Annotated in this window: 103 protein-coding genes, 6 tRNA genes, 1 other RNA gene and 1 pseudogene (2 of these 111 cut by a window edge); 36 read left to right on the top strand and 75 right to left on the bottom strand. The window is 74.3% G+C overall.

The genetic code is table 11. The annotated features are described in order from the left end of the window. Positions 1 to 336 carry the end of a response regulator gene (locus HOQ23_RS15795; protein WP_367650528.1) on the top strand. Its footprint begins 342 nt before the window's first position, so 336 of the gene's 678 nt are visible here — the last part of the coding sequence; its start codon lies off the left edge, out of view; it ends in the stop codon at positions 334 to 336. Positions 337 to 385: 49 nt separating this feature from the next. Here HOQ23_RS15795 and HOQ23_RS15790 read toward each other — a convergent pair whose 3' ends face one another. Beyond that, on the bottom strand, positions 386 to 1,312 hold the full coding sequence (locus HOQ23_RS15790) for a hypothetical protein (RefSeq protein ID WP_172215541.1): 927 nt from the start codon (positions 1,310 to 1,312) through the stop codon (positions 386 to 388). 224 nt (positions 1,313 to 1,536) lie between these two features. On the opposite strand from HOQ23_RS15790, the pseudogene HOQ23_RS15785 reads away from it, so the two are divergent. Beyond that, positions 1,537 to 2,187, top strand: a pseudogene (locus tag HOQ23_RS15785) (ABC transporter ATP-binding protein); the annotation flags it as partial. 59 nt (positions 2,188 to 2,246) lie between these two features. Further along, a complete protein-coding gene (locus HOQ23_RS15780) occupies positions 2,247 to 4,646 on the top strand; it encodes an FtsX-like permease family protein (protein ID WP_172215539.1) in 2,400 nt (799 codons plus the stop codon). A gap of 24 nt (positions 4,647 to 4,670) precedes the next feature. On the opposite strand, the gene HOQ23_RS15775 is transcribed toward HOQ23_RS15780, so the two are convergent. Together HOQ23_RS15775 and HOQ23_RS15770 are read right to left on the bottom strand one after the other, a co-directional pair. Then, positions 4,671 to 5,267: a YdeI family protein gene (locus HOQ23_RS15775; protein ID WP_172215538.1), complete on the bottom strand. Its 597-nt coding sequence runs from the start codon at positions 5,265 to 5,267 to the stop codon at positions 4,671 to 4,673. Between the two features lie 37 nt (positions 5,268 to 5,304). Further along, positions 5,305 to 6,594 (bottom strand): Nramp family divalent metal transporter, encoded by a 1,290-nt coding sequence (locus tag HOQ23_RS15770; protein WP_172215537.1) that lies wholly within the window; start codon positions 6,592 to 6,594, stop codon positions 5,305 to 5,307. A gap of 99 nt (positions 6,595 to 6,693) precedes the next feature. Between HOQ23_RS15770 and HOQ23_RS15765 the strand changes: the two genes are divergently transcribed. Next, positions 6,694 to 8,046, top strand: a complete 1,353-nt coding sequence (locus HOQ23_RS15765; protein ID WP_172215536.1) for an MFS transporter — start codon at positions 6,694 to 6,696, stop codon at positions 8,044 to 8,046. A gap of 3 nt (positions 8,047 to 8,049) precedes the next feature. On the opposite strand, the gene HOQ23_RS15760 is transcribed toward HOQ23_RS15765, so the two are convergent. The 3 genes from HOQ23_RS15760 to HOQ23_RS15750 form a co-directional block, all read right to left on the bottom strand. Continuing rightward, a complete protein-coding gene (locus tag HOQ23_RS15760) occupies positions 8,050 to 8,787 on the bottom strand; it encodes an SDR family oxidoreductase (protein ID WP_172215535.1) in 738 nt (245 codons plus the stop codon). A gap of 64 nt (positions 8,788 to 8,851) precedes the next feature. Then, positions 8,852 to 9,487 (bottom strand): 3-oxoacid CoA-transferase subunit B, encoded by a 636-nt coding sequence (locus HOQ23_RS15755; RefSeq protein WP_172215534.1) that lies wholly within the window; start codon positions 9,485 to 9,487, stop codon positions 8,852 to 8,854. Further along, complete coding sequence (locus tag HOQ23_RS15750) at positions 9,484 to 10,266, bottom strand: CoA transferase subunit A (RefSeq protein ID WP_172215533.1); 783 nt, start codon at positions 10,264 to 10,266, stop codon at positions 9,484 to 9,486. Before HOQ23_RS15750 ends, HOQ23_RS15755 begins: the two co-directional genes overlap by 4 nt. A gap of 102 nt (positions 10,267 to 10,368) precedes the next feature. Between HOQ23_RS15750 and HOQ23_RS15745 the strand changes: the two genes are divergently transcribed. The 3 genes from HOQ23_RS15745 to HOQ23_RS15735 are packed head-to-tail and all read left to right on the top strand — an operon-like array spanning position 10,369 to position 13,380. Further along, a complete protein-coding gene (locus tag HOQ23_RS15745; protein WP_172215532.1) occupies positions 10,369 to 11,160 on the top strand; it encodes an IclR family transcriptional regulator in 792 nt (263 codons plus the stop codon). A gap of 1 nt (position 11,161) precedes the next feature. Beyond that, positions 11,162 to 12,196 (top strand): ArsA-related P-loop ATPase, encoded by a 1,035-nt coding sequence (locus HOQ23_RS15740; protein ID WP_367650527.1) that lies wholly within the window; start codon positions 11,162 to 11,164, stop codon positions 12,194 to 12,196. Continuing rightward, positions 12,193 to 13,380, top strand: a complete 1,188-nt coding sequence (locus tag HOQ23_RS15735) for an ArsA-related P-loop ATPase (protein ID WP_172215531.1) — start codon at positions 12,193 to 12,195, stop codon at positions 13,378 to 13,380. Before HOQ23_RS15740 ends, HOQ23_RS15735 begins: the two co-directional genes overlap by 4 nt. 56 nt (positions 13,381 to 13,436) lie before the next feature. Here the strand turns inward: HOQ23_RS15735 and HOQ23_RS15730 are convergent, their stop codons facing one another. Then, positions 13,437 to 13,739 (bottom strand): WhiB family transcriptional regulator, encoded by a 303-nt coding sequence (locus HOQ23_RS15730; protein WP_172215633.1) that lies wholly within the window; start codon positions 13,737 to 13,739, stop codon positions 13,437 to 13,439. Between the two features lie 194 nt (positions 13,740 to 13,933). Between HOQ23_RS15730 and HOQ23_RS15725 the strand changes: the two genes are divergently transcribed. Then, on the top strand, positions 13,934 to 16,156 hold the full coding sequence (locus HOQ23_RS15725; RefSeq protein WP_172215530.1) for a transglycosylase domain-containing protein: 2,223 nt from the start codon (positions 13,934 to 13,936) through the stop codon (positions 16,154 to 16,156). 90 nt (positions 16,157 to 16,246) lie between these two features. On the opposite strand, the gene HOQ23_RS15720 is transcribed toward HOQ23_RS15725, so the two are convergent. Then, positions 16,247 to 16,711: a GatB/YqeY domain-containing protein gene (locus HOQ23_RS15720; RefSeq protein ID WP_172215529.1), complete on the bottom strand. Its 465-nt coding sequence runs from the start codon at positions 16,709 to 16,711 to the stop codon at positions 16,247 to 16,249. 25 nt (positions 16,712 to 16,736) lie between these two features. Between HOQ23_RS15720 and HOQ23_RS15715 the strand changes: the two genes are divergently transcribed. The 3 genes from HOQ23_RS15715 to HOQ23_RS15705 all read left to right on the top strand — a co-directional run bounded on the left by HOQ23_RS15715 (position 16,737) and on the right by HOQ23_RS15705 (position 18,706). Then, positions 16,737 to 17,660: a metallophosphoesterase gene (locus HOQ23_RS15715; RefSeq protein WP_172215528.1), complete on the top strand. Its 924-nt coding sequence runs from the start codon at positions 16,737 to 16,739 to the stop codon at positions 17,658 to 17,660. Between the two features lie 76 nt (positions 17,661 to 17,736). Continuing rightward, positions 17,737 to 17,810 (top strand) — tRNA-Pro (locus HOQ23_RS15710). A 515-nt stretch (positions 17,811 to 18,325) separates the two neighbouring features. Beyond that, entirely contained in the window at positions 18,326 to 18,706 is a 381-nt protein-coding gene (locus HOQ23_RS15705; protein WP_172215527.1) for a hypothetical protein, read from the top strand. 31 nt (positions 18,707 to 18,737) lie between these two features. On the opposite strand, the gene HOQ23_RS15700 is transcribed toward HOQ23_RS15705, so the two are convergent. The 7 genes from HOQ23_RS15700 to ffs form a co-directional block, all read right to left on the bottom strand. After that, entirely contained in the window at positions 18,738 to 19,781 is a 1,044-nt protein-coding gene (locus tag HOQ23_RS15700; protein ID WP_172215526.1) for an aspartate-semialdehyde dehydrogenase, read from the bottom strand. 1 nt (position 19,782) lies between these two features. Further along, positions 19,783 to 21,057 carry an aspartate kinase gene (locus HOQ23_RS15695; protein ID WP_172215525.1) on the bottom strand — a complete coding sequence of 425 codons (1,275 nt, stop codon included), beginning with the start codon at positions 21,055 to 21,057 and terminating at the stop codon, positions 19,783 to 19,785. A 99-nt stretch (positions 21,058 to 21,156) separates the two neighbouring features. Then, a complete protein-coding gene (locus HOQ23_RS15690; protein ID WP_253945571.1) occupies positions 21,157 to 21,792 on the bottom strand; it encodes a DUF5063 domain-containing protein in 636 nt (211 codons plus the stop codon). Continuing rightward, the gene (gene recR / locus HOQ23_RS15685) at positions 21,789 to 22,385 is read right to left on the bottom strand and encodes a recombination mediator RecR (RefSeq protein WP_172215524.1); all 597 of its coding nucleotides are present in this window, start codon (positions 22,383 to 22,385) and stop codon (positions 21,789 to 21,791) included. Before recR ends, HOQ23_RS15690 begins: the two co-directional genes overlap by 4 nt. A gap of 11 nt (positions 22,386 to 22,396) precedes the next feature. Next, the gene (locus HOQ23_RS15680) at positions 22,397 to 22,780 is read right to left on the bottom strand and encodes a YbaB/EbfC family nucleoid-associated protein (protein WP_172215523.1); all 384 of its coding nucleotides are present in this window, start codon (positions 22,778 to 22,780) and stop codon (positions 22,397 to 22,399) included. A 60-nt stretch (positions 22,781 to 22,840) separates the two neighbouring features. Continuing rightward, on the bottom strand, positions 22,841 to 24,943 hold the full coding sequence (locus HOQ23_RS15675; protein WP_172215522.1) for a DNA polymerase III subunit gamma and tau: 2,103 nt from the start codon (positions 24,941 to 24,943) through the stop codon (positions 22,841 to 22,843). Between the two features lie 66 nt (positions 24,944 to 25,009). Further along, an RNA gene (gene ffs / locus HOQ23_RS15670) (signal recognition particle sRNA small type) lies at positions 25,010 to 25,100 on the bottom strand. Positions 25,101 to 25,231: 131 nt separating this feature from the next. Between ffs and HOQ23_RS15665 the strand changes: the two genes are divergently transcribed. Beyond that, a tRNA-Ser gene (locus tag HOQ23_RS15665) sits at positions 25,232 to 25,320 on the top strand. A 65-nt stretch (positions 25,321 to 25,385) separates the two neighbouring features. Here HOQ23_RS15665 and HOQ23_RS15660 read toward each other — a convergent pair. The 4 genes from HOQ23_RS15660 to HOQ23_RS15645 all read right to left on the bottom strand — a co-directional run bounded on the left by HOQ23_RS15660 (position 25,386) and on the right by HOQ23_RS15645 (position 28,801). Beyond that, positions 25,386 to 26,795, bottom strand: coding sequence for a type VII secretion protein EccB (locus tag HOQ23_RS15660; protein ID WP_172215521.1), 1,410 nt, complete (start codon positions 26,793 to 26,795; stop codon positions 25,386 to 25,388). Position 26,796: 1 nt separating this feature from the next. Beyond that, positions 26,797 to 28,062, bottom strand: a complete 1,266-nt coding sequence (locus tag HOQ23_RS21635; protein WP_367650526.1) for an EsaB/YukD family protein — start codon at positions 28,060 to 28,062, stop codon at positions 26,797 to 26,799. Positions 28,063 to 28,138: 76 nt separating this feature from the next. Next, positions 28,139 to 28,453, bottom strand: coding sequence for a WXG100 family type VII secretion target (locus HOQ23_RS15650; RefSeq protein WP_216654283.1), 315 nt, complete (start codon positions 28,451 to 28,453; stop codon positions 28,139 to 28,141). A gap of 36 nt (positions 28,454 to 28,489) precedes the next feature. Continuing rightward, positions 28,490 to 28,801: a WXG100 family type VII secretion target gene (locus HOQ23_RS15645; RefSeq protein ID WP_172215519.1), complete on the bottom strand. Its 312-nt coding sequence runs from the start codon at positions 28,799 to 28,801 to the stop codon at positions 28,490 to 28,492. Positions 28,802 to 29,167: 366 nt separating this feature from the next. Between HOQ23_RS15645 and eccCa the strand changes: the two genes are divergently transcribed. Then, a complete protein-coding gene (gene eccCa / locus HOQ23_RS15640) occupies positions 29,168 to 33,088 on the top strand; it encodes a type VII secretion protein EccCa (RefSeq protein ID WP_367650525.1) in 3,921 nt (1,306 codons plus the stop codon). 46 nt (positions 33,089 to 33,134) lie between these two features. Here eccCa and HOQ23_RS15635 read toward each other — a convergent pair whose 3' ends face one another. Then, positions 33,135 to 33,581, bottom strand: a complete 447-nt coding sequence (locus HOQ23_RS15635; protein WP_172215517.1) for a nuclear transport factor 2 family protein — start codon at positions 33,579 to 33,581, stop codon at positions 33,135 to 33,137. Between the two features lie 129 nt (positions 33,582 to 33,710). Here HOQ23_RS15635 and HOQ23_RS15630 point away from each other — a divergent pair, with 129 nt between their 5' ends. The 3 genes from HOQ23_RS15630 (at position 33,711) to HOQ23_RS15620 (ending at position 34,815) form a co-directional block, all read left to right on the top strand. Further along, the gene (locus tag HOQ23_RS15630; protein WP_172215516.1) at positions 33,711 to 33,875 is read left to right on the top strand and encodes a hypothetical protein; all 165 of its coding nucleotides are present in this window, start codon (positions 33,711 to 33,713) and stop codon (positions 33,873 to 33,875) included. 98 nt (positions 33,876 to 33,973) lie between these two features. Further along, positions 33,974 to 34,270, top strand: a complete 297-nt coding sequence (locus tag HOQ23_RS15625) for a type II toxin-antitoxin system VapB family antitoxin (RefSeq protein WP_172215515.1) — start codon at positions 33,974 to 33,976, stop codon at positions 34,268 to 34,270. After that, the gene (locus HOQ23_RS15620; protein WP_172215514.1) at positions 34,267 to 34,815 is read left to right on the top strand and encodes a LytR C-terminal domain-containing protein; all 549 of its coding nucleotides are present in this window, start codon (positions 34,267 to 34,269) and stop codon (positions 34,813 to 34,815) included. Before HOQ23_RS15625 ends, HOQ23_RS15620 begins: the two co-directional genes overlap by 4 nt. A gap of 7 nt (positions 34,816 to 34,822) precedes the next feature. Here HOQ23_RS15620 and HOQ23_RS15615 read toward each other — a convergent pair whose 3' ends face one another. Continuing rightward, the gene (locus HOQ23_RS15615) at positions 34,823 to 36,331 is read right to left on the bottom strand and encodes a potassium/proton antiporter (RefSeq protein ID WP_172215513.1); all 1,509 of its coding nucleotides are present in this window, start codon (positions 36,329 to 36,331) and stop codon (positions 34,823 to 34,825) included. A gap of 126 nt (positions 36,332 to 36,457) precedes the next feature. Between HOQ23_RS15615 and HOQ23_RS15610 the strand changes: the two genes are divergently transcribed. Both HOQ23_RS15610 and HOQ23_RS15605 read left to right on the top strand, forming a co-directional pair. After that, complete coding sequence (locus HOQ23_RS15610) at positions 36,458 to 37,945, top strand: FAD-binding protein (protein WP_172215512.1); 1,488 nt, start codon at positions 36,458 to 36,460, stop codon at positions 37,943 to 37,945. After that, on the top strand, positions 37,942 to 39,141 hold the full coding sequence (locus HOQ23_RS15605; protein WP_367650524.1) for an aminotransferase class I/II-fold pyridoxal phosphate-dependent enzyme: 1,200 nt from the start codon (positions 37,942 to 37,944) through the stop codon (positions 39,139 to 39,141). The genes HOQ23_RS15610 and HOQ23_RS15605 overlap by 4 nt, the downstream gene beginning before the upstream one ends. Positions 39,142 to 39,357: 216 nt before the next feature. On the opposite strand, the gene HOQ23_RS15600 is transcribed toward HOQ23_RS15605, so the two are convergent. The 11 genes from HOQ23_RS15600 to HOQ23_RS15550 all read right to left on the bottom strand — a co-directional run bounded on the left by HOQ23_RS15600 (position 39,358) and on the right by HOQ23_RS15550 (position 50,645). After that, positions 39,358 to 40,809: a VWA domain-containing protein gene (locus tag HOQ23_RS15600; protein WP_172215511.1), complete on the bottom strand. Its 1,452-nt coding sequence runs from the start codon at positions 40,807 to 40,809 to the stop codon at positions 39,358 to 39,360. Then, a complete protein-coding gene (locus tag HOQ23_RS15595; protein ID WP_172215510.1) occupies positions 40,806 to 41,678 on the bottom strand; it encodes a MoxR family ATPase in 873 nt (290 codons plus the stop codon). The genes HOQ23_RS15600 and HOQ23_RS15595 overlap by 4 nt, the downstream gene beginning before the upstream one ends. Positions 41,679 to 41,755: 77 nt before the next feature. Next, positions 41,756 to 43,882 (bottom strand): FAD-dependent oxidoreductase, encoded by a 2,127-nt coding sequence (locus tag HOQ23_RS15590; protein WP_172215509.1) that lies wholly within the window; start codon positions 43,880 to 43,882, stop codon positions 41,756 to 41,758. Positions 43,883 to 43,954: 72 nt separating this feature from the next. Further along, a complete protein-coding gene (locus tag HOQ23_RS21630; RefSeq protein ID WP_172215508.1) occupies positions 43,955 to 44,482 on the bottom strand; it encodes a gamma carbonic anhydrase family protein in 528 nt (175 codons plus the stop codon). Positions 44,483 to 44,543: 61 nt separating this feature from the next. Beyond that, positions 44,544 to 44,879, bottom strand: a complete 336-nt coding sequence (locus HOQ23_RS15580) for a YnfA family protein (RefSeq protein WP_172215507.1) — start codon at positions 44,877 to 44,879, stop codon at positions 44,544 to 44,546. 257 nt (positions 44,880 to 45,136) lie between these two features. After that, positions 45,137 to 47,344 carry an MMPL family transporter gene (locus tag HOQ23_RS15575; protein ID WP_172215506.1) on the bottom strand — a complete coding sequence of 736 codons (2,208 nt, stop codon included), beginning with the start codon at positions 47,342 to 47,344 and terminating at the stop codon, positions 45,137 to 45,139. Between the two features lie 107 nt (positions 47,345 to 47,451). Continuing rightward, a complete protein-coding gene (locus HOQ23_RS15570; RefSeq protein ID WP_172215505.1) occupies positions 47,452 to 47,799 on the bottom strand; it encodes an antibiotic biosynthesis monooxygenase in 348 nt (115 codons plus the stop codon). A gap of 277 nt (positions 47,800 to 48,076) precedes the next feature. Then, positions 48,077 to 48,166: transfer RNA gene (locus tag HOQ23_RS15565), tRNA-Ser, on the bottom strand. A 73-nt stretch (positions 48,167 to 48,239) separates the two neighbouring features. Continuing rightward, positions 48,240 to 49,601, bottom strand: a complete 1,362-nt coding sequence (locus HOQ23_RS15560) for a hypothetical protein (RefSeq protein WP_172215504.1) — start codon at positions 49,599 to 49,601, stop codon at positions 48,240 to 48,242. Between the two features lie 62 nt (positions 49,602 to 49,663). Next, complete coding sequence (locus HOQ23_RS15555) at positions 49,664 to 50,104, bottom strand: nucleoside deaminase (protein WP_172215625.1); 441 nt, start codon at positions 50,102 to 50,104, stop codon at positions 49,664 to 49,666. A 49-nt stretch (positions 50,105 to 50,153) separates the two neighbouring features. Then, on the bottom strand, positions 50,154 to 50,645 hold the full coding sequence (locus HOQ23_RS15550) for a tRNA adenosine deaminase-associated protein (RefSeq protein ID WP_172215503.1): 492 nt from the start codon (positions 50,643 to 50,645) through the stop codon (positions 50,154 to 50,156). A 106-nt stretch (positions 50,646 to 50,751) separates the two neighbouring features. Between HOQ23_RS15550 and upp the strand changes: the two genes are divergently transcribed. Then, positions 50,752 to 51,393, top strand: a complete 642-nt coding sequence (upp, locus tag HOQ23_RS15545; protein ID WP_172215502.1) for a uracil phosphoribosyltransferase — start codon at positions 50,752 to 50,754, stop codon at positions 51,391 to 51,393. Positions 51,394 to 51,428: 35 nt separating this feature from the next. Here upp and HOQ23_RS15540 read toward each other — a convergent pair whose 3' ends face one another. The 6 genes from HOQ23_RS15540 to thpR all read right to left on the bottom strand — a co-directional run bounded on the left by HOQ23_RS15540 (position 51,429) and on the right by thpR (position 57,726). Continuing rightward, positions 51,429 to 51,602 (bottom strand): hypothetical protein, encoded by a 174-nt coding sequence (locus HOQ23_RS15540; RefSeq protein ID WP_172215501.1) that lies wholly within the window; start codon positions 51,600 to 51,602, stop codon positions 51,429 to 51,431. Positions 51,603 to 51,660: 58 nt separating this feature from the next. Further along, positions 51,661 to 53,034: an NAD(P)(+) transhydrogenase (Re/Si-specific) subunit beta gene (locus HOQ23_RS15535; RefSeq protein WP_172215500.1), complete on the bottom strand. Its 1,374-nt coding sequence runs from the start codon at positions 53,032 to 53,034 to the stop codon at positions 51,661 to 51,663. Then, positions 53,031 to 53,342 (bottom strand): NAD(P) transhydrogenase subunit alpha, encoded by a 312-nt coding sequence (locus HOQ23_RS15530; RefSeq protein WP_172215499.1) that lies wholly within the window; start codon positions 53,340 to 53,342, stop codon positions 53,031 to 53,033. The genes HOQ23_RS15535 and HOQ23_RS15530 overlap by 4 nt, the downstream gene beginning before the upstream one ends. Continuing rightward, positions 53,339 to 54,490, bottom strand: coding sequence for an NAD(P) transhydrogenase subunit alpha (locus HOQ23_RS15525; protein WP_172215498.1), 1,152 nt, complete (start codon positions 54,488 to 54,490; stop codon positions 53,339 to 53,341). The genes HOQ23_RS15530 and HOQ23_RS15525 overlap by 4 nt, the downstream gene beginning before the upstream one ends. Before the next feature lie 111 nt (positions 54,491 to 54,601). Next, positions 54,602 to 57,040, bottom strand: a complete 2,439-nt coding sequence (gene pepN, locus HOQ23_RS15520; protein ID WP_172215497.1) for an aminopeptidase N — start codon at positions 57,038 to 57,040, stop codon at positions 54,602 to 54,604. Positions 57,041 to 57,159: 119 nt separating this feature from the next. After that, positions 57,160 to 57,726: an RNA 2',3'-cyclic phosphodiesterase gene (gene thpR / locus HOQ23_RS15515; RefSeq protein WP_172215496.1), complete on the bottom strand. Its 567-nt coding sequence runs from the start codon at positions 57,724 to 57,726 to the stop codon at positions 57,160 to 57,162. 194 nt (positions 57,727 to 57,920) lie between these two features. Here thpR and HOQ23_RS15510 point away from each other — a divergent pair, with 194 nt between their 5' ends. Next, entirely contained in the window at positions 57,921 to 58,283 is a 363-nt protein-coding gene (locus HOQ23_RS15510) for a hypothetical protein (RefSeq protein ID WP_172215495.1), read from the top strand. A gap of 10 nt (positions 58,284 to 58,293) precedes the next feature. Here HOQ23_RS15510 and HOQ23_RS15505 read toward each other — a convergent pair whose 3' ends face one another. Together HOQ23_RS15505 and HOQ23_RS15500 are read right to left on the bottom strand one after the other, a co-directional pair. After that, the gene (locus HOQ23_RS15505; RefSeq protein ID WP_172215494.1) at positions 58,294 to 59,037 is read right to left on the bottom strand and encodes a VIT family protein; all 744 of its coding nucleotides are present in this window, start codon (positions 59,035 to 59,037) and stop codon (positions 58,294 to 58,296) included. Positions 59,038 to 59,101: 64 nt separating this feature from the next. Further along, entirely contained in the window at positions 59,102 to 60,247 is a 1,146-nt protein-coding gene (locus HOQ23_RS15500) for an acyl-CoA dehydrogenase family protein (RefSeq protein WP_172215493.1), read from the bottom strand. 202 nt (positions 60,248 to 60,449) lie between these two features. Here HOQ23_RS15500 and glgX point away from each other — a divergent pair, with 202 nt between their 5' ends. The 3 genes from glgX to treZ are packed head-to-tail and all read left to right on the top strand — an operon-like array spanning position 60,450 to position 66,860. Then, on the top strand, positions 60,450 to 62,729 hold the full coding sequence (glgX, locus tag HOQ23_RS15495; RefSeq protein ID WP_172215492.1) for a glycogen debranching protein GlgX: 2,280 nt from the start codon (positions 60,450 to 60,452) through the stop codon (positions 62,727 to 62,729). A 1-nt stretch (position 62,730) separates the two neighbouring features. Beyond that, positions 62,731 to 65,121, top strand: a complete 2,391-nt coding sequence (gene treY, locus HOQ23_RS15490; protein WP_172215491.1) for a malto-oligosyltrehalose synthase — start codon at positions 62,731 to 62,733, stop codon at positions 65,119 to 65,121. Continuing rightward, positions 65,118 to 66,860 (top strand): malto-oligosyltrehalose trehalohydrolase, encoded by a 1,743-nt coding sequence (gene treZ, locus HOQ23_RS15485; protein ID WP_172215490.1) that lies wholly within the window; start codon positions 65,118 to 65,120, stop codon positions 66,858 to 66,860. Before treY ends, treZ begins: the two co-directional genes overlap by 4 nt. Before the next feature lie 146 nt (positions 66,861 to 67,006). Here treZ and HOQ23_RS15480 read toward each other — a convergent pair whose 3' ends face one another. The 4 genes from HOQ23_RS15480 to HOQ23_RS15465 form a co-directional block, all read right to left on the bottom strand. After that, positions 67,007 to 67,702, bottom strand: coding sequence for an NAD-dependent deacylase (locus HOQ23_RS15480; protein ID WP_172215489.1), 696 nt, complete (start codon positions 67,700 to 67,702; stop codon positions 67,007 to 67,009). Then, positions 67,699 to 68,325: a bifunctional 2-polyprenyl-6-hydroxyphenol methylase/3-demethylubiquinol 3-O-methyltransferase UbiG gene (locus HOQ23_RS15475; RefSeq protein ID WP_172215488.1), complete on the bottom strand. Its 627-nt coding sequence runs from the start codon at positions 68,323 to 68,325 to the stop codon at positions 67,699 to 67,701. Before HOQ23_RS15475 ends, HOQ23_RS15480 begins: the two co-directional genes overlap by 4 nt. 112 nt (positions 68,326 to 68,437) lie before the next feature. After that, positions 68,438 to 69,286: a hypothetical protein gene (locus HOQ23_RS15470; RefSeq protein WP_172215487.1), complete on the bottom strand. Its 849-nt coding sequence runs from the start codon at positions 69,284 to 69,286 to the stop codon at positions 68,438 to 68,440. Between the two features lie 94 nt (positions 69,287 to 69,380). After that, complete coding sequence (locus HOQ23_RS15465) at positions 69,381 to 70,325, bottom strand: 1,4-dihydroxy-2-naphthoyl-CoA synthase (RefSeq protein WP_172215486.1); 945 nt, start codon at positions 70,323 to 70,325, stop codon at positions 69,381 to 69,383. Positions 70,326 to 70,407: 82 nt separating this feature from the next. Between HOQ23_RS15465 and HOQ23_RS15460 the strand changes: the two genes are divergently transcribed. Further along, positions 70,408 to 70,848, top strand: coding sequence for a nitroreductase family deazaflavin-dependent oxidoreductase (locus tag HOQ23_RS15460; protein WP_172215485.1), 441 nt, complete (start codon positions 70,408 to 70,410; stop codon positions 70,846 to 70,848). Between the two features lie 15 nt (positions 70,849 to 70,863). On the opposite strand, the gene HOQ23_RS15455 is transcribed toward HOQ23_RS15460, so the two are convergent. Further along, positions 70,864 to 71,334 carry a MarR family transcriptional regulator gene (locus HOQ23_RS15455; RefSeq protein ID WP_216654281.1) on the bottom strand — a complete coding sequence of 157 codons (471 nt, stop codon included), beginning with the start codon at positions 71,332 to 71,334 and terminating at the stop codon, positions 70,864 to 70,866. A 104-nt stretch (positions 71,335 to 71,438) separates the two neighbouring features. On the opposite strand from HOQ23_RS15455, the gene HOQ23_RS15450 reads away from it, so the two are divergent. Then, positions 71,439 to 72,929, top strand: coding sequence for an MFS transporter (locus HOQ23_RS15450; RefSeq protein WP_367650523.1), 1,491 nt, complete (start codon positions 71,439 to 71,441; stop codon positions 72,927 to 72,929). A 99-nt stretch (positions 72,930 to 73,028) separates the two neighbouring features. Here HOQ23_RS15450 and HOQ23_RS15445 read toward each other — a convergent pair whose 3' ends face one another. The 5 genes from HOQ23_RS15445 to HOQ23_RS15425 are packed head-to-tail and all read right to left on the bottom strand — an operon-like array spanning position 73,029 to position 82,892. Next, entirely contained in the window at positions 73,029 to 73,634 is a 606-nt protein-coding gene (locus HOQ23_RS15445; RefSeq protein ID WP_172215483.1) for an ACT domain-containing protein, read from the bottom strand. 59 nt (positions 73,635 to 73,693) lie between these two features. After that, a complete protein-coding gene (gene recD / locus HOQ23_RS15440) occupies positions 73,694 to 75,559 on the bottom strand; it encodes an exodeoxyribonuclease V subunit alpha (protein WP_172215482.1) in 1,866 nt (621 codons plus the stop codon). Next, the gene (locus tag HOQ23_RS15435; protein WP_172215481.1) at positions 75,556 to 78,951 is read right to left on the bottom strand and encodes a UvrD-helicase domain-containing protein; all 3,396 of its coding nucleotides are present in this window, start codon (positions 78,949 to 78,951) and stop codon (positions 75,556 to 75,558) included. Before HOQ23_RS15435 ends, recD begins: the two co-directional genes overlap by 4 nt. A gap of 11 nt (positions 78,952 to 78,962) precedes the next feature. Further along, positions 78,963 to 82,340 (bottom strand): exodeoxyribonuclease V subunit gamma, encoded by a 3,378-nt coding sequence (recC, locus tag HOQ23_RS15430; RefSeq protein WP_172215480.1) that lies wholly within the window; start codon positions 82,338 to 82,340, stop codon positions 78,963 to 78,965. Positions 82,341 to 82,397: 57 nt separating this feature from the next. Then, positions 82,398 to 82,892, bottom strand: a complete 495-nt coding sequence (locus HOQ23_RS15425) for a PGPGW domain-containing protein (protein ID WP_172215479.1) — start codon at positions 82,890 to 82,892, stop codon at positions 82,398 to 82,400. A 185-nt stretch (positions 82,893 to 83,077) separates the two neighbouring features. Here HOQ23_RS15425 and HOQ23_RS15420 point away from each other — a divergent pair, with 185 nt between their 5' ends. Then, positions 83,078 to 83,479 carry a universal stress protein gene (locus tag HOQ23_RS15420; protein WP_172215478.1) on the top strand — a complete coding sequence of 134 codons (402 nt, stop codon included), beginning with the start codon at positions 83,078 to 83,080 and terminating at the stop codon, positions 83,477 to 83,479. 52 nt (positions 83,480 to 83,531) lie between these two features. Here the strand turns inward: HOQ23_RS15420 and HOQ23_RS15415 are convergent, their stop codons facing one another. Continuing rightward, positions 83,532 to 84,044, bottom strand: coding sequence for a nuclear transport factor 2 family protein (locus tag HOQ23_RS15415; RefSeq protein WP_172215477.1), 513 nt, complete (start codon positions 84,042 to 84,044; stop codon positions 83,532 to 83,534). A 71-nt stretch (positions 84,045 to 84,115) separates the two neighbouring features. On the opposite strand from HOQ23_RS15415, the gene HOQ23_RS15410 reads away from it, so the two are divergent. Then, positions 84,116 to 85,552: an MFS transporter gene (locus tag HOQ23_RS15410; protein ID WP_172215476.1), complete on the top strand. Its 1,437-nt coding sequence runs from the start codon at positions 84,116 to 84,118 to the stop codon at positions 85,550 to 85,552. Here the strand turns inward: HOQ23_RS15410 and pcaC are convergent. From pcaC to HOQ23_RS15375, 7 genes are all read right to left on the bottom strand, one after another. Further along, complete coding sequence (pcaC, locus tag HOQ23_RS15405) at positions 85,525 to 86,703, bottom strand: 4-carboxymuconolactone decarboxylase (protein ID WP_172215475.1); 1,179 nt, start codon at positions 86,701 to 86,703, stop codon at positions 85,525 to 85,527. The two genes, HOQ23_RS15410 and pcaC, sit on opposite strands and share 28 nt — an antisense overlap. Positions 86,704 to 86,813: 110 nt before the next feature. Beyond that, complete coding sequence (locus HOQ23_RS15400) at positions 86,814 to 87,200, bottom strand: hypothetical protein (RefSeq protein WP_216654279.1); 387 nt, start codon at positions 87,198 to 87,200, stop codon at positions 86,814 to 86,816. 8 nt (positions 87,201 to 87,208) lie between these two features. Beyond that, complete coding sequence (locus HOQ23_RS15395; RefSeq protein ID WP_172215474.1) at positions 87,209 to 87,958, bottom strand: ABC transporter ATP-binding protein; 750 nt, start codon at positions 87,956 to 87,958, stop codon at positions 87,209 to 87,211. After that, entirely contained in the window at positions 87,955 to 88,695 is a 741-nt protein-coding gene (locus tag HOQ23_RS15390) for an ABC transporter ATP-binding protein (protein WP_172215473.1), read from the bottom strand. The genes HOQ23_RS15395 and HOQ23_RS15390 overlap by 4 nt, the downstream gene beginning before the upstream one ends. Beyond that, positions 88,688 to 90,991 (bottom strand): ABC transporter permease, encoded by a 2,304-nt coding sequence (locus tag HOQ23_RS15385; protein ID WP_172215472.1) that lies wholly within the window; start codon positions 90,989 to 90,991, stop codon positions 88,688 to 88,690. Before HOQ23_RS15385 ends, HOQ23_RS15390 begins: the two co-directional genes overlap by 8 nt. Positions 90,992 to 91,090: 99 nt before the next feature. Then, entirely contained in the window at positions 91,091 to 92,500 is a 1,410-nt protein-coding gene (locus tag HOQ23_RS15380) for an ABC transporter substrate-binding protein (RefSeq protein WP_172215471.1), read from the bottom strand. Between the two features lie 188 nt (positions 92,501 to 92,688). Further along, the gene (locus HOQ23_RS15375) at positions 92,689 to 93,741 is read right to left on the bottom strand and encodes an SGNH/GDSL hydrolase family protein (RefSeq protein ID WP_172215470.1); all 1,053 of its coding nucleotides are present in this window, start codon (positions 93,739 to 93,741) and stop codon (positions 92,689 to 92,691) included. A 143-nt stretch (positions 93,742 to 93,884) separates the two neighbouring features. Here HOQ23_RS15375 and HOQ23_RS15370 point away from each other — a divergent pair, with 143 nt between their 5' ends. The 3 genes from HOQ23_RS15370 (at position 93,885) to HOQ23_RS15360 (ending at position 95,292) form a co-directional block, all read left to right on the top strand. Then, complete coding sequence (locus HOQ23_RS15370; protein ID WP_172215469.1) at positions 93,885 to 94,214, top strand: STAS domain-containing protein; 330 nt, start codon at positions 93,885 to 93,887, stop codon at positions 94,212 to 94,214. Between the two features lie 89 nt (positions 94,215 to 94,303). Further along, the gene (locus tag HOQ23_RS15365; protein WP_172215468.1) at positions 94,304 to 94,762 is read left to right on the top strand and encodes a VOC family protein; all 459 of its coding nucleotides are present in this window, start codon (positions 94,304 to 94,306) and stop codon (positions 94,760 to 94,762) included. 8 nt (positions 94,763 to 94,770) lie between these two features. Next, the gene (locus HOQ23_RS15360; protein WP_172215467.1) at positions 94,771 to 95,292 is read left to right on the top strand and encodes a nuclear transport factor 2 family protein; all 522 of its coding nucleotides are present in this window, start codon (positions 94,771 to 94,773) and stop codon (positions 95,290 to 95,292) included. Between the two features lie 3 nt (positions 95,293 to 95,295). Here the strand turns inward: HOQ23_RS15360 and HOQ23_RS15355 are convergent, their stop codons facing one another. From HOQ23_RS15355 to HOQ23_RS15330, 6 genes are all read right to left on the bottom strand, one after another. Then, a complete protein-coding gene (locus HOQ23_RS15355; RefSeq protein WP_172215466.1) occupies positions 95,296 to 96,204 on the bottom strand; it encodes a TIGR03619 family F420-dependent LLM class oxidoreductase in 909 nt (302 codons plus the stop codon). After that, positions 96,201 to 97,136, bottom strand: coding sequence for an SDR family NAD(P)-dependent oxidoreductase (locus tag HOQ23_RS15350; RefSeq protein ID WP_172215465.1), 936 nt, complete (start codon positions 97,134 to 97,136; stop codon positions 96,201 to 96,203). Before HOQ23_RS15350 ends, HOQ23_RS15355 begins: the two co-directional genes overlap by 4 nt. A 168-nt stretch (positions 97,137 to 97,304) precedes the next feature. Then, positions 97,305 to 97,895 (bottom strand): TetR/AcrR family transcriptional regulator, encoded by a 591-nt coding sequence (locus HOQ23_RS15345; RefSeq protein WP_216654278.1) that lies wholly within the window; start codon positions 97,893 to 97,895, stop codon positions 97,305 to 97,307. Between the two features lie 19 nt (positions 97,896 to 97,914). Further along, positions 97,915 to 98,364 carry an SRPBCC family protein gene (locus tag HOQ23_RS15340; protein ID WP_172215463.1) on the bottom strand — a complete coding sequence of 150 codons (450 nt, stop codon included), beginning with the start codon at positions 98,362 to 98,364 and terminating at the stop codon, positions 97,915 to 97,917. Next, positions 98,361 to 98,969, bottom strand: a complete 609-nt coding sequence (locus HOQ23_RS15335; RefSeq protein WP_172215462.1) for a DUF2867 domain-containing protein — start codon at positions 98,967 to 98,969, stop codon at positions 98,361 to 98,363. Before HOQ23_RS15335 ends, HOQ23_RS15340 begins: the two co-directional genes overlap by 4 nt. A gap of 176 nt (positions 98,970 to 99,145) precedes the next feature. Further along, positions 99,146 to 99,218: transfer RNA gene (locus HOQ23_RS15330), tRNA-Arg, on the bottom strand. 136 nt (positions 99,219 to 99,354) lie between these two features. Here HOQ23_RS15330 and HOQ23_RS15325 point away from each other — a divergent pair. After that, positions 99,355 to 100,380 carry a LuxR family transcriptional regulator gene (locus HOQ23_RS15325; protein WP_172215461.1) on the top strand — a complete coding sequence of 342 codons (1,026 nt, stop codon included), beginning with the start codon at positions 99,355 to 99,357 and terminating at the stop codon, positions 100,378 to 100,380. Positions 100,381 to 100,530: 150 nt separating this feature from the next. Here HOQ23_RS15325 and HOQ23_RS15320 read toward each other — a convergent pair whose 3' ends face one another. The 3 genes from HOQ23_RS15320 to HOQ23_RS15310 all read right to left on the bottom strand — a co-directional run bounded on the left by HOQ23_RS15320 (position 100,531) and on the right by HOQ23_RS15310 (position 101,598). Then, the gene (locus HOQ23_RS15320; protein WP_172215460.1) at positions 100,531 to 100,677 is read right to left on the bottom strand and encodes a hypothetical protein; all 147 of its coding nucleotides are present in this window, start codon (positions 100,675 to 100,677) and stop codon (positions 100,531 to 100,533) included. Positions 100,678 to 100,918: 241 nt separating this feature from the next. Further along, a tRNA-Ser gene (locus tag HOQ23_RS15315) sits at positions 100,919 to 101,009 on the bottom strand. A 112-nt stretch (positions 101,010 to 101,121) separates the two neighbouring features. Beyond that, positions 101,122 to 101,598 (bottom strand): hypothetical protein, encoded by a 477-nt coding sequence (locus HOQ23_RS15310; RefSeq protein WP_172215459.1) that lies wholly within the window; start codon positions 101,596 to 101,598, stop codon positions 101,122 to 101,124. Positions 101,599 to 101,720: 122 nt separating this feature from the next. Between HOQ23_RS15310 and HOQ23_RS15305 the strand changes: the two genes are divergently transcribed. Then, positions 101,721 to 101,808 (top strand) — tRNA-Ser (locus tag HOQ23_RS15305). Positions 101,809 to 101,861: 53 nt separating this feature from the next. On the opposite strand, the gene HOQ23_RS15300 is transcribed toward HOQ23_RS15305, so the two are convergent. The 3 genes from HOQ23_RS15300 to HOQ23_RS15290 are packed head-to-tail and all read right to left on the bottom strand — an operon-like array spanning position 101,862 to position 104,062. Then, positions 101,862 to 102,089, bottom strand: a complete 228-nt coding sequence (locus tag HOQ23_RS15300; protein WP_172215458.1) for a biotin/lipoyl-binding carrier protein — start codon at positions 102,087 to 102,089, stop codon at positions 101,862 to 101,864. Between the two features lie 39 nt (positions 102,090 to 102,128). Next, the gene (locus HOQ23_RS15295; protein ID WP_172215457.1) at positions 102,129 to 103,256 is read right to left on the bottom strand and encodes a hypothetical protein; all 1,128 of its coding nucleotides are present in this window, start codon (positions 103,254 to 103,256) and stop codon (positions 102,129 to 102,131) included. Between the two features lie 11 nt (positions 103,257 to 103,267). Then, positions 103,268 to 104,062, bottom strand: a complete 795-nt coding sequence (locus HOQ23_RS15290) for a carbon-nitrogen hydrolase family protein (RefSeq protein WP_367650522.1) — start codon at positions 104,060 to 104,062, stop codon at positions 103,268 to 103,270. Positions 104,063 to 104,123: 61 nt separating this feature from the next. Between HOQ23_RS15290 and HOQ23_RS15285 the strand changes: the two genes are divergently transcribed. From HOQ23_RS15285 to HOQ23_RS15270, 4 genes are all read left to right on the top strand, one after another. Further along, a complete protein-coding gene (locus HOQ23_RS15285; RefSeq protein ID WP_367650521.1) occupies positions 104,124 to 104,717 on the top strand; it encodes a molybdenum cofactor guanylyltransferase in 594 nt (197 codons plus the stop codon). A gap of 66 nt (positions 104,718 to 104,783) precedes the next feature. Next, positions 104,784 to 105,110, top strand: coding sequence for a DUF6457 domain-containing protein (locus HOQ23_RS20590; RefSeq protein ID WP_216654277.1), 327 nt, complete (start codon positions 104,784 to 104,786; stop codon positions 105,108 to 105,110). A gap of 49 nt (positions 105,111 to 105,159) precedes the next feature. Then, complete coding sequence (locus HOQ23_RS15275; protein WP_172215454.1) at positions 105,160 to 106,155, top strand: NAD(P)H-quinone oxidoreductase; 996 nt, start codon at positions 105,160 to 105,162, stop codon at positions 106,153 to 106,155. Between the two features lie 176 nt (positions 106,156 to 106,331). Then, the gene (locus HOQ23_RS15270; protein WP_253945570.1) at positions 106,332 to 106,997 is read left to right on the top strand and encodes a bacterial proteasome activator family protein; all 666 of its coding nucleotides are present in this window, start codon (positions 106,332 to 106,334) and stop codon (positions 106,995 to 106,997) included. Between the two features lie 37 nt (positions 106,998 to 107,034). On the opposite strand, the gene HOQ23_RS15265 is transcribed toward HOQ23_RS15270, so the two are convergent. The 5 genes in view from HOQ23_RS15265 to serS are tightly spaced (at most 53 nt apart) and all read right to left on the bottom strand, a layout consistent with a single transcriptional unit that may run on beyond the window. Continuing rightward, positions 107,035 to 107,673 (bottom strand): hypothetical protein, encoded by a 639-nt coding sequence (locus HOQ23_RS15265; RefSeq protein ID WP_172215453.1) that lies wholly within the window; start codon positions 107,671 to 107,673, stop codon positions 107,035 to 107,037. A gap of 17 nt (positions 107,674 to 107,690) precedes the next feature. After that, on the bottom strand, positions 107,691 to 108,491 hold the full coding sequence (locus tag HOQ23_RS15260; protein ID WP_172215452.1) for a Cof-type HAD-IIB family hydrolase: 801 nt from the start codon (positions 108,489 to 108,491) through the stop codon (positions 107,691 to 107,693). Further along, entirely contained in the window at positions 108,488 to 108,973 is a 486-nt protein-coding gene (locus tag HOQ23_RS15255) for a GNAT family N-acetyltransferase (RefSeq protein WP_172215451.1), read from the bottom strand. Before HOQ23_RS15255 ends, HOQ23_RS15260 begins: the two co-directional genes overlap by 4 nt. Continuing rightward, positions 108,970 to 109,776, bottom strand: coding sequence for an HAD family hydrolase (locus HOQ23_RS15250; protein WP_172215617.1), 807 nt, complete (start codon positions 109,774 to 109,776; stop codon positions 108,970 to 108,972). Before HOQ23_RS15250 ends, HOQ23_RS15255 begins: the two co-directional genes overlap by 4 nt. A gap of 53 nt (positions 109,777 to 109,829) precedes the next feature. Continuing rightward, positions 109,830 to 109,907: the end of a serine--tRNA ligase gene (gene serS / locus HOQ23_RS15245; RefSeq protein ID WP_172215450.1), read on the bottom strand. 1,218 nt of this gene lie beyond the right edge of the window; the window shows 78 of its 1,296 coding nt (coding positions 1,219-1,296); its start codon lies beyond the right edge, outside the window; its stop codon occupies positions 109,830 to 109,832.

The following is a 109,907-nucleotide window of genomic DNA, read 5'->3' as shown; positions in this document are numbered from 1 at the left end:
CTCAACGCGATCCGCTCGGTGCATGCCGGGGACGCCGTGGTCGCGCCCAGCACCACCCGCCGCCTCCTCGAGCACTTCGCCGCCACGCTGCCCGACCCCGGCGCGCCCGGCGGCGCCGGCTCGGCGCCGGACCCGCGGCTGGTCGCCCTCACCGAGCGCGAGCGCGAGGTGCTCGTGCTCGTCGGGCGCGGGCTGTCCAACACCGAGGTCGCCGCCGAGCTCGTGGTCGCCGAGGCCACCGTCAAGACCCACGTCAGCCGGCTGCTGGCCAAGACCGGATCCCGCGACCGGGTCCAGCTCGTCGTCCTGGCGTACGACGCGGGGCTGGTCGGCTGACAGCGGTGCGCCGCAGTCACCGGCTGACAGCTGAGCACCGCTGTCCCCCTCAGCGGGCGCAGGCCGCGCACGCGGTCACCTCGCCCGGCCAGCCACGCCGCCGCAGCAGCGTGCCGATCGCGGTGGCCGTCGCGCAGGACCCGGCGTACACCTGACCCCAGCCGAGCCGCACCGTGTCCCGCCCGGCCACGGCGGCGGCGAGGTCCCGGTCGAGGTCGCGGGCCCGGTCGCGCACGCTGGTGTGGAAGGCCCGCCCGTCGAGCTCCACCACCAGCCCCCACGGGCGGTACTCGACGTCGCGGTGGACGCTGCCCCGCCCCGACGCCCGCACCTGGCGCCCGGCGGCCGGCAGCCCATGGGCTCGCTCGACGCGGCGCAGGTAGCCCTGCTCCAAGACGGAGCACGCACCCGTCTCCAGGTCCTCGAGCACGCCGGCGAGGAGGGCGCGCCGCGCGAGGCGGCTCCGGGCGTCGAGCGCGGCCCGCACGCGCGCCGGCGTCGTACGACGGGCGCCGACGACCTCGCACAGCACCGCCACGGCGTCCAGGTCGCGAGGGGCCTCGGCGGCCACGTCGAGCACCGCCTCCTCGAGCCGCTGGCGCGGCGGGGACGCTGCGGCGAGGACCTTGGTCTCGAAGCCGGCCACCCGGTGCCGGACCACCCCGGGCGGCGCGGCGACCGTCCGGTCGCGGTCGACCATCACGTGCATCACGCCCGGGGGCGCGGTGCCGAGAGCGAGGGCCAGGGCAGAGGCGTGCGACAGCGCAGCGGGCGCCATCGCGAGGACCGCCGCCCAGTGCCGTTGGTCGGTCGTCAGGGGCCCGGTGTGGTCGACGTACACCCCCGGATGGACGACCACCCACTCACGACGCCTGATCCGGCGGCGCAGGTCGTGCTCCTGCAGGCCGCCACGCAACGCCTGGGCGCGGCTCAGCACACCGTGCTGGCGGTGCAGGAGCTCGGCGAGCGGGTCCACGGCGCCACCCTGGGGCGACCCGGTGGCGACCGACAACCGGCCGGCGCGCGGCTGTGGAGGACAGCGGTGCCGCCCGGCCACGGGATGACCGCGGAGCACCGCCGTCATCCCCCGGTCGTACGACGGGGACGCGAGGACCACTCCGCAGCCGGACGACCTCGGGGCCTCGGACGCGAAGACTTGGGGCCATGAACCACACGATGCTCGACACCCGCACCGCGCCGGCCGCCAGCGCCCGCGGCCTGACCCGCAGCTACGGCCGCGGTGACACCCTCGTCCCGGCGCTGCGCGGCGTCGACCTGGACCTGCCCCGCGGCCGCTTCACCGCGATCATGGGGCCCTCCGGGTCCGGCAAGTCCACCCTCATGCACTGCCTCGCCGGCCTCGACCAGCCGACGTCCGGGACGGTCACGGTCGCCGGGCGCTCGCTGGAGAGCCTCGACGACGACCAGCTGACGACGTTCCGCCGCGAGCAGCTCGGGTTCGTCTTCCAGGCCTTCAACCTGCTGCCGATGCTCACCGCGGAGCAGAACATCCTGCTCCCGCTCGAGCTGGCCGGGCGCCGCGCCGACCGCGAGCGCTTCACCCGCCTCGTGGAGACCCTCGGGCTCGCCGACCGCCTCCGGCACCGCCCCAGCGAGCTCTCCGGCGGCCAGCAGCAGCGGGTCGCCATCGCGCGCGCCCTGGTCACCGGCCCGGCGGTGGTCTTCGCCGACGAGCCGACCGGCAACCTGGACAGCGAGACCTCCGCCGAGGTGCTGGGGCTGCTGCGCACCTCGGTGCGCGAGCTGGGCCAGACGGTCGTGATGGTGACCCACGAGCTCGACGCCGCGGCGTACGCCGACGACGTCGTGGTGCTCGCCGACGGCGCGGTCCGCGCCCACCTCGTCGACCCCGACGCCGACCAGCTGGTCGCGACGCTGCGGGGCGAGCGATGAGGACCGTGCTGCTCGCCTCGCTGCGCACGCACGCGCGGCGCTACGTGGCGTCCGTGGTCGCGGTCGTCATCGGCGTCTCGTTCGTCGTCGTGACCGCCGCCCTGTCCTCCGCCGCCAAGGACGGCCTGGTGGCCGGGGTGGGCCTGCCCTACGCGGGCGCCGACTCGGTGGTCTCCGACCTGGGCACCGAGCAGGCCGCCACGATCGTGCGCCGCGCCGAGGCCGCGGGCGACAGCGCAGTCGTCATCGGCGACGTCACCCTCCCGGTCACCTCCGCGGGCGCCGTCGTCGACCAGCAGGCCCTCATTGCTCCGCTGGCCGCCGAGCCCGCCCTGCGCTGGCAGGAGCTGCGCGAGGGCCGCTGGCCACAGGCGCCGGGCGAGGCGCTGGCCGACGCCAACGCCGCGAAGTCCACCGGCCTGGCCGTGGGGGACCCGGTCCGCATCGGCGCCGGCAGCCGCGCCCTCGAGGCGACGGTGGTCGGCCTCGTCGACACCCCCTCCGCCTCGAACCGTGCCTCGCTCTACCTGCCCTGGACGGACGTGGAGCGCTGGTCCTCGACGTTCTGGGTCGACAGCGTGGCCTACGCCGGGCCCGGCGCCGAGGCGGCCGCCCGCGGCACCGGCGCCGCGGTGCGCTCCGCCGCGGAGTTCGTCCAGGACCGCCAGGCCGAGCAGACCCGCAACGTCGACGTGATCGCCATGCTGCTGCTGGTCTTCGCCGCGATCGCGCTCTTCGTCTCGGTGCTGGTCATCGCGAACACCTTCTCGATCCTCTTCGCCCAGCGCACCCGCGACCTCGCGCTGCTGCGCTGCGTCGGCGCCACCCGGCGCCAGCTGCTGCGCTCCATCCGCCTCGAGGCGCTGGCCCTCGGTGTCGCCGCCGCCCTGCTCGGCCTGGGCGTCGGCACCGCGCTCGGCCACGGCCTGGTGGCCGCGGCCCGCACCCGGATGGACTCCGGCACGCTGGGCAGCGGCTGGGCACCTCCGGGGTGGTACGCCGCGGCGTTCGCGGTCGGCGTGCTCGTCACCGTCCTCGCGGCCTGGCTGCCGACGCGCCGCGTGGTCCGGGTGAGCCCGCTCGCGGCGCTCCGCCCCGACCGCGGGGTCGACGTCCGCACCACGGCCGGGCGGGTGCGCACCGGGTCCGGGCTGCTGGCCGTCCTCGCCGGCGCCGGGCTGCTCGCCGCCGCGGTCGCCCAGCACGACGTGGTGCCGATGCTGGCCGGCGGCATGGTCTCCTTCACCGGCGTGCTGGTGCTCGGCCCGGTGGTCGTGCCCGCCCTGGTCCGCGCCATCGGGGCGCTCGGGAGCGGGAGCACCGTCCGGCTCGCGACCGGGAACGCGGTGCGCGACCCGCGTCGTACCGCTGCCACGACGGCGTCCCTCCTGGTCGGCGTCACGCTGACCACGGCGGTGCTGACCGGGCTGGCCAGCTCACGCGACTCCGTCGATGAGGACCTGGCCCGCTCCTACCCGCTCGACCTCACCCTCACCGCGACCACCGGGCCGCTGCCGGAGAGCCTGCTGCCCGACGTCCGCTCGACCGCCGGGGTCCGCGAGGCGGTCGCGCTCGCCGGCGTCAGCGCCGAGATCGAGGGCGCCGGCACGGTCACCGTGCTCGACAGCACGGCGGGGACGCCGCTCGCCCACGACGAGGGCGCCCTCTCCCCCGCGCCCGGCACGATCGTGGTCCCGTGGGACCTGCTGGAGGACGGCACCGTCCCGTCTCGGGTCGCGGTCACCGTGGGCGGCCACACCGAGCAGTTGCGGCTGGTGACCGCCGACGGCTGGGGCGACGCCGCGCTGATCGCGCCGGAGACGCTCGCCCGGTTCGGCAGCGACCCGCTGCCCCACGCGGTCTGGGTGCGCGCCGCGGACAGCGCCGACGCCGAGGACCTCGCCGGCGACCTGGGGGCGCTGGCGGCCAACGCGGGCGTCGACCTGAGCGACGCCCTGGCCCTGCGCGGCTGGGTGACGCTCCAGCTCGACGTGCTCACCGCGGCGGTCCTGGCCCTGCTCGGCATCGCGGTGGTGATCGCGCTGGTCGGGATCGCGAACACCCTGGGGCTCTCCGTGCTGGAGCGGGCCAGGGAGAACGCCCTGCTGCGCGCCCTGGGCCTGACCCGCCGCCAGCTGCGCCGGATGCTCGCGGCGGAGGCGGTGCTGCTCTCGGTGGTGGCCACGGTGCTCGGGACCGTCATCGGCGTGCTGTTCGGCTGGGTGTCGGTGCGGACCCTGGTCGGCGGGGCCGTCGACGAGGTCGCGGTGGTGCTGCCCTGGGGCCAGCTGGCGCTGGTGGTCGTGGTCTCCGGGGTCGCCGGCCTGGTCGCCGGGGTGCTGCCCTCGCGTCGCGCCGCACGGGTCACCCCGGCGGCCGGGCTCGCGCTCGACTAGGCGCCGACCCGGCCTGGCCGGGCATCACCCCTGGGAGGGGCGCGCCTTCTGCGGGTGGAGGGTCTCGTGCCGGGCCAGCATCGCCACGAACTCCGCGATCCGCCGCTCGCGCGTCTCGGCCCGCTTGATCGCCCCGAGGCGATGGATCAGGGCGTAGCGGTTGGTCTTGGTCAGCACGTCGTACATCGCCTGCGCGGCCGGGTCCGCCGCGATGGCGGCCGCCAGGTCCTCGGGGACCTCGGCGGTCGACGGCGGCGCGTACGCCGCCTCCCAGCGCCCGTCGGCCCGTGCCGCCTCGACCGCGGCCCGGCCGGCGGGCATCATCCGGCCCTCCGCCTCAAGGCGGGCGACCAGCTCGACGTTGACCTGCGACCACCGGCTGCGCGGCGTGCGCGGGGTCATCCGCTGGTACGACGTCGCCTCGTCGCGGCGCCGCGCCTGCCCGTCGATCCAGCCGAAGCACAGCGCGTCGTCGAGCGCGGCCGCCCGGGTCAGGGCGGTCGCGGTGCCGCCCTTCTTGGTCAGCACCAGCCACACTCCCGGCGAGCTGGCGTGGTGCTCGGCGAGCCAGGCCCGCCACGCCGCCGCGTCGGGGACGAGGAGCTCCTTGAGGTCGGCCATGTCGTGAGCCTAGGCGGGCGCGCCGACAGGCGACACCTCACAGGTACGGCGCCAGCGTCTCCCGGATCTCGTTGGCCGCGAGCGCGATGAACAGCACCGCGCACAGCGCCATGAAGCCGTTCGAGATCCACCCGTTGCGCCACTCCGGCGCGACGTCGGAGTGCGGCAGGGCACCGGCGCGCCGCTTGTTGAGCAGCACCAGCAGCGTGATCGCGAGGAACGGCATGAACAGCGCGCCGAGCACGCCGTAGGTCAGGATCAGCCCGACCGGCTCGTCGAGGAGCAGGAGCAGCATCGGCGGGAAGGTCAGCCACAGCAGGTAGGCGCGGAAGTAGCGGCCGCCCGTGCGGGTGTCGGGGTGCCCCGAGGGCAGGTCGCGCAGGTTCCCGACGTAGTCGGCGAACATCAGGCTGACGCCGCTCCACACGCCGATCAGCGAGGAGAAGGAGGAGGCGAAGAAGCCGATCAGGAACAGCTTCCCGAAGACCACGCCGTAGCGGTCCTCGAGGATGTCGGAGAGCTGCACCAGCGCCTGGTCGCCGGTCTCCGCGGCGATCCCGACCGAGTGGTAGAGCTCGGCACCGACGATCAGCATCGCCACGACGAAGACGCCGGTGACGGCGTACGCGACGCCGTTGTCGATGCGCATCACCCGCATGAAGGCGGGCGTGCTCCAGCCCTTCTCGCGCAGCCAGTAGCCGTACGCCGCGAGCGTGATCGTGCCGCCGACGCCGCCGGCGATCGCGAGCACGTTGACCACCGAGTCGTCGGGGAACACCGGGCGCAGGCCGAGCACGATCTCGCCGAGGTTCGGGGTGGCCACGACCGCCGCGCCGACCACGGCCACGAACATGATGCCGACCAGCGCGGCCATCACCTTCTCGAAGGCCGCGTAGCTCCCGAACCACACGAGCGCCAGCCCGACCAGCCCGATCACGACCGCGGTCCAGCGCAGCGAGAGGTCCGGGAAGAGCGCCACCAGCGGCAGCGCGGACGACGACATCGCGGTCGCACCGTAGACCAGCCCCCAGATGACGATGTACGGCGCGAAGTACCACGTCGTCCAGCTGCCGAGGCTGCGCCAGCCCTCGAAGATCGTGCGCCCGGTGGCCAGCGAGTAGCGCCCCGCGCCCTCGACCAGCACCACCTTGATGATCGCGCCCAGCACCGCCACCCACAGCAGCGTGTAGCCGAACTTCGCCCCCGCCACCAGCGTGGCGACCAGGTCGGCCGCCCCGACCCCGGTCGCGGCCACGACCAGGCCGGGCCCGACCACCTTCCAGCGCGGTCGCCGGGTGGTGCCGGTCTGGTTCCCGAGGTCGGTCATGGCCTCACGTTGCCCAGCGGGCGCCCGGCTCGAACGCCCCGAGCACCCAGCACCGCAGCCGGTTGGCCCGGGTCGCCCCCGGAGTCCTACCGTCCACGGGTGGACCCCGCAGCAACCGCGCAGCCGCCCCGGCTGCTCTCCCCGACGTACGCCGCGACGACCGTCGGCATGTTCGCGCTGTGCGCCTTCGTCGCGTTCGAGGCGACGGCGGTGACGACCGTGATGCCGACCGTCGCCGACCACCTCGACGGCGTCGGCCTCTACGCGCTGTCCTTCGCCGCGCCGCTGGCCAGCGGAGTCGTCGGCATGGTCGTCGCGGGCGGCTGGAGCGACCGCCGCGGGCCGGCCGGTCCCCTGGGGGCCGCGCTGCTGCTGTTCTCCCTCGGCCTGCTGGTCTGCGGGACGGCACCCTCGATGGAGGTGCTGGTCGCCGGCCGGGTGCTCCAGGGGCTCGGCGGCGGCGCGCTCACGGTCTGTCTCTACGTGCTCGTCGGGCTGGTGTTCCCACCGGTGCTGCAACCCGCGGTGTTCGCCAGCTTCGCGGCCGCCTGGGTGCTGCCCTCCCTCTTCGGCCCCGCGCTCGCCGCGACCGTCGCGGACCGGCTGGGGTGGCGCTGGGTGTTCCTGGGCGTGGTGGCGCTCGTGGCGCTGGCCGCGGCCCTGGTCGCCCCCGCGCTGCGCCGGGTGAGCGTCACCGCCGCGGACACGCCGTTCCCGACCGCCCGGCTGCTGTGGGCGCTGGCCGCGGCCACCGCCGTGCTGGCCTTCGAGCTGCTCGGGTCGCGGCGCGGGGCGCTGCTCGCGCTCGCGGTGCTGGCGTTCGTGATCGCGGTGGTCAGCCTGCGCCGACTGCTGCCCGCCGGCGCGCTGGTCGCGGCGCGTGGTCTGCCCGCCGTGGTCGGCACCCGCGGCATGCTCAGCGCCGCGTTCTTCTGCGCGGAGGCCTACATCGTCTTCGTGCTGCAGGAGCGCTGGGGCCAGACCCCGACCCGGGCCGGGGTCGCGCTGATGATCGTGGGCGTCGTGTGGGCCGCGGCCAGCCAGGCCCAGTCGCGGCTGGGCCGGCGGGTCTCCGACCGCGCCGCGATGCGCTGGGGCACCGGCCTGGTGCTCGCCGGCACCGTCGCGCTGGCCCTCGCGGTCGCCACCCACCTGCACCCGGCGCTCGCCGTCGCGTCGTACGTCGTGGCCGGCGCGGGGATGGGCTTCGGCTACCCGCGTACCGGGGTGGCGATGCTGGCCGCCTCCTCCGACGCCGATCGAGGCTTCAACTCCTCGGCCCTGTCGATCGCCGACTCCCTGGGCGGCGCGTTCGCGCTGGCCGCGTCCGGGATCGTCTACGCGACCGCGGAGCGCCTCGGCACCGACCCGTTCCTGCCGGTCTTCGTGCTGGCCGCGGTCCTCGCCGTGCTCGGCGTGCTCACCGCCGCCCGCACCCGGCCCGCCGGCTGAGCCTCAGGAACCGGCGAGCCACTGCGCGAAGGTCGTCGTGCCGCGCGGGCCCTCGCCCGTCGGGCAGAGCAGCCCGGAGCGCATCGCGCGTCCCCCGGCACCGGGCAGCGGTACGCCGACCACCCGGCGCCCCAGCCCGCGGGCCTCGGAGACCCGGCGCGCCAGGTCGACCATGTCGAGGCGCTCCGGTCCGGCCAGGTCGGGGACGCGCCCCGACGGCCCGGCCTCCGCGAGCGTGACCAGCGCCGTCGCCACCTCGTCGGCGGCGACCGGCTGGCTGAGCATCCGCGGCACCAGCGAGACCGGTCCGAGCGACGCGAAGCCGAGGACCTGCTCGGCGAACTCGTGGAACTGCGTCGCGCGCAGGATGCTCCCGTGCGGCGCGGCGCCGACCAGCCGCTCCTGGAGCTGCTTGCCGCGGTAGTAGCCCGACGCCACGTCGTCGACCCCCACGATCGAGAGCGCGACGTGGTGGCCGACCCCGGCCTCCTGCTCGGCGGCGAGCAGCGTCCGGGTGACGCCGCCGAAGAACGCCTCGGCCCCCGCCCGGCGCTGGGTCCGCACGCTGGTGACGTCCACGACCGCGTCGACGCCGGCCAGGAGCCCGTCCAGCCCCGCCCCCGTCGTCAGGTCGACCCCGCGCGACCGGGCGAGCGGGACGACCTCGTGGCCGCGGCCGCGGGCCACGTCGACGACGTGGCTGCCGACGACCCCGGTCGCTCCGGCGACGGCTATCAGCATGAGCCGAGTGTGCTCCCCGGAGCGCCGGACGGCCAGCCCGTCTGGAGCACCGGGCCGGGCCTGCTCACAGCTCGGAGATCAGCTCCGGCTCGGTCTTCTCGCGGACCTCGTCCTCGGTGACGCCGGGGGCGAGCTCGACGAGGTGCAGCCCGTCGGGACGCACGTCGATGACGCACAGGTCGGTGATGATGCGCTGCACGACGCCCTTGCCGGTGTAGGGCAGCGAGCACTCCTGGACGACCTTGTAGGAGCCGTCGCGGGCCACGTGCTCCATCAGCACGATGACCTTCTTGGCGCCGTGGACGAGGTCCATCGCGCCGCCCATGCCCTTGACCATCTTGCCCGGGATCATCCAGTTGGCGATGTCGCCCGCCGCCGAGACCTGCATGGCGCCGAGGATCGCGGCGTCGATCTTGCCGCCGCGGATCATCCCGAAGGACAGCGCGGAGTCGAAGAACGACGCGCCGCGCCGCACGGTCACGGTCTCCTTGCCGGCGTTGATCAGGTCGGGGTCCTCCTCGCCGGCGAGCGGGTAGGCGCCCACGCCGAGGATGCCGTTCTCGGACTGCAGCACCAGCTCGACGTCGTCGGCGACGTAGTTCGGGACCAGGGTCGGCAGGCCGATGCCCAGGTTGACGTAGGAGCCGTCGCTCAGCTCGGCGGCCGCGCGGGCGGCCATCTCCTCACGGGTCCAGCTCATCGGGTCTCCTCCTGGGGGCGCACGGTCCGCTTCTCGATGCGCTTGTCGGCCGCCTGCTCCGGGGTCAGCTCCACCACGCGGTGCACGAAGACGCCCGGCACGTGCACCTCGTTGGGGTCCAGCTCGCCGGGCTCGACCAGCTCCTCGACCTCGGCGACGGTGATCCGCCCGCACATCGCGGCGAGCGGGTTGAAGTTGCGGGCGGCGTCGCGGAAGACCAGGTTGCCGTGCCGGTCGCCCTTCCAGGCGCGCACCAGGCCGAAGTCGGCGACGAGCGCGGTCTCGAGCACGAACTCGCGGGGGCCCTCGGCGGTCTCGAACACCCGGACCTCCTTCGCCGGCGAGGCGACGACCACGTTGCCCGCGTCGTCGTAGCGCCACGGCAGGCCGCCCTCGGCGACCTGGGTGCCGACGCCGGTGGCGGTGAAGAACGCCGGGATCCCGGTGCCGCCGGCGCGCATCCGCTCGGCCAGCGTGCCCTGCGGGTTCAGCTCGACCTCGAGCTCGCCGGAGAGGTACTGGCGGGCGAACTCCTTGTTCTCCCCGACGTACGACGCGACGACGCGGCGCAGGCGACCGGCGGTGAGCAGCAGCCCCAGGCCCCAGTCGTCGACGCCGGCGTTGTTCGAGAAGACCTCCAGGTCGCGGGTGCCCGCCTCCAGGATCGCCTGGATCGTCACCGAGGGAATGCCGCACAGGCCGAACCCGCCGACGGCCAGCGAGGCACCGTCGGGGATGTCGGCGACCGCGGCAGCAGCCGACTCCATCACCTTGTCCATCCCGCGATTCAAGGCAGCCCTCCCCGGCGCCGTCAACGCTCCGCGCCCCGACCGCCCGGATCACTCGCCCACCGGACCCGACGACGGAGTAGCGTTCACCAGGTGAACGCGACGACTCCACCGGTGGACGTCGTCGGGCGGACCGGCACCGTCCTGCGGGCGCTGGCGGCGCACGAGCCCGGCGGCGCGACGACGACCGCCGTGGCGCAGTGGTGCGGGCTGGCCCGCCCGACCACCCACCGACTGCTCAGCGCCCTGGCCCGCGAGGGCCTCGCGGACCGCGACCCGGACTCCGGGCGCTGGCTGCTGGGGCCCGAGCTGTTCTTCCTCGGCTCCGCGGCTGCCGCCCGCTACGACGTGACCTCGGTGGCCCACCCGTTCGTACGCCGCCTCGCCGACGCGACCGGGGAGAGCGCGTTCTTCTCGGCCCGCCGCGGCGACGAGACGATCTGCCTGGTCCGCGAGGACGGCAGCTTCCCGATCCGCTCCCACGTGCTGAGCGAGGGGGTGCGGTTCCCGCTCGGGGTCGCCTCCGCCGGCATGGTCGTCCTGGCGCACCTGCCGGACACCGAGATCGAGGAGCTGCTGGCGCGCACCGACCTGAGCGCCGCCTGGGGAGAGCAGCACCGCGCCGAGGAGGTGCGCCGCCACGTGGCGCTGACCCGCGCCCAGGGCTACTCCGTCAACCCCGGCCTCATCGTGGACGGCAGCTGGGGCCTCGGCGCGGCGGTGTTCGACGCCGACGGCCGGCCCCGCTGGGCGCTCAGCATCACCGCCATCGAGCAGCGCCTCGGGCCGGACCGGCGTCGCGAGCTCGGCCGGATGCTGCTGCGCGAGGCACACGAGCTCTCGCGGGCCCTGCAGCGCCGTGGCCCCAGCGCCTACTCTTCGTGACGTGAGCCATACCGACCCCGCCCCCGGACACGGGCAGGTCCGCCTGCACGTGGTCACCGGCAAGGGCGGCACCGGGAAGTCGACGGTCGCCGCCGCCCTCGCACTCGCGCTCGCCTCGCACGGGCGCAACGTGCTGCTCTGCGAGGTGGAGGGGCGCCAGGGCATCGCCCGGATGTTCGACGTCGACCCGCTGCCGTACGCCGAGCGGCGCATCGCCACCGGCCTCGTCGGCGGCGACGCGGGCCACGGGCGCGCGGGCAGCGCCGGCACCGTCCACGCGCTGCACATCGACGCCGAGTCCGCGCTGCTGGAGTACCTCGCGATGTACTACAAGCTCGGCCGCGCCGGACGCGCCCTGGACCGCTTCGGGGTGACCGAGTTCGCGACCACGATCGCACCGGGTGTCCGCGACGTGCTGCTCACCGGCAAGGTCTACGAGGCCGTGGAGCGCAACAGCCGCAACCGCGGCGCGACCACCTACGACGCGGTCGTCCTCGACGCCCCGCCGACCGGGCGGATCGCCCGGTTCCTCAACGTCGGCAAGGAGCTCGCCGGCCTGGCGAAGGTCGGGCCGATCCGCAGCCAGGCGGACACGATGATGACGCTGTTCCGCTCCCCCCACACCGCGATCCACCTCGTCACCGTCCTGGAGGAGATGCCCGTGCAGGAGACCTGGGACGGGATCGAGGAGCTGCGCGGCGACGGGCTGCCGGTCGGCAGCGTCGTGGTCAACCAGGTCCGACCGCGCGAGATCGACGAGAGCGTGCTGGCCACCGTGCGCACCGGAGGCGTCGACGAGGCGGCGCTGGGCGCCGACCTCGAGGCGGCCGGCGTGGAGATCACCCCCCACCTCGTCGACGGGCTGGTGGCCGAGGCCCGCGACCACGCGGAGCGCCGGGCGCTGGAGGAGGCCCAGCGCGCCGTCGTCGACGGTTTCGGCGTCCCGGTGCTGGAGCTGCCCCGCCTGCCCGGCGGGGTCGACCTCGGCGGGCTCTACGACCTCGCCGCCCGACTGCGCGAGCAGGGCCTCGGATGAGCGCCGCACGCTCCGCGCGCACCCGCGTCGGCCCGCTCGCCGCCCGCCCCGGCACCGCACCCGTCCTGGACGTGGACGCGATGCTCGACGACCCCGGGACCGGGATCATCGTGTGCTGCGGCTCCGGCGGCGTCGGCAAGACCACGACCTCCGCGGCGCTCGCGCTGCGCGCCGCCGAGCGCGGCCGGCGCGTCGTGGTCCTCACCATCGACCCCGCGCGCCGCCTGGCCCAGTCGATGGGCATCGCGCAGCTCGACAACACCCCGCGCCCGGTCCTGGGGGTCGACGACGCGGCGGGCGGCAGTCTCGACGCGATGATGCTCGACATGAAGCGCACCTTCGACGAGGTCGTGCTCTCCCAGGCCACCCCGGAGAAGGCCCGGCAGATCCTGGAGAACCCCTTCTACATCGCGCTCTCCAGCTCCTTCGCCGGCACCCAGGAGTACATGGCGATGGAGAAGCTCGGGCAGATCCACCACGACGCCCGCGTCGAGGGGACCTACGACCTGATCGTCGTCGACACCCCGCCGTCGCGCTCGGCGCTGGACTTCCTCGACTCCCCCGAGCGACTCTCGAGCTTCCTCGACGGCCGCTTCGTGCGGGTGATGCTGGCCCCCGCCCGCGGCCCGGCGAAGCTGATGAGCGCCGGCGTCGGCCTGATCACCAACGCCCTCACCAAGGTGCTGGGCGGGCAGATGCTGCGTGACCTGCAGACCTTCGTCGCCGCGCTGGACACCGTCTTCGGCGGCTTCCGGGCGCGCGCACAGAAGACCTACGCGCTGCTCCAGGCCGACGGCACGGCGTTCCTCGTCGTCGCCGCGCCCGAGCCGGACGCGCTGCGCGAGGCGGCGTACTTCGTCGAGCGCCTGGGCGAGGACGACATGCCGCTCGCCGGGCTGGTCGTGAACCGGGCGACCCCACCGCCGCTCGGCGAGCTCTCCGCCGACGAGGCGATGACCGCCGCCGCGCGGGTGCGCAAGCGCGACCCGCGCTCGCTCACCGCAGGGCTGCTGCGGCTGCACGCCGACCGGGTCCGCGCCGTCGAGCGCGAGGCCGCCCTGGTCGAGCGGTTCGGTGCGGCCCATCCGTACGTCGAGACCGCAGTGATCCCGGCGCTGCCCGGTGACGTGCACGACCTCGACGGCCTGCGCCGCGTGGCGGCGCTGCTGGCCGGCGAGGAATGACCTGAGGCCGCCGAGGCGACCCGCTCGCGCGGGGCCGTCCTCGGCGGCTCGGGCGCTCAGACCTTGGTCTGGTCCGGGACCGGGGTCCCGGTGGTGTTCTTCTCGCGCGCGGTCTCCAGGACCGTGCGCCAGGAGGCGGCGGGACGGCGACGCAGCAGCGCGCGACGCTCGCGCTCCGTCATCCCTCCCCAGACCCCCCACTCGATCTGGTTGTCGAGCGCCTCCGCGAGGCACTCGGTGCGCACGGAGCAGCCCGAGCACACCTGCTTCGCCTTGTTCTGCTCTGCTCCCCTGACAAAAAGCTGATCGGGCGACGCCTCGCGGCATGCCGCGCGCGGCGTCCAGTCCTCAACCCACATAGTGATGTCCCCACAACGTCCGAGATAGGTCAACGTCCCCATGACGCCTTCCCGGGTTACCCCTCCACCATTGAAGGTAAAGACCATCTCCCGAGGGGAACAGACCCATATGGACCACTGACCGTAGTCCGAATTGACTAGTCTGTGTCGACTACGACATCCCGGGGGTCGTCTGGCCCCCGTACCCTGAGGTCATGTCGCAGCCCTCCTCCGAGCGCCCGCCTGCCCGCAGGCTGCTCAGTCACCTCGCCGTGATGGTGGCGGTCTCCGCCGTCCTGGGCGTCGTCGTCGCCGGCCTGGCCATCCCGTTCGCCGGGATCGCGGGCATCGGCGCCAAGAACGTCGCCGAGACGATGGACAACCTCCCCAAGGAGCTCGAGACGCAGGCGCTCCCGCAGCGCACGCGCATCGTGGACATCGAGGGCGACACGGTCGCGACGCTGTACGACCAGAACCGCGTCGAGGTCCCGCTGCACCAGATCTCGCGCACGATGGTCAAGGCGATCGTCGCGATCGAGGACTACCGCTTCTACCAGCACGGCGCCCTCGACCTGAAGGGCACGCTGCGCGCCTTCCTCACCAACGCCGCCAACGACGGCGCGGTGCAGGGCGGATCCTCGATCACCCAGCAGCTGGTCAAGCAGACGCTGGTGACCCAGGCCCGCACCAAGGAGGAGCGCCTCGAGGCCACCGACCGCAGCTACGCGCGCAAGCTGCGCGAGCTGCAGTACGCCGTGGCGATGGAGCAGGCGCACAGCAAGGACTGGATCCTCGAGCGCTACCTCAACACCGTCTACTTCGGCGACGGCGCCTACGGCATCCAGGCGGCCGCGAAGAACTACTTCGACGTCAACGCCCGCGACCTCAACCTCGCCCAGTCCGCCACCCTGGCCGGCCTGGTGAAGAACCCCTCCGGCTACGACCCGACCAACGCCCCGGACCGCGCCCTCGAGCGCCGCAACATCGTCCTGGACCGGATGGCCGAGCTCAACGTGGTGCCCCGCGCCCGCGCCGAGAAGGTCAAGCGCCAGGGCCTGCGCCTGGACCCGCAGCCCACCAACAACGGCTGCGTGGACTCCACCGCCGCGTTCTTCTGCGACTACGTCGTGGAGTACCTGATGCGCGACAAGGCCCTGGGCGACACCAAGGCCGAGCGCCGCCAGCTGCTGTGGGCCGGCGGCCTCACCATCCACACCACCCTGGACCAGCGCTTCCAGGACGCCGCGGACGCCTCGGTCGCCGAGCACGTGAACCCCACCGACTCCGCGATCGGCGGGCTCGCGATGGTCGAGCCCGGCACCGGCAAGGTCCGCGCCCTGGCCCAGTCCCGCCCGATGGGCCCGGACCGGGAGAAGGGCCAGACGTTCCTCAACTACGTGGTCAAGGAGTCGCTCGGCAACTCCAAGGGCTTCCAGGGCGGCTCGACGTTCAAGGCGTTCGTGCTGGCCGCCGCCCTCGAGAAGGGCCTGCCGCTGACCACGTCGTTCAACTCCCCGTCCTCGCTGACGCTGTCCGAGTCCGGCTTCGAGGACTGCGACGGCGAGCCGTACGGCTACGGCACCTGGCAGGTGGGCAACTCCACGACCTCCGGGACCAAGAACATGTACTCCGGCACCCGGGAGTCGGTGAACACCTACTTCGCCCAGCTCGAGCGCGCGATCGGCATCTGCAAGCCCTACGAGCTCGCCCGCAAGCTCGGCCTCGAGCTCGACAACCCCACCGGTGAGGGCCCCGGCCTCGCCGAGCGGGTGCCGACCTTCACCCTCGGCGTCGCCGACGTCAGCCCGCTGGAGATGGCCGAGGCGTACGCCACCTTCGCCGCCCGCGGCCTGCACTGCGCGACCCGCCCGGTCACCAGCATCGAGGACCCGCAGGGCAACGTGCTCAAGGAGTACCCGGACCGCTGCACGCAGGTGCTCGAGCAGAGCACCGCCGACGCCGTGAACGACGTCCTGCGCGGCGTCATCGAGGGCGGCTTCGCCTCCGCCCAGGCGCTCGACCAGGACGCGGCCGGCAAGACCGGCACCACCCAGGACGGCAAGGCCGTGTGGTTCATCGGCTACACCACCGAGCTGGCCACCGCCGCGATGATCGCCGGCGCCAACGACTTCGGCACCCCGATCCCGCTCGTGGGCCAGACGATCGGTGGCGACTACATCTCCACCGCCTCCGGCTCCGGGTTCGCCGGTCCGATGTGGGGCGACGCGATGAAGGTCATCGACGACTTCACCGAGAACAACACCTTCGTCTTCCCCTCCGGGGTCTCCGGAGCCGGCGTCACGTCGGTCGCACCGCCGCCGGCTCCGGAGAGCAACGGCGGCGGCCGTGGCGACGACGTCGGCCGCGACGACGACCGGGGGAACGGCGGGAACCGCGGCAACGGACGCGGTGGACGCGGCGGTGGACGCGGGCGCTGAGCCCGCCGCCAGGACCGGACAGGACAGCAACGGACCCGCACCCTCGAGAAGTCGAGGGTGCGGGTCCGTCGTCGTAGCGGGGGCGGGGGCTCAGGCGGCGCCGAGCTGGCGGCGTACCTCCGCGGCGACGGCGGCGCCGTCCGCGCGGCCCTTGACCTGCGGGGTCACGACGCCCATCACCTTGCCCATGGCCTTCATGCCCTCGCCGGCCGCGTCGGTGCTCTCGAGGGCCTCGCGGACCACGTCGGCGATCTCCTCGGGGGTGAGCTGCGCGGGCAGGTAGTCGGCGATCACGGCGGCCTCGGCGCGCTCCTTGGCGGCGCGGTCGGGACGGTCGCCGTCCTCGAAGGCCACCGCGGCCTCGCGACGCTTCTTCGCCTCGGCCGAGAGCACCCCGATGACGTCGTCGTCGCTCAGCTCGCGGGCGACCTTGCCCGAGACCTCGGCATTGGTGATCGCGGTGAGGACCATGCGCAGGGTGCCCGAGCGGACCTCGTCGCGGGCCTTGATGGCCGTGGTGAGGTCGGCGCGGAGACGGTCCTTGAGAGAGCTCATGAGGTCATTGTGGCAGCCTTGGCCCATGCTCTGGACCCGCGCTCTGACCGCGATGGCCGGCGTCGGGGCGGTGGGCGGCGCCGCGCTCACGGCGTACGCCGCCACGGAGGCGCGCGCCTACACGCTGCGCCGCGTCGAGGTGCCGCTGCTCCCGCGCGGACGGCGTGCGCTGCGGGTGCTGCACCTCTCCGACATCCACGCGACCCCCGGCCAGCAGCGCAAGCTGGAGTGGCTCTCCTCCCTCGCCACGCTGCGCCCGGACCTGGTGGTCAACACCGGCGACAACCTGGCCCACCGCGAGGCGGTCGGGCCGGTCGTCGAGGCGCTGGGCGCGCTCCTGGACGTCCCGGGCGTCTTCGTGCTCGGCAGCAACGACTACTTCGAGCCCTCGATGCGCAACCCCGCGCGCTACCTGCTGCCCGACGACGGCCGGCGCCACACCGACGTCCCCGAGCTGCCGTGGCGCGACCTCTGTGCCACGTTCAGCCGATCCGGGTGGCTCGACCTCACCAACACCCGCGGTGGCCTGACCGTCGACGGGACCTCCTTCGCGTTCGCGGGCGTGGACGACCCGCACCTGGGCTACGACCGCCTCGACCTGGTCGAGGGCCCGGCGGACCCGGCCGCCGACGTACGACTGGCCGTCGCTCACGCGCCGTACCTGCGGGTGCTGGACCGGTTCGCCGCCGACGGGTACGACGCGATCCTCGCCGGGCACACCCATGGCGGACAGGTCTGCCTGCCCGGCGGCCGTGCGCTGGCGACCAACTGCGACCTCGAGCCCGCCCGGGCGCGCGGCCTGCACCGCCACCCGGCCGGCTCCCGCCCCGGCGACCCGGGGTCGTCGTGGCTGCACGTCTCCGCGGGACTGGGCACCAACCCCTACATCCGGCTGCGCGTCGCCTGCCGCCCCGAGGCCACGCTGCTGACCCTCGTCGCCCGGGAGTGAGCCCGATTGGGGACCCGGCGAGGTCCTCCGGTATGCTCCAGTGCTTGTGAGCCGGGTGTGAACCCGCGATCACGATCGGGCTGTGGCGCAGCTTGGTAGCGCGCCTCGTTCGGGACGAGGAGGCCGCAGGTTCAAATCCTGTCAGCCCGACAGATGGCCAGGAGCCGGATCCACTCAGGTGGGTCCGGCTCCTGTCATTTCGCCGAGTCGGCGCTAGTGGTTGCGCGAGTCGGCGCTCATGGTTGCGCGAGTCGGCGCTAGTGGTTGCGCGAGTCGGCGCTCGTGGTTCGCCAGGTCTCGACTCACGTGGCCAGAACTCTCGATTCGGACGTCAGAAGTCTCGATTCGACCGTGGGGCGGGGCTGGCGTGGTCTGCGACACTGTGCGCCATGGCAGACGACGACCGCGGCGGTGACGCGCCGTCCCTCGAGCCGCCCTCGCTGAACCCGTTCCGGCGACGGGGACGTGGTGCCCCCGAGGCAGATTCGGTTGCGCCTGCGCCGCCGCCTCCCGCGCCTGCGCGGGCACCTGCCGCACGACCGGCCACGCCGCCGCCTCCTGCCGCCGCCCCGGCGCCGGCCGCCGTACGGACGCAGGAGCGCCCTGAGGCGCCTCCCCGGCCGCCGCGGGCCCCTCGGACGCCCCGGGTCCCCCACGGACCCCTGGTGGTCCCCGGGCTCCTGGCCGCGGTGCTGGGCGGGCTCCTCGTCGGTGTGGGCGCGGTGTCCCTCACCGCGGGCGGCATGGAGGCCTGCGAGTCGGTGCGCGGCACGTCCGCGTGCGGCCGGGGCCCCGGCTTCGTGCTGCTGCTCGCGATCGTGGCGGTGCTGGTCGTGCTGGGCACCGCGCTGCTGCGGGCGCTGCGCCACCCGGCCCCGCTCGGCACCAGCCTGCTGGGCGTCGGCCTGCTCGTGGTGGCGGTGCTGGTGCTGGCCGACCACGTGTTCGCGTCGTGGATGGCGCTGGTCGTCCCGGTGCTGGCCGCGGCGTCGTACGCCGGAGGGCACGCCCTCGTCTCACACGCGGACGAGCCCGCCCCCGACTGACTCGGGGACGGGCTCGCCGGCGGTGCGGGGCTCAGCGCGAGGCGGCGATGAGCTCCGCGATCTGCACGGTGTTGAGGGCCGCGCCCTTGCGCAGGTTGTCGTTGCTGATGAAGAGCGCGAGCCCGCGGTCGCCGTCGACGCCCTCGTCGCGGCGGATCCGCCCGACGTACGACGGGTCCTTGCCGGCCGCCTGGAGCGGGTTGGGGATGTCGCTGAGCTCGACGCCGGGGGCGGCGGCGAGCAGCTCGGTGGCCCGCTCCGGGGTGATCGCCCGGTCGAACTCGGCGTTGACCGAGAGCGAGTGACCGGTGAAGACGGGGACGCGCACGCAGATGCCGGACACGCGCAGCTCGGGGATGCCGAGGATCTTGCGCGACTCGTTGCGCAGCTTCTGCTCCTCGTCGGTCTCGTTGAGACCGTCCTCGACGAGGTTGCCGGCGAAGGGCAGCACGTTGTAGGCGATGGTGCGCTTGTAGACCGACGGCTCGCCCAGGTCCACGGCCTCGCCGTCGTAGGCGAGCTCGCGGGCCTTGTCCCCGCCGGCGGCGATGCCCCCGGCGAGCTCCTCGACGCCGGCGATGCCGGAGCCGCTGACGGCCTGGTAGGTGGAGACCACCAGCCGGCGCAGGCCGGCCTCCTCGTGCAGCGGCTTGAGCACGGGCATCGCGGCCATCGTGGTGCAGTTCGGGTTCGCGATGATCCCGCGCCCGGCCTCGATGACGGCCTGGGCGTCCTGCGGGTTCACCTCGGAGACCACGAGCGGGATGGCGGGGTCCTTGCGGAACGCCGAGGAGTTGTCGACGACGATCACGCCGGCGTCGACGAAGCGCTGGGCCAGCGCACGCGAGGCGGTCGCGCCGGCGGAGAACAGCGCCACGTCGAGGCCGCTGGGGTCGGCGGTGGTGGAGTCCTCCACGACGACCTCGCGGCCCTCGTAGGACAGCACCTTGCCCGCGGAGCGGGGGCTGGCGAAGAAGCGGATCTCCTCCACGGGGAAGGAACGCTCGGCGAGGATCTGGCGCATCGCGACGCCGACCTGGCCGGTGGCGCCGACGACGCCGATACGGATGCCCATGTCAGCGTCCCGTTCCGCCGTAGACGACGGCCTCGACCTCGGTGGCGTCGAGGTCGAAGGCCGTGTGCGTGGCGCGCACGGCCTCGTCGATCTGGACCTCGTCGACGATCACCGAGATGCGGATCTCGGAGGTGGAGATCATCCCGATGTTGACCCCTGCGTTGGCCAGCGCGGAGAAGAACTTCGCCGTGATGCCGGGGTGCGAGCGCATGCCCGCGCCGACCAGCGAGACCTTGCCGACCTGGTCGTCGAAGAGCAGGCGGTCGAAGCCGACCTCGTCCTGGACGCGCGCGAGGGCGCTCATCGCGGCCTGGCCGTCGCTGCCGGGCAGCGTGAAGGAGATGTCGGTCAGACCGGTCGCGGCGGCTGAGACGTTCTGCACCACCATGTCGATGTTGACGCCCGCGGCGGCGAGGGTCTCGAAGATCCGGGCGGCCTCGCCGACCTTGTCGGGCACGCCGACCACGGTGATCTTGGCCTGCGACCGATCGTGGGCGACACCGGCGATGATCGGCTGCTCCATGGACTGTGCTCCTGCCTGGGCGTCGGGGGTGATCCAGGTGCCTTCCTTCTGGGAGAAGGAGGACCGGACGTGGATCGGCATCTGGTAGCGGCGGGCGTACTCGACGCACCGCAGGTGAAGGATCTTGGCGCCGGAGGCCGCCATCTCGAGCATCTCCTCGGCGGAGACGCTGTCGAGCTTGCGGGCGGCCGGGACGATGCGCGGGTCCGCGGTGAAGACGCCGTCGACGTCGCTGTAGATCTCGCACACCTCGGCACCGAGCGCGGCGGCCAGGGCCACCGCGGTCGTGTCGGAGGCGCCGCGGCCCAGCGTGGTGACGTCCTTGGTGTCCTGCGAGACGCCCTGGAAGCCGGCGACGATCGCGATCGCACCGTCCGCCAGCGCCTGCTCGATGCGGCCCGGCGTGATGTCGATGATCTTGGCCCGGCCGTGGGCCGAGTCGGTGATCACGCCCGCCTGCGACCCGGTGAAGGACTGCGCCTTGTGGCCGAGCTGGGCGATCGCCATCGCGACCAGCGCCATGGACATCCGCTCACCGGCGGTCAGCAGCATGTCCAGCTCACGCGGCGGCGGCAGCGGGGAGACCTGCTCGGCGAGGTCACGGAGCTCGTCGGTCGTGTCACCCATGGCGGAGACGACCACGACGACGTCGTGACCGGCCTTGCGGGTGTTGACGATGCGCTGCGCGACCCGCTTGATCCCGGCCGCGTCAGCGACGGACGAGCCGCCGTACTTCTGCACGACAATGCTCACGACTGCTTCCCTCGCAACTCGGTGGAGATGACTGGACGACCGCACGACACGAGGCGCGGACCGGATCGGTCCGCGCACCCCCGGGCGGCCTCCGCGAGTTTATCGCGGGGGCTCCTCGCCCCCACCCAGCATCTCATCAGCTGCGGCAAGCTGGTCGTCCTCGTCGAGCACCTCGGCGTCGAGGCGGTCGTGGGTCACGATCGACTGGAGCGCCCGCAGCACCCCGCTGGCGGCGTTGCCCCACGAGGAGACGTAGGAGAACTGCCACCACCACAGCGCCTCGGCGACGTCGCCGGCACGGTGGTGGCGCAGGCCGTTCGCGACCTCCGCGGCGATGGCGGCGAGGTCGTCGGAGAGCAACTCCTCGACGAGCTCGGGGGCGTAGGCGTCGAAGTTCACGACGTAGGGGTCCACCGGCCCCAGCAGCCGGGCCAGCCGCTCGCGCATCAGGTCCAGGTCGGGGTCCGGGCCGACGTCGGGCTGGTACTCCGCATCCGGGGTGAAGTCGGCCTGCGCGCCGAGGCGCGCCCCGGCGAGCAGGAGCTGGCTGACCTCGAGCAGGAGCAGCGAGATCGCCCGCCCGCCGGCCTCGTCACGAGCGATCGCCTGGAGCGCGAGCAGGAAGCTCTCGACCTGGTCGGCGATCTGCTGGGCGAAGTCCTCGGTGGCGGCCTCGAGGGGCGCCATGGGGCGCGAGGTGGAGGTGGGGGTGGGAGCCGGGGTGGGTGTGGTCATTCGGCGGTCCGCCTTCCTGCGAATGCTCGGCCGAGTGTCACCTCGTCTGCGTACTCGAGGTCGCCCCCCACAGGCAGTCCACTCGCCAGACGCGTCACGCGCAACCCCAGCGGGCGCAGCATCCGGGTCAGGTAGGTCGCCGTCGCCTCGCCCTCGAGGTTGGGATCGGTCGCCAGGATCGTCTCCGTGATCGCCCCGTCGGCGAGGCGCGTCATCAGCTCGCGGATGCGCAGCTGCTCGGGGCCGATGCCGTCGATCGGCGAGATCGCGCCGCCGAGCACGTGGTAGCGCCCGCGGAACTCGCGGGTGCGCTCGATCGCGACGACGTCCTTGTACTCCTCCACCACGCACAGCACCGAGGGGTCACGGCGCGGGTCGCGGCAGATACGGCACTGCTCGTCCTCGGAGACGTTGAAGCAGACCGAGCAGAACTTCACCTTCGCCTTGACCTCGGTGAGCACGTCGGCGAGCCGACGTACGTCGACCGGGTCGGCCTGGAGGATGTGGAACGCGATGCGCTGCGCGCTCTTGGGACCCACCCCGGGCAGCCGGCCCAGCTCGTCGATCAGGTCCTGGACGACACCTTCGTACAACGCCGGTGTCCCTAGAAGCCGAGCTGACCGGGCAGCCCGCCGGGGGTGTCTCCCCCGGTGAGGCCGCCGGCCAGCGGACCGAGTGCCTCGCTCGCGACGGCGTCGGCCTGGGCCTTGGCGTCGCGGTAGGCGGCCACGACCATGTCGCCGAGGTCGGTGAGGTCGTCGGCGTCGTCGCCGTCGAACTGTCCGGCCTTGATCGCGACGCCGACCAGCTCGCCGACGCCGTTGACGGTCACGGTCACCGCACCGCCGGCCACGGTGCCCTCGACCGTGGAGTCGGCGAGGCGCTGCTGGGCCTCGTGGAGCTGCTCCTGCATCTGCTGGGCCTGCTGGAGGAGCGCGTTCATGTCGAAGCCGCCGCCACCGAGCGCCTCGAAGGGGTTCTGGGTCATCGCAGTCTCACCTGGTCCTGTCCTGGGTCTGGTGCTGGGTCTGGGAGCGGCTCGTCGCGCTCACTGGTGCCGGATCTCCTCGATCAGCTTGGCCCCGAGCTCGCGCTGGAGCAGCTCGGCGCCGCCCAGCTCGTCGAGGTCGGCGTCGAGGTCGTCACGGCGGGCGTCGGCGTCACGGTCGACGACGCCCTCGGTCGCGGCCGGCTCGGGCGTCCCGGCCGCACGGGTCGGCTGGACCGCCTGGCGGGCCAGGTTGACCGGGTCGTGGTCAGGTGGGCGCGGCGGAGCCTGGTCGGCCCAGGCCGGCGGCGCGCCGGGGGGCTGCTGCGGCTGGCCGTCCGCGGCGGGCGGGGCCGGGGCGGGCGGGGCCGGGGCGTCCGCGGGAGGCGCCGGCGGGGCGGGAGGGGCGGGCGGGGCCGCGGGTGCCGCGGCCCCGACCTGGGTGCCGGGGTCGATGATCGTCTCGATGCGCCACTCGGCACCGACCACGTCGATCGCGGCCTGGCGCAGGACGGCGTCGCAGCCGCCGGCGACGAAGGAGTCGCGGGCGCCGACGTTGGAGAACCCGACCGTCAAGACGTTGCCCTCGAGCCCGACCACCTGGCAGTTCTGGGTGAGGATCATCCAGGCCACCCGGCGGCGCAGCTTGGTGGCCTCGACGATGTCGGGCCACAGGCGACGCACCTCGACCAGCGAGAGCGCGCCGGACGATGCCGCGGGCGCCGGCTGGGTCGGCTGCTGGGTCTGCTGCGGCTGGGCGGGCTGGGCCTGCTGGGGAGCCTGCGGCTGGGCGGGCGGCTGCACGGGCGGTTGGGCCTGCTGCGGCGCGGGCCACTGCGGGGCGGGTGCCTGCGCGGCGGGGGCAGGCGCCGGGGCGGGCGCCGGCGGGGCGGCCACCTCCGGGTGCCGCTCGGCGGCGACGTGGACGTCGGCCGGGCGGTCCTGCGCCGGCGGGGGCGCCGGGGCGGCGGGGCGCGCGGGCGACGGCGTACCGGTGATGGTGAGGCGCTTCTCGAGCCGCTCGAGGCGGGCCATCACGCCCTCGGTGGAATGGTCGGCGCCGGGCAGGAGCACCCGGGCGCAGATCAGCTCCAGCAGCAGGCGCGGCGCGGTGGCGCCGCGCATCTCGGTCAGCCCGGTGGCGACCAGGTCGGCGGCGCGGGATAGCTCGGTGCTGCCGAAGCGAGCGGCCTGGGCGACCAGGCGCTCGCCCTGGTCCTCGGAGACGTCGATCAGGCCGGAGACGGTGGCCTCGGGCACCGCGGCCACGATCACCAGGTCGCGCAGCCGGCGCAGCAGGTCCTCGGTGAAGCGACGCGGGTCCTGCCCGGTCTCGATCACCTTGTCCACCACACCGAAGACGGCCGCCCCGTCGCCGGCCGCGAAGGCGTCGACGACCTCGTCGAGCAGCGTGTCCGGGGTGTAGCCGAGCAGGCCGGTCGCGAGCTCGTGGGTGACCCCCTCGGGGCCGCTGCCGCCGAGCAGCTGGTCGAGCACCGACAGGGTGTCGCGCGCCGAGCCGCCACCGGCCCGGACCACCAGCGGCAGCGCCGCCGGCTCGATGGCGACGCCCTCCTTGGCGGCGAGCTCGGAGAGGTAGGAGGAGAGCAGCCGCGGCGGGATCAGCCGGAACGGGTAGTGGTGGGTGCGCGAGCGGATGGTCGGGATGACCTTGTCCGGCTCGGTGGTCGCGAAGATGAAGCGCAGGTGCGGCGGCGGCTCCTCGACGAGCTTGAGCAGCGCGTTGAAGCCCTGCGGGGAGACCATGTGGGCCTCGTCGATGATGTAGACCTTGTAGCGGCTCTTGACCGGGGAGAAGAACGCCTTCTCGCGCAGGTCGCGGGCGTCGTCCACACCGCCGTGCGACGCGGCGTCGATCTCGATGACGTCGATCGAGCCGCCCCCGCCGCGGGCCAGGTCGCGGCAGCTCTCGCACTCCCCGCACGGGTCCGCGATCGGCGCCTTCTCGCAGTTCAGGGCGCGCGCCAGGATCCGGGCCGACGTCGTCTTGCCACAGCCGCGTGGGCCGGAGAAGAGGTAGGCGTGGTTGACCCGGTTGTTCGCGAGCGCGGCGCGCAGCGGTCCGGTCACGTGATCCTGGCCGATGACCTCGGCGAAGGTCTCGGGCCGGTAGCGGCGGTACAACGCGAGGGGTGACTCCACGTCAGAACCCTAACCACCGGGTCCGACAGCCGGTAGCGCGCCGGTCGCAGACGTCGCATGAGACACAAAGGCCCCCCGCGTACCCGACAGAGCTCACTTACCCTTGCTGCCTTCCGGCCCTGGGGGAGTTGGGTGAGATGCCGCCACGCGGGGGGTTGGCCGCAACTCTAGGCGACGCCCGCCGGAGGCACCAAGGCGGCCGGTCCCCTCGGGCGTCGCGGCGTGCCGAGCGCGGGTCGGACGGGGTCGATTTCACCCCCTGTCGGGGCGACCGGTACGCTCCGTCGCGGAGGATTCGCCTAGTGGCCTATGGCGCTCGCTTGGAAAGCGGGTTGGGTTAACAGCCCTCAGGGGTTCGAATCCCCTATCCTCCGCCAGCAGGAGCCCCCGACGTCCGCGTCGGGGGCTCCTTCGCATTTCCGGCCCTTCCTCCTCGCCTGCCTCACTGGCCTCCCCCGCCGCCCGCCGCCGCCCGGGAGAGCAGCGTGCCCTCGCCGAGGACGGCCAGCCAGGCCGCCGGGACGGCGACGGCCTCCCGCTCGTAGCCGAGCCACCCGGCCGTCGGGCCGTCCGCCAGCCGGTGCGCGCGCCCGCGCCCGTCGACGAGGTACGTCGGCCCCGGGGCGCGGCGCCCGGCGACCCGCACGTGCGCGCCGGCGCCGGGCTCGACCTCGACCCGGACACCTCCCCCACCGGAGCCGGCGGCCGGGCCGCGCGGGTCGCGGGCCAAGGACACGCCGGGCCGCTCCCCGGCACCCGCGTGCAGCACCAGGCACGGTGGGCCGGTCGTCCCGGTGGGCACCGCCACCGGCCAGCGCAGCGCCGCGAGGCCGCTGCTCTCCAGCCCTCCCGGGGCGGCCGGGACGCGCACGGGCGCCTCGCCGGCCGCCACGAGGTGGCGGTGGACCAGGGCCGCGAAGGGGTTCAGGACGACCGCACCGGTGCGGGTCACCAGGTAGGGCCGGGCCGCGGGGTCCTCGACGACGTCGCCGACCAGGGTGCCCGGGGGCAGCCCGCGCGCCTCGGGGTCCGCGACCGGCGCGCCGAGGTCCTCCGCTGCGAACGCCGCCGCGTCGAGGGCCCCACCGGCGGGGAGCAGCGCCAGCCACTCGGCAGGCACCGGCACCGCGTCGGCCCAGATCGGGAGGTCCAGCTCGCGCAGCAGCCGGTCCGCGGCCGCCTGGTCCTCGGAGAGCCGGTAGCGGTGGGCCAGCCCCGCCCCACCTGCGCCGTCGGACCCGGCCTGCGCGACCAGGTGGCGCTCCTCGCCGTACCGCACCACGAAGGCGGCCCTCGGGGTCTCGACGGCGGCGGGCGCGGTCGCGATGGTGACGACGAGCCCGGGCGGCTGCTCCGCCTCCGCGGTGCCGGCGGGTGGCGCCACGCACGCCGTCCAGCCGTCGTGCACCAACCGGTCCTCGGCCGGCGGCTGCGCCGGGCCGTCGGGCAGCCCGAGGTCCGCGCCCCTCCGGGCGGTGGCCAGGGTCTCCGCGGAGACGACGCGCGGCTCCGCGGGGCCCTCGAGCAGCAGGCGCGCGGAGGTGAGGTCGGGGACCGCGTGCACCACCGGCGGGTCCCGCTCCTCGAGGACGACGAAGAGGGCGCCGCTCTCCCGAACCATCAGCAGCCCGGGACGGGCCCAGCCGGGGTCCTCCGACGGGCGGTCGAGCAGGCGCCCGGCGGCGGCACTGCCGGCCAGGACGAGGGCGGCGAGCACCAGCCCCCCGAACAGCAGCCGCCCGGGGCGCGACGGCTCCACCTCCTGGCCGTCCGGTGCCCCGGAGACGAACGCCGTGGCGACCCGGCGACGCTCGAAGGCCTGCGCCTCGGCCAGGTCGCGCCGGGTGACCACCTCAGGCCCCGAGCACGCGCGGCAGGCCCGCGGCCACGGCGAGCACGGGCAGCAGGGAGAGCAGCGCCGCCGTCTCGACCAGGTCACCCACGCGTCCGCGACGTACCGGCCCCGCGGGGACGGCATCGACGACGAGCGTGCCGACCCCGGTGGCCAGCAGCGCCAGCGCGGTCTCCGTGCGCCACCCCGGGTGCAGCACCAGTACGGCGACCGCGGTGCCCAGCAGGCCCGCGACACCGAGGGTCGTCGCGGCCAGCGCCCCGGCGCGGTGACGGTGGTGCCGCCCTCGCAGCAGCACCACCAGGCAGGACGCCACCGCGAGCGTGGTGCCGGCCGTGCCGAGGGACACCGCGACCGGCGCGAGCGCGACGACGGCGAGGCCGATGGCGACCGAGAGGACGAGCAGGAGCTCCTGCGCGGCCCGCACGTCCTCGCGGACCCGGCCGGGGTCGGGCGGTCCGAGCGCGTCGACCCCGACGCCGACGAGCCCGAGCGCCCACCGCGGGAGCAGCCCGGTGGCCAGGACCGCGAGCACGAGCAGCACCGCCGCGACGACGCCTGGCTCGACGCCGAGCACCCGGTGCGTCTGGATCCCCGCGAGGCAACCGAGCCCGCCGGCCAGCGGCACCACGGCCCAGGCCCGGCCGGCACGCAGCCCCAGCAGGCCGGCAGCGCCGGCGCTCGCCGCCGCCGCGGCCGCTCCGGACAGGGCCGGGACCGCGAGCTGCGGGGCGAGCAGGGCCCCGGCCACCACGGCGTACGCGACCGCGGACCACAGGGCCGCCAGTGCCGACCCGCGGCGCCCCCGCGAGGCGACGACCGCGCCACCGAGCAGGCCCACCGCCACGCCGGTCGCGCCGGCACCCGCGAGCGGCGGGTCGTCGTGGCCCAGCAGGGCCGCCGCACCGAGGAGCAGGACGAGCGGGCCGGCGAGCAGGGAGCTGCGTGGGACGCCGGACCCGCGCCGCGGCGACTCCCCCTCCACCACGGCCAGGACCGCCTCGGTGAGGTCGTCGTGGCGAGGTGGCGGCGGCTCGGCGACACCCGCCACCACCGTGAGCAGGGCGCCGTCCTCGACGCCCTGGCCGCGCAGCCCGGTCGCCCCGGACAGCGGGCGCCCCGTGGCCGTGGTCAGCCGGTGGCCGCCCGCCGCCGAGCGCGCGTCGAGCAGACCCACGCAGCGGGCCAGCTCGGGCAGCAGCTCGGCGACGGGGACCGCGCCCGGCAGCACCAGGTCCACCCGGCGGGTGGCGGAGGCGACGGTCACCCTGACCGTCCCGGCTCCCCCGACCTCCGGTCCTCCGGTCCGGCAGGGAGGCCCGGGCTGGTACGGCACCGCTCCCTCAGCCGCCGAACGTCGCGGCGCCGCGGGCGTCGGCGGCGGCGTACTCCGCGTTGGAGGCGGAGACCGCGCGCCCGGTGTCGTCGAGCAGCTGGCGCATCTCGGTCATCGCGGCGTCCCAAGTCGCCTTGGCCTGGAGGTAGGCCTCCTGGGCGCGCCCGGTCCAGTCGCTGCGCAGCGGGACGAGCTCGCTCTCGAGCCGGTCGAGGCGCTGGTCGATCTCGCGCGCCTTGCGGCGCAGGTCGTCGGCGGCCTGGTCGAGGCCGGCGTGGTGGACGAGCATGCCGCCGTCGGGTGATCCGGGAGAAGTGGTCATGGGTCGCTCCTGGTGCTGGTATCGGAAGGGGGTCGCTCACCCGAGCCGCGACGCGGCCGCGGTGAAGGTGGCGGACTGCTGGTCGTCGGTGGCGAGGTTGATCTGCTCGGTGCGGGTCAGCGCGGCCTCGAGGTCGTGCAGGGCGGCCACGATGGTGGCCTGCTTGTCGGTCCAGGCGCGGTGCAGGCGGAAGAACGCCTGCGCGCCCTGGCCCTGCCAGCGGGCCTGCGCGCCACCGATCTGGTCGGAGAGCTGGGCGGAGAGGCTGTCGAAGTCGCCCTGGGCGTCGGCGACGAGCGCCGCGGCGGCCGTGAGGGTGCCTGCGCCCTGGCCGTAGGTGCCGGTCATGGAGTGCTCCTGTCCGGTGACGGCGCACCGTCACACGTGGGTCGAGAGGGGTGAGGGGGACTGCGGTCCGGCACGCTCCTCGAGCGGCCGGACTCGCCGCTCCTACCGCCGCCCCGACGGGGCGAAACGGGGTCCGGGCGCTTTCCACAGGGCACGCCCGGGCCTGTCGACGCGCCACCTCCGCCGGGTCGCCGGACCGGGCCGCAAAGCGTCCTCAGGACGCCTCCAGACCGGCCCGTCCACAGCACCGGCGGGCCGCAGGGCGCCCGCGCTGCGTTCCCCGCACCCTCGGCGAGGAGGTCCGCCCACGGTGGGCGAGGCCGACGAGGGGGGGTGGGTGCGTCGATGACCTCGCATGGTCACGCAGTGCCGCCTGCGGCGCCCGAGGCACCCGAGCCGCCGACGGGGCGGGTCGTCGTGCAGCCGCTGCCCGAGCTGCGTCCGCACGAGGGCGTCACCGGGGTGCTGACGAACGCGGTGCCGATGCTCGGCGGCCTCGGGTCGGTCGTCCTGGTGGCGACGATGGGTGGCGGCGCCGGCGGACTGCGGCTGCTGGCCGCCGGGATGTTCCTGTTCGCCACCGTGGCATTCGTGGTGGTCCAGGTCGACCGCCAGCGCACCCAGCGCGCCCAGCAGGTCGGCGGCGCCCGCGCCGACTACCTGGCCCACCTCTCCGTCGTGCGCGCGCGTGCCCGCGAGGCCGGGGAGCGCCAGCGCGCCGCGCTGATCTGGCACCACCCGCCGCCGGCGGCGCTGCCGACGCTCGCCGCGGAGCGGACCCGGGTCTGGGAGCGGGCGCCGGGCGACCCCCGCTTCCTGCAGGTGCGGTACGGCGTGTGCGCCCGGCCCGCCGCCCTCGAGCTGGTCGCCCCCGAGGGTCCGGTCCCCGCGCGGGCCGACCCGGTGGCGGCCGCGGCGCTGGCCCGGCTGCTCGCCGTGCACCGCACCCAGCCGGACCTCCCGGTCGCGCTCGACCTGCGCGCCCACGACCTGGTCGAGGTCGTCGGTCCCGCGGACCCGGCCCGGTCGGTCGCCCGCGCGCTGCTGTGCTCCGCGGCGGCCTTCCACGCACCCGGCGAGCTCGCCGTGGCCGTCCTGGCCACCGGCGCCACGCTGGCGCACTGGGACTGGGTGAAGTGGCTGCCGCACGCCCACAGCGCCCGCGCGCACGACGCTCTCGGGCCGCAGCGGATGGTGCGCACCTCGCCCGCCGAGCTGGGCGCTCTGCTCCCGGAGCAGCACCCGCACCTGCTGCTGGTCCTCGACGGGCATCCCCGGGACGCCGCCGACGTCGTCCTCGACGCGGCCCGAGCCGGCGCCACGGTCGTGCACGTGAGCCCCGCCCGCGAGCCTCCCCGCGACCCTCCCGGCGACCCGCATGACGCACTGCGCCTCGTGCTCGGCAGGGGCGCCGAGCCTGCGGCCGGCCGCCTCGACCAGTGCGACCCGGCCACCGCCGAGGCCCTGGCCCGGCGCCTGCTCCCGCTGTCCCCGCCGGACGGCGACCCGCAGCGCGACCCTGCCGGCGGGCGGGACCCGGGGCCACCCGACCTCGCCGCCCTGCTCGGCACCGGGGACCTCGCCACGCTCGATCCTGCGGTCGCCTGGCGGCCCCGCCCGGGCCGCGACCGGCTGCGGGTGCCGATCGGCGCCGACGAGGACGGCCGCGTCGTCCACCTCGACCTCAAGGAGTCGGCGCGCCGCGGGATGGGCCCGCACGGGCTGCTCATCGGCGCGACCGGGTCGGGCAAGTCCGAGCTGCTGCGGACCCTCGTGCTCGCGCTGGCGAGCACCCACTCCCCCGACGACCTCAACCTCGTGCTCGTCGACTTCAAGGGAGGCGCGACCTTCGCCGGCCTCGCCGCGCTGCCGCACGTGTCCGCGGTGATCACCAACCTCGCCGAGGAGCTGTCGCTCGTCGAGCGCATGCAGGACGCCCTCGGCGGGGAGCTGGTGCGTCGCCAGCAGGTGCTGCGCCGGGCCGGCAACCATGCCTCGCAGCACGACTACGAGCAGGCCCGCGCGGCCGGCGCGGACCTCCCCGCGCTGCCCTCGCTGCTCGTGGTCGTCGACGAGTTCTCCGAGCTGCTCGCCGCCCGCCCCGAGATGCTCGACCTCTTCGTCGCCGTCGGGCGCCTGGGCCGCTCCCTCGGCCTGCACCTTCTCCTCGCCTCGCAACGGGTGGAGGAGGGCCGGCTGCGCGGCCTCGAGTCGCACCTGTCCTACCGGATCGGGCTGCGCACGTTCAGCGCCTCGGAGTCGCGGGCCGTCCTCGGGGTCCCCGACGCCCACGAGCTGCCCGCCACCCCGGGCCTGGGCTACCTGCGGCCCGACCCGGCGACGCTGGTGCGGTTCCGGGCGGCGTACGTCTCCGCGCCGGCGCGCCGTGTCCCCCGGCCCCGGCACCGCGCGGCGCAGCCCGCGGGGATCCTCCCGTTCACCGTGACCCGGGTGGTGCCGCCACCGCCCGCTCCGGCGGAGCGTCCCGAGGCACCCGACCCGCCGGGGCCCGACGACCTCCGACCGCTGCTCGAGGTGGCGCTGGCCCGGATGGCCGGCCACGGGCCCGCCGCCCACCGGGTCTGGCTGCCCCCGCTCGACGTCCCGGAGACCCTCGGCGGGCTGCTCGGGGAGCTGGTGGAGGACCCCGCCCTCGGGCTGGTCGCGCCGCGCTGGCGCCGGCTGCCCGGACTCGTCGTCCCGGTGGGCGTCCTGGACCGCCCGCGTGAGCAGCGTCGCGACCCGCTCACCCTCGACCTTGCCGGCGCCGGGGGCCACGTGGCGGTGGTGGGCGCCCCGCGCAGCGGGAAGAGCACCACGCTGCGCACCCTCCTCGCCGCCCTCGCGCTCACCACCACCCCGCACGAGTCCCAGTTCTTCGTCCTCGACTTCGGCGGAGGCACCTTCGCCCCGCTCGCCGGCCTGCCCCACGTCGCGGGCGTCGCCTCCCGCGCCGAGCCCGACGTCGTACGCCGGGCGGTCGCGCAGGTCCGCAGCCTGCTCGAGCGGCGCGAGGCCCACTTCCGCGACCACGGCATCGACTCCGCCGAGACCTACCGCGCCCGACGTGCGGCGGGGCGGAGCGACGACGGGTACGGCGACGTCTACGTGGTCGTCGACGGGTGGGGCACACTGCGCGCGGAGTTCGACGACCTGGAGGCGGTGCTCCAGCAGCTGGCGACCCGCGGGCTCGGCTTCGGCGTGCACCTGCTGACCAGCGCGACCCGGTGGTCGGACTACCGCACCTCGGTGCGCGACGTGCTCGGCACCCGCCTCGAGCTGCGGCTCGGCGACCCCGTCGAGTCGGAGGTCGACCGCCGCGCCCAGGGACTGGTCCCGCGCGAGCGGCCGGGCCGCGGCCTGGTGCCGGGTCCGCTGCACCTGCTCACTGCGCTGCCGCGCCTCGACGGCCGCGCCGACGCCGCCGACCTGGCCGACGGGGTTGCCGACCTCGTCGAGCGGGTCCGCACGGCGTGGCGTGGTCCCGACGGGCCGCGACTGCGGCTGCTGCCGCGCCGCGTCCCGCTCTCCGACGTACGCCGCGCGTCCGGCGCCCCGGGGCCCGCGGCAGGAGCGAGCCCGGGGCCCGGCGGCCCGCTGCTGCTCGGCGTGCGCGAGTCCGACCTCGGCCCGCTCGGCCTCGACGTCGACACCGAGCCGCACCTGCTGGTCCTCGGCGACGCCCGCTCGGGGAAGAGCGCGCTGCTGCGCACCTACGTGCACGAGGTGGTCCGCACCCGCACCCCCGAGCAGGCCCAGGTCGTGCTGGTCGACCCACGCCGCTCACTGCTGGGCGAGGTGCCCGCGGAGCACCTGCTCAACCACCTCTCCTCCGCCGCCCAGATCCACGCGGCGCTCAGCGACCTCGCGGCCCACCTGGAGACCCGGCTCCCGGGGCCCGGGGTGAGCGCCGCGCAGCTCCGGGCCCGCTCGTGGTGGTCGGGGGCGGAGGTCTTCGTCGTGGTCGACGACCTCGACCTGCTGGGCACGCCACAGGGCTCAGCGCTGCGCGCGCTCCAGCCGCTGCTCGCCCAGGCGGGCGACACCGGGCTGCACCTCGTCCTGGCGCGGCGCGCCGGCGGCGCCGCGCGAGCCCTCCACGAGCCGGTCGTGCAGACGGTGCGCGATCTGGGGATGCCGGGGCTGCTGCTGCCCGGCAGCCCCGAGGAGGGCCCGCTGATCGCGGGCCTGCGCCCGGCGCCCGGCCCACCGGGGCGCGGTCGCCTGGTCACCCGCGAGCGCGGCGTCGAGGTCGTGCAGGTGGCCTGGCAGGAGCCGGCCACGTGATCCGCGCCCCCTGCGCCAGGTCAGTGCGCCAGGTCAGTGCGCCGGGTCAGTGCGTGGCGCTGCCCGGGCCGGTGACGGTCAGTCCGGGGAACTGGCGCAGGTCGTACTTCAGCTCGTGGGTGCGGCGGTAGCCGGTGTGCGCCACCCGCCAGCCCTCGGCGGTGCGGACGTAGCGGTCGGAGTAGAAGGCCGCCCCCTCGAGCATGAAGCTGTAGGCGGGGACGATCACGCGGTCCTGGAGGTACCAGCGCCCGGTGGCGGTGTCCCCGTCGACCTCGATCTCCGGGTGGTGCGCCTGGTGCAGGGTGTGCATCCCCTCCACCATGTTGGTCCGCATGTAGTCGACCAGCGCGGCGCGGTCCGCGAAGACCAGTCCGTCGTAGTCGGCGGTGGCGTCGGGCTCGAAGCACGCCTCGAAGTCCGCCCACTCCTTGGAGTCCAGGGTGCGCAGGTAGCGGTACTTCAGCCGGCAGATCTCCTCGACATCGCTCACGGGTGAAACCTAGATCACACAGGTCTGGCGTGGTCGAAAACGTCCCCGTAACCAGGACACAACCTCACGGCGATCTTCGGGGCGCACGCTGGCACGAGCCGCACCACCCCGACCAGCCAGGAGGATCCGATGGCCCAGAACCACGACACCCAGGACCGCATCGCCATCCAGCGCACGAAGCTCGAGCTGCGCCACTCCCAGGCCCTCGCCCGGCTGATGGAGGAGCGCCAGGACCTCCGCGGCGTCAACGCGCTCGCCGACCTGGTGGCCGACTCGGTGCGCTGGTCGGCCTGAGCCCACCGGCGCCTCCCGCCCCCGGTGGGCCACGGCCCGTCCGGGGCGGGTTGGTCGACAGCCCTTCCCGCGCGGGCCGCGCTCGTTATAGTCGCGGCGTGATCTTCAAGCGCGTCGGCGAGGGCCGTCCGTACCCCGAGCACGGGCTGAGCGCCCGTGACTGGGCGGCGATCGCGCCGCGCCCGGTCCGCCTCGACGAGCTGGTCACCACCAAGGACACCCTGCAGCTGGCGGCGCTCCTCGACGAGGACTCCACCTTCTACGGCGACCTGTTCGCCCACGTCGTGCAGTGGCGCGGCGAGCTCTACCTCGAGGACGGCCTGCACCGCGCCCTGCGCGCGGCCCTGCGCCAGCGCAACGTCCTGCACGCACGGGTCCACGTGGTGGCCGGATGAGCTTCGAGGCGCGGGCTCCGGACGACTCCGACGACTCGGGCCTCTCGCCCCGGGCGCGGACCGCACTGACGCTGAGCGCGCTCGTCGTGCTCCTCCTCGCCGGACTGGCATGGGGCTGGTGGGCGCTGACCGCGCCGTTGCCCCCGTCAGCCTCGGACCAGGCCTGCGTGGAGACCGAGGTCGAGGCCGGCACCAAGATCTATCCCGACCAGGTGCTGGTGAGCGTGCTCAACGCCGGCACCCGCAACGGCCTCGCCGGACGCACGATGCAGCAGTTCATCGACGCGGGCTTCGGCGAGGGCGAGCGCGGCAACGCGCCCCGCGACGCCGACGTGATCCGGGTCCAGATCTGGACCTCCACCCCGAAGCATCCGGCGGTGCGGCTGGTCCGCTCACGGCTCGGCGACGCCCGGATCGTCGACCGCGAGACCTCCGCGCCCGGCGTGGTAGTGGTCGTCGGCGACAAGTTCGACGCCCTGGTCCCGGGGCGCAAGACCACCACGCCGGTCTCCGCCACCACGATCTGCAGCCCGCCCTTCGTGTAGCGGCCCCTCAGTCGCGGCGACGGGTCGCTTCGAACCACTGCGCCAGGCGCCCGTTGCGGCTCACCTGCCGCAGCCGGTGCTCGGTCGCCTCGCGCTGGCGGCGCGGGGTCACCACGAGCAGGTCGTCGCCGTGGCGCAGGACGGTACGGCGCTCGGGGACCAGGGTCTCCCCGTCGCGGATCACGATGCTCACCGAGGCGCCGCGGGGCAGGCGCAGCTCGCCCACCTCGACGCCGTGCATCTGCGACTGCGGCCCGATGGTGATCTGCAACAGGTCCGCGGCGATGCGCTCCAGGGGTGCGGCCTCCAGCTCGAGCTCGCGGGCCTGCGAGGGGCGCGCGACCCCCAGCAACCGGGCCACGAACGGCAGCGTCGGGCCGGTCAGCAGGGTGTAGACCACGACCAGCACGAACACGATGTCGAAGAGCCGCTCGCTCCCGGGCACGCCGTCGGCGAGCGGGATCGTGGTGAACACGATGGGCACCGCGCCGCGCAGGCCGGCCCAGGACAGGAACGCGCTCTCGCGCCACGACATCCGCCCCACCAGGCCGCACACGAACACCGACACCGGGCGCGCCACGAAGGTGAGCACCAGCCCGGCCAGCACCGCCAGCCACACCGTGTGCCAGGTGAGTCGGGACGGGTCGAGCAGCAGGCCGAGCATCACGAAGAGCCCGATCTGGGCGATCCAGGCGACCCCCTCGGAGAAGGACCGGGTCGCCTGGCGGTGCGGCAGCTCGGCGTTGCCGAGGACCAGCGCCGCGACGTACACCGCGGCGAAGCCGGAGGCGTGCACCTCGACCGCGACGCCGTAGGCGAGGACCGCGAGGCACAGCACCGCGATCGGGTAGAGCCCCGAGGAGGGCAGCGCCGCACGCCGCATCAGCCACGCGCCGGCGGCCCCGACGCCCAGCCCGATCAGCACGCCCGCGACCAGCTCGAAGACGACCAGCGCGACCACGGCCAGCACGCCGTGCTCCTGGGCCGCCCCGGACGAGACGAGCACGACCAGCACCACCACCGGGGCGTCGTTGAGCCCCGACTCGGCCTCGAGCGCGCCGGTCAGCCGCCCCGGGAGCGGCAGGGCGCGCAGCACCGAGAACACCGCCGCGGCGTCGGTGGCCGAGGTGACCGCCCCGAGCAGCACCGCGACCTGCCAGGGCAGGCCGAGCAGGTGGTGCCCGGCGAACGCCACGATGCCCACCGAGATCGCCACCCCGACCGTCGCCAGTGCCACCCCGAGGCCCATCGAGGGACGGATCGCGCGCCAGCTGGTGGTCAGCCCGCCCTCGGCCAGGATCAGCACGAGCGCCCCGAAGCCCAGCGCGTGGGCGATCTCGGGGTCGGCCAGGTCGACCCCGAGGCCCGAGGCGCCGAGCAGCACCCCGAGCAGCAGGTAGGCCAGCAGGCTGGGCAGCCCGGCGCGGTGCGAGACGCGGACGGCCAGCACCGCCACGAGGGTCACCGCCGAGCCGACCAGCAGGAACACGTCCAGCTGATGGGCGTCGAACCTCATGGGACCCCTCACGGTCGTGCGCCGGCAGGACGGACGTCTCCGAGGATCCACGTCCGAGGCGCGGAACGCGACCATCATCGGCCCGGGACCGTCGCGCAGAACTGAAACTTGTTCTAGATTCCTCGCATGACGAGCGACTCCGCGGGCGCCCAGGTCCCCGCCGTACTGTCCCCCGAGGTCCTCGACGGCGCCCCGGCGTACGACGTGGTGGTGGTCGGCTTCGGCATCGCCGGCGGCTGCGCGGCGCTGGAGGCGGCCCGCGCCGGCGCGCGGGTGCTGGTGCTGGAGCGGGCGGCGGTGCACGGCGGCACCTCGAGCATGTCCGGCGGCCACTTCTACCTCGGCGGCGCCACCGTCGTGCAGCGCGCCACCGGCCACGAGGACTCTCCCGAGGCGATGTACGACTACCTCGTCGCGGTCTCCAAGGAGCCCGAGCACGACAAGATCCGCGCGTACTGCGACGGCTCGGTCGAGCACTGCGACTGGCTGGAGGCGCTCGGCTTCGAGTTCGAGCGCTCCTTCTACCCAGAGAAGGCGGTCATCCAGCCCGGCACCGAGGGGCTGATGTTCACCGGCAACGAGAAGGTCTGGCCGTTCCGTGAGCAGGTCCGCCCCGCCCCGCGCGGCCACAAGGTGCCGGTCCCCGGCGACACCGAGGGCACCAAGATGGTGATGGACCTGCTGCGCGACCGTCTCGAGGAGGCCGGTGTCGAGGTCCGCTACGAGACCGGCGCGACCAACCTGGTCCTCGACGACGCCGGCGCCGTGGTCGGGCTGGCCTGGCGCCGCTTCGAGGAGACCGGCACGGTGCGCGCCGGCGCGGTGGTGATCGCCGCGGGCGGGTTCGTGATGAACCCCGCGATGGTCGCGCGCTGGACCCCGCAGCTGGGCTCGAAGCTCTTCACCCTCGGCTCGACGTACGACGACGGCCTCGGCATCCGCCTCGGGGAGTCGGCCGGCGCCGAGCTCAAGCACATGGAGGAGCCGTTCATCACCGCGCCGTGCTACCCGCCGTCGCGGCTGCTCACCGGCGTGATCGTCAACGCCGAGGGCCGGCGCTTCGTGGCCGAGGACTCCTACCACTCGCGCACCTCGCAGCACGTCATGGAGCAGCCGGGGTCCGCGGCGTACCTCATCGTCGACAGCGAGCACGTGGAGTACTCCAAGTACTCCCTCGTCCCGCTCATCGACGGCTACGAGACCCTCGAGGAGCTCGAGACCGCGCTGGAGCTGCCGCCGGGATCGGTCACCGCCACCCTGGCCCGCTACGACGAGCACGCCGCGCGCGGCGAGGACCCCGACTTCCACAAGGCGCCGGAGTGGCTGGCGCCCCAGTCGGTCGGGCCGTGGGCGGTCTTCGACCTGCGGCTGGGCCACGCGATGTACGCCGGGTTCACCCTCGGCGGGCTGCGGACCACCGTCGACGCCCAGGTCCAGCGCCCCGACGGCAGCGTCGTGCCCGGGCTGTACGCCGCCGGCGCCTGCGCCTCCAACATCGCCCAGGACGGCAAGGGCTACGCCTCGGGCACTCAGCTCGGCGAGGGCTCCTTCTTCGGACGCCGGGCGGGGCGCCACGCGGCCGCGCTCGCGGGAGTCCCTACAGTCGGGGCGTGACCTCCCTGAACGACCGCTTCGGCGTGGCCAGCCGCGCCAACGTCCCGCCGTTCCACGTCATGGACCTGCTCGCCGCCTCGGCGGCGCGGCAGCGCACCCACGGCGACATGCTCAACCTGCTCGCCGGGCAGCCGAGCACCGGCGCGCCCGCCCCGGTCAACGCCGAGGCAATCCGGCTGCTGCAGTCCGGGGACCCGCTCGGCTACACCCCGGCCGCCGGCCTGCTGGAGCTGCGCGAGCGGATCGCGGCCCACCACGCACGCATGCACGGCGTCGAGGTCTCCCCCGACGAGGTCGTGGTCACCACCGGCTCCAGCGGCGGCTTCCTGCTGGCCTTCCTCGCGGCGTTCGAGGTCGGCGACAAGGTGGCGATGGCCCGCCCGGGCTACCCCTGCTACCGCAACGTGCTGAGTGCCCTGGGCTGCGAGGTCGTGGAGATCGCGACCGGCCCCGAGACCCGCTTCCAGCCCACCGTCGAGCAGGTCGCCGCGCTCGGTCCGGACATCAAGGGCCTGGTGGTGGCGAGCCCCGCGAACCCAACCGGCACGATGCTGCTGCCCGCCGAGCTCGCCGCGCTCGCGTCGTACTGCGAGGAGCACGGCATCCAGCTGATCTCCGATGAGATCTACCACGGCATCGAGTACGCCGGCCTGGACGACGGCGGCGTGCACCTGGCCCGCTCGGCGTGGGAGACCAGCCGCGAGGCGGTCGTCTTCTCCAGCTTCAGCAAGTACTTCTCGATGACCGGCTGGCGGATCGGCTGGATGCTCGTGCCGGACCGGCTGCGTCGCGCGGTCGACGTGCTGACCGGCAACTTCACGATCTGCCCGCCGGTGATTGCCCAGCGCGCCTGCCTGGCCGCCTTCGACGAGGAGTCCTACGCCGAGCTGGACGGCCACGTGCGGCGCTACGCCGCCAACCGCCGGCTGCTGCTCGACGGCCTCGCCGACCTCGGCGTCACCCGCCTCGCCCCGGCCGACGGTGCCTTCTACGCCTACGCCGACATCGGCCACCTCACCGACGACTCGATGGCCTTCGCCCACGACGTGCTCCAGCGCGTCGGCGTGGCGATGGCGCCCGGCATCGACTTCGACACCGTCGACGGCCACCGCTCCGTGCGGTTCAGCTTCGCCGGCCCCGGCCACGAGATCGAGGAGGCGCTGGAGCGTCTCCGCCCGGTGTTCACCCGCGCCTGACTCGCCGAGTCGGCCCTTGTGGTGGCGCGAGTCGGCCCTTGTGGTGGCGCGAGTCGGCCCTCGTGGTGTGCCGAGTCGGCGCTTGTGGTGTGCCGAGTCGGCGCTTGTGGTGATGCGACGGCGCCTGAACGACCCGAACTCTCGACTCAACGCGCAAGAACTCTCGACTCAACGCGCGGAACTCTCGATTCAACGAGGTGTGTCTGCGCGAGCCGCTCAGAGCAGGTCGTGGACGAAGTCGGAGAGCTGGGTCAGGTTGCGGCACTCGACCATGTCCACGACCTCGCCGTACGCGCTGGCGGCGGAGTCACCGGTGTCCCAGTGGCGGCGGTGCTCGGGGTTGAGCCACCAGGCGTGCCGCGCGGAGCCGGCCATCTCGCGCAGCGCGCCGAGCGCGAGGTCGCCGTGGTTGGAGCGGGCGTCGCCCAGGATCAGAAGCGAGGAGCGCGGCCCGAGCGCGTCGGCGTGCTCCTCGGCGAAGCGGGTGAACGCCCGGCCGTAGCTGGTGCGCCCCCACAGCGCGGCGTACGACGCACTGGCCGCGAGGTCGGCCATCACCTCGGCCGGGTCGGCCTGCGGGCGCAGGTGGTGGGTGACCTCGTGGACGTGGTCGATGAAGGTGAAGGCGCGCAGGTTCTGGAACTGGTCGCGCAGGGCGAGGACCAGCAGCAGCGTGAACTGCGCGAAGTTCGCCACCGAGCCGCTCACGTCGCACAGGACCACCAGGTCGGTGCGGTGCGGGCGCCTGGGGCGGTGACGCGTCTCCAGCGGTACGCCGCCGGTGGCCAGCGAGGCCCGGACGGTACGGCGGAAGTCCAGCGGGCCGCGGCGCTGCGCGTGGTGCTCCTGGGTCAGCCGGGTGGCCAGCCGGCGCGCGAGCGGGTGGACCTCGCGGCGCAGCTCCTCGAGGTCCGCGCGCCGCGCGGAGAGGAAGTCCAGCTGGTCGATGGTGGGGCGCACCGTGGTGCGCGCGACGTGGGCCGCGCCCTTGGCCTCCGCCGTACGCCGCCGGGCCTCGGCCTCCGCGGCCGCCGTGAAGGTGCCGAGGCGTCGCGCGGCCGTGCGGCGCGCCCGCTCCTCGCCGCCGGGCTCGGGCTCGGCGTCGGACAGCAGCGCCGCGACCAGCCGCTCGACGAGGCGCTCGGGCGCCACCCGCTGGAGCGCGGCGTACGCCGACCAGCCGGTCATGCCGCGGCCGGCGCCGGGCAGCGAGCCGAACGTGCCGACCGCCTCGCGGGCCAGGCCGGTGGCGAGGGCGGCGGCCTGCTCGTCCGACCCCGCGCCCAGCGCCTCGACGACCCGGTCGCGGAGCGCCTCGAGTGCCGCGGCGCCGTCGCGGACGTGGCCCTGGCCGGACCCGGCAGCGTCCTCGCCGCCGGCGTCCTCCCCGGCGGCCCCGGTGGCCTCGGCGTCGCCCGGCCCCGAGCCCGCCCGATGCCCCTCGCCCACCAGCGGCGGGAACCACAGGTCGAAGAGGGTGTCGAAGGTGGCGCGCTGCGAGCGGCGCTTGACCAGCGTGGCGGCGTACGCCTCGCGCACCAGCGCTCGGTCCCCCCAGGTCACGGCGGTGAGCGCGGCGACGGCGTCGAGGTCCTCGGCGAGGGAGACCGGGAGGCCCGCCCCGCGCAGCGCCTCGAGGAAGGAGAGGTGGCGGTCGAGGAGGCTCATCGCCGCAGCTTCAGCTCCCGTACGGCGCGCTGGGTGTCGGAGACGTGCTTGAGCACGACGCCCAGGGTGGCGTCGACCGCGGCGTCGTCGAGGTCGTCGATCTCGAGGGCCAGCAGGGTGCGTGCCCAGTCGATCGACTCCGCGATCGAGGGAGCCTTGCGCAGCTCCAGGTCGCGCAGCCGGGCCACCACCGCGACCAGCTGCGCGGCGACCGCGTCGTCGAGGCCGGGCACCTGGGAGGTGACGATCTCGCGCTCCCGCTCGGCGTCGGGGTAGTCCAGGTGCAGGAACAGGCAGCGCCGCTTGACCGCCTCGGACAGCTCACGCGTCGCGTTGGAGGTCAGCACCACGAACGGGCGGCGCACGGCGCTGATCGTGCCCAGCTCGGGGATGGTCACCTGGAAGTCGGAGAGCACCTCCAGCAGCAGGCCCTCCACCTCGACGTCGGTCTTGTCGACCTCGTCGATGAGCAGCACCGTCGGCTCCTCGCGCCGGATCGCGCTCAGCAGCGGCCGGGTCAGCAGGAACTCCTCGGTGAAGATCTCCTCCTGGGTGCGGTCCCAGCCCTGCTCGTGGCCGCTGGCCTGGATCGCGAGCAGCTGCTTCTTGTAGTTCCACTCATACAGCGCCCGCGCCTCGTCGAGGCCCTCGTAGCACTGCAGCCGCACCAGGTCCGCCCCCGCCGCGCGCGCCACCGCCTTGGCCAGCTCGGTCTTCCCGACGCCCGCGGGCCCCTCGATCAGCAGCGGCTTCTCCAGCGCCCCGGCGAGGTACGCCGTCGTGCCGGTGGCGGCGTCGGCGAGATAGCCCGCCTTCCCGAGCCGCTCGATCGCGTCGGCGGGCGAGCTGAACCAAGGAGTCGCAGGCATGCGGCCCATCCTGCCGCAGGGCACGCGGGGTGGTGGGCGGGATCGCGCGGTCCGTGGACGGGATGGCGCCCAGCCCCTCAGAGGGTGGCGGCGACCCGCCAGGCCGAGTGGATCGCACCCTGGATGTAGCCCACGTCGCCGGCGTCGCCGACCACCTCGGTCTTGATCCCCAGGGCGGTGAGCTCCTCGGCGAGCGGGGCGCCGGAGGAGACCTCGGAGGCGACGACGACCAGGTCGGCCGCGGCGCTCTCGACGGGCCCATCCTCGCCGACCCGGTAGCGGACCTCGGAGCCGGTGATCTCCACGACCGTCGCACCGCGCACCGCGACGACGCCGTGCTCGCCGGCGCGGCGTACGGCGGTCCAGCGGCGCGGCATCGCCATCGGCAGGCCGAGCTGGGCGCCCTCCTCGAGGATGGTGACCTTCTTGCCGCGCTCGGCGAGGAACTCCGCGAGCTCGAGGCCGACCAGCGAGCCGCCGATCACCACGACACCGGAGCCGACGGGCAGGAAGCGGCGGGTGGCCTCCCGGATCAGCTCGGGGCTGCGGGTGGCGCGGGTGAGCCGGCCCGCGGCGCCGGCGAGGCGCAGCAGCGGCTTGGTGGCGCCGGCGTCCCCGCTGCCGGTGAGCAGCGCGCGCAGGCTGTCGCCGGTGTGCACGTGCGGCAGGTCGGCGCCGGGCACCGGCGGGCGACCGCGGTGCGCGCCGGTCGCGAGGACCACCGCGTCCGGGGCGAGCGCGGCGATCGTCTGCGCGGTCGCGCGGTGCTTGAGGCGTACGTCGACGCCGAGACGGCGCAGCTCGTGGCCCTGCCAGTCCAGCAGCGGTCCGTTCGCCGGCGTGGTGAGCTGGGAGAACCATGCGGAGCCGCCGAGACGGTCGCCGGCCTCCAGCAGGGTCACCCGGTGCCCGCGCTCGCGCGCCACCCGCGCGGTCTCCATGCCGCCGGGGCCGCCGCCGACGACCACCACGTGGCGCGGCGTCGTGGCCGGCTCCATGTCGGCGGCGTCCTCGGCGCCGAGGGCGGGGTTGACCGCGCACAGCGGCGTGCCGTCCCAGAAGTTCTGCTCCACGCACACGTAGCAGTTGATGCACGGGCGCACCCGTGCCCGGTCCCCGGCGCGCAGCTTGTTCACCAGGTCCGGCTCGGCCAGCAGCTGACGCCCCATCGCCACGAAGTCGGCCTCGCCGGCCTCAAGGATCTCCTCGGCGACCTCGGGCAGCACCCGCCCGACGGTGATCACCGGGATGGTCACGGCCGCCTTCACCGCGCGGGCGTAGGAGCGGTACGCCGCCACCTGCGAGGGCAGCGGGCCGTCGGTGAAGTCGCGGAACGGGTTGCGCGCCCAGCCGGTCACGTGGATGGCGTCGGCACCGGCCCGCTCGAAGAGCACCGCGGCGGCGACCGCCTCCTCGGTGCTGAGCGCGCCCTCCTCGCCGTACTCCTTGCCGGCGACACGGACCAGGATCGCGAGCCGGTCGCCGACCGCCTCGCGCACGGCCGCGATCACCTCGCAGGCCAGTCGGGCGCGGTTCTCCAGCGAGCCGCCGTAGCGGTCGGTACGCCGGTTGTCGGCGGAGGCCAGGAAGCTGCCGAGCAGGTAGCCGTGGGCGGCGTGGATCTCGATCGCGTCGGCGCCCGACGCGAGCACGCGGCGCGCGGCGCCGGCGAACTGCTCGACCGCCCAGGCCAGGTCCTCCTCGGTCGCCTCGTGGTAGCTGGGCTGGTTGCCCTCGTTGATCGCGGCCATCGCGACCAGCTCGTCGCGGGTGTTGTCGGCCAGCGCACTCATGTCGCGCTCCACACGCGGCTCGGAGGGCACCAGCATCGGGCGCCCGTCGGCGGTGTCGATGCGCGCCACCTTGCTGTGGTGGGTGGCCTGCACGCACAGCAGCGAGCCGGCCGCGTGCACGGCGTCGGCGAGTGCGGTGAGCCCCGGCAGGAACCGGTCGTCGGAGAGCCCCGGCTCCTTGCGGCTGGTGGCCCCGACCGGGTACGCCACCGCACTGGCGCCGGTGATGACCATGCCGACGCCACCGCGGGCGCGGCGGGCGTAGTGGACGATGTCGCCCTCGTGGATCACCCCGTCCTCGCACAGGTTCATGTCCATCGCGGGCAGCAGCACGCGGTTGGGCAGCGTGATCGGCCCGATCCGGCCGGGCGCGAGGAGGCGGGGGAACTCGGTTCGGGTCTTGGTCGGCACGCGGTCACGGTAGGAACGCGGTCGCCGCAGCGGGCGCGCCGGTCCCTGTGACCGGGACCACGCGTGGACGACTCAGCCCACGGGCCGTGTGCCGGCGCGGTGCCGCTTCGCGAGCTCGACGTAGTACGGCGCGTTGACCTCCACCATCGCCGCGGCTGAGGTGCCCTCGATCGAGCGCAGCACCCGCGCCGGCGTGCCACCGACGAGGACCCCGTCCCCGACGACCGTCCCCGGCGTGACGACCGCGCCCGCGGCCACCAGCGTGCCCGCGCCGATCCGGGCCCCGTCGAGCACGGTCGCGCCGTTGCCGATCAGCGACCCCGCGCCGATCTCGGCGCAGTGCACCATGCAGGAGTGCCCGATGGTGCTGTTCGCCCCGACCACCAGCCGCTCCCCCGGGCCGGCGTGCAGCACGGAGTTGTCCTGCACGTTGGAGCCGGCCCCGATGACGATCGCGTCGACGTCGCCGCGCAGCACCGCGCCGTACCAGATGCTGGCGCCGGCCTCCACGGTCACGTCGCCGATCAGCGTGGCGGTCGGGGCGATCCAGGCCTCGGGGTGGACGGAGGGGCGCTTGCCCTCGAACTCGATGAGGTTCACGGGCGTCACTGTGCCCGACGTCCCTGCTCGGCCACCACCGCTCCGACCGCGGTGCGGGACCTCAGGCCCCGCGCGGGGCGTACATGATCACCGCGACGCCGACCAGGCAGACCAGCGCGCCGGCGACGTCGTACCGGTCGGGGCGGAAGCCGTCGACGAGCATCCCCCACGCCAGCGAGCCGGCGACGAAGACCCCGCCGTACGCCGCCAGCACCCGCCCGAAGTTGGCGTCCGGCTGGAGGGTGGCAACCAAGCCGTAGAGGCCGAGCGCCACGAAGCCGGCGCCCACCCACAGCAGGCCGCGGTGCTCGCGGATCCCCTGCCAGACCAGCCAGGCGCCGCCGATCTCGGCGACCGCGGCGAGCACGAAGAGCGGGAGCGACCGGGCGATGTCCATGGGCGCATTGTGTCGCCTCGGCGCGTCGGGACGCCCCCGGCCTGCGGTGCCACCGGGGCGAGCGGGGCGCCCGCCGCCATCACCTCGGTGGCCCAGGCCGGCAGCTCGCCGTGGTCCTGGACGTCGCTCATGTCACCGGACCATCCTCTCGAGGGGTCGACCGCCCGGACCTCCTTTCCCACGACGACGCGGTCCTCACCTCCCGGCTCCGGGAGAACCCGGGGGGAGATGAGGACCGCGTGCGGGGCGGGGCCGCCTCAGTCGTGCGCGAAGGTGATGTTCGGCAGCACCCGGCGCAGCCAGGCCGGGCAGTACCACGCGGCGCGACCGGTCAGGCGCAGCATCACCGGCAGCAGCACCAGGCGGACCAGGAACGCGTCGAGGAGCACGGCGAGGCCGAGGACGACGCCCATCTCCTTGGGCGGGATCGGCCCGGACAGCGCGAAGGTGAAGAACACCGCGACCATCACCGCGCCCGCGGCGAAGATGACCCGGCCGGAGTGGGCCAGCGAGCCGACCATCGCCTGCTTGGCGTCACCGGTGCGCTCGTAGTGCTCCTTGGCGGAGGCCAGCAGGAAGACGGTGTAGTCCATCGCGATCGCGAAGATCATCGCGAAGAAGAACACCGGCGCCCAGGCGTCCAGGAAGCCCTGGGACTCGAAGCCCAGCAGGTCCGCGCCGTACCCCTCCTGGAAGATCAGCCGCGCGACGCCGAAGGCGGCGGCGGTGGAGAGCAGGCTGGCCAGGGTGCCGAGCAGCGAGATCAACGGCGCCTGGAGGGCGACGAGCAGCAGCAGGAACCCGAGGACGAGGACCACGCCGATCACCAGCGGGGTGGACTCGTCGAGCTGGGCCTTGAGGTCGAGGTTCTCCACCGGGGCGCCGCCGACGAGCGCGGAGGCCGGCAGGTCGGCGCGCAGCCGGTCGACGGTGTCCCCGAGCGCGGGGTCCGAGGGGTCGACGGTCGGGACGGCCTGGAGCATCACCAGGCCGCTGTCGTCGGCGGCCGGCATCGGCGCCATCACGGCCGCGATCCCGGAGTCCGCGCCGAGGACGTCGGCCGCCGAGGCGGCGTCGTCCTGGTCGGCCACGACCTGCAGGGTGCCGGGGGCGCCGTCGCCGAAGGCGTCCTGCACCACGTCGTACCCGACCCGCGCCGAGGCGTCCTGCGGCAGCACCTTGATCGAGGGCATCGCCGTCGTGAGCCCGAGGACCGGCGCGGCCAGGGCGAGCAGGACCACCAGCGACGCGAGGCCCCAGGCGACGGGACGCTTCCACAGCCGCTCGCCCCAGGCGGTGAACCGGCGGGAGCGGTGCTCGGTGGTGCGCGCCCACGGCAGGGCGAGCTTGTTGATGCGGTCGTCGAGCTTGAACAGCACCAGGGGCAGCAGCGTGAGGGTCGCGGCGAGCACGAAGACGACCGAGAGCATGATGCCGCCGGCCATCGAGCGGAACGCCGGGGACGGCACCAGCATCACCGCGGACAGCGAGATCAGCACGGTGAGCCCGGAGAGCAGGACCGCCTTGCCGGCGGTGTCCATGGTCTCGGCGACCGCCTGCTGGCGCGCGGCGCGATCGGCGAGACCCCCGAGGGCCTGCGCCGCGCCCTCACGGCGTGCCGCTCGGGCGGCTCGGTAGCGCACGACCAGGAACAGCGCGTAGTCGATGCCGAGCGCGAGGGCGAACATCATCGCGAAGTTGAAGGCCCAGATGGAGACCGGTACGAGCGCGTTGATCAGCACCAGCGAGCCGGCGGAGGCGACCAGGCCGGCGAGGGTCAGCAGCAGCGGCAGCCCGGCCGCGACGAGGGCGCCGAAGGCGAGGACCAGGATCGCGAGCGTCACGGGCCACGACATCAGCTCCGACTTCAGCATCGCGTCGAGGTTGGCCTCGTTGAAGTCGCTCCACAGCAGCGAGGAGCCGGTCGGGTTGACCTGGACGGCCTCGGTGGAGAGGTCCTGCAACTCGCCCTTGAGGTCGGTGGCGACGCGGACCATCTCGTTGGTGTCCGCGCCGGCACCGGCCAGCACGATCGCGGTCGAGCCGTCCCCGGACAGGGTGGCACCCGGCATCGGCGGCACCACCTCGGCGATGCGGGACTCCCCCTCGAGGACCGCGGTCACCTCGGCCAGCACCTCGGCGCCCTCGCCCTCGGTGACCGGACCGTCATCGGAGCGGACGACCACCTGGATCGCCGAGGAGGCGTTGCCGCCGAAGTGCTCGACGGCCAGCTCGCGCGCCGCGACCGACTCCGAGCCACTGTCCTGCCAGCCGGCGCCGGAGAGGTTGTGCTCGACCTGCGGGGCGAAGGCGCCCAGGCCGATCACCGCGAGCAGCCAGACCAGGCCAACCATCTTGGCGTGCTCGGTCACCCAGACGCCGAGACGGCCGAGCGGCCCGGGACGGCTGCGGGGCGGTGGGGAGGGCGGACCCGCGGGGCGGGTGGGTGCCGGGCTGGTGCTCATGGCGTTCCGTTCGTGTGTCGGTCCCGGAGTTAACCCCCCGGGGGGATGGCGTCACGAACAGTAACATAACCCCCCGGGGGGTTCCGAAGTCCTGGGCGCGGCTCGGCTCAGCCCGGGAGGTGCGCGAGCTGGCCGAGGAGGCCCGGGTCGAGGTCGCCCTCGCTCACCTCGAAGTGGTCGACGTGCGGGTCCTTCTCGGCGAGCAGCTCGTCGTCCCCGGGGTAGAAGACGGCGACCTCGGGCCGCTCGCCGGCGAAGCCCCGGACAGCGGCCATGGACTCCCACAGCGACAGGGTGATCACCTCGACCAGGTGGCCCACCGGGCGCCGCAGCACCAGGACGCCCAGGTTGCCGGGCGTGGCGCGGTAGCCGCGTACGCCGGTCTCGCTCTGGTGGGCGAGGTAGGCCTCGACATCCTCGGGCCGCACGGCCCCTCGCCAGCGGCGCAGGATCATGACCCTCCTCCTTCAGCTTCCGCTCCGATGCCGACCGGCGCCCGCAGTCGCGGTCGCGGTCGCTCTCAGGTCACCACGGGCCCCGGCGCCCGACAACGCCCGACAACGCCATGCAGACGCGTTTCACCGCCACGTCAACGGGCGCCGCGCGACCTCGAAGACGGCGTCCACCGGCACGGGCCCGCGGCGTACGGCGCAGGGACACCCGAAATGCCGAGAGCCGCCCCGGTTCCCGATCTCTCGGGCCTGGGGCGGCTCTCTCCGACTCTCGTCGGCATGGCGGTGGCGGTGGGATTTGAACCCACGGTGGGTTTAACCCCACACATCATTTCGAGTGATGCACCTTCGGCCGCTCGGACACGCCACCGCGGAGGAATGTACCGGAGGGTGGCGGAGCGGGTGAAATCCGGTCCCCGCCCCGGGCGATCGAGGCGCTGTGCTCAGGGCGTCGGGGTCGCGGTCCGGGGCGAGGCGCTGCCGGAGGGCGTGCCGGATGCGGACTCCTGGGGGGTCCGCGCGGGCGACGAGCTGGGCGCCGACGCGCTGGGCTTCGTGGGCGTCGCGCTCGGTTCCGTGGCGGTCGCGCTGGGCTGCCTGCTCGGCGTCCGCGTGGGCGTCGGCGTCGTGGTGGGCGCGCTGCTCGACGGGGCCGACGTCGTCGGCGTCGAGGACGGAGTGGGCTTCTCGCTCGGCGTGGGCCTGTCCGACTGCGTGGGCTTCTCGCTCGGTGTCGGTTTCTCGCTCGGCGTACCCGCCTTCTCGACCGTCACGGTGTGCGAGGCGGAGGTGCTGGCCTCGGCCAGCGGGCGGTCCACGAAGCGCCAGCGGTACGTCGTGGTCTCGCGCGGGCGCACGGTCGCGGCCGGGTCGAGCCCGGGACCGACCTCGACGACCCGTACGGTCTCCCAGCCGCCGCCGGGCAGCTGGCGCTCGAGGATGACCGAGGCCCAGTCGAGGGGCGCGCCGGTCTGGTCGCGCAGCGTGCCGGTCAGCCGCACCGGTGCACCCGGTCGCGACTGCGCGGGCCCGGCGATGGTCGTGGTGGTCGCCAGCCCCTCGAGGTCGTACGTCGTGACGGCGCCGGCCGGTCCGACGCGCAGCGCGTCGAGGGAGAACGGCTGACCGTCGCAGCCGAAGCCGACGGTGAAGAAGGCGCCGCCGTCGCCGCCCCCGCGCTCGGCGAAGCGCCGCACCCCCATCGCGCGGGCCGGGCCGGGGTCGAGGACGGTGCCGCGGGCCAGGTCGACGCGCGACCAGGTGTAGGCGGTCCGCATCGCGTCGAACTCCTGCCAGCCGCCGGCGGCGCTCAGGTCGGCGCGGCCCAGCCACATCACGTCGGTGCCGCGGTCGGCGTGGGTCTGGTAGCCGGCGTAGGACACCCCCGAGGCGCCCGCGGGGGCGTGCACCGAGACCGCGGCGACGCTCGTGGTGCGCACCGATGCCACGACGTGCAGCGCGCCGACCGCGCTGCCGCCGGCGAGGTCGTAGCCCACGCTGCGCTGGCCCGCAGGCGGCTGCTCGGGCCCGAGCCCGACGAACGGCTGCGGGGTCTCCGCGCCCACCGAGCCGAGCGAGTCGCAGCCCACGAAGGAGAGCGTGGTGGCGAGCGGGTCCGGGAACGACGTGCCTCGCACGGTGACCGTGCCGTCGGCGACCGCCGCCGGCGCGAGCCAGCCCGTGGTCGCCAGGGCCACCCCGGCGAGGACCACCCCGGCCGTCAGCGGCCCGCGTCGGGAACGCCTCCAGGGGGAGAACCTGCCCTGGGAGCGTGTCGAGGACCTGCCGGAGAACGGTGCCGCCACCTCGCCAGTATGACCCCGGGCCCGCGATCGTGGGGGTGAAATGTGCGGAACCCCCACGGGGGTCAGCCGCGCGGGCGGTGCTCGGCGAAGAAGTCCTCGAGCAGGGCGGTCGACTCCGCGGCGAGCACCCCGCCGACCACCTCGGGGCGGTGGTTGAGGCGCCGGTCGCGGACCACGTCCCACAGGCTGCCCACCGCACCGGCCTTGTCGTCGAAGGCACCGAAGACGATCCGCTCGACACGGGACAGCACCGCGGCGCCGGCGCACATGGTGCACGGCTCGAGAGTCACCACCAGCGTGCAGCCGCTCAGCCGCCACTCGCCGACGGCCCGGGCCGCAGCGCGCAGGGCGACGACCTCGGCGTGCCCGGTCGGGTCCGCCTCGGCCTCGCGGACGTTGTGCCCGACGCCGAGCACGGCGCCGTCCGGGCCGAGCACCACGGCCCCGATCGGTACGTCGTGGGTCGCACGGGCCTCGCGCGCCTGGGCGAGGGCGGCGAGCATCGGCTCGCGCCAGGGGTCGTGCAGCACGGTCGTCGTCGGTCCCGCCGGCTCAGGCCGACGTCAGGCCGACGGCGTCGTCGAAGGGCTTGCCGAATCCCACCTTGCGGGCCACGTCGGAGAGCACCTCGTCAGGGTAGAGGTCGAAGTCGTCGAGCAGCACGGCCATGTCCATCGCGTGCATGCCCAGGTCCCCGAGCAGGTCGAGGTCGCCCGCGGGCACCGCCTCGGCGTCCTCGTCGTCGTCGAGCGGCGCCGGGATCCCCAGCATCTCCAGCGCGGAGGCGGCCAGCTCGGAGACGTCGGCCGCGGCCACGTCGGAGACCAGCGCCCGGACCCGGTCACCGGTGACGCGCAGGAGCATGAAGTAGTCGTCGTCGATGCCGATCAGGGCGATCGCGCCGCTGTCACCGGGGAGCCTGCCCAGCGCGTCGGCAAGGGTCTCGACGTCGCCGAGGTGCTCCCGGGTGAGCTCGCCGACCGTCCAGACCCCGCCCTGGCGGAACGCCGCGACGGCGAAGTCGACATCGTCGATCTGGACCATGGGGCTCCTCCACAGGGTGCTGCCGGACGCCTGCGTGTCTACAGTGTCAGAGCTCGCGCGCCCGGCCAAGACCCGTCGCGCAGCGGGCTGGACTAGCCTTCGGGACATGCGTACTCATGTCGTGGACCACCCGCTCGTCGCCCACAAGCTCACCACGCTGCGTGACGAGCGCACGGACTCCCCGACGTTCCGGCACCTGACCGACGAGCTGGTGACGCTCCTGGCCTACGAGGCCACCCGCGACGTGCGGATCGAGGCGGTCAACATCTCCACCCCCGTCTCCCCCACCACCGGCGTCCGACTGGCCACCCCGAAGCCGCTCGTGGTGCCGATCCTGCGCGCCGGCCTGGGCATGCTCGACGGGATGATGCGGCTGCTGCCGACCGCCGAGGTCGGCTTCCTCGGCATGGTCCGCAACGAGGAGACCCTCGAGGCCGCGACGTACGCCGAGCGGCTGCCCGACGACCTGTCGGGTCGCCAGTGCTACGTGCTGGACCCGATGCTGGCCACCGGCGGCACCCTCGCCGCGGCGATCCGCTTCCTCACCGACCGCGGCGCCGACCACATCACCGCGATCTGCCTGCTGGCTGCCCCCGAGGGCTGCGCGCGCCTCGAGCAGGACCTGGCCGACCTCGACGTCCCGGTCACGATCGTGACCGCCGCGATGGACGAGCGCCTCGACGAGAAGGGCTACATCGTGCCCGGGCTCGGCGACGCGGGCGACCGGCTCTACGGCATCGCCGGCTGAGGCGCTGAGCGCCGGTCCCGGGACTGCGCCCCGCCTCAGCCGCGGGGGTGGACCGGGACCACTCCGGTGACGATCAGCACCATCAGGCCGACCACCACCAGCGCCAGCGCGGCGTACACCCACTCCTTGCTGCGCTGCTCGGACTCCGGCTCCGGCGCGTCGTAGCGATGTCCGTCGGGGCGCACGAAACGCTCCTCGTCGTCGTTCATGCCTGCTCAACGAGGCAACCGGCCCGAGGTCCCGTCGACGGGACCTCGGGCATCACAGCTAGAGCGCCTTCAGGGCCGCCAGCAGCTTGGCGAGGGACTCCTTGGCGTCGCCGAAGAGCAGGGTCGTGCGGGGGTCGAAGAGCAGCTCGTTGTCGATGCCGGCGAAGCCCGGGCGCATCGAGCGCTTGAGGAACACCACCTGGCGGGCCTGGTCGACGTCGAGGATCGGCATGCCGTAGATCGGCGCGCTGGGGGTGGTGCGCGCGGCGGGGTTGACCACGTCGTTGGCACCGACCACGAGCACGACGTCGGTGTGACGGAACTCGGGGTTGATGTCGCCCATCTCGACCAGCTGCTCGTAGGGCACCTGGGCCTCGGCGAGCAGCACGTTCATGTGCCCGGGCATCCGGCCGGCGACCGGGTGGATGGCGTAGTCGACACGGACGCCCCGCTCGGCGAGCAGGTCGACGATCTCGCGCAGGGTGTGCTGGGCCTGGGCCACCGCGAGGCCGTAGCCGGGGACCACGATCACGCGCTCGGCGTACCCCAGCGCGATCGCGACGTCCTCGGGGCCGCCGGAGCGCACCGGGCGGTCGGAGGCCACGCCCGCGCCCAGCGTGGAGCCGCCGCGCAGCGCCCCGAACAGGATGCTCGTGACCGAGCGGCCCATCGCGCGGGCCATCAGCAACGTGAGGAAGGTGCCGGAGGCGCCGACCAGGGTGCCGGCGACGAGCAGGACGACGTTGCCCAGGACGTAGCCGCCGGCGGCGACGGTCAGGCCGGTGAAGGCGTTGAGCAGGCTGATCACGATCGGTACGTCGGCGCCGCCGACCGGCAGCACCAGCAGCACCCCGAGCAGGAGCCCGACCAGGGCGAGCGCGACCCCGAGCGGCACCGAGGGGTCGCGGACCACGAGAACGGCGAGGACCACCGCGGCGACCAGGGCCAGGCCGAAGAGCACGGGCAGCCCGGGGAAGACCACCGGGCGCGAGGTCATCAGCTCCTGGAGCTTGGCGAAGGTGATCGCCGAGCCGGCGAACGAGACCGCGCCGACCGCGACCGTGAACCCGGTCGCGGCGAGGTCGAAGCCCGGGGTCGCGGCCCCCATGTGCTCCAGCTCCATCAGCGCGACGAGGGCCGCCGCGCCGCCGCCGACGCCGTTGAAGAGCGCGACCATCTGCGGCATCTGGGTCATCTGCACCCGCTGGGCGCCCAGCACGCCGACGAGGCTGCCGACCGCGATCGCCGCGAGGATCAGCGGGACGTGGTCGAGGTCGAGGTAGAGGAACGGCATCGCGACGGCGACCACCGCCGCGCCCGCGCCGATCAGGTTGCCGGCCCGGGCGGTGCGCGGACCGGCCAGGCCCTTGAGCGCGAGGATGAAGCCGACCGCGCAGGCGAGGTAGACCAGCTGGGCCCAGGTGGGGGTCATCGCCCGGCCTCCTGCTCGCTCCGCGGGCGCCGTCGCCGGCCGAACATCCGCAGCATCCGGTCGGTCACCACGAAGCCGCCGGCCATGTTCACCGCGGCCAGCACGATCGCGACCAGGCCGACGACGAGCGCGAGGGTGGACTCGGTGGTGCCGGTGACGATCACCGCGCCGAGCAGGATCACCCCGTGGATGGCGTTGGCGCCGGACATGAGCGGGGTGTGCAGGGTCGAGGAGACCTTGGCGATCACCTCGATGCCGACGGCCACGCTCAGCACGAAGATGGTCAGCCACGCGACGGGTTCGCTCATGCGGTCTCACCGCCCGGCTCCTCGAGCACCAGCCGGGCGGGCTCGTGGCGCACCTCGCCGTCGTGGGTGACGCAGCTGCTGGCCACGATCTCGTCCTCCCAGTCCGGGTCCAGGGCGCCGTCGCGGGTCAGCAGCGCGACCAGGTCGGTCACGTTGGCGGCGTAGAGCCGCGAGGCCGGCTCGGGCATCTGGGCCGGCACGTTGCGCCCGCCCCACACCTGCGCGCCGCCGATCCGCACCACCTCGCCGGGCACGGACCCCTCGACGTTGCCGCCGGTCGGGGCGTCGGCGGCGAGGTCGACGACCACCGAGCCGGGGCGCATCTGCTCGACCATCGCCGCGGTGACCAGGAGCGGCGCCGCCCGGCCGGGCACGGCGGCGGTGGTGATCAGGGCGTCGGCGGCCGCGACGTACGGCGTGAGCAGCTCGCGCTGGCGCTCGGCGCGCTCCTGCGACATCTCCCGGGCGTAGCCGCCCGCGCCCTCCAGCGTCGGCAGCTCCAGCTCGATCGCGTGGGCGCCCACCGAGCGGATCTCCTCCGCGGCCGCGGCGCGCACGTCGTAGGCGCGCACCACCGCGCCCAGGCGCCGGGTGGTCGCGATCGCCTGGAGCCCGGCGACCCCGGCGCCGAGCACCATCACCTCGGCGGGCGGGACGGTGCCCGCGGCGGTCATGTTCAGCGGCAGGAAGCGGCGCAGCAGCCCCGCGCACACCACGGCGCAGCGGTAGCCCGCCACCAGCGACTGCGAGGAGAGCGCGTCCATCGACTGCGCGCGCGAGATCCGCGGGACCAGCTCCATCGCGAACGACGTCGCCCCCACGTCGCGCAGGTCCGCCACCAGGGCGGGCTCCTGGGTCGCGGGCAGGAACGAGACGGTGGTGGCGCCGCGGCGCAGGCGGCGTACCCGCTCGCGCGCCAGGGGCTGGACCGAGAGCACCAGGTCGGCGCCGGAGAGGTCGTGGGCGAGGCCGGGGTCGAGGACCGCGCCGGCCGCGGCGTACTCCTCGTCGGGGCGCAGGGCCCGCTCGCCGGCCCCGGGCTCGACCGCGACCTCCCACCCGAGCCCGGTCAGCCTCCCGACCAGCTCAGGTGTCAACGCCACCCGCGTCTCGTGCTCGCGGGTCTCCCGGACCACGGCGACCCTCACAGGTGTGAACCTAGTCACACCCGCCGACGGGTCGCGTCATTTGGGTCGACTCGCCGCGCCACGAGCGCCGACTCGCGCCACCATTCGCGCCGACTCGGCGAGGGGCGGGGGTCAGAGGTCGTCGAGGCGGTCCTCCCAGTGACGGCGCAGCACCGGCGGCAGCTCGCCGGTGAGGGCGTCGCGCAGCAGCTGCACCTGGTCCGGGGCCAGCGCGAGCGCCGGGAAGGCACGCCCGACGACCTGCGAGAACGACTGCCCCCGGCGCTCGGCGATACCGGGCGCCTCGGCCAGGTAGCGGGCGACGTACGGCTCGAGGAGGTCGCCCTGCACCGGCGACCACAGGCCGGCGGCCAGCGCCGCGTAGTGGCGGTTGGAGACCTCCGCGTCGTCGGCCATCCGCGACCAGGCCTCCGCCTTCGCCTCCTCGGTCGGCCGCGCCGCGAGCGCCCGCGCCGCGCCGAGGTCGCCGTCCACGGTGCCGTCGCGGCGGCGCTCCTCCTCGATCGCTGCGGCGTCCAGCGCCCCGAGCTCGGCCAGCCGGTGCACGAGCCCCCAGACCAGGGCGGGGGTCAGCTCGACGCCCTCGGCGGTGCGTCCGCTGGCGCGGGCCGCGGCCAGCCAGGCGCGCAGCAGGTCGAGGTCCGTCGAGGTGGCGATCAGGCCCCGGGTGCAGGCCAGCGCGCGCTCCGGGTCGTCGGCGCCGGCCGCCAGGCCGCGCGCGCAGGCGTCGGCGACGATCGCGGACAGCCGCTCGGGCTCCCCGGGCGCGGTCCGGCGCAGCAGCACCTCGTCGAGGGTGCGGTCCAGCACCGCCTCGAGCAGCTCGGGGTGCGTCTCGCCGGGCAGGTGGGCGGCCACCAGGTCGGCGTACTCCTCCACCGGGAGCAGCCGCGACTGCACCAGCTCGAAGGCGTGCTGCCACAGGACCGTGCGGACCAGCACGTCGTCGAGACCGGACAGCCCGGTGCGCGCCGCCTCCCAGGACTCCGGGTCCAGGCGCAGGCGCGCGAAGGTCTCCCCGTGGCTGTTCGGCACCACCACCCGGCCGGCCCACTCCTCCAGGCGCACCGGCTCGGCGGCGACGTCGACGAAGCGGGAGCCGACCTCGGTCCAGGTGCCGCCGGGCGCCACGTCGTACGCCGTGACCCGGAGGCGGTGCGGGCGCTCGCCCTCACGGGAGAGCACCGGTACGCCGCCGTCGCGCTCGACGCGGACCGTGTCGTGGCCCGAGCGGCGCAGCCACACCTCGACCCAGCCGCGCACGTCGCGGTCGGAGGCGGCGTCGAGGGCGTCGACGAAGTCGGTCAGCGTGGCGTTGCCGAAGCGGTGGGCGGCGAGGTGGGCGTCGACGCCGGCCACGAACGCCTCGTCGCCGAGCCAGGTCACCAGCTGGCGCAGCACCGAGTTGCCCTTGGCGTAGGAGATCTGGTCGAAGTTGTTGAACGCCGCGTCCACGTCGGGCACCTCCTCGGCGCGCGGGGCGACCGGGTGGGTGGAGCGGCGCAGGTCGGCGTCGTAGGCCCGCGGCTTGCGGCGCGCCTCGTGGGCGACCAGCGTGTCGGCGTACCCGGCCCCGTCGCGCGCGACGCGGTAGCCCATGTAGTCGGCGAAGGACTCGTTGAGCCAGGTGTCCTCCCACCAGCGCATCGTGACGAGGTTGCCGAACCACATGTGCGCCATCTCGTGCGCGACGATCGTGGCCCGGCGCACCCGCACGGGCTCGCCCATCCGGCCGCGGGGCAGCAGCTCGTCGCGGTAGGTGACGCAGCCGGGGGTCTCCAGCGCGCCCCAGTTCTGGCCCGGCACGAACGCCTGGTCGTAGGAGTCGAAGGCGAACGGCTCGGCGAGCAGCTCGGCGTAGTGGTCGAAGCAGCCCTCGGTCAGCGCGCGCAGCTCCGCGGCGTCGCGGTCGAGCTCGGCGGCCAGCGAGCGGCGCGCGTGCCAGCCGAACGGCAGGCCGCGGTGCTCCCAGGTGACCGAGTGCCACGGCCCCGCGCAGACGACGACCATGTTGGTCGGGATCGGCGGGGTGGTCGCGAAACGCCAGGTGCCGCCGTCGCGCCCGGTGGCCCGGCCGTTGGCCAGCACCGTCCAGGCGGGGTCGGCGCGCACCGTCATCGTGACCGGCGCCTTGAGGTCCACCTGGTCGAAGCAGGGGAAGACCCGCTGGGAGACGTCCATGCCGAGGTACGCCGAGAGGTAGGTCTCGCCGTCGGCCGGGTCGGTGAAGCGGTGCATCCCGTCGCCGTCGGTGACATAGGGGACGCGCGCCGACACCTCCACCCGCACCGGGACGCCGGTGGGCAGGTCGGTGAGCGCGATCCGGCGCCCGTCGTACGCCTCGGTCGCCGGGGCGCCGTCGACGAGCACCAGGAGGTCGCGGGCGGCGGTGAGCTCCAGGAACGTCTCCGGCTCCCTAGTCGTGAAGGTGACGACCGTGCGGCACCCGAAGGTCTCGGCGGACGCCTCGGTGAGGTCGAGCTCGATGTCGTAGGCGACGTCGCTCAGCTGGGCGGCCCGGGCGCGGGCCTCGTCGAGGGTGAGGGACATCCCCCGACCGTAACGGTGCCGCGGACGCCACGAGCGCCGACTCGGTGCGCCACACGGGCCGACTCGCGCAACCATGGGGGGCGACTCGCGCGACCACTGGCCCCGACTCGGCGAGGGGGTCAGTGGCCGAGAGGGAGCTCGTCGACCAGCTCGTAGCGGGGCCGGCCGCGGGGGCCCTCGCCGAGGTGGGAGGCGATCAGGCTGAGCCGGTCGACGGTCCACTCCGGGCCGGCGTAGGAGTCCAGCAGCCGCACCCAGCGGCTGACCTCCTGGGGGTGCCCGAGCCGGGCGAGGGTGACGTGCGGGCGGAAGCGCTGGCCGTCGACGGCGACCCCGGCGCGGCTCGCGGCCGCGCGGGCGCCGGTCGCGAGCCGGTCCAGCTCGGTGCGGCCGTCCTCGTCGAGGCGCAGCCCGGCCCACAGCACCCGGGCCCGCGCGACCCCGGGGAACGCCCCGCCACCGGTGATCGCGGCGGCGAACGGCGTGCGCCTCGCCGCTGCCCGGCCCAGCCGCTCGACCAGGTCGTCGAGTGCCCGGTCCGGCACGTCGGCGTAGAACGCCACCGTCACGTGCAGCTGCTCGACCGACGCCCAGCGGAACGGCCCGGCGTCACGGCGTACGTCGAGGAAGGCGTCGAGGTCCGCGACGACCTCCTCGGGTGGCACCACGGCCGCGAACATCCGCATCAGCAGATGCTAGACGTCCCCTCGGCGCAGGATTGGCCGGAGCGCGCCGGGGCAGGGTGGGGACCCGGGGCCGGGGTGCGGCCCACGAGCAGTCGAGGCGGCAGGACATGTGGGGCAGGCGGTCGGGCTCGAGTTGGTATCGCCTCCTCGATCCCACCCTCACGGTCACGACCTCCGCGCCGTCCGAGGTGGCCGTGGCCGCCCTCGTCGACGCGCTCGTCGCCGCCAAGTTCCGGCTCGAGGAGCGCGCCCCCGGCAGCGCCCGGCTGCGGGTCGGGTCCTGGCGCAACGATCTGATCGTGGACGCCGAGGACATCCAGACGCTGATCGCCTTCCGCATCCTGCCGCGGCGCTTCGCCGCCTGGACCTACTCCGCACACGTCGACCTGGACGCGCTCGACACCGCGCCGAGCCAGGTGCGGGTGCGGATGCACAAGGTGTGGGGGGACCGCCGGTCCGCCGTTCCCCACCTCCTCGGCGCGGTCGACGCGGCGATCGGGGCGCTGCACGACGCCGGCCACGACGCCGAGGACAACGAGCTGGTCGAGGGGCGCTGAGGAGGGCTCCTCAGACCTGCGTCCCCAGCGCCGACCCGATCGCATAGGTGATGCCCATCGCCAGCGCGCCCCCGACGACGTTGCGCACCACCGCGCGGGGGCGGGGCGCGTAGCCCAGCGTCGCGCTCGTGAAGCCGGTGATGGCCAGCGCCACCAGCACGCTGAGGACGGTGATCAGCACCCGGGTGTCGTCGGGCGCCAGCAGGATCACCAGCAGCGGCAGTGCCGCACCGGTCACGAAGGAGATCGCCGAGGCGAACGCCGCCGCCCACGGGTTGGTGATGTCGTCAGGGTCGATGCCGAGCTCGACGCGCGCGTGGGCGGCCAGCGGGTCGCGCGCCATCATCTGCTCCGCCGCCTCCCGGGCGACCTCCTCGCTCATGCCGCGCTCGACGAGCAGGCCCGCGAGCTCGTCGCGCTCGGCCTCGGGCTGCTCGGCCAGCTCACGACGCTCGGTGTCCAGCATCGCGAGCTCGGAGTCGCGCTGGGTGCTCGTCGAGAGGTACTCGCCGGCGGCCATGCTGATCGCGCCGGAGACGAGCCCGGAGACGCCCGCGATCGCGATCGAGCCCTGGTCGGTCGTCGCCCCCGCGACGCCGACCACCAGGCCGGCGGTGGACACCACGCCGTCGTTGGCGCCCATCACGCCCGCCCGGAGCCAGTTCAGCCTTCCCCGGACGCCGCCGCTGGTGCCCGGCTGGCCCGGCTCCCCGGGATGGGTGGCGGATGCCGGGTGCCGCGCCTTGGGGGTCATCCCTCGATGGTCGCCTGCGCGGCGAGGCGCGGCAAGCAAGGCTTGCCTGCGCCCCGCCGGTGGGTCAGAGCCCGAGGTCGCGCCCGATGAGCTCCTTCATGATCTCGTTCGACCCGGCCCAGATCTTCGAGACGCGGGCGTCGCGCCAGGCCCGGGCGACGCGGTACTCGTTCATGAAGCCGTAGCCACCGTGCAGCTGCACGCAGTGGTCGAGCACCTCGTTCTGCACCTGCGAGGACCACCACTTCGCCTTCGCGGCGTCCACCGGGCCGAGCTCGCCGGCGTCGTGGGCGACCACGCACTGGTCGATGTAGGCCTGGGCGACCTCGATCTTGGTCACCTGCTCGGCGAGCAGGAACTTGTTGTGCTGGAACTGCCCGATCGACTGCCCGAACGCCTTGCGCTCCTTGGCGTAGGCGATGGTCTCCTCCAGGATCTGCGCCGCGTGCGCGACGTTGGAGATCGCGCAGCCCAGGCGCTCCTGGGGCAGCTTCTGCATCATGTGGATGAAGCCGCCGTCGAGCTCGCCGACGATCTCGGCGTCAGTGACGCGCACGTCCTCGAAGAACAGCTCGGCGGTGTCGGACTCGTCCTGGCCGACCTTGTCGAGCTTGCGGCCGCGGCTGAAGCCGGGCGTGCCGGTCTCCACGGCGAACAGGGTGATGCCGCGGGCCTTCTTCTCCGGGGAGGTGCGGGCCGCGACCAGCACCAGGTCGGCGGAGTAGCCGTTGGTGATGAAGGTCTTCGAGCCGTTGATCACCCAGGAGTCGCCGTCGCGCACGGCGGTGGTCCGCAGCGCGGCGAGGTCGGAGCCGCCGGAGGGCTCGGTCATGCCGATGGCGAGCAGGATCTCGCCCGCGGCCACGCCGGGCAGCCAGCGCTTCTTCTGCTCCTCGGTGCCGAGCTCGACGAGGTACGGCGCCGTGATGTCGGCGTGGATGCCCACGCACGAGCCGAGTGCGGCGTTGACCTTGTTCAGCTCCTCGAGCAGGACCGCGTTGAACCGGTAGTCGCCGGCGCCGGCCCCGCCGTACTCCTCGGGGATGGCCAGGCCGAGCAACCCCTGGCGCCCGGCCTCGAGCCAGAACTCGCGCGGGATGGCCTTCGCCTCGGCGTACGCCTCGACGTCCGGGATGACCGAACGCTCCAGGAACTCGCGCACCGAGCCGCGGAATGCCTCGTGGTCCTCGTCGTAGATCGCTCGCTTCATGCCCTCACGATACTCACGGGTAACAGTGGCCGGCAGGGGCCGAGCCCCCAGGAAGGTTCCCCCGAGGTCCCGCGAGGTCCCGGAGGGTTCCGGGTGGCGGCCAGCGGGTACCACCCCGACTCGCCCCCGTGCCGCGCGTCCGTCCCCCGCAGTCCGTCGCGGCTTCGACCCTGCTCCACCGCAGCCCCGCGAGAGGTGCCCCTTGATCGATCCAGCCGACGCCGCCCCCGAGGTCTGGCCGGGCCAGCCCTACCCGCTCGGCGCGACCTTCGACGGCAGCGGGACCAACTTCGCGCTGTTCAGCGAGGTCGCCGAGCGCGTGGAGCTGTGCCTGTTCGACGAGACCGCCGACGGCACGCTCGCCGAGACCCGGCTGGAGCTGACCGAGGTCGACGCCTTCGTCTGGCACTGCTACCTGCCGCGCATCCAGCCCGGCCAGCGCTACGGCTACCGCGTGCACGGACCCTGGGACCCCGAGCAGGGGCTGCGCTGCAACCCCAACAAGCTGCTGCTGGACCCCTACGCCAAGGCGACGACCGGCGACATCGACTGGGACCAGGCGCTGTTCTCCTACGACTTCGGCGACGAGGGCTCGCGCAACGACGAGGACTCCGCGCCGCACATGACCCACGGCGTGGTGATCAACCCGTTCTTCGACTGGGAGGGCGACCGGAGCCCGGGCTACGGCTACAACGACACGCTGATCTACGAGGCCCACGTCAAGGGCCTCACCCAGCTGCACCCCGAGGTGCCGGAGGAGCAGCGCGGCACCTACGCCGGCGTCGCGCACCCGGCCGTGGTCGCGCACCTGCAGAAGCTCGGGGTCACCGCGATCGAGCTGATGCCGGTCCACCAGTTCGTGCAGGACAGCACGCTGCTGGAGAAGGGCCTGCGCAACTACTGGGGCTACAACACCCTCGGCTTCTTCGCCCCGCACGCCGAGTACGCCGCCACCGGGCGCGACCCGGCGACCCTCGGCGGGCAGGTGCAGGAGTTCAAGTCGATGGTCAAGGAGCTCCACGCCGCCGGCATCGAGGTGATCCTCGACGTGGTCTACAACCACACCGCGGAGGGCAACCACCTCGGCCCGACGCTGAGCTTCCGCGGCATCGACAACCAGGCCTACTACCGCCTGGTCGAGGACGACCCGCGCTACTACATGGACTACACCGGCACCGGCAACAGCCTCAACGTGCGCCACCCGCACTCGCTGCAGCTGATCATGGACTCGCTGCGCTACTGGGTCACCGAGATGCACGTCGACGGCTTCCGCTTCGACCTCGCCTCGACGCTGGCCCGCGAGTTCTACGAGGTGGACCGGCTCGCGACCTTCTTCGAGCTCGTCCAGCAGGACCCGGTGGTCAGCCAGGTGAAGCTGATCGCCGAGCCGTGGGACGTCGGGCCCGGCGGCTACCAGGTGGGCGGCTTCCCGCCGCAGTGGACGGAGTGGAACGGCGCCTACCGCGACACCGTGCGCGACTTCTGGCGCGGCGAGCCCTCGCTGGGCGAGTTCGCCAGCCGCCTCGCCGGCTCCGCCGACCTCTACGAGCACTCCGGGCGCCGGCCGGTCGCCAGCATCAACTTCGTCACCGCCCACGACGGGTTCACACTGCGCGACCTGGTGTCCTACAACGAGAAGCACAACGAGGCGAACGGCGAGGACAACAACGACGGCGAGAGCCACAACCGCTCCTCCAACCACGGCGTCGAGGGCCCGACCGACGACCCCGAGATCCTCGGGGCGCGGGCGCGTGCCCAGCGCAACCTGATCGCCACCCTGCTGCTCAGCCAGGGCGTGCCGATGCTGCTGCACGGCGACGAGATGGGCCGCACCCAGCAGGGCAACAACAACACCTACGCCCAGGACTCCGAGCTGAGCTGGGTGCACTGGAAGGACGCCGACCTCCCGCTGGTCGAGTTCACCGCCGCGGTCGCCCGCCTGCGCCGCGACCACCCGACGTTCCGGCGCAAGCGGTTCTTCACCGGCGGCACCGTGCGGGTCCCCGACGGCGGGGACGGCGACCGGCTCAACGACATCGTGTGGCTGCACCTGGACGGCCGCCCCATCGAGGACGACGACTGGGACGACGGCGCCAAGGCGCTCGGGATGTACCTCAACGGCCACGGCATCCGCGGCCGCGACGAGCGCGGCCAGCCGATCGTCGACGACCACTTCCTGCTCTACTTCAACGCCGACGGCCCGGCCACGATCACCCTGCCGGCCGAGGAGTACGCCGAGGGGTGGGACGTCGTGATCGACACCGGCGGCGACGCCGACGCCAGCCCGCGGCTGCCGGCCGGCGCGACGTACGACCTCGACACGTGCAGCGTGCTCGTCCTGCGCGAGCACCGGGAGGCCGAGAGCGAGCCCGACCTGTCCGTGGCGGCGTCGGTCGCCGCCCAGGCGGCACAGGCGGCGGAGGCCGCCGAGTCGGCACAGGCGGCTGAGTCGGCGGACGCGTCGCAGCCGGGGCAGGCCTGAGGTGGGCGGGGCGCGGGTCCCGACCAGCACCTACCGGCTGCAGGTCACCGAGGACCTCGACCTGTTCGCCGCGGCCCGGCTGCTGCCCTACCTCCACGAGCTGGGGGTGGACTGGGTCTACCTCTCCCCCCTGCTCGCCGCCGAGCCGGGCAGCAGCCACGGCTACGACGTGGTCGCCCACGACCACGTCGACGTCTCCCGCGGCGGCGCGGACGGCCTGGCCGCGGTGAGCGCCGAGGCGCGCCGCCTGGGGATGGGCGTGCTGGTCGACATCGTGCCCAACCACGTCGGCGTCGCGACGCCGGCCGCGAACCCGTGGTGGTGGGAGGTCCTCCAGCACGGGCGCCACGGCGCGCGCGCCGCCGCCTTCGACATCGACTGGAACGCCGCCGGCCAGCGACTGCGTATCCCGGTCGTCGGCGACGACGACCAGGGCCTCGACGGCGGCCCGGTCGGCAACCTCGACGTGGTCGAGGGCCCGGACGGGCAGCGCGAGCTGCGCTACCACGACCACCGCTTCCCGCTCGCTCCCGGCACGGCCGACGACTGGGGCACCCCCGGCGTCGACGCGCAGACGGTGCACGCCCGCCAGCACTACGAGCTGGTCAACTGGCGGGTGGCCGACGACGGGCTGAACTACCGCCGGTTCTTCGCGGTCAACACCCTGGCCGCGGTCCGGGTCGAGGAGCCGGAGGTCTTCGCCGACACCCACGTCGAGATCCGGCGCTGGTTCGAGGAGGGGCTCGTCGACGGCCTGCGCGTGGACCACCCCGACGGCCTGCGCGACCCGAAGGGCTACCTCGACGACCTCGCCGCGCTCACCGGCGGCGCCTACGTGCTGGTCGAGAAGATCCTGGAGCCCGGCGAGCGGCTGCCCGCCTCGTGGGCCACCGCCGGCACCACCGGGTACGACGCGCTCGCCCACATCGACCGGGTGCTCACCGACCCCGCCGGGCAGGCGCCGCTGGACGAGCTCGAGACCCGGCTGCGCGGCGCGGCCGTGGACTGGCACGAGATGGTCCACGGCACCAAGCGCGAGGTCGCCGACAACCTGCTGCACTCCGAGGTGCGCCGGATCGTGCGCGACCTGCGCCGCGAGGACCCCTGGCTGCCCGCCTTCCGCGCCGAGGACGCGATCGGCGAGCTGATGGCCTGCTTCGGCGTCTACCGCTCCTACCTCCCCGAGGGCCGCGAGCACCTCGAGCATGCCTTCGCCGAGGCGCGGCGCCGGCGCCCGGACCTCGCCGGCACCTTCGACCGGCTGGAGCCGCGGCTCCAGGACGGCGAGGCCGACGGGACCCGGCGCTTCCAGCAGACGAGCGGCATGGTGATGGCCAAGGGGGTCGAGGACTGCGCCTTCTACCGCTGGTCGCGGCTCACCTCGCTCAACGAGGTCGGCGGGGACCCCTCGGTCTTCGCGCTGCCGGTCTCCGGCTTCCACGACGCGATGACCGAGCGCCAGCAGCACTGGCCGCACGCGATGACCACGCTCTCCACCCACGACACCAAGCGCGGCGAGGACGTCCGCGCCCGCATCACCGCCCTCGCCGAGGTCCCCGAGGTGTGGGCCGACGCCCTGGACCGGCTGCTCGCCCTGGCGCCGCTGCCCGACCCGGGCTTCGGCTCGCTGCTGTGGCAGGCCGTGCTCGGCGCCTGGCCCGCGGACCGCGAGCGCCTGCACGGGTACGCCGAGAAGGCGATGCGCGAGGCCGGCGACCGGACCACCTGGACGGCGCCCGACGCCGACTACGAGGCCGCCGTGCACGCCGCGGTGGACAGCGCCTTCGACGACCCCAAGGTCGCGGCCGTGCTCGAGGAGCTGCTCGAGCGGGTCACCGTGCCCGGCTGGTCCAACGCGCTGGGCGCCAAGCTCGTCGCGCTGACCATCCCCGGCGTGCCGGACGTCTACCAGGGCAGCGAGCTGTGGGAGCAGAGCCTGGTGGACCCGGACAACCGGCGCTGGGTGGACTTCGAGACCCGCGCGGAGCTGCTGCGCACCGGTGCGTGGGAGCCGCCCACCGCGCGGGTCGACGACCCCGGCAGCGCCAAGCTGCACGTGACCGCCGCCGCCCTGCGGCTGCGCCGCGAGCGCCCCGAGCTGTTCACGTCGTACGACGGGGTGGGGGCGAGCGGGCCGGCGGCCGACCACGTGCTCGCCTTCGACCGCGGCGGCGCGGTGACCGTGGCGACCCGGCTGCCGGTCGGGCTCGCCGCCCGCGGCGGCTGGGGCGACACCCGTCTCGCACTCGCACCGGGCCGCTGGGTGGACACGCTCACCGGCACCACCCATGAGGCCGGGCCGGACGGGCTCGAGCTGGCCGGCGTGCTGGACCGGCTGCCGGTGGCGCTGCTGGTGCCCGCGGACCGAGACGAGCAGGAGGAGGAGCGATGAGGGGTCCCTTCGACGTGTGGGCGCCGCGCCCGGAGCGGGTGCGGCTCGCGGTCGCCGGCGAGGTCGTGGAGATGGTCCGCGGCGCGGGCGACTGGTGGACGCCGGACGGCGCGCTGCCCGACGTACCGGCCGACGGCCTCGACTACGGCTACCTGCTCGACGACGAGGAGACCCCGCGCCCGGACCCGCGCTCGCGGCGCCAGCCCGACGGGGTGCACGGGCGCTCGCGGACCTTCGACCCCACGGCCTTCGCCTGGACCGACCAGGGCTGGACCGGGCGCCAGCTGGCCGGCTCGGTGATCTATGAGCTCCACGTCGGCACCTTCACCCCCGAGGGCACCCTCGACGCCGCGCTGGGCCGGCTGGACCACCTGCGCTCGATCGGCGTCGACCTCGTCGAGCTGATGCCGGTCAACGGCTTCAACGGCACCTGGAACTGGGGCTACGACGGCGTGCTGTGGTCCACGGTCCACGAGGGGTACGGCGGCCCCGCGGCGTACCAGCGCTTCGTCGACGGCTGCCACGCCGCCGGGCTGGGCGTGATCCAGGACGTCGTCTACAACCACCTCGGGCCGTCGGGGAACTACCTGCCGCTGTTCGGGCCCTACCTGAAGACCGGGGCCAACACCTGGGGCGACCTGCTCAACCTCGACACCGAGGGCTCGGCGGAGGTGCGCCGGCTGATCCTCGACAACGTGCGGATGTGGCTGGCGGACTACCACGTCGACGGGCTGCGCCTGGACGCCGTGCACGCGCTCGACGACTCCTCGCCGGTGCACCTGCTGGAGGAGATGGCGATCGAGGTGGCCGCGCTGTCGGCGCACCAGCGGCGCCCGCTGACGCTGATCGCGGAGTCCGACCTCAACCAGGCCTCGATGGTCACCCCGCGCGAGGCCGGCGGCACGGGCATCGACGCGCAGTGGAGCGACGACTTCCACCACGCGGTGCACGTGGCGCTGACCCAGGAGACCGAGGGTTACTACGCCGACTTCGAGCCGCTCTCGGCGCTGGCGAAGGTGTGCGAGCGCGGCTTCTTCCACGACGGGACCTACTCCTCCTTCCGCGGCCGCGACCACGGCGCCCCGGTCGACACCGAGCGGATGCCGACGTGGCGGCTGGTGGTGTGCAGCCAGAACCACGACCAGATCGGCAACCGCGCCGTCGGCGACCGGATCACCGAGGCGCTCGACGACGACCAGCTCGCCTGCGCGGCGCTGTTGACGCTGGCGGGGCCGTTCACGCCGATGCTGTTCCAGGGCGAGGAGTGGGCCGCCTCCACGCCGTTCCAGTTCTTCACCAGCCACCCCGAGCCGGAGCTCGGCACGGCCACCGCGGAGGGGCGGATCGCGGAGTTCGAGCGGATGGGCTGGGACCCCGCGGTGGTGCCGGACCCGCAGGACCCCGCGACGTACGAGCGCTCCAAGCTGGACTGGTCCGAGCTCGAGGGTGGTCGGCACGCGCGGATGCTCGAGGTCTACCGCGAGCTGGCCCGGCTGCGTCGTACGCTCCCGGACCTCACCGACCCCTCGTTCGCCAAGGTCTCCTGCACCGCCGACGAGGAGTCGCGGGTCTTCACCATGCTCCGCGGCTCACTGCTGGTGGCGGTGAACTTCGGCGACACCGAGGCGGACATCCCCGTCGGCCCCGACCACGCCCTCCTCTTCACCACCCCCACCCCCGCCCGCCTCCACGCCGCCACCCTCACCCTCCCTCCCCACGCCGGGGCGCTCCTCGGCTGAGAGGTTGAATCGAGACTTCTGACGGTCGAGTCGAGAGTTATGACCGGTTGACCTCGCCGAGACCTTCGCCGCCACAAGAGCCGACTCGGCGCGCCATTGGCGCCGACTCGCGCAACCACACGGGCCGACTCGGCGGAGGGGGCGGGTCAGCGGACGGTGGTGAGGAGCTCGTCGACCCAGGCGGGGACGAGTACGCCGGCGGGGCCGCGGCGGGACTCGTCGAAGAAGTGGCTGCCCTCGCTGGGCAGCAGGTTGAGCTCGAGGGTGCGGGCGCCGTAGGTGACCGCGCTCTGCACGAAGCCGGCCGCGGGGTAGACCGCGCCGGAGGTGCCGATCGAGACGAACAGGTCGCAGCGCTGGAGCGCCGCGACGATGCGGTCCATCTGGTAGGGCACCTCGCCGAACCAGACGATGTCGGGGCGCAGCTCGGCGCTGCCGCAGCGGGGGCACGGCGGGTGGTCGCCGAGGTCCTCGGTCCAGCGGGAGCGGGCGCGGCAGCCGACGCACAGCGCCGACAGCAGCTCTCCGTGCATGTGCAGGACGTGCTGGGAGCCGGCCCGCTCGTGCAGGTCGTCGACGTTCTGGGTGACCACCAGCAGGTCGTCGCCCAGGGCGCGCTCGAGGCGCGCGAGCGCGAGGTGGGCGGGGTTGGGCTCCACGTCGGCGAGAGCCGCGCGGCGGGCGTCGTAGAAGCGCTGCACGACCGCGGGCTGGTACTCGAAGGCCTCCGGCGTCGCGACGTCCTCGGCGCGGTGGCCCTCCCACAGCCCGTCGGAGTCGCGGAACGTCGGGACGCCGCTCTCGGCGGAGATCCCGGCTCCGGTCAGCACGACCACCCTCACGACACGTCCTCCTCAGGCCTGCGATGCACGGTGATCACGTACCCGCCGTCGTCGTAGGCCTCACCGTCCCAGGTGGAGTACCGCGTCACAGGCTCCAGGCCCGCCACTGCGAGCGCGGCGTCGTGCTCGGCCAGCGGGGTCGGCGCACAGCCGGCCGGGAGGTGCGCGGAGTCCAGGCCGAACCCGCACACGACCAGCCCACCCGAGACGGCGTGCGCGGCGAGCCGCTCGGCCACCGCGCCCAGGGTGCCGGGCTCGAGCAGCGGGATGATGTTGCCGGCCAGCAGCACCAGGTCGAAGCGCTCGCCGAGGTCCATGGTGGCCAGGTCCGCGAGCCGCCAGTCCAGGGCCGGGGCCACCGCCCGCGCCTGCTCGAGCATCGTCGCGTCGACGTCGGTGCCGACGACCGCGTAGCCCAGCTCGGCGAGCCGCTCGGTGATCCGGCCCGTCCCGCAACCGGCGTCCAGCACCTGCGCCGGCGGGTCGAGGAGGCGCTGCACGAACACCGCCTCCCCGTGGATGTCCTGGCCCTGCGCCGCGAGCGCCCGGAACCGCTCGGCGTACGCCGCGGCGTAGTCCTCGCCGTTGTTGGCGCGCGCGATGCGCTCCCAGCGGGTGGTCATGGGGTCCTCGCAGATCAGTGGTGCGGTCGCCCCAGTACTACCAGGGTCACCGACGTGCCACGGCTGCGGGAGCATGAGATGCACCCGCGTCCTTGCGCTATCACCTTCACGACTAGTCCAAGACCGCGCCAAGCGAGCCGTCGACAGGCAGCGCGGGTCGGACGACACGGCCCTCGACGACTTCGCCGTCCGCGGGCCGCGCGAACTCAGGATTCAGTTCAAGCTCAATATCGAACTCGCCACCGAGATGCATCACCATCGTGTCGGCCAATCGGTGGCCCATCGGGCGGAACGTGACGTACGTCAGCCCACCTGAGACCACGCCCCCAACAACGGGGACCGCCTTGGTGATTGTCTTCTCAACGGTCTTCTTCGTGATCTTCATACCGATGGTGGCGCCCACCTTCTTCACCAGCGGGTACCACGTCGTGTGGGTCAGAGCCTGTGCCGCGACCTTCTTCCCCAAGTTGGCGCCCGCGACTTTCGAGGTGCTGGAGACGAGCGCCGCCGCGCCCGCTGCACCAAACATGGCCCCGAGGTAGCCGATCACTCGAATCTGGGCAGCCTCCGAGAGTTCTCCGCCCCCGTCGAACAGATCGTCCTCGCCGAACAGGTAGGCAATCTGCTGGGCGAGATTGATTGCAAAACCGAAGTACTGCGCGACGTCGACACCGCCAGCCGCAACCATCACGGCCGGGTTCCCGGGCAAACCCGAGGCGAACGAAGCCATAGACGTCTTCGCAGCACTGCTCTTGATGATGGAGTTCGCCTTGCGCCTCAACGACTCGGCGGAATACACGGCTTGAGGGCCACGCTCCAGGACAACGTCGAAGTCTTCCAAGTTGCCGAAGTGCTTTCGCAGGAAATCCTCCCGGTCCACGCGCACGATCGGCAGCTTGGCAACCGCACCGATGGTTTGCAGCGTGGTCGCGTAGAGCTTGTCCTGGGAATGCTCAGCCATGCCCGGACATTAGCCTGCGCAAAGCCAACCCAACCGTGTTTGTCACCGATCGACGTCCGCGCCGGATACCCGCCTGGCCGTCACCCCAACGGGCTCAGTAGTACCAGGGGTACGGCGACCAGTCGGGCTCGCGCTTCTCGAGGAACTGGTCGCGGCCCTCCTGGGCCTCGTCGGTCATGTAGGCCAGGCGGGTGGTCTCGCCGGCGAAGAGCTGCTGGCCGACCAGGCCGTCGTCGAGGAGGTTGAAGGAGTACTTCAGCATCCGCTGGGCGGTCGGCGACTTGCCGTTGATCTTGCGGCCCCACTCCAGGGCGACCTTCTCCAGCTGGGCGTGCTCGACGACGCGGTTGACCGCACCCATCGCGAACATCTCCTCGGCGGAGTACTCCTCGCCGAGGAAGAAGATCTCGCGGGCGAACTTCTGCCCCACCTGGCGGGCGAGGTACGCCGAGCCGTAGCCGCCGTCGAAGGAGCCCACGTCGGCGTCGGTCTGCTTGAAGCGGGCGTGCTCGCGCGAGGCGAGGGTCAGGTCGGCGACGGCGTGCAGCGAGTGCCCGCCGCCCGCGGCCCAGCCCGGCACCACGCAGATGACGACCTTGGGCATGAAGCGGATCAGGCGCTGGCACTCCAGGATGTGCAGGCGCGCGAGCTTGGCCTTGTCGATCACCGAGGGCTCCTCGGCCCCGGTGTCGTCGGCGCCGATCGCCTTGTCCTCGTACTGGTAGCCGGCCTTGCCGCGGATCCGCTGGTCGCCGCCGGAGCAGAAGGACCACTTGCCGTTCTTCGCGCTCGGGCCGTTGCCGGTGAGGATCACGCAGCCCACGTCGGCGGACTGGCGCGCGTGCTCGAGCGTGCGCAGCAGCTCATCGACGGTGTGCGGGCGGAAGGCGTTCAGCACGTCGGGGCGGTCGAACGCGATCCGCACGGTGCCGTGGGCCTTGGCCCGGTGATAGGTCAGGTCGGTCAGGTCCTCGAAACCCGGGACCTCGTCCCAGTCAGCCGGGTCGAAGATCTCCGAGACGCCGTCGATCGCACTCATGGGCGGAGGCTATCGGCCCGCTCCCCCGGGCCCGGAGGGAGCCGGGAGGAATAGGTCGCCGCGCAGCGGTCATTGGAAGGTCATGACACTCACAGGCGAGTACGAGCCCAGCCCCGAGCAGTGGGTCCGCGACCAGGTCGCCGAGTTCGAGTCCTCCGACGGGCAGCGGGCCAACGTCCTGCCCGGCACCGAGGACAAGATCGTCGTGATCACCTCCCGCGGGGCGAACTCCGGCAAGCTGCGCAAGAACCCGGTGATGCGCGTCGAGCGCGACGGCACGTACGTCGCGATCGCCTCCAAGGGCGGCGCCGACGACAACCCGACCTGGTACTACAACTTCGTCGCGCACCCCGAGGTCGATCTCCAGGACGGCGCGGAGAAGCACACCTACCGCGCCCGGCTGGTCAGCGGCGAGGAGCGCGCCGACTGGTGGGACCTCGCGGTCCGCACCTGGGCGACGTACGGCGAGTACCAGAAGAAGACCGACCGCGAGATCCCGGTCTTCGTGCTCGAGCGCGTCTGAGCGGGCCGTGCCCGGCTACGCCTCGGTGATCCCGCGGCGTGGCCAGGGCCTGCCGTCACGGGCCTCGATCGCGGCGTTGTAGCGGCCCAGGAGGCTGCTCAGCAGCGCGACGTCCTCCTCGCTCCAGTCCGCCAGCACCCGCCCGAGCCCCTCGCGGCCGCGGGTGCGCTCCGCGTCCAGGTCCCGCAGGCCGGCCTCGGTCAGGCGGAACTTCCGGGCCAGGCCGCCGTCGGGGTCCGCGATCCGCTCGACCAGCCCGGCGCGCAGCAGCGCCGCCGTCTGCCGGTTGAGCGTGGACACGTCGAGACCGAACGCGTCGCTGAGCTGCGGGAGGGACATCGGCCCCTCCGCCTCGATCCGCGCCATCACCAGGTAGGCCGTGCGGTCGAGCGCGCCCTCGAGCCGACGGGTGCGGGTCAGCATGTGGCGCCCCAGCACCAACGACTCCAGCTCCACCGACGACAGGAGATCGCTGCGATCACCCACGCGTCCGCCTCCTCACCAGCTCGTCCGTCCCCGATCAAAAGTGTAACGCGCACAACATGTGCACGATGCACAACCATCGCCGGATGCCCGTACAGTGCTTGCTTGTGTCAACTACCTCACTCCGCCCGCCCGCCCCGGCGCGCCCGGTCCGCCCGGGGGCCGTGGTCGTCGTGCTCGCCGTTGCGGGCATCACCGCCGCCCTCATGCAGACCCTCGTGGTCCCGCTGATCCAGGACCTCCCGCGGATCCTGGACACCAGCGCGTCCAACGCCTCCTGGGTCATCACGGCCACCCTGCTCACCTCGGCGGTGGCCACCCCGATCAGCGGCCGCCTCGGCGACATGTTCGGCAAGAGGCGGATCATGCTGATCTGCGCCGGTTCGCTGATCGCCGGCTCGGTGGTGGGCGCCCTCGCCACGGCGGTGGTCCCGATGATCATCGGGCGCGGCCTGCAGGGCATCGGCATGGGCATGATCCCGCTGGGGATCAGCGCCATGCGCGACCTCATCCCGGCGGAGAGGCTCGGCAACTCGATCGCGCTGATGAGCGCCTCGATGGGCATCGGCGGGGCGCTCGGGCTGCCGCTCGCGGCCGCCGTCGCCGAGAACGCCAACTGGCGCGCCCTGTTCTGGGGCGCCTCGGCGCTCGCCGTGCTCGTCGCCGTGCTGATCTTCGCCTTCATCCCGGCGACCCCGGTCGCCAGCAGCGGCGGCTTCGACGCCATCGGGGCGGTCGGGCTCGGCATCGGCCTGGTCAGCCTGCTGCTCGGCGTCTCCAAGGGCGCCGACTGGGGCTGGAGCAGCGCCACCACGCTCGGCCTGCTCATCGGCGCGGTCGTCGTCCTGCTGGCCTGGGGCGCCTACGAGCTGCGCACCGCCGCCCCGCTGGTCGACCTGCGGGTCACCGCGCGCCCCGTCGTGCTGCTGACCAACCTGGCCTCGCTGGTGATCGGGTTCGCGATGTACGCCCAGTCGCTGATCATCCCGCAGCTGCTCCAGCTGCCCTCCGAGACCGGCTACGGCCTGGGCCAGTCGATGATCCAGATGGGCCTGTGGATGATGCCCGGCGGCTTCGTGATGATGGCGATGTCGCCGGTCGGCGCCAAGATCTCGCACGCCCGCGGGCCGAAGATCACCCTGGCGCTCGGCGGCTTCACCGTCGCGGTCGGCTACCTGTGTGCCATCGCGCTGATGAGCTCGACCTGGGGCCTGCTGATCGCGGTCTGCATCTGCTCGATGGGCGTCGGGTTCGCCTACGGCGCGATGCCGGCGCTGATCATGGGCTCGGTCCCGCTCTCGGTCACCGCCTCGGCCAACAGCGTCAACACCCTGATGCGCGCGCTCGGTACGTCGTTCGCCGCGGCCGTCGTGGGGGTCGTGCTGGCCCAGATGACCACCGACTTCGGCGGCTTCGCCGTGCCCAGCGAGGCCGGGTTCCGCACCGGCCTGCTCATCGCCGCCGTCCTCGCCCTGCTCGCCAGCGTCATCGCGCTGTGCATCCCGCAGCGCGCCAGCCTCGAGGCGGAGGACCACATCGAGCACCCCGAGCACGCCGAGCAGGCCGGGGGCGTCGCCCCCGCCGCGACCGGCCGCTGACACCGGCCCGCTGACACCGACAGCCCCCGGTGCGCCACGTGCGCGCCGGGGGCTGTCGTCGTCTCGCGGGGTGTGGCGCGGGCCGGTCGGGCGGGTGCGTCAGCCGGCGCGGGAGATCGACATCGCCAGCGCCACCAGGTGCCCCAGCCGGGCCAGCTCGGAGTCCAGGAACTCCGGGCCACCGCGGCGACCCAGCAGGACCACCTCGTGCTTGTTCAGCCGGGCCCCGCAGTGCACGTTGTCGTCGTCGGTCTCCAGTCGCGCGGCCTTGCCGAGCTGCTGCCAGGTGAGGTCGCTGGGCGCCGCCTGCGTCGCGTAGATGGTGCCGCTCTCGCGACCCACCCGCGCCGCCCAGTCGGCGCGGAAGGTGATCGGCAGCAGGTCGATGAGCCGGTCCAGGGCCTCGACCGGGTTGGCGGTCAGCTCCTCGACGGCCTCGAGGTCGAGGAAGAGGTTGCCGCCGGCGGCGTACCGGCTGATCCACACCACCCGGACCCCGTCCAGGGCGTTGCAGACCGACACGATCGAGTCGGGCATCGTGCCGGGCGAGGTCTCGAGCAGGACATCGTCGACCGCGGTCCCGTCGTGGCGCTTCTCGACGATCTCGATCGCCTCGATGTCACCACCGGCCTCACCGATCGCGCTCGCCAACCGGCCGAGGGATCCGGGGACGTCGGGCAGCTCGACACGCAGCAGGTAGGGCATCAGCACTCCATTCGCTCGCCCCGACCATAGCGATCCCCGAGCCTGCGGCGGCGGCCTGCTCAGGACTCGGTCGCCGCGGCGCGCACCGGTCCAGCCATGCCTGCCGTGCGCAGCCGCTGGCGCAGCCCGGTCGCCCGCTGGACCCGGTGTGCGACCGCGGCCCGCACCGCCGCCTCGGACCCGACCACCCGGACGCGCTCCTGGGCGCGGGTCACCGCGGTGTAGAAGAGCTCGCGGGTGAGCAGCGGGGAGTCCTGGGGCGGTAGCAGCACGGTGACCTCGCGCGCCTGGCTGCCCTGGCTCTTGTGGACCGTCATCGCGTGGAGGGTGTCGACGTCGGAGAGCCGGGACGTCGCGAAGCGCAGGTGCTCCCCGACGCCGGCCACCACGGCGCGCAGCTCGTCGTCCTCGCGGACCACCACGCCGGTGTCGCCGTTGAACAGGCCCAGGCCGTAGTCGTTGGCGGTCACCAGCAGCGGGCGTCCGGCGTACCACTCCTGACCCCAGACGGCCCCGACCGGCTGGCCAGTCGCCTCGCCGAGCCAGCGCTCGACCTGACGGTTCCAGTGGTTGACCCCCCACTGCCCGTCGCGGTGGGCGCACAGCAGCCGGTGGTCGTCGGTGGCCCGGACAGCGCCGTCGGCGTCGCCTGCCAGCGCCGCGGCGCGCACCGCGAGGGCGTGCTCCACGAGCAGGTCGCGCAGCCGGTCGGTGGCGGTCGGGTCCTCGGGGTCGATCAGCTCGACGTCGTCTGCCCCGGAGGTGAGCAGCGCGAGCACCTGGTCGGCGTCGCCGGCCCGCAGCGCCTCGGCGAGCGCGCCGATGCTGCCGCCGAAGCGGTGGGTGGTGCGCAGCGCCGCGACCGCGTCGGGCGTGGTGTCGGCCAGGCCCTGCACGAGGTCGGAGAGCACCGCCCCCGCCTCCACGGAGGCGAGCTGGTCGGGGTCCCCGACCAGCACCAGCCGGGCGTCGGGGCGCACCGACTCCAGCATCCGGGCCATCATCGTCAGCGACAGCATCGAGGTCTCGTCGACCACCACGACGTCGTGGGGCAGCTTGTTGCCGCGGTGGTGGCGGAAGCGGGTGCTGGACTCCGGCACCCACCCGAGCAGCCGGTGCAGCGTCGAGGCGCCGAGGTCGGCGAGCCGGGCCCGGTCCTCGTCGGTGAAGCGCTCCGAGGCCTGCGCCTCCTCCACGGCCTGCTGCAGCCGCGCCGCCGCCTTGCCGGTCGGCGCGGTGAGCGCGATCCGCAGCCGCCGCCCGGTCGCCTCGGCCTGGTCGGTCAGCAGCGCCAACAGGCCCGCGATCGTGGTCGTCTTGCCGGTGCCGGGGCCGCCGGTGAGCACCGTGGTCCACTGGCGCGCGGCCGCGAGCGCGGCGGCGCGCTGCTCGGCGTACCCCTCGCCGGGGAAGAGCCGCTCGGCGGTCGCCTGGAGGCGGGTCGGCTCGATCGCCGGCGGGACCGCCGCGGCCCGGGTCAGCAGGTCGTCGCGGACCTGGCCCTCCTCGCGCCAGTAGCGGTCGAGGTAGAGCTGGCCGTGCTCGACCTGCACCACCGACGCGGCCGCCGCCGGGCTGGCCGCCACCCGCTCCAGCCAGCCGTCGACGGCCGGCCACGGGAGCGGGTCCGCCTCGACCGGCTGCTGCCCGGTCGCCCCGGAGTCCTGGGCGTCCTCGGGCTCCGGCGCCGCGGCGACCGCGGCGAGGTCGACGCACACCGAGCCGTGGCGCGCGGCGCGGACCGCGAGCGCGACGGCGAGGCGCACCTCCTCGTCGACCGTGCCGGTCAGCTCGCCGAGGCGGGAGGCGACGTGGACGTCGGCCGCGGTGATCACCCCGGCGTGGTTGAAGGTCCGCAGCAGGCCGGTGGCGCCGGTGGCCAGCCGGGCGTCGAAGCGGTCCTCGACCTCGAAGCGCTCGATCATGCGTCCTCCTCGCGTACGCCGTCGAGCAGGTCCGACAGCGCGACGACCAGCGCCGCGGGAGGGCGCCAGCCGAAGACGCCCGACGGGCACCCGTCGACCGTGGGGGTGTCCGGGCCGCACATCCCGCGGACGTAGAGGTAGAGCACGCCCGCGAGGTGGACCTGCGGGTCGTAGCCGGGCTGGCGCCAGCGCAGGTAGCGGTGCGCGACGACGCAGTAGAGCATCGCCTGGAGCGGATAGTGCGAGTGCAGCATCGCCTCGGCGAGCAGCGGCGGGGCGTAGTCGGCCGCGGTCAGCGGGCGTGACGGGTCGCCCAGCATGTTGGTCTTGTAGTCGACCACCACGAAGCGCGGCCCGTCGTCGGTGTGCAGCCGCAGCACGGCGTCGACCGACCCCGAGAGGTAGCCGCGCAGCGGCTGGTCGCCCAGCGGCGGCGTCTCCAGCCGGTCGGCGTACGGCGCCAGCGGGTCGTCGGCGGGCAAGTGGCGGCGCAGCAGCGGGGCGAGGTCGCGCAGCAGCACCTCGCGCCGGGGAGCCGCGCCGGGCACGTCACGGACGTCGCCGCCGACCAGCGGCAGCTCGAACTCCAGCTCGCGCAGCCGGTCGCGCAGCGGCACCCGGCCCAGCGTCCAGCCGGGCGCGACCGGGCCGAACGGGGTCTCGTGGAGCGGCACCAGGGCCTCGGCGAGTGTGTCGACGCCCACCTCCACCGGCCACCAGGCGACTTGCTCGGCGACGTGGCGGCGCAGCTCGGCGACCAGGTCGGGGGCCTCGGGGTCGGTGTGCTCGAGGACGGCGTGGACCAGGCTGCCGAACCCGGCGCCGGCGGGCAGGTCGGCCATCGGCGAGGGCACCGAGTCCGCGCCCTCGGGCACGGCGTGGAGCGTGGCCGGGGCGAGCCCCGGCTCGGGAGCGGGCGGCTCGTCCTCGAGACCGGCGACCTCGGGCTCGCTGGCGACCTCACCGTGGCCGGTGAGCGCCTGCTCCTCCTCGACCCGGATCAGCCCGGAGTACGACGTGCGCCGCCAGTCGGTGTCGACGACGCGGGTGAAGCGGCGCACCGCGAGCTCCCCGGTGTCGGACCCGGACACCTGCCCGGACGCCTCGACCGGCTCGGCGACCTCGGCGACCGGGCCGCCGAGCTCCTCGAGCATGGCCAGCACCCGGGCGGCGTACTCGTCGTCGCGCACGTCCTGGGCGTCGGGCACCTCCGCGACACCGGGGCGGCGCCCGAACAGCAGCCGGTGCAGCCCGCCGATGCGGGTGTTGTACGTCGGGGCCCACCACGCCACCACCTGGCCCTGGGCGCGGGTGAGCGCGACGTAGAGGTCGCGCAGCTCCTCGCCGCCCTCCTCGGCGCGGTGCCGGGCCAGGTTGGCCTCCCAGGCCGGGCCGGCGCCGCTGACGTCGAGGGTGCGGCGCCCCTCGTCGTCGTGGAAGAGCGCCACCTCGGTGGAGAACTCGAAGCTCTGGTAGGCGAAGGGCAGGTAGGTGACGGGGTACTGCAGCCCCTTGCTGCCGTGCACGGTGACGATCTGGACCGCGGCCGCGTCGGAGTCGAGGCGCCGGGGCCGCTCGGTGGCGGTGGTGCGGCGCTGCTCCTCGCGGAACCAGCCCAGCAGGGCGGTCAGGCCGAGCTGGTCGCGGGTGGCGAGCTCGTGCATCAGCTGGGCGAGGTGGCGCAGGTCGGTCAGCAGCCGCTCGCCGTCGACGCCGGCCAGCACCCGCGCGCTCAGGCCGCGCTCCTCGGCGGCCTCGACCAGCGCGGCGACGCCGCGCCCGCGCAGCAGCAGCGCCCAGCCGCGCAGGGTGTCGGCGATCCGGCCGGTGAGCCGTTCCCCGCCCGCGTCGAGCTCGGCGGTGGTGTGGCCGAAGAAGCTGGTCAGCGCCGCGGCGCGCACGAGCCCGGAGCGGTGCGGCTGCTCCAGCGCCTCGAGCAGCGCCAGCCACTGGTCCGCGGCGGGGGTCGAGAAGACGTGGCCGCCCCCCGCGAGCACGGCTGGTACGCCGCGGCGCGCGAGCGCCCGCTGGACCAGCAGCCCGTGGTCGCGCACCCCGACGAGCACCGCGACCTGGCGGGCCTGCAGCGGCTCCCCGCACCAGGTGGCCTCGGAGGCGAGCAGCGCGGCGATGTCGGCGGCGCAGTCGTCCGCGATCGCCTCGCGGGCGTCGGGGGCGCCGATCAGGCCGCGCTTGAGCCGGAAGCCGTCGCGCGGCAGCCGCCGCAGCCGGAACGGCGCGGAGGAGGGGGCGCCGCGCAGCCGCGGCACCTCCCGGTCGGGCCACGGGTGGTGGGCGGCGACGTCGCGCACCACGATCTCGGGATGGCCCAGCGCCGCCCCGCGCAGGACCACCTGGAGCCGCTCGAGGAGGGCGGCGTCGCTGCGCCAGTTGGTCCCGAGGGTCGCCTGGGTGGTGGCGGTGCGGGCCGCAGCGAGGTAGGTGACCACGTCGCCGCCGCGGAAGGCGTAGATGGCCTGCTTGGGGTCGCCGATGAGGACCATCCGGGCGTGGCCGCTGAACGCGCGGTCCAGCACCTGCCACTGCACCGGGTCGGTGTCTTGGAACTCGTCGACCAGCACGATCCGCCAGCGCTCGCGCATCCGCGCCCGGGCGGGGGCGTCGTCGTCCTCGAGGGCCGCGGCGAGCCGGGTCAGCAGGTCGTCGTAGCTGAGGATGCCGCGGCGCCGCTTGCGGCGCTCGACCTCCTCGCGCACGGCCTGGGCGAAGCCCACCCGGGCTCCGGCCGCGCTCTCCGGGTCGCTGGCCGGGGCCAGCACGGCCTGGGGGTCGCCGACCGCCCGGCGCCCGAGGGAGAGGGCACAGGCGCGGTCGAAGGGCGGGCGCTCGCGCACGTGGCCGAAGCGCTGGAGGTAGAGGTCGTCGACGACCTCCACGACCAGGTCGTCGAGGTTGTCGACCAGCTGGGCGCCGGAGTCGGTGTCACCGGCGACGCCGAGCGAGCGCAGCACCATCTGGCAGAACTGGTGGGTGGTCGCGATCGTCGCGGTGTCGAAGGACGCGAGCGCGTCGCGCAGCCGGTGCCGCATCTCGGCGCGGCGCTCGGCGTCGGCGGCCAGCAGGTGGGCCACCACGGCGTTGTCGCGGTCGGCGGAGTCCGGGTCACCCAGCGCGCGCTCGGCCTCGACCAGCTGGTCGCGCACCCGCTCACGCAGCTCCTGGCTGGCGGCGCGCCCGAAGGTGATGACCAGCATCTCCTCCAGCGCGGCGACGCCCTCGGCGACGTAGCGGGTCACCAGGGCACCGACGGTGAAGGTCTTGCCGGTGCCGGCGCTCGCCTCCAGCAGGGTCGTCCCCACGCCGGGCAGCTCGCCGGTGACCTCGAAGGACGCGACGTCCCCGGGCTCCCCGACCGGACGGACGGACTCCATGCTCTGCACCATCACCAGCTCCCCTGCTCGGCCACCAGCAACGGGCTCCACAGCCGCAGGGCGAGCGCCCCGAAGCGGGTGGTCTCCCCCTCGAACCCCTCGCCGTCGCCGGGCGGGACGTCGAGCCCGGGCAGCGGCGCGCCCCGGCCCCACACGGTGCGGTGCGCCGGCAGCGACTGCTCCCCGTCGTACCTCCCGTCGCGCCAGTCCCAGCCGGCCTTGAGCACGGCCTCGTCCTGGGTGGCCCGGGTGCGGCGGGTGCGGGCGTAGGCCAGCGACGCCTTGAGCGGCAGCGGGAGCGGCTCGCTCAGGCCGCGGTCGCGCAGCTCGACCAGCTCGCGCAGCCGGCTGTGCGCAGTGTGGTCGAGCGGGCCGAGCAGCGAGACCGCGAACGCCTCGCGCGAGCGGCTGTTGGTGGGCCGGCCCAGCGTGTGGGCGGTCCAGCTCTGGTCCTCGTCGGTCGCGGCCAGCGCGAGCAGCCGGATCCAGGACTGCAGGCGGTGCGCCGCGCCGAGCCGGGAGTAGGTGACCGGCACCTGGCGGTCGCCGTACACGTCGGCGACGGTGCCGCGCAGCCGCCGCCCGTGGCCCAGATCGACGTCGACCTCCACGGCCCGCGGCGGGCGGGTGCGGCGCTCGCGCGCGGCGGCGGCGAGCGGCTGGGCGCGCATCAGCAGGTCGCCGAGGACCCGCCACCCGAGCATCCCGGGCGGCAGCACCCCGCGGCGCCACTCCTGCTGGCGGGCCTGCTCGACGTCCATGCCGGCGAGCAGGTCGCGCAGCACCCGGTCGCCGACCTGCCACTGCACGAGCTGGTCGACCTCGACCGGCAGCCCGTCGTCGAGCGGCTCCTCGTCGTAGGGCAGCGCCACGTCGAGGCGCTGGCGCGACAGGAACCCCTGGACCGGGCCGCCGCGACGGCAGAAGAACGAGACCAGGTCGTCGAGGGAGACGTCCTCGAGCGGGGCCGGGGGCAGCGGGCCGGGCAGGAAGGGCGCCGGCGGCTGCCGCTCGCCGGCGGCGGCGCGGGCGCCGCTGAGCGCGGCCCGGTCGAAGGTGAACGGCGTGTGCGCCACGAGCGCGCCCGGGACCAGGTTGCGTGCGTCGAAGGGCTGGAGCGGGTGCCGCACGGTGACGGCGTCGGCGACCCGGCCCTCGGGGGCGGTCGCGGTGAGGTCGAGGGCGTCCAGCAGCTCCCCGAGCGGTACGGCGGGTGGGCGCGGCTGGCCGGAGTACTCGTTGGCGCCGGTGTAGGTGACCACGAGGTGCTCGGTGGCGGAGAGGATCGCGTCGAGGAAGAGCTGGCGGTCCTCGCTGCGCGGGTCGCGCTCGCCGGTGAGCGGCTCGCGGGCGAGCACGTCGTCGCCGTCGACGCTGCCCACGCGCGGGAAGACCCCGTCGTCGAGGCCGAGCAAGCAGACCACGCGGTGCGGCACCGAGCGCATCGGGACCATCGTGCAGACCGTGAGCGTGCCGGTGCGGAAGTTGGCGCGGGTCGGGCGGCCCGCGAAGAGGTCGGCCAGCAGCGCGCGGACGTCGGGCAGGCGCAGCGAGGTGGCGCCCAGCCCGCCCGCGGCCTCGCGGACCCGGCCGAGCTCGCGCTGCACCTGCCCGACCTGCCAGGACTCGCTCGCGGGGACCGCGGTCAGCGACTCGACGCCGTCCGCGAGGGTGCTCAGCCAGTGCTCCAGGGGGCGGGCGCCGACCAGCAGGTCGGTGACGGTGCGCAGCCGCTCGACGAACTCGGCCAGCTTGCCGGCGAGCTCGACCTGGCCGCTGCCGACGTCGTCGATCGGCAGCGTGCGGTCCAGCCAGGTGCCGGTGTCCTCCGACATCGCGACCCCGGCCAGCAGCCGGTCCAGGCCGAAGCGCCAGGTGTTGGCGACGTAGGCGTCGAGGCCGTACTCGGCGCGGTGCTCGGCGTCGAAGGCCCAGCGCACCCCGGCGGTGCGGACCCAGTCGGTGAGCTGCTGGAGGTCGTCGTCGCGGAACCCGAAGCGGCGCCGCACCGGCTCCGTGTGGGCCAGGTCGAGCACGTCGCCGGCGCCGGCGCGGCCGCCGGCCAGGTCGAGCAGCCGCTCGGCGACCGAGAGCAGCGGGTTGGTGCGGGTCAGCGCACGGTCGGCGAGGCGGACCCGCAGCCGGTGGGCGGGGTGGCCCTGCTCCCCGACCACGTCGCCGAGGCCGAACCCGGCGGAGATCAGCGGCGCGAAGGTCTCGATGTCGGGGCACATCACCAGCACGTCGCGCGGCTCGAGGGTGGGGTCCTCGGCGAGCAGCCCGAGCAGCACCTCGCGCAGGACGTCGACCTGGCGCGCGGCGCCGTGGCAGGCGTGCACCTGCACCGAGCGGTCCTCGGGGCGCAGCGTGCGGGCGGCCGCCGGACCGACGGCGTTGGCGCGCAGGTCGCCCTGGAGCCAGCCGAGCAGCGTGTCGGGGGTGTGCGGGTCGGGGCCGACCTGCTCGTCGCGGGTGGTGACCCCGGCCAGGGTGCGCTGCAGCTCGCGCACGTCGCGCCCGAGCGTGGAGAGCAGCGGGTGGGCCACGACGCGGTGGCTGTGGTCCGCGCGCCGGTCCGCCGCACCGCGGGTGCCGCTCGCGAGCTCGGCGCCCCAGGCGTCCCACAGCGCGCCGGAGGGGTGCGGCAGCCAGAGGTGGACCTCGCGGTGCCGTCCGAGCGCCTCCAGCAGGGTGGTCTCGGTCTCCGGGAGGCGGGTGTGGCCGAACAGCGAGAGCCGGTCGGGCAGGTCGAAGGAGCCGGGCTCGTCGTGCAGCCGCGCGACGGTCTCGGCGAGGCGGGCCTGCGGCGCGGGCGCGCCGACCCGCTGCGCCACCCGGCGCCACAGCTCGGGCTGCCAGGTCAGGTCGGCGGGCAGCGGGTGGCCGCGCCCGTCGGTGTCGCGACCGGCGGCCCAGTCGGCGACCAGGGCGGGGCGCTGGACGGCGTACGACGCGAACAGGCGGGCCAAGCGCCGGGCGACCGCGAAGCGGCGGCCGTGGCGCAGGTCGGCCTCCTCGCCGGCGAGGCCGTGGCCGAGGTGGCGGGCCAGCGGAAGCGCCCAGCCCTCGTCGAGGCTGTCGTCGACCGCGGCGAGCAGCGGCCAGACCAGCGACTCCGGCGACCACGGGTCCTCGTCGCGGGTGCCGGCGATCTCGGCGAACAGCGAGCGGGGGGTGCGGAACCCGACGCCGGCGCAGATGCCGTCACCGCCGCGCGGACCCGCGCCGAGGTGGTGGGAGAGGCGCTGGCTCAGCCACCGCTCCACCCCCTTGGCCGGCACGACCACGACCTCCTCGGCGAACGGGTCGGCGAGCGGGGTCGCGAGCAGGCGCGCCAGCGCATCGACCAGCACGTCGGTGCGGGCGGCGCGGTGCAGGTGCAGGGTCACGACGCGCAGCATTCCACGGCGGGCCGACAGTGCCGCGGCGAGCGGGACCGGTCGGGCTCAGGGAGCGACGTCGCGGTCCTCACGGGCGCGGGTGGCCTCGTGCAGGTCGTGCTCGAGCTCGGCGACCGCCTCCGGGTCGTCGTGGAAGCGGCGGTAGCTGTAGACGAGCAGGCCCAGCGCGACCAGGGCGGAGACGACCTGGGTGACGCCGGTCGCGGCACCGCCGGGCAGCCACCAGCCGTCGGGCAGCGACCACCACCCCGGCACCGCGGGGCCGACGATCCACACCACGCCGCAGGCGACGAGCAGCACGATGCCGGTGAAGGTCAGCGCGATGCGCCACCACGCCTCGACGGACTCTGCGGCGCCCTTGAGCGCGCGGTACTTCAGCGGCGCGAGCCGCCGCTCCGCCCACTCGTACTGCTGGGAGAGGATCGCCATGCCGCCGAACAGCATGAGCAGGCCGGGACCGGGGAGCACGAGCGCGGCGACACCGGCCACCACGAGCACCCACCCCACGATCTCCAGGGTCAGTCGACGGGCCGCGGTCATCACGAGGACAGTTTCCCAGAACCGGCCAACACCGCGACGGACCCGGTCGGGCGCGAGCGCCGTCCGCGAGACCAAGACCGCACCCGTTCCGGGAACTCCCCAGGCCGTTCGCCGGATGGCCCGCCGCGCCGGCCGCTACGCTTCGCGGACCGGTTCGACTCCCGGTACGACTCCCAGGAGGACATGTGAAGATCGTCGTCGTCGGTGTGGACGGGAGCGAGACCGCGTCCGCGGCCGCCCACCGGGCCGCCGAGATCGCCGCCCGGTTCGACGCACGGCTCCACATCGTGTGCGCCCACCGCGCCGAGGGCGAGGAGAGCCGGCACCGGATCAACGACAACGAGCGCGCGCTCGCCGTGGTCGCCGAGGAGCGGGCCCGCCTGGCCTCGGTCCTCGAGGACATCTCCACCGAGGCGGTCCCGGGCAAGCCGGCCGACGTCATCCTCGCCGAGGCCGACCGACTCGGTGCCGACCTGGTCGTGGTCGGCAACAAGCGCCTCCAGAGCCCGCTGCGCGGCCTGGGCTCGATCGCCGGCGCGGTCGCCCACCACGCCTCGTGCGACCTGTTCATCGTCCACACGCACTGACCCGGACCGCACCGAGCCCGACCGCACCGCGCGGCGGCTCGGCGGACCGGCCTCAGCCGCGCCCGCCGTACGCCGCGACGTAGGCACGCCCCTCCTCGCTCAGGGTGCCGTGCTGCTCGGCGACCTGCGCCCAGCGCAGCGTGGTCTTGAGGAAGCGCATCGGGTTGTAGACGTCCTCCGCGCGGCTGAACAACCCGTCGCCGGCATAGGTGACGATCGTCAGGTTGGTCGCGTTGTGCACCGAGCCGTCGCCGGGGTCGGGCATCACGTTGCCGACCTCGCAGATCAGCCGGGACGTCGGCACGTCGACGACCGTCCACGACAGCGGGAACTCCACCATCGCGCAGCCGGGGAACGCGCTCATGGTGCGCACGCACCAGTCGCGGATCTCGTCGCGGCCGTGGAAGGTGCCGTAGACGTGCTCGACGTAGGTCGCGTCCTCGGTGAAGCAGTCCGCGAAGCCGCTCCAGTCCCCGGAGTCGGCGAATCCCTGGACCCGCTGGTGCAGGGCGGCGTACGCCTCGCGGATCTCGCCCTCGCTGAAGGTGCCGGTGCGCTCGTCCATGCGCCGCATCAGAGCAGAGAACGAGAACAGGTTCCACTCGACGCGCCCGGCGGCGCGACTAGCCTCGAGCGATGAGCGAGGGTGCCCTGCCCGCCGGTGGGGTCCGGCTGGGCACGGCGACCGGCCGGGCCGTGGTGCTGGCGACCGTCCTGGGCTCCGGCATGACGATGCTCGACGCGACGGTCGTCAACGTCGCGCTGCGCACGATCGGCGCCGAGCTCGACGCGAGCCTCGCCCAGCTGCAGTGGACCTCCAACGGCTACCTGCTCTCCCTGTCCAGCCTGATCCTGCTCGGCGGCGCCCTCGGCGACCGCTTCGGACGGCGTCGGGTGTTCGTCGTCGGCACGACCTGGTTCGCGCTCGCCTCGCTGCTGTGCGGCCTCGCCCCGAGCGCCGAGGTGCTCATCGGCGCGCGCGTGCTGCAGGGCGTCGGCGCCGCGCTGCTCACCCCGGGCAGCCTGGCGATCATCCAGGCCGTCTTCACCCCCGACGACCGGGCCCGCGCGATCGGGGCGTGGAGCGGCCTGGGCGGCCTCGCCTCCGCGATCGGCCCGTTCGTCGGCGGCGGGCTGGTGCAGTACGCCGACTGGCGCTGGATCTTCCTGGTCAACCTCCCGCTCGCCGCGCTGACCGTCGCGGTCGCGCGCCGGGTGCCGGAGACCCTCGACCCGCAGGCCCCACGCAGCCCCGACCTGCTCGGCGCGGCCTGCACCGTCCTCGCCCTCGGCGGGCTCACCTACGCGCTGATCCGGTGGGGCGGGACGGCGGCGCCGTGGGCGCTGGTGGTGGCGGTCCTCGCCGGCGCGTCGTACGTCGTGGACGAGCGGCGCAGCGCGCACCCGATGCTGCCGCTCGGCATCTTCGCCGAGCGCACCTTCGGCGCGGCCAACGCGATGACCCTGGTCGTCTACGCCGCCCTCGGCGCGGTGCTGTTCTTCCTGGTGCTCCAGCTGCAGACCGTGAGCGGGTACGGCGCGCTGGAGGCCGGGGTCGCCACGCTGCCGGTCACGCTCTGCATGCTGCTGCTCGCCTCGCGCGGCGGCGCGCTGGGCGCCCGGACCGGCCCGCGGTTCCCGATGACCGTGGGTCCGCTGGTGATGGCCGGCGGGACGCTGCTGCTGCTCGGCGTGGGCGCGCAGGTGGACTACTGGACCGAGGTGCTGCCCGGGCTGACCCTCTTCGGCCTCGGCCTGGCGCTCCTGGTCGCCCCGCTCACCGCGACGGTGCTCGCGGCCGTCCCCGACGCGCACGCCGGCCTCGCCAGCGGGGTCAACAACGCGGTGGCCCGCGCTGGCTCGCTGCTCGCGGTCGCCGCGCTCCCGCTCGTCGTCGGCCTCGGCGGGGAGGAGTACGCCGACCCGGCGGCCCTCGACGCGGCGTACGGCTCGGCGATGGTGGTCTGCGCGGCGCTGCTGGCGGCGGGCGGGGTGCTCTCGTGGCTCACGATCCCCGCCCGCACGCCCGGCGGGGACCCGCCCGGTCAGAACTCGTCGGCGAACAACTCCTGAGCGATCCGGAAGGCGACGTTGGCGCTCGGGACGCCGCAGTAGATCGCGCTGTGGATGATCACCTCGCGGATCTCGGCCACGCTGAGCCCGTTGGTGCGCGCGGCGCGCAGGTGCATCGCCAGCTCGGGGTGATGCCCGCCTGCGATCAGCGCGCTGAGGGTGATCATCGAGCGGGCCCGGCGGTCCAGGACCGGACGGTTCCACACCCCGCCCCAGGCGTACTCGGTGATGAAGTGCTGGAACTCCCGGGTCAGCTCGGTCGCGTCGGCCATCGCCCGGTCGACGTGCTCGGCGCCCAGCACCTCGCGGCGCACCTGCATGCCGACCTCGCGCAGCTCGGCGACGGTGAGCTGGTCGCGGGTCGGGCCCAGGGCGTGCTCGCGCACCAGCCGGGCGACCGCCTCCGGCGCCTCGACGGGGGCGAGGTGGGCGACGTCCTCGAGCACGACCAGGCGGCCCTCGCGCACCCCCTCGGCCACGGCGCGGACCACCTCGGGGGGCGCGGACACGTCGCGTGCCCCGGCGACCGCGAGCACCGGGACCGCCACCTCGGGGAGCCGGTCGCGCAGGTCGAAGCCGGCCAGCGCGCGGCAGACCGCGGCGTACCCCTCGTCGACGGTGTCGCCGAGCGCGTGCAGCAGGGAGGAGGCCCGGCCCGGGTGGTGCTCGCGGAAGCCCGGGGAGAACCACCGCTCCGCGGCGGTGGGCACGAGCGCCTCGGTGCTGCTGTCCAGGACCGTCTCGGCGCGGTCCTCCCAGCCGGCTGCGTTGCCGAGGCGGGCGCCGGTGCCCAGGAGGGTCGCGGACTCCACCCGGCCCGGGGCGTCGAGCAGAAGCTGGAGGCCGACGGCGCCGCCGACCGAGCACCCGGCGTAGTGGAACGTCGGCGGGTGGATGCCCTCCCCCATGCCGTCGACGAGGCTGAGGACCCCGGCGGCCAGGTCGGCCACGGTGATCGGGTGGTCGGGGACCATCGAGTTGGTCCCGTGGCCCGGTAGGTCCCAGGCGACCAGCTGGAAGTCGGAGGCGAGCTCCGGGGCGAGCGGCGCCCAGAGCGTCTGGGCGGTGGTGCCGAGGGCGGGGCCCAGGACGAGCAACGGCATCCCGGGCCGGCCGCCGAGCCGTACGGCGGTGAGGTGGACGGTGCTCATCGGGCTCCTCCAGCGGGGGGACGTGCGACCCCGTGCGGGCCACCTCGCCAGTGTTGCCGATCCTGCCGCCGGCGGCTATGCGCTGCGCGGGGGTCGCCCCGCGGAGGCGCTCAGTCGCGCGCGGCCAGCGCCGCCGCGAGCTGGTCGGCGCGGTCCTGGCTCTCGACGAGCTGGCGCAGCAGCCACAGCCGCAGCACCCGCGCGACCACGCCGGCGACGAACAGGCCGGAGCCGAGCACGGTCACCGCGACCCCCACGATCGCCAGGATCTGCATCGAGGCGATGTCGCGCCCGTCGCTGAGGCCGTTGGAGTTGATCCACGCGAGGAGCGCGAGCACGATGCCGACCACCGCGAGGGCGAGCCCCGCCGCGCGGGTCACGCCGTCACGCGCCACCCCGTCGGCCTTGAGGCTCTTCTCCGCGACGGCGTCGGCGAACGCCGCGCCCCGCTTGCCGCTGTGCGCGGGCTCGGCGCTGCTGGTGATGCTGCTGGACATGGTGGTCATCATCCCCCCAGATAGGTGGTGGAAAGGTCGGCATCGATCTCGGCGGGGCTGCCCACGGCAGTGACCCGGCCCTGCAGCATCACGGCGGCGACGTCGGCGATCGGCAGGACGGTGCGCGCGAACTGCTCGGCCACGAGCACGCTGATCCCCTCCTCGACGAGCTGGGCCACCGTGTCGTACATCTGGCTGACGATCATGGGCGCGAGGCCCATCGACAGCTCGTCGAGGAGCAGCACCGCGGGGTCGGTGGCCAGGGCCCGCGACAGCGCGAGCATCTGCTGCTCACCGCCCGACATCGAGCCGGCGAGCTGGTTGCGCCGGTCGCCGAGGATCGGGAACCGGCCGAACGCCGCCTCCTCGATCGCGGCCCGCGAGACCCCGGTGCCGGTGGCGAGCCACAGGTTCTCCCGCACGCTGAGGTTGGCGAAGATCCCGCGGCCCTCGGGGATCGTGCAGACCCCCAGCCGTGCGGTGTCCTGCGCGGAGATCCCGTCGACCTTGCGCCCGCCGTAGCGCAGCTCCCCGGAGGTGAGCGGCAGCAGGCCGCAGGCGACCTTGACGGTGGTGGACTTCCCGCCGCCGTTGGGGCCCAGGAGCGCGACCACCTGGCCCGCGCGCACGGTCAGGTCCACCCCGTGCAGCACCTCGATCGGGCCGTACGACGCGCGTACGCCGACCAGCTCGAGGACCGGCGGGGCGAGCAGCTCCTCGGGCAGCACGCCCAGGGCCCCCGCGAGCGTCTCGCTCATGCCACGACCTCCTGGCCGATGTAGGCCTCGATGACCTCGGGCGAGGCCTGCACCTCGGCGGGCGTGCCGGAGGCGATCACCCGGCCCCGGTCGAGGACGTGGATGGTGCGGCACAGCTGCATCACCAGCGGCAGGTCGTGCTCGACCAGGCAGACGGCGAGCCCGGTGTCGGCGAGCCCACGCAGCAGCGCGGCGAACTCCTCGGTCTCGTGCTCGGTCTGCCCCGAGGCCGGCTCGTCGAGCAGCAGCAGCCGGGGCCGGGTCATCAGGGCCCGAGCCACCTCGACCACGCGCGCCCGCCCGGTCGGGATCGCAGCCACCTCCTCCTCGGCGATGGCGGTGAGGCCGGTCAGCTCGAGCATCCGGTCGGTCTCGGCGTCCACGTCGAAGGAGCGTCCGTGCCGCGCCTTCGCGATGTCGCCGGCGACCCGCACGTTGTCGCGCACCGAGAGGGAGAGGAACAGCTCGAGGCGCTGGAAGGTGCGCGCGATGCCCAGGTGGGCGCGGCGCGCCGGGGAGCGCCGGGTGATGTCCTGGCCGTCGAGCAGGATGGTGCCGGCGCTGGGGCGCTGCATCCCGGTGACGGTGTTGAACAAGGTGGTCTTGCCGGCGCCGTTGGGGCCGATCAGGCCGGTGATCGTGCCGGCGGCGACGTCGAGGCTGACGTCGTCGACGGCCACGTTGCCGCCGAAGCGCACGGTGACGCCCCGGGTCTGCAGGAGCGGGTGCTCAGCCACGGACGGCCTCCTTCAGGGGTACGCCGCCGGCCAGGGCGACCTCGACGTCGTGGGACGGCAGCGGCCGCGGCGGCAGCCCGAGGGCGACGTCGAGGTCGTAGCGCTCCTCGGGGGTCATCGGGGCGTCGAGGCCGCGGCGCTCCACCGGGAGCACCCGGCGCCGGGCCGCGTGGGCCTCGAGCTGCTCGGGGGGCAGCACCCGCTCGGCCATCCACACCTGGCCCAGGACCGGTGTCAGGGCGACGACGCAGAACAGCGCGATCGCGAGCCACCAGTCCCCGATCACCCCGAGCAGGTTGAGCGCGACGAGCAGCGCGGCCACGCCGGCGCCGACGTACAGCACCGGACGGGCGCGCAGCAGCGGGCGGTAGCCCCCGCACAGCTGGTGCACGATGCCGCTGGGGTTCTGGTTGACGGTGATGCCCATCAGCGCGACGAGCACCGCGAAGAGGTGTCCCATCGAGCCGAGGACCGGCGACCACGCGTCGTGGGTGAGGGCGAGGTCGCGGAAGGTGCCGTTGACCAGGGCGAACCCCATCCCGACCATCATCCCGCCGAAGAGCGCGCCGCTGACGTAGCCGACGCCGCCGACCACGGTCAGCATCACCAGTGCCAGGCTCGCGGTGATCATGAACGCGTCGGTGGACACCGAGCCGGCCGAGGCGGCCATCAGGATGCCGCCGAGCCCGGCGATCGCCGCCGAGAGCATGAAGACGCCGAGCTTGAGCCGCACCAGGGACTGCCCGAGCATGGCGCTGGCGGCGGGGCTGTCCTTCATCGCCACCAGCCGCCGGCCGTAGCCGGTGTTGCGCAGCGCGACGATGCCGGTGCCGAGCAGCGCGAAGATCGCGGCCAGCACGATCATCGCCGTGGCGTCGCTGTCGAGGTCGAACGGGCCGAGCTGCACCGGCGGCACCATGATCGTGCCGGTCGGGAAGATCGCGCCCTCCCACCCGAACCAGCTCCGCGGGTGGATCTCGGTCAGCACCAGGGTGGAGACCAGCCCGCCGAACGCCATGGTCGCGAGGGCGAGGTAGAGCCCGCGCAGCCGGAGCGCCGGCAGGGCGACCAGGCCGCCGACGAGCGCCGCGGCGACGGTGCCGGCCAGCAGCCCGACCCAGCCCATCCGCGACGCGAGCCCGCTGCCCACGATGCCGACGTGGTAGGCCACGATCACGCCGACCGCGCCGAAGGACAGCGGGACCAGGTTGATCTCCCCGGCGTACCCGGTGAGCGGCACCAGCGAGAGCGCGATGATCGCGAAGGCCAGGCCGGCGACGAACGAGCCGTGCATGAGCGGGTCCGCGACCTTGGTCAGCAGCGCGACGATCGCGACGAACGCGACGCCCCAGCCGAGCGCCTGGCGCACCGAGGGGACCCGGCTGCGCTCACGGGTGCGCACCTGCGCGCCCCGCAGTCGGTCCTGGGGCAGCACCAGCAGCACCAGGAAGAGCACGATCATCGGCAGCGCGGTCTTGACGTTGCCCGCCCAGTCCCAGCTGCTCGGCGCGTAGGCCAGGAGGTACGTCGAGGCGAGGCCGAGCACCAACGCGCCCACGAAGGTGCGCGGGATGCTCTGCAGCCGCCCGAACATGGCGGCGGCGAACGTGTCGATGATCAGCAGGGTGAGCATGCTGGCCTCGAGCGAGCCGCCGGCGACCGGGGTGACCAGGACGCCGGCGAAGGCGGCCAGCCCGGAGCCGAGCGCCCAGCTGGCCATCGCGACCCGGTCGGGGTTGTGGCCGTTGAGCCGCAGCAGGTCGGGATCGTCGACCACGCCGCGCATCGTCACGCCGAGGCGGCTGCGGGTGAACAGCAGGCGCAGGCCGATCGCCAGCAGCGCGGCCGCGACCAGGCAGATGATCTCGTGGTAGCGCACCCGCACGCCGAACAGCTCGACCGAGGCCGAGTTGCCGAACAGCATCTCCACCTTGCGCGGCTCGGTCGGGTCCCACACCCACTGCGAGAGCGAGACCATCCCGAGCAGGACCGCCACCGTGACGATCACCTTGGTGACCTCGGCGACGTCGCGCAGCCCGTGCATCAAGAAGCGGTGCAGGACCACGCCGACCAGCGGGCCGAGGACCAGCACGACGAGCAGGAACGCGACCGGGACCGGCAGCCCCCAGCCCACGCTGAGCTGCCAGTACAGGAACGCCGCGAGCATCGCCTGCGCGCCGTGGGCGAAGTTGAAGACACCCGAGGTGGTGTAGGTCAGCACCAGGCCGGACGCCGCGATGGCGTACACCGACCCCAGCACCAGCCCGACGATCGTGTACGTCAGGAACAGCTCCATCAGGTCCCTCCCAGCCCTCTGTCGCCCCGCGGACCCTGTCCGCCTGCCTGTGCGTCCTGCCGTCCGCCCGGCCGCCGTGGCGACCGGGCGGACGCCGGATCAGCCCTTGGGCGTGAGCACGTCGTCGGTGAGGAAGGTGGTCGCGATCCGGTCGTCGGTCAGCTCGACACCCCAGGCGGCCTCCGGCGCCTTGCGGGCACCGTTCTTGGAGCAGTACCACTCGCCCTTCTCGGCCGGCTGGATCTGCTCGTAGCCGCGACCCGCGACGGTCACGAGGATCGCGCACTCCTGCGGGGTGTTGTTGCCGGGATCGGAGGTGCCGTGCAGGCCGCCGCCGGTCCACTCGTTGACCTTCGCGAGGCCGTCGACCATGCACTGGCGGGTGAGCTCGCTGCCGCAGTCCTTGGCGACCGTGGCCCACAGCAGGAACGCGGAGGCGCTCTGCATGCCCAGCAGGCCCTGCTCGCCACCGGTCTGCTCGAGGACGGCGCGGTAGTCGGCCACGGCGGGCACGACGTCGGCGTTCTCGAAGGGCTGGAAGTTCAGCGCGATGATCGTGCCCTCGGTCAGGTCGCCGACGTTGGCCTTCAGCACGCCGTCGGTGTACCAGGTGGCGGCGTTGGCCAGCGGCACGTCGAAGCCCTCGACCTTGGCGGCGTCGAGGAAGTTGTAGATCGGGGGCGACGGCGGGGTCCAGGTGAAGAGCGCGTCGACGTCGCACTCCTTGAACTTCTGCACGATCGCGCGGTAGTTGTCGCCGCCGGCGGACTTCAGCTCCACGCCGCAGTCCTTGGGCGTGATCCCGATGCCCTTGAAGTTGTCGGTGTAGCGGGTGCCGGCCTGGTCCACGGCCGGGGAGTCGCTGTTGAGGAACGCGACGTTCTTGAACTCCGGGTAGTTCTCGACGATGACCTCGATGTCGGCGTCGTTGAACAGGTCGACCGGGCCGGGCACGGGCTCGTACTTCATCGGGCCCATCGCGGCCTGGGGGGAGATCGCGAAGCCCGCGACGGTCGGCATCTGGCAGCCGATGCGGTCGGGCTCGATGTTCGCGTCGAGCGCGAAGCCCTGGCCGACGAGCATGAAGTCCTGGCCGCAGGACTCCTTGATGACCTTGGCCGACTCCAGGATCATGCCGTCGTAGCGGTTGCCGACGATCTCGCGGCCGTTGATGCCGCCGAGGCCATTGCACCACTCGACGAACGCGTCCATCGCGTCGCCCATCTCCTGGTTCAGGCCGGGGGTCGCGGGGTAGCCCTTGTCGTCGCCGTAGCCGATGGTGATCGTCTCGTCGGTGACGCCGGGGTCGGTCGCACCGCTGGCGTCGCCGTCGCCGCAGGGGGCCTCGAGGTCGCCAAAGGTGTCGGTGGGCAGGTTGGCGGCGGCCGCGGCGGTCGTCTCCTCGCCCGCCGACGGGTCCTCCTCGTCGCGGTCGGTGCCGCAGGCCGTGGCGACCAGCAGCAGGCTGGCGGCGACGACGCCCACCCGGGCGATCCTGTGATGACGCATGTGGTTGGTCCTCCCCAGTCGGCCGCCCCTTGTGACGGCGAACACATCGAATCGCATGCTGACAGATTTGACCAGAACCTGTTCTAGATCTGGGAAATTCGCCCCTGACGAATGTCGCGGGGCCCCACACGCACGGACGCCGGACACCCCCCGGCGATGGGGGTGCCCGGCGTCTTGGGAGGGGCGCGTCAGCCCTGGGCGCGCATCCGGTCGCGCCAGGCCTCGGCGAGCCGGACGGGCGGCACGGTGCGCGCCACGACCGGGCCGCCGGCCGCGTCGGCGGCCCGCGGGCGCACCCGCGCAGGAGCGGTCAGGCCGCCGGTCATCTGGCGGTAGAGCTCCTGGGCGGCGGCACGCATGCCCCGCTTGAAGGGGTGGAAGTCGGCGGCGCGGAACAACTTGAGGGTGTCGCCGTTGATCCAGGCCTCCTTGCCCGCACAGGCGTCGTGCCCGCGGGAGGCCGGGTAGAGGTTGAGGTAGGTGGCGCCGTTGTTGCGCGCGGCCAGACGCAGCGAGCGGTTCAGCCGGCGCTCGACGCGGTTGCCCCAGCGGTAGTCGCCGGTCGCGAAGCTGACCTGCTTGCAGGTGCCGCGCTGCGGCAGCAGCCGCGGGTAGCCCACGACGTACACCTCGGCGTTCGGGGCGCGGCGCGCGATCCCGCGCAGCACCCGCCCGACGTCCTTGCGGATCCGGTCGGCGTCGCGCAGCTTGGTGTCCACACCCTTGCGGTTGGTGAAGTGGCGCCGACAGGGGGCGCCCTTCGGGGCCAGCGGCGCGACCTCCTGGCAGACCTTGATCATCGACCCGAAGAGCTCGTAGTCGTTGCCGCCGATCCCGAGGGTGACCAGGTCGGTGGCGTCGGTGAGGACGTCGAGCTGCGGAGCCGGCGAGGGGCCGGGAAGGATCGTCTTCTGCGCGCGCCGGTCGAGATCGGCGGTCTCCGCGCCGGAGCACGTGACGTCGACGTACGTCGCGACGTCGAGGTGGGAGGCGAGGTACGCCGGGTAGTTGTTGGTCGAGCGCAGGCAGCCGAGCGGATCGGCGCGCTGCACGGGGATCAGCGGACCGGCGCTGTAGGAGTCACCGAGCGCGACGTAGTCGATCGGCTCGCCTCCCCCGACGACCTCGCTGGCGGCCACCGCCGGGGTCGGGGCGGCGACGAGCGCGGAGCCGGCGGTGAGCGCGACGGCGACGAGCGCCGCGCACAGCCGGCGCCGGGTCCGGGGACGAGCTGACGACATGGGTTCCTCCATCTTGGGGCGGGTGTGAGGGGTGCGTGCGCGACCGGCCGGCGCCGTGCGGGGACGCGTCCCCGATCACCCGGTACGATCAAGTACCACCCTAGTGGCGGCGGTCACTCCATTGCCCCGCCTAGGCTGACGGCATGCCCTCCCACCCCTGCGTGATCGACTGCGACGGCGAGGTGCTGCGGATCGGCGGTGACGTCGACGACCTGGCGGTTCCTGCGCTGCGCAGCGCACTCGAGACCTACGGCCACCTCGACCCGCTGGTGGTCGAGCTCTCCGACGCCCACTACCTCAGCAGCCTCGCCGTCTCCCAGCTCGTCGGCGCGATGCGCGCCTCCGAGGGGGCAGGGCGCTCGTTCACGATCTGCGCGGAGGAGGGGTCCGCGGCCCAGATGGTGCTCGCCGTGCTCGTCATCCCGCACACGCCGACGCGCTGCGGACGCGACACCGCCGCACCCGCCTGCTGAGCAGAACTGAAGCAAGCGCTTGGTGCGCGTCGTACGATCGCCGCGCGCTCCCGGCCCCGGGGACGCCCGACCCGGCGAGAGGACGACGCGTGAGCACCGTGCACCACGTGGGCATCACCGTGAGCGACATCGAGCGCTCCCTGGACTTCTACGCCGACCTGCTCGGCGGTGAGCGACTGGGACCGTGGCGGCGCAGCGGGCCGCGGATCGACGCCGTCACGGGTCATCCCGGCGTCGTGGTCCACCAGGCGTTCGTGCGGGCGCCGGAGGGCACGACGATGGTGGAGCTGCTGCAGTACGAGAACGGTTCCACCACCGTGCTCGACCCCGACAACGGCCACGTCGGCGCGGCTCACGTGGCGATCACCGTGACCGGGCTCGACGCGATCCTCGCCGGGTTGCGCGAGCGCGGGGTGGAGCAGGTCTCCGACCCCATCGTCGCCAGCGAGCCGCTGGCCGGGCACCGCTGCGTCTACGTCCTGGATCCCGACCGGGTCCGGGTCGAGCTGGTCGAGCCGCCGGTCGCCCCGGCCCGGGCCGGGTCGTGAGCACGGAGATGAGCGCGGACGCCGTGCGCCGACTGCAGGACCACCAGGAGATCCGCGACCTGGTCGCGGCGTACTGCCGGGGCGTGGACCGCCTCGACCTGGCCGCGGTCCGCGCGGTCTACGCCCGCGACGGTATCGACCACCACACCGGGTTCGACGGCTCCGCCGACGAGTACGTCGCGTGGCTCGGGCGGCTGCTGCCGCGCCTCGGCGGCACGATGCACGTCGTGGGCAACCAGCTCGTCGAGGTGCACGGCGAGGAGGCGGTGTGCGAGAGCTACGGCACCGCCGTCCACTGGGGCGAGCCGGCCGACGACGCGCGGCTGAACTTCACCAGCGGCTTCCGCTACGTCGACCACCTGGTCCGCGAGGACGGCGCCTGGCGGGTCCGGGAGCGCTGGGCGGTGCGCGAGTGGACCCGCTCGGACGCCGGGCGCCGGATCACCGCCGAGGCGGCCGGGCCGCGCGGCGAGCGGGGCGAGCGGGCCGCACAGGACCCACTGCGCCGCCTGCAGGCCCGCTTCGCCTGACGCTCAGCCGGCCGCCGCGAGCAGCGGCGAGAGGAACTCCGGCAGGTCCTCGAGGTCGTCGCAGTGCGCGAGCGGGTGGACGATGACGGTGTCGGCACCGGCGTCCCACAGCGCCTCGGCCTCGGCGAGCGGGTGCGGCAGCCCGGCCTCGGCGGCCCGCACGTGCTGGGGCGGCAGCGTCACCGCGCCCGTCACCGCGAGCGTCGCCGGGTCGCGCCCGGCGTCGGCGCAGGCCGCGCGCAGCCGGGCGACCCCGGCCGCGAAGTCCGCCACCGGCATCGGCGCCGGCGCCCAGCCGACGCCGAGCTCGACGATGCGGGCCACGTTGCGCGGGCCCAGACCGACCCCGAGCGAGACCGGGAGCCGGTCGCCCTGCGGCGGCCGCGGGTGGGAGTGCAGGTCCCCCAGGCCGGCCAGAGCGGGCTGCGCGCCCGCCGGCGGCTCACCCCACAGGGCCCGGCAGGCACGGACCTGCTCCACGAGCGCCGACATCCGTCGGTCGAAGGCGACCCCCGCGGCGGCGTACTCGGCCTCCTGCCAGCCGATGCCGAGGGCGACCTCGACGCGGCCGCCCGAGATGGCGTCGAGGCTCGCGAGCTGCTTGGCGAGCAGGACGGCCGGGCGCAGCGGCGCGATGAGCACGTTGGTGCCGAGCCGCACCCGCTCGGTCACGGCGGCGACGGCCGCGAGGGCGGTGAGCGGCTCGAACCAGGACGCGTCGAGCGGGTAGGGGAACCCCTCGCGCTCGCGGTGGGCCTGCGCCGAGATGACGACGTGGTCGGGCAGCACGACGCGGTGCACGCCGAGGTGGTCGGCGGTGCGGGCGGCCTCGAGGACCGCGCCGAAGGTGCCGTCACCGAGGTGCTCGGCGGCCATCAGGTTGAGCGCGAGGCGGCGTCCCACGGCGCTCACCCCTGCTCCGCGAGGAGGGCGGCCGGGACCGGCGGCGCGGCGTGGAAGTGGAGGTACTCGGGCAGGAACCCGGCCTCGTCGAGGTCCTCGGGCTGCCACCCGGGCACCAGGTCGCGCCCGTCGAGCGTGCGCACCGGGCGGTTGAGCTTCTTGAGCAGCGGGAGGCTGTAGGCGACCCGGCCGGTGACCTCGCGCGGGTCCGCGCTGCACAGCAGCAGCGCCGCCTCGGCCATCGTCTCCTCCGGCTCGGAGGGCCAGCCGGGCACCGCGTTGGCGGCGTTCTCGGTCGCCACGCCGCGGTTGGGCGAGAGCGCGTTGACCGCGATGCCGTCGTCGTGCAGCTCCATCGCCATGCCGGTGGTGATCCGGTCGATCATCGCCTTGGTGCCGGCGTAGAGCACCGCGCCCTTGAGCGGGTGCGGCGCGAACGGCGGGCCGACCCGCGGCCCGGCCGAACGCGAGGAGATGTTGAGGATCCAGCCGGCGCCGCGCCGGCGCATGCTCGGCACCACCGCGCGGGCCAGGTCCCAGGAGTTCCAGACGTTGGTCTCGAGGGAGTCCATGAACCACTCGCGCGGCACGTCGAGGAAGCCGGCCTCGTAGTGCCGAGTGGCCGCGGCGTTGTTGACGAGCACGTCGACGTCGGCGCCCATCTCCTCCTCGATCCGCGCCACCAGCGCCGGCCGGTCGAGCCCGGGGTCGCCGAGGTCGGCGACGAACGCCTGCGCGACCCCACCGTCCGCGCGGATCAGCTCGACGGTCTCCTCCAGCGAGCCCGCGAGGCTGCCGTCGCCCGGGCGCAGCGTGCGGGACACCGCCGCCACGGCCATCCCGTCCGCGGCCAGGCGGCGCGCCATCGCCCGCCCGATGCCACGGCTGGCGCCGGTCACGATCGCGAGGTGGGCGGGTCCGGAACGTCCGGCGTCACTCATGAGAGCTCCTCAGGGGTCGACGTGTTGAGCAAGCGTTTGGTCAACGTATCGGAAGGTGACGGCGCTGCCCACCGAGCTCCCACTTCCGCGACCCCGCCCGCCATGTAACGCGGGGTTATTGACGCTCCACACGCGGTGTACGACGGGGGAAGCGTCGATAACCCCGCGTTACAGCTGGCCGCCGCGCCGCAGACCCACGACCATGCCGAGGTAGCGCTCGTGCGCCGCGGTGACCGCCTCCCGGTCGTCGGTCGCGAGCAGGTCGAGCAGCAGCCCGCGGACGACCGCGAGGCCGAGCCGGGCGTCCACCGCGGCGTTCTCCGAGTCGCCGGTGGCCGCGGCGAACAGACCGGTCAACGGCTCCAGCCACTCCTCGACCGACGCCCGCGGGAGCGACGCCGCCGCGTCCTGACCCTGGAGCCCGGCGGCGTAGAGCTCGAAGAACAATCGCTCGTACGCCGCCAGGTCCGGCGCCGCCAGCTCGCGCCACAGCGCCCGCGCCGCCTCGACCGGGTCCGGGTGCTCGACGGCAAGCGCCGCCCGCCGCTCGCGCTGGCGCGCCTCCACGTCCTGCACGACGGCGACCAGCAGCCCGTCGAGGGAGCCGAAGTGATAGATCACCATGCGGTGGCTCGTGCCGACGGCCTCCGCCAGCCGGCGCAGGGTCCACCCGGTGCTGCCCTCGCGCGCCATCACCTCGATCGTGGCGGCGAGCAGCCGCTCGCGCGGACCGGCGACCGCGTGCCCGCCCCCGCTCACGAGCCCGCCCGGAGGAGCATCATCCGGCATCGCGCCGCACCGCCGCCTCGGCGGCGCCCTTGAGACCCGTGACCTCCAGGTCCAGGTAGCGCGCGGTCCGGCGCATGGTGAGGGCGCCGACCAGCCCGGCCAGCCGGCCCTCGTGCTCGACGGCGAGACGCACCTCCGTCTGCCGCCCCTCCGAACGGGGCTCGAGCCAGTGGTCGGCGCACGTCGTGACCCCACCGCTGCGCGCGGACCAGCGGAAGTGCCGCATCGGCGTGACCTCGTCGACCGTCCAGGTCAGCGTCGGCATCCGCGGCTGGCGGATCTCGACCCGCGTCCCGAGGGCCAGGCCGGCGCCGTCGAGCAGGCGCACGCTCCGCATCGACGGGGTCCACTCCGGCATCCGCTCGACGTCGGCGAGCAGCTCCCACAGCGTCGCGACGGGCGCCTCGACGAGTGCCTGCACGGCGCACCGCGTCGTCATGTCGCGCTCCGCTCGTCGGCGCGCCGGGCGCTGGCGGCGAGCCACCGACGCTCGAGACCGCGCAGCAGTGCCGGGTAGACGATCCGGTGGCGCAACGGCTTGATGGCCGCGAGGTAGCCGCGGCCCAGCAGGCCGTTGGGGCGCACGAGCACCGCCATCTGGCCGCGGCCGCCGCCCTCCCCGTCCGGCACCCAGCCGAGGTGCAGGACGGCGTGGACCGTGCGGTTGGCCAGCTCGAGCGCCCACTCCTCGTCGGTCTCGTAGAGCGTGCTGAACGGCACGCCGTCGAGCCCATGCCGGGGCGGCGCGTGCCGCAGCTCCGCGGGGAGGCGCTCGCGCAGGGAGGTCACCCGCTCCCCGAGCCCGTCGTCGGGGCGGTCCCAGCGCAGGGCCTGCCCGATCACCCAGCGCGCATGCCACAGCAGGCGTACGGCGCGCGGCGCGCTGTCGGGGAAGTCGTCGTCGACGAACGCCTCGACGAGGGAGGCGAAGTCCGCGCGTGGGTCCTGCGCGCGGAGCGACCACACGTCCTCGACCTCGAAGTCGGGCGTGACCGCGTGGATGACCCACGACTGGTCGTGATGGGTGGCAGCGGGGAGTCGCATGTCGGTCCGCCGATCGTTCGCCCCGTGCGGTGGTCGAGCAGGTGGCCCGTCGGTCGAGCCCCTCCCCGCCAATGTACCAACTGGTACACCCTCGCCCCGTCCCGCGCACGCACCATGGCGATGGGGCCGGAAATGGCGGAAGCCCCAGGTCGATGACCTGGGGCTTCCGTGTCCTGCGCGCCTGTAGGGATTCGAACCCCAAACCTTCTGATCCGTAGTCAGATGCTCTATCCGTTGAGCTACAGGCGCCCGTCTCTCATTGCTGAGCGACAAGAAGACAATAGCCGACGGTCTCGGCGAGGACGAAATCGGGCGTCCGGGTCGCTGTGCGACGATGACCGCGGGGGGTGTGGAACCGTCGAGGAACCTGCCGAGAGGGAACCGGTTGACCAGCTTCGGTCCGGAGCAGCGCGCACTGCTCGAGGACGCCGCCGCCCATCTGTACGACGCGGCGCTCGCGCGCGGGGGGATCCAGGTCGACGACCCCCGCATCTCCCCTGACGGCGCCGAGCGCGCGGCGTTCGACCTCCTGGTCGACCTCGGCCTGCTGCGCCTGGACAGCCTCGACGAGGGTGACGCCCGATGGGTGCCGCAGGACCCGTCCGCCGGGCTCACCCGGGTGGTCTCGCCGCTGAGCCAGGAGGGCGCCCGGCTGCTGCAGGAGTCCGCCGAGTGGTCGCGCGTCTTCGCGACGCTGAGCCACACCTGGCGACGCGCCCCGGCGACCAGCGAGCGCGGCCCGTTCACCTACCTGCGCGAGGCCGCCATCGGCGCCTTCCTCGCCGAGCTGGTGGACGAGTGCGAGCAGGAGGTGCTCACCGCCCAGCCGCAGGCCGGTCGCGACGCCCAGGCGCTCGCCGCCGCCGCCCTGCGCGACACCGCGATGCTGGAGCGCGGGGCGCGGATGCGCACGCTGTACCAGCACAGCGCCCGCCGCAGCGCCGTCACCCGGCGCTACGTCGACGCGGTCACCCGCCGCGGCGCCGAGGTCCGCACCCTCGATGAGTTCTTCAACCGGATGATCGTCTGCGACCGCCGGGTCGCGGTCATCCCGGCCAGCGACGACCTCGCCACCGCGGTCGTGGTCCGCGAGCCGGCGGTGGTGGCCTACCTCGTCGACATCTTCGAGCGCACCTGGGAGCGCGGCCGGTCCTTCGGCAACGCCGAGTCCACGACGCTCGCCGACATCGCCTCGGAGCAGCGGGCGATGACCATCCGGATGCTGATCGCCGGGCACCCCGACGCCGTCAGCGCCAAGCGCCTCGGCGTCAGCCCCCGCACGTACGCCGGCTACGTCGCCGACCTCAAGGACGAGCACGACGCCCAGACCCGCTTCCAGCTCGGCTACCGGATGGGGCGCCAGACGGTCTCCGGCCCGGACGCCCCGGACCTCGACGACCCCGCGCGCTGAGGCTCGCCTCACCCCCGACACGCAACGAGGGCGACGACCCGGGAGGGGGTCGTCGCCCTCGTCATGAGAGGACGGGCCGCGAAGGGAGGTTGCGGCGAGACGTTGTCCGTGGGGGGGCGGACAGGTCCCGGTCCCGCCCTGGCGGTGGCCTCAGCGGCCGCCGCCCGGGGCGACGCGGCACAGGCCACCGCAGCCCCAGCTGGTGTCGGCCTGGGCGGCCGGAGCGGTCAGGGAGAGCATGCCGACCGAGAGGCCGGTGGCAGCGAGGGTGACGGCGAGCGTGCGGAGGAGCTTCATGGGAGACCTCATCTGGTGCAGGGGGTCCACGTCTCGGGGGGAGAGTGGCGGGCGGGCGCCCGCGCGATCAGTGTGGGGCGCGGCGCGCGGACACCCACGCGACGCGCTGCCTCAGGAACCTGCATTGCGCGATGCTGCAACCGGACCCGCCCGGTCCCGGGGAGTCGCGGGGAGGAAGCCGGGCCGGAGCGGCCCGGAAATGGCGATCGGCCCCTCTCGATCGAGAGGGGCCGACCTGCTGCGGAGGCGGAGGGATTTGAACCCTCGATGGGGTTTTAGCCCCAAACCCGCTTAGCAGGCGGGCGCCATAGACCGGACTAGGCGACGCCTCCCCGACAGCGGCCACAGGCTACCCGGCCCGGGCCTGCCACGACCAATCAGCCCGCCGATCGGCACGTCGACCGGCCGCCGAGCCGCCGCGGACCAGCTCTCCGGCGGCGCTCCTCAGACGAGCGGGCGGTGGCCCTGGCCGCGCTGGAGGTGCTCGCGCAGCTCGTGCACGAACGCCTCGCGGTCCACGGCGAGGGCGCCGACGGGGATCGTCGTCGTACGGCCGTCGCGCAGGCGCAGCACGACGCACGGCAGGCCGCGCGGGCTCGCCGCGACGGCGTCCTGCACGTCGCGCCACCCGGCCTCGTGGGCGCCGGCGCCGCGGATCAGGCGCACCCGGTAGCCGGTCTCGTCGCAGCGCAGCACGTAGGCGCGCGAGCGCAGCCACCACGCGGTCCCGCCGAGGGCGACGGCGCCGACGAGCACGACGGCGAGGAGCACGGCCGTCGACAGGTCCGCGATCGCGACGAGCACCGTCGCCAGCAGGACGAGGAGCGCGAGGGCGACCACACCGAGCCCCACGAGGCGGGCGACCAGCGCCGGGTTCATCCGGTAGTACGTCGGGGACTGCTGCTCGGCGGGGGCGGTCATGGCCCCGATTCTCCCCCTCGTGCACGTCGGCCCGCCAATCCGTGCCGGGCCTGCCCGGCTCGGGCCACCACCGGGGCGAGCACCGCCTAGACTCTGCTGGCGCGGTCCTGCGGGACCCGCGTGGAGGGGTGCCGGAGTGGCCTATCGGAACCGCCTTGAAAGCGGTCGTGGGGAGACCCACCGCGGGTTCGAATCCCGCCCCCTCTGCCAGTCGGCCCGCGCCCCCGGTCTCCCGGCCCAGCGGCCCCCGGGAGCCCGGCGACTCAGCGCAGCTGCACCAGCACGTCGCCCTCCTGGACGACGTCGCCGGGTGCGACTTTCACGGCGACCACGGTGCCGGGCGCCTCGACGAGCACCGGGATCTCCATCTTCATCGACTCCAGGAGCACCACGGAGTCGCCGGCCTCGATCCGGTCGCCCGCCGCGACGTTCACGGTGAGGACGTTGGCCACCATCTCGGCGACGATCTCGGTCAGCTGTTCGCGTGCCATAACGGCGAACCTAGCCGTTACTTCCGGGTACTCCCGCACTCACAGCAGGGGGCTGGTGCGGGCCGGCTCCGGCCGCCCCGCGGTGGCCTCCTCGGCCCGACGGGCGCGACGGCCCCGGGGTCCGGTGAGGGCCAGGTCGGCCCGGATCACCAGGTAGCCCAGGACCAGGCCGACGAGCAGTCCGTAGGTGACCGACAGCCCGGCCTCGAGGTAGGTCGTGGCGGGGTTCATCAGCGCGTTCGCGACGGGGACGGTGGCCGCGACGCCGAAGGCGCAGACCCACCAGCCCTGGCGGCGCCGGGCGCGCATGTGGCAGCCCCAGGCCAGCGCGGGGATGCCCAGCACCGTCTCCAGCGGCCGCGGGAAGGCGCCCAGGTTGTCCCGGCTCCAGCGCACGCCGTCGAGCATCGACTCGATCAGCCCGGAGGCGCCGTAACGGCGCAGCAGCTCGGCGTACGCCAGCGTCACGGCGAGCAGCACCGCCCCGATCGCGACGGTCGCGGCACCGCGGCGCCCGAGGCCGTGCAGCCCGGCGCCGAGGCGGTAGACGAGCGCGAAGGCGCCGCCGAGCGCCAGCGCGAGGGTGACGTACTCGAAGCGCAGCAGGGTGATCGAGGGCTCGAAGGCGACGGTCGCCAGTGCACCGACCGCGGCGACGAGCACCGCGTAGGTGCACTCGCGCGCGGCCTCGAAGAACCGCCGGGTGGGCGTCGTGACCATCACGCCCAGCACCGCGGAGACCGCGCAGGTCAGCACAGCCGCGCCGGTGCGCAGGTAGTCCTCGTCGAGCACCAGCACCACCACGCCCACGAGCAGGGCGAGGGTGCCGAACACGATCGGGCGGCCGCCGGTGCGCGCCGCGAGCGCCCAGGTGTACGCCGTCGCGACGAGCACGGCCCCGATCTCGCCGAGGATCGCGGGCCCGACGGGGACCGTGCCGGCGACGAGCAGGCCGAGTCCGGTCAGGACGGCGACCGCCCAGACCCCGACCGGCAGCCGGGTGTCGCCGACGGTCGTCTCCATCGCGGCGTCCAGCGCCGTGCCGACCGCGCCCTCGTGCGGACGGGCCCCGCGGCCCCGGCCGGTCCGCTCGGCGGCCCCGGGTCCGGTGCGCCGCAGGCGCCTCCGGGGCTGCTCGGCGCGACGGCGGGGAGCGGCTCGGGACATGGGCAGAAAGGTTACAGACGCCGATTGGCCAGGGACGGGTTGGTACGCCGCGCCTCCTCGAGCACCTCGCGGTCCAGGGTCACGGCCAGCACGGCCGGGCCCTCGCCGGCCTCGGCGAGCACGTCGCCGAGCGGGTCGATCACCGCCGAGTGGCCACTGTAGCGCGGCCCGGGCTGCCCCGCGGCGGCCACGAAGACGGTGTTCTCGATCGCCCGGGCGCGCAGCAGGGTGCGCCAGTGGTCGACCTTGCGCGGTCCCGCGACCCAGGCGGCGGGGACCACGATCACCTCGGCGCCCGCGTCGACCAGCGCCCGCGCCAGCTCGGGGAAGCGCAGGTCGTAGCAGGTCATCAGCCCGACCCGCCAGCCGCCGACGGCGACCACGCAGGGAGCCGGCGGGCCCGCGGTGAGCCGGTCGGACTCGCGGTAGCCGAAGGAGTCGTAGAGGTGGATCTTGCGGTAGTCCGCGCGGGCCGCGCCGCGCAGGACCAGGGTGTTGAAGGGCCGCGCGGGGTCCTCGCCGGTCTCGAACATGCCCGCGACCACGCTGGTGCGGTGCTCGCGGGCGGCCTCGCCGACCGCGGTCGCGAACGGCCCGTCGAGCGGCTCGGCGTACCCGCTCACGTCGGAGCCGGGCTTGCCGAAGTCGCGGGCGAACGCCTCGGGCAGCACCACCAGCTCCACCGGGCCGTGCTCGCCGGCGCACGTCACCGCCTCCCCCACGAGCTCACCGAGCCGGGCCCGGTTGACGTCGGGCTCCAATGCGGAGGCCACCTGGACGAGGGCGATGCTCAGGGTGCTGGTCACCACCCCAGCGTGCCATCTCCGTGCGCCCGGCCGGGGTGGACGGCGGTGGGAGACTTCCGGCGTGCCCCTCGACGACGCCTCCGCAGCGGAACTGTGCGCCGTGCTGCTCGCCGGCGGCCGGGGCGCGCGCCTGGGCGGCGTGGCCAAGGCGACCCTCCAGGTCCACGGCCGCACCCTGGTCGACCGGGCCCTGGACGCGCTGCGCGACGCCGAGCCGGTCGTGGTCGTGGGCGACCCGGTCCCCACGGCGCGCGCGGTGCGGTTCTGCCGCGAGGAGCCGGCGTACGGCGGCCCGGTCGCGGGCCTGTTCGCGGGGCTCGACGCGCTGGGCGAGATGGGCGAGACGGTCGGCGGGCTGCCGCCGCTCCTGGCGGTCCTGGCGGTGGACATGCCGGCGGTCGACGCGGGCACCCTCGCCCGGCTGCGCGCCGGGGTCGGCGAGCGCGACGGCGCCCGGCTGGTCGACGACACCGGGCGCGGCCACCTGGCGCTGGTGCTGTCCACCGCGGCCCTGGGCGGCGTACGACCGCCGCCGGGCGAGGAGCACGGGATGGCGCTGCACCGGCTGCTGGCCCCGCTCGACCTCGCAGGGGTGCCCGCCGTCGGCCAGGAGCACCACGACATCGACACCTGGGCGGACCTGCCGCCGAGGTGACCCGCGGTGCCTGTGAGTCCGGGGCCGGGCTTGCGACACGCCGCGGTCGGCGGCGAAGGTGGGGGCGTGAACCTGCACGACTGGATCGACGAGCTCTGCGACATCCTCGACCTCGACGAGGCCGACATCGACGAGGGCCTGGTGCTCGACCTGGCCCGCGTCGTCGCGCACGCGGTCGAGCGGCCCGCCGCGCCGGTCACGTCGTACCTGCTGGGGCTCGCCGCCGGGCGCCAGGGGGCCGGCCAGGAGGGCGTCGAGGCGCTCGCCGCCCGCGCCCAGGTGCTGGCCGAGAGCTGGCAGCGTCCCGCCGGCGCGAAGGACCCCGACGACGTCGACGACCCGATCCCCGACGACAGCGGGGTGGACCACGTCGGCGAGGCCTTCGAGCGCTGAGCGGACCGGGGGTCCCTGGGGGCGGACCGGGGGTCCCTAGGGTGGGGCCATGCGTGCTGTGGTGGCGAAGGCCAATGGTGGTCCCGAGGTCCTGTCGGTCAGGGAGGTCCCCGACCCGGTCGCGGGCCCCGGCGAGGTGCTGGTCGAGGTCGTGGCGACGGCGGTGAACCGCGCCGACACCCTCCAGCGCCAGGGCCACTACCCGCCGCCGCCGGGCGCCTCGGACATCATCGGCCTGGAGTGCAGCGGCCGGGTGGCCGCGCTCGGCGAGGGCGTCGAGGGCTGGCACGTCGGCGACGAGGTGTGCGCGCTGCTCGCCGGCGGCGGGTACGCCGAGCTGGTCGCCGTCCCGGCGGGGCAGCTGATGCCGGTGCCCGCCGGCATCGACCTGGTGACCGCGGCGGCGCTGCCCGAGGTGGCCTGCACGGTGTGGTCGAACCTCTTCATGGTCGCCGGGCTCACCCCGGGCGAGGCGGTGCTGATCCACGGCGGCGCCGGCGGCATCGGCACCTTCGCCATCCAGCTGGCCCACCAGCTCGGCGCGCGTGTCCTGACCACCGGCGGCACCCCGGCCAAGCTGGGCCTGTGCGGCTCCCTGGGCGCCGACGTCACCATCAACTACCGCGAGCAGGACTTCGTCGAGGTGGTCCGCGAGCAGACCGACGCCCACGGCGTCGACGTCATCCTCGACAACATGGGCGCCAAGTACCTCGACCGCAACCTGGCGGCGCTGGCCACCGAGGGCCGCCTGGTGATCATCGGCATGCAGGGCGGCACCCGCGGCGAGCTCGACATCGCCAAGCTGCTCAACAAGCGCGCCGCGGTGATCGCGACCTCCCTGCGCTCACGGCCCACGGCCGACAAGGCGGCCATCTGCGCGGCGGTCGTCGAGCACGTCTGGCCGCTGGTGGCCGACGGCTCGGTGCGCCCGATCGTGCACGAGGTGATGTCCCTCGAGGACGTCGCCGCGGCCCACACGGTGATGGCCGAGGGCACCCACACCGGCAAGATCCTGCTGACCGTCTGCCCCCCCTACCCCGGTTGAGTCGAGGGTTCTGACGGTCGAGTCGGGCCTTGCTGACGGTTGAGTCGAGGGTTCCGTCCCCGGCGCCGCCATTGGCGCCGACTCGGCGCACCACAAGGGCCGACTCGCGCCGCCATCAGGGCCGACTCGGCGAAGGTCTGTGCCATGGCTCACCCCCTGGTCGCTAGCGTGGACCCATGAGCGAGCAGCCGAAGCCGGGCGAGCAGGACCAGCAGATCGTCGTCATCGGCCCCGACGGGCGGCCGATGGCCGTGCCGACGTCGGCCGTGGCGTCCGGTCCCGGGGGCCACGACGGCACCCACGCCCAGGGCGAGGACCAGGGGCACGACGACCAGGCCGGGGGCGAGCGCGCCCTGACCGAGCTGGTCGAGCAGCCCGCCAAGGTGATGCGGATCGGCAGCATGATCCGCCAGCTCCTCGAGGAGGTGAAGTCCGCGCCCGTCGACGAGGCCAGCCGCAACCGCCTCAAGGAGATCCACCGCTCCTCGATCGCCGAGCTCGAGCAGGGCCTCGCCCCCGAGCTCGTCGAGGAGCTCGAGCGGCTCACCCTGCCGTTCTCCGAGGACGCCACCCCCAGCGAGAGCGAGCTGCGGATCGCCCAGGCCCAGCTGGTCGGCTGGCTCGAGGGGCTCTTCCACGGCATCCAGACCGCGATCTACGCCCAGCAGATGGCGGCGCGGGCGCAGTTCGAGCAGATCCGGCGCGCCCTGCCCGCCGGGATGGTCGTGCAGCCCGGCGGCGTACCCGGCCAGGCGGGCCAGGCCGCGCAGGCCGGTCAGGCGGGCGCGGCCGCGGCGGACGCCGACCCGCGCTCGGGCGGCATGGGCGGCATGTACCTCTGAGCCCCTGCGGGCTCAGTACCTCTGAGCCCCTGCGGGCTCAGCCGTCGGAGCGGCGGCCCACCCAGCGCGCCAGCACCAGCCCGAGCAGGCCGACCAGGACCAGCGCGAGGCCGGGTGCGGCGGTGCGGGTGAAGTCCGCGGGCGCGTCGGCGCCGACCGGCTCGATGACGGCCTCGACCTCGCCGGGGTCCACGCTCGGCGGGGCGCCCTCGCCGTAGAGGTCCTCGACCGCGAGGACCAGCGCCGGGCGGGCGGGGGCGGTGCCGCCGCAACCGCGCGCGGTGACCCGGTCGTCGACGAGGCCGGCGAAGAAGACGTACTCGCTTCCCGTCGCCAGCCGGCCGAGCCCGCAGGGCTCGTCGGCACGCGACTCGGTGACGACCTCGAGCGCGATCTCGGTCACGGTGCCCTTGTAGACCGTCTCGACGGAGACCTCCTGGACCCACGTCCGGCCGCGGGCGGCGGACTGCTCGACGGTGCCCGTGAAGACGTAGCGGGCGGCGCGGGCGTCGGCCTCGGTGTCGGAGGGGGCGCACCGGCAGGCGGCCGCGGCGGGCGCGGCGCCGCCCACGAGGGCGACCGCGCCGGCGCCGAGCACGCCGAGGACCAGCAGCACCGTCGCGAGCAGGGCTGCCGGCCGGCGCAGGGCCGGGGCGGAAGTCAGGCTGCGGGACACGGCGTCATTCGACCAGATCACAGACCGAAGACACCAGCCAGCACCCGCGCGACGCCGTCGTCGTCGTTGCGCGGCGCGACCCGGCCCGCCGCGGCGGTCACCGTCGGGTGCGCGTCGGCCATGGCGTACGACGTACCGGCCCAGGTGAGCATCGGCAGGTCGTTGGGCATGTCGCCGAACGCGACGACCTCCTCGGCGCCGATCCCGAGCCGCGCGGTGAGCAGCTCCAGGGTCGAGGCCTTGGTGACGCCGGGCGCGCTGATCTCCAGCAGCGAGGTCGAGGAGGACCAGGTGATGACCAGGCTCCCGCCGAGGGCCTGCTCCGCGGCGTCCCAGAACTCCTGGGGCGCGAGCTCCTCGTGGCGGGCGAGCAGCTTGAGGGCGGGACGGTCGAAGAGCTCCTCCACGGGGGCGCGCCGCGAGCCGTCAGGCATCGGGTAGCGCTCCATGAAGTGCGGCTCGAGCCCGATGCCGGCGACGTCCTCGACGGCGTACGTCGTGCCGGGCACCGCCTCGCGCAGCAGCTGCGCGGAGCGCAGCCCCAGGTCGGGCTCGATGGCGCGCTCGAGGTCCACGGCCTTGCGCGCGACGTCCCAGACGAGGGCGCCGTTGGAGATGATCGCCAGCCCGTGGCGACCGACGTGCTCGAAGACGTCCTCGGCCCAGCGCAGCGGGCGACCGGTCACGAACACGACCGGCACGTCGCGCCGGTCGAGCTCGAGGAGCACGTCGCGGGTGTAGTCGGAGATGGTGCCGTCGGAACGGACCAGGGTGCCGTCGAGGTCGGTCGCGACCAGGCGCGGGAGGGTCGTCGTCATCGCAGCGGCCGCACCATCACGAGCTCGCCGTCCTCGGTGGCGCCGCGCAGCTCGGTGAAGCCGCAGGACGCCAGCACCTTGATGCTGGTCTTGTTGTCGGGCGCGACGCTGGCACGCACCCGGACGCCGACCCGGTCGCACTCCGCCAGCAGCGCGGTGAGCGCCTCGGTCATGAACCCCCAGCCGCGAGCCTCGGCGACCAGGCCGTAGCCGACCTCGACCTCCGCGACGCCGTCGGTCGCCGGCTCCGGGGGGCCGTAGAACCCGATCGAGCCGAGCACGGTCACCCCGCGCACCACGCTGCGCGGGCCCCAGGTGTCGCCGTCGTGCCACAGGGTCGCGGCGTCGACGTCGTCGCGGCGCGGGAAGTCGCCGTGCCAGCCCGGGCGCCGGCCGCCGCCGCGGATCGCCGCGACGTCCTCGGCCGTCCACAGCGGCAGGCCCAGGCGCGCGGTCCTGACCAGCACCGGAAGCGCGCTCACGCCGGGAACCAGCGCCCGATCTCCAGCGCCGCCCCGTCGTCGTACACGCTCGCGGCGACGTCGTCGGCCACGTCGATGACCGGCTGGATCGCCTGGCCCATCGCGACGCCACGACCGGCCCACTGGAGCATCTCGATGTCGTTGCGGCCGTCGCCGATGGCGAGCACGTCGGCGGCGTCCACGCCCAGCACCTGCGCGACGTGCTCCAGGCCGGAGGCCTTGGAGACGCCGACCGGCGCCAGGTCGAGCCACGCGGTCCAGCCGACGACGTAGTCGGTGCCGTGCAGGCCCAGGCCCTCGGCGAGCTCGACGAACTCCTCGGCGGTGGCGTCGGGGTCGCGGATGATCACGCGGCTGACCGGGCCGGAGACGAGCTCGTCGAGGTCGGTCACGATCATCTCGCCGGACAGCTCGCCCTCGGGGAAGTGCTTGGTCACCCGGTAGCCGAAGCCGCGCTCCTCCACCGCGACCAGCGCGGTGGGGTGCCGCTCCAGGATCGCCGCGACCGCCGGACCGGCGTCGAAGGTCTCCTCGTGGACCACCTCGAGCGGCGGGTAGCGGAAGACGACCGCGCCGTTGGAGGCGACCACCCAGAGCCGGTCGCGCTCCTCGCCGTGCAGGTCGAGCAGGTCAGCGATCCCGGTCATGCCGTGCGGGGAGCGCCCGCTGGCCAGCACGATGTGGGCGCCCGCGGCCAGGGCCCGGTGCACGGCGGCGTAGACGGCCGGGGAGATCTCCTCGTGGGTCGCGCCGAGGCCCTCGATCCACTTCAGCAGGGTGCCGTCGATGTCGAGCGCGACCATCTGGGGGACCCAGCCGTCGGGCACTGCCGGCTTGTCCTCGCGTCGGATCGAGGTCACTGCGCCACCGGCTTCAGCACCTCGAGCCCGCCCAGGTAGGGCCGCAGCGCCTCCGGGACGCGGACCGAGCCGTC

This window comes from Nocardioides sp. zg-DK7169 (assembly GCF_013155365.1).
In the GTDB taxonomy this organism is placed as follows: Bacteria; Actinomycetota; Actinomycetes; order Propionibacteriales; family Nocardioidaceae; genus Nocardioides.
This window is presented reverse-complemented; position numbering and strand designations above follow the sequence as displayed.

What these genes read in the sequence shown, in the direction of transcription:
- HOQ23_RS15370 (WP_172215469.1), top strand. Translation starts at nt 93,885, where the DNA reads ATGCCCTCCCACCCCTGCGTGATCGACTGCGACGGCGAGGTGCTGCGG.
- HOQ23_RS15580 (WP_172215507.1), bottom strand. Translation starts at nt 44,879, where the DNA reads ATGGACATCGCCCGGTCGCTCCCGCTCTTCGTGCTCGCCGCGGTCGCC.
- pcaC (WP_172215475.1), bottom strand. Translation starts at nt 86,703, where the DNA reads ATGAGCACCGTCCACCTCACCGCCGTACGGCTCGGCGGCCGGCCCGGG.
- HOQ23_RS15750 (WP_172215533.1), bottom strand. Translation starts at nt 10,266, where the DNA reads ATGGACAAGGTGATGGAGTCGGCTGCTGCCGCGGTCGCCGACATCCCC.
- HOQ23_RS15340 (WP_172215463.1), bottom strand. Translation starts at nt 98,364, where the DNA reads ATGACGACGCGGTGCGCCGTGCAGGCACTCGTCGAGGCGCCCGTCGCG.
- HOQ23_RS15475 (WP_172215488.1), bottom strand. Translation starts at nt 68,325, where the DNA reads ATGACCACCCGCTGGGAGCGCATCGCGCGCGCCAACAACGGCGAGGAC.
- HOQ23_RS15410 (WP_172215476.1), top strand. Translation starts at nt 84,116, where the DNA reads ATGAGCGAGGGTGCCCTGCCCGCCGGTGGGGTCCGGCTGGGCACGGCG.
- HOQ23_RS15500 (WP_172215493.1), bottom strand. Translation starts at nt 60,247, where the DNA reads ATGAAGCGAGCGATCTACGACGAGGACCACGAGGCATTCCGCGGCTCG.
- HOQ23_RS15295 (WP_172215457.1), bottom strand. Translation starts at nt 103,256, where the DNA reads ATGTCCCGAGCCGCTCCCCGCCGTCGCGCCGAGCAGCCCCGGAGGCGC.
- HOQ23_RS15535 (WP_172215500.1), bottom strand. Translation starts at nt 53,034, where the DNA reads ATGACCCCCACCTGGGCCCAGCTGGTCTACCTCGCCTGCGCGGTCGGC.
- HOQ23_RS15260 (WP_172215452.1), bottom strand. Translation starts at nt 108,491, where the DNA reads ATGACGACGACCCTCCCGCGCCTGGTCGCGACCGACCTCGACGGCACC.
- HOQ23_RS15650 (WP_216654283.1), bottom strand. Translation starts at nt 28,453, where the DNA reads ATGACCACTTCTCCCGGATCACCCGACGGCGGCATGCTCGTCCACCAC.
- HOQ23_RS15600 (WP_172215511.1), bottom strand. Translation starts at nt 40,809, where the DNA reads ATGAGCCTCCTCGACCGCCACCTCTCCTTCCTCGAGGCGCTGCGCGGG.
- HOQ23_RS15470 (WP_172215487.1), bottom strand. Translation starts at nt 69,286, where the DNA reads ATGGCTGAGCATTCCCAGGACAAGCTCTACGCGACCACGCTGCAAACC.
- HOQ23_RS15555 (WP_172215625.1), bottom strand. Translation starts at nt 50,104, where the DNA reads ATGCTCGCCGCCCTCGCCCAGGCGCGCGAGGCCCGTGCGACCCACGAC.
- HOQ23_RS15350 (WP_172215465.1), bottom strand. Translation starts at nt 97,136, where the DNA reads ATGAGTGACGCCGGACGTTCCGGACCCGCCCACCTCGCGATCGTGACC.
- HOQ23_RS15595 (WP_172215510.1), bottom strand. Translation starts at nt 41,678, where the DNA reads ATGCCTGCGACTCCTTGGTTCAGCTCGCCCGCCGACGCGATCGAGCGG.
- HOQ23_RS15445 (WP_172215483.1), bottom strand. Translation starts at nt 73,634, where the DNA reads ATGCCCTACCTGCTGCGTGTCGAGCTGCCCGACGTCCCCGGATCCCTC.
- HOQ23_RS15320 (WP_172215460.1), bottom strand. Translation starts at nt 100,677, where the DNA reads ATGAAGCTCCTCCGCACGCTCGCCGTCACCCTCGCTGCCACCGGCCTC.
- HOQ23_RS15575 (WP_172215506.1), bottom strand. Translation starts at nt 47,344, where the DNA reads ATGAGCACCAGCCCGGCACCCACCCGCCCCGCGGGTCCGCCCTCCCCA.
- HOQ23_RS15380 (WP_172215471.1), bottom strand. Translation starts at nt 92,500, where the DNA reads ATGCGTCATCACAGGATCGCCCGGGTGGGCGTCGTCGCCGCCAGCCTG.
- HOQ23_RS15775 (WP_172215538.1), bottom strand. Translation starts at nt 5,267, where the DNA reads ATGGCCGACCTCAAGGAGCTCCTCGTCCCCGACGCGGCGGCGTGGCGG.
- HOQ23_RS15415 (WP_172215477.1), bottom strand. Translation starts at nt 84,044, where the DNA reads ATGGACGAGCGCACCGGCACCTTCAGCGAGGGCGAGATCCGCGAGGCG.
- HOQ23_RS15610 (WP_172215512.1), top strand. Translation starts at nt 36,458, where the DNA reads ATGACGAGCGACTCCGCGGGCGCCCAGGTCCCCGCCGTACTGTCCCCC.
- HOQ23_RS15250 (WP_172215617.1), bottom strand. Translation starts at nt 109,776, where the DNA reads ATGGTCGCGCTCGACATCGACGGCACCCTGCTGAAGTGGATCGAGGGC.
- HOQ23_RS15735 (WP_172215531.1), top strand. Translation starts at nt 12,193, where the DNA reads ATGAGCGCCGCACGCTCCGCGCGCACCCGCGTCGGCCCGCTCGCCGCC.
- HOQ23_RS15725 (WP_172215530.1), top strand. Translation starts at nt 13,934, where the DNA reads ATGTCGCAGCCCTCCTCCGAGCGCCCGCCTGCCCGCAGGCTGCTCAGT.
- HOQ23_RS15275 (WP_172215454.1), top strand. Translation starts at nt 105,160, where the DNA reads ATGCGTGCTGTGGTGGCGAAGGCCAATGGTGGTCCCGAGGTCCTGTCG.
- pepN (WP_172215497.1), bottom strand. Translation starts at nt 57,040, where the DNA reads ATGTCCCTCACCCTCGACGAGGCCCGCGCCCGGGCCGCCCAGCTGAGC.
- HOQ23_RS15460 (WP_172215485.1), top strand. Translation starts at nt 70,408, where the DNA reads ATGACACTCACAGGCGAGTACGAGCCCAGCCCCGAGCAGTGGGTCCGC.
- HOQ23_RS15310 (WP_172215459.1), bottom strand. Translation starts at nt 101,598, where the DNA reads ATGACCGCCCCCGCCGAGCAGCAGTCCCCGACGTACTACCGGATGAAC.
- HOQ23_RS15530 (WP_172215499.1), bottom strand. Translation starts at nt 53,342, where the DNA reads ATGAGCGAACCCGTCGCGTGGCTGACCATCTTCGTGCTGAGCGTGGCC.
- HOQ23_RS15680 (WP_172215523.1), bottom strand. Translation starts at nt 22,780, where the DNA reads ATGACCCAGAACCCCTTCGAGGCGCTCGGTGGCGGCGGCTTCGACATG.
- HOQ23_RS15645 (WP_172215519.1), bottom strand. Translation starts at nt 28,801, where the DNA reads ATGACCGGCACCTACGGCCAGGGCGCAGGCACCCTCACGGCCGCCGCG.
- HOQ23_RS15375 (WP_172215470.1), bottom strand. Translation starts at nt 93,741, where the DNA reads ATGTCGTCAGCTCGTCCCCGGACCCGGCGCCGGCTGTGCGCGGCGCTC.
- HOQ23_RS15770 (WP_172215537.1), bottom strand. Translation starts at nt 6,594, where the DNA reads ATGACCGACCTCGGGAACCAGACCGGCACCACCCGGCGACCGCGCTGG.
- HOQ23_RS15385 (WP_172215472.1), bottom strand. Translation starts at nt 90,991, where the DNA reads ATGGAGCTGTTCCTGACGTACACGATCGTCGGGCTGGTGCTGGGGTCG.
- HOQ23_RS15630 (WP_172215516.1), top strand. Translation starts at nt 33,711, where the DNA reads ATGGCCCAGAACCACGACACCCAGGACCGCATCGCCATCCAGCGCACG.
- HOQ23_RS15780 (WP_172215539.1), top strand. Translation starts at nt 2,247, where the DNA reads ATGAGGACCGTGCTGCTCGCCTCGCTGCGCACGCACGCGCGGCGCTAC.
- HOQ23_RS15400 (WP_216654279.1), bottom strand. Translation starts at nt 87,200, where the DNA reads ATGTCCAGCAGCATCACCAGCAGCGCCGAGCCCGCGCACAGCGGCAAG.
- thpR (WP_172215496.1), bottom strand. Translation starts at nt 57,726, where the DNA reads ATGCGGATGTTCGCGGCCGTGGTGCCACCCGAGGAGGTCGTCGCGGAC.
- HOQ23_RS15690 (WP_253945571.1), bottom strand. Translation starts at nt 21,792, where the DNA reads ATGACCACACCCACCCCGGCTCCCACCCCCACCTCCACCTCGCGCCCC.
- HOQ23_RS15335 (WP_172215462.1), bottom strand. Translation starts at nt 98,969, where the DNA reads ATGCGACTCCCCGCTGCCACCCATCACGACCAGTCGTGGGTCATCCAC.
- HOQ23_RS15550 (WP_172215503.1), bottom strand. Translation starts at nt 50,645, where the DNA reads ATGGTCCAGATCGACGATGTCGACTTCGCCGTCGCGGCGTTCCGCCAG.
- HOQ23_RS15715 (WP_172215528.1), top strand. Translation starts at nt 16,737, where the DNA reads ATGCTCTGGACCCGCGCTCTGACCGCGATGGCCGGCGTCGGGGCGGTG.
- upp (WP_172215502.1), top strand. Translation starts at nt 50,752, where the DNA reads ATGCGTACTCATGTCGTGGACCACCCGCTCGTCGCCCACAAGCTCACC.
- recD (WP_172215482.1), bottom strand. Translation starts at nt 75,559, where the DNA reads ATGATCGAGCGCTTCGAGGTCGAGGACCGCTTCGACGCCCGGCTGGCC.
- HOQ23_RS15755 (WP_172215534.1), bottom strand. Translation starts at nt 9,487, where the DNA reads ATGAGCTGGACCCGTGAGGAGATGGCCGCCCGCGCGGCCGCCGAGCTG.
- HOQ23_RS15730 (WP_172215633.1), bottom strand. Translation starts at nt 13,739, where the DNA reads ATGTGGGTTGAGGACTGGACGCCGCGCGCGGCATGCCGCGAGGCGTCG.
- HOQ23_RS15270 (WP_253945570.1), top strand. Translation starts at nt 106,332, where the DNA reads ATGAGCGAGCAGCCGAAGCCGGGCGAGCAGGACCAGCAGATCGTCGTC.
- treZ (WP_172215490.1), top strand. Translation starts at nt 65,118, where the DNA reads ATGAGGGGTCCCTTCGACGTGTGGGCGCCGCGCCCGGAGCGGGTGCGG.
- HOQ23_RS15540 (WP_172215501.1), bottom strand. Translation starts at nt 51,602, where the DNA reads ATGAACGACGACGAGGAGCGTTTCGTGCGCCCCGACGGACATCGCTAC.
- HOQ23_RS15620 (WP_172215514.1), top strand. Translation starts at nt 34,267, where the DNA reads ATGAGCTTCGAGGCGCGGGCTCCGGACGACTCCGACGACTCGGGCCTC.
- HOQ23_RS15425 (WP_172215479.1), bottom strand. Translation starts at nt 82,892, where the DNA reads ATGACCGCGGCCCGTCGACTGACCCTGGAGATCGTGGGGTGGGTGCTC.
- HOQ23_RS15570 (WP_172215505.1), bottom strand. Translation starts at nt 47,799, where the DNA reads ATGATCCTGCGCCGCTGGCGAGGGGCCGTGCGGCCCGAGGATGTCGAG.
- HOQ23_RS15395 (WP_172215474.1), bottom strand. Translation starts at nt 87,958, where the DNA reads ATGAGCGAGACGCTCGCGGGGGCCCTGGGCGTGCTGCCCGAGGAGCTG.
- HOQ23_RS15760 (WP_172215535.1), bottom strand. Translation starts at nt 8,787, where the DNA reads ATGCTGATAGCCGTCGCCGGAGCGACCGGGGTCGTCGGCAGCCACGTC.
- HOQ23_RS15700 (WP_172215526.1), bottom strand. Translation starts at nt 19,781, where the DNA reads ATGGGCATCCGTATCGGCGTCGTCGGCGCCACCGGCCAGGTCGGCGTC.
- HOQ23_RS15360 (WP_172215467.1), top strand. Translation starts at nt 94,771, where the DNA reads ATGAGCGCGGACGCCGTGCGCCGACTGCAGGACCACCAGGAGATCCGC.
- HOQ23_RS15615 (WP_172215513.1), bottom strand. Translation starts at nt 36,331, where the DNA reads ATGAGGTTCGACGCCCATCAGCTGGACGTGTTCCTGCTGGTCGGCTCG.
- HOQ23_RS15465 (WP_172215486.1), bottom strand. Translation starts at nt 70,325, where the DNA reads ATGAGTGCGATCGACGGCGTCTCGGAGATCTTCGACCCGGCTGACTGG.
- HOQ23_RS15505 (WP_172215494.1), bottom strand. Translation starts at nt 59,037, where the DNA reads ATGACCCCCAAGGCGCGGCACCCGGCATCCGCCACCCATCCCGGGGAG.
- HOQ23_RS15435 (WP_172215481.1), bottom strand. Translation starts at nt 78,951, where the DNA reads ATGGAGTCCGTCCGTCCGGTCGGGGAGCCCGGGGACGTCGCGTCCTTC.
- HOQ23_RS15300 (WP_172215458.1), bottom strand. Translation starts at nt 102,089, where the DNA reads ATGGCACGCGAACAGCTGACCGAGATCGTCGCCGAGATGGTGGCCAAC.
- HOQ23_RS15720 (WP_172215529.1), bottom strand. Translation starts at nt 16,711, where the DNA reads ATGAGCTCTCTCAAGGACCGTCTCCGCGCCGACCTCACCACGGCCATC.